Origin of the sequence: Allobosea sp. 2KB_26 (assembly GCF_052115715.1) — a bacterium.
Classification (GTDB): Bacteria; Pseudomonadota; Alphaproteobacteria; order Rhizobiales; family Beijerinckiaceae; genus Allobosea.
Map to the genome: position 1 here is coordinate 783,862 of NZ_JBFRHE010000001.1, position 111,350 is coordinate 895,211.

The window sequence follows — 111,350 nt, forward strand, 5'->3', positions numbered from 1 at the left end:
GCGTGCCCGGCCTCATGGTAGGCGGTGAGCTTCTTCTCTTCCTCGGACATCGCCATGGATTTGCGCTCGGCGCCCATCATGACCTTGTCCTTGGCATCCTCGAACTCGGCATGGGTGACCATGCGCTTGCCGCGGCGAGCCGCGAGCAAGGCCGCCTCGTTGACGAGATTCATCAGGTCGGCACCCGAGAAGCCGGGGGTTCCGCGCGCCAGGATCTTGAGATCGACATCGGGAGCCATCGGCACCTTGCGGACATGCACGCGCAGGATCTTCTCGCGACCGGCGACGTCGGGATTCGGCACGACGATCTGGCGATCGAAGCGACCGGGACGCAACAGCGCCGGATCGAGCACGTCCGGGCGGTTCGTGGCGGCGATGATGATCACACCCTCATTCGCCTCGAATCCGTCCATCTCGACGAGCAGCTGGTTCAGGGTCTGCTCGCGCTCGTCATTACCGCCGCCGAGACCGGCGCCGCGGTGACGACCGACCGCATCGATTTCGTCGATGAAGATGATGCAGGGCGCGTTCTTCTTGGCCTGCTCGAACATGTCGCGCACGCGGCTCGCGCCGACGCCGACGAACATCTCGACGAAGTCCGAACCCGAGATCGTGAAGAACGGCACATTGGCTTCGCCGGCGACAGCGCGCGCCGTCAGCGTCTTGCCGGTGCCGGGAGGCCCGACGAGCAGCACGCCGCGTGGGATGCGCCCGCCGAGCCGCTGGAACTTCTGGGGATCGCGCAGGAACTCGACGATCTCCTGCAGATCCTCCTTGGCCTCGTCGATGCCCGCGACATCCTCGAAGGTGACGCGACCATGCGCCTCGGTGAGGAGCTTGGCCTTGGACTTGCCGAAGCCCATGGCGCGACCGGCACCATTCTGCATCTGCCGGGACATGAAGATCCACAGGCCGATGAAGATGACGAAGGGCAACGAATTGACGAGCAGCGCCATGAACCAGGGCGTCCCCTCCGACGGCGCACGCGCCGAGACCTGGACACCCTTCTGCGCCAGCGTCTTCAGCAGCGCCGGGTCGCCATAGGGAGCATAGGTGACGAAGCTGCGCCCATCCGAAAACGTGCCCGAAATCTCCTGGCCAGCGACCACGACATTGGAAATCCGCCCGGCCTCGCTCTCGTTGATGAGCTGGCTATAGGGGATTTCGTTGGTGCTGGTGCGTTGGCTCGGGCTCTGGAACAGCGTCACGAGCGCCAGAACCAGCAGGAAAATCACCACCCAGAGGGCGAAATTACGGAAGTTCGGATTCATTCTCTGTCCGATCGGGCCGCCCGGTCCAACCGGAGAGGGCCAAGGGTTTCAGGCGTTAATCTAGGAGCGGCGAAGCCCCTTGCCAAGGGAAACAGCAGATTCGACCCGGGCTCATCGCGACGCAGGGTGAACGCCCCGTCTGCGCACCGGCTCCGGCACCAGCGTCAGGACACCGTCCCGATCGAGCGCCAGTACACACCGCGATAGTGTCCGCGTCATGGCCGCGCCCCGCCGCGCGGCTTCCAGAAGCGCGAACACGCAGCCTTCCAGCCGCTCGAGCCGCGGCAGTTCCGCGCTCGGTCCAGGCGCCTGAGCGAGCGCTTCGGCCACGACCCGCAGGGCAATTTCCTCGGGCTGATCCACCAGAGCGCCGAAGCGCAGCCGCGACCCTCCCCTCCCCTCGTCCGCAAGCATCAGCGAAGGCAGCAAGAGGGCAACCTGGTGTTCTATCGCGGCGTCCACGCGCGCCAGCCTAGCGGCCAGGACGGCCAGGCGCTCGGCCGTAAGCCCCTCATCGGCCAGCATCGGCATCAGGGTCCGCCAACGCGCGCGCTCGAACCGCGGATCGGCATTGCTCGGGTCGCGAATGAAGGGAAGCCCCCTCGCCTCGGCGGTCGCGACGAGACGCGCTTTCGGCACGGCAAGCAGCGGACGTGCCAACACCGTGCCACCCTTGCGCACCCTGGCCCGCATGCCGGCAAGTCCGCTCGGCCCGGAACCGCGCGCCATCCGCATCAACAGCGTCTCGGCCTGGTCGTCGAGCGTGTGCGCCGTCACCAGCACTGCACCACCGAGAGCCTCCGCATGTGTCGCCAGCAGGGCATAGCGCGCCTCACGCGCCCGCTGCTGGATGCCCGTCGCAGGTTTCGGACCCGCCCAGCGCAGGATCATGTGGGGAACCCTCAGCCCGGAGCAGAGCGCGCCGACGGCTTCAGCTTCGCTCGAGGAGGTCTCGCGCAGGCCGTGATCGACCGTTGCCGCGTGGAGCGCGGGGCGACCGGGTGGCTGCGACCAATCCTGCAACAGCGCAAGCAGCGCGACCGAATCCGGGCCACCGGAGACGCCAACCAGCAGGCGCGCTTCATCCGCCAGGCCCGCAAAGAGCTCAGCCGCCTCGCCGGCAGAAACCGGAAGATGCTCAGATGGGCTGGAAGCGAGCGCGCTCAAGCGCAGCGGGCGCGGCGCCGTTCGCGTTCGACACCCTGCCGCACGGCATTGGAGGCGGACGGATAGTCGACGCCGACCTTGGCATAGGTCGCGCAGGCCTGGTCGCGTGCACCGAGCCCGTTCAGCGACATGCCGAGCTTGAGCAGGCTGTCGGCGCCCTTGCCGGCGCGCGGGTAGTCACGCGAAATCTTCAGGAACTGCTCGGCCGCCTCGCGATAGCGCTGGCGCTGGAAATAGCTCTCGCCGAGCCAGAAGGTGGCATCGGCGGCAAGACGATCACGCGGATAGCTCTGCAGGAACTGGCGAAAGCCCATTTCGGCCTGCTCGTATTCCTTGCGCAGGACATAGGCATAGGCCGCGTCGTAGCTGTCCTTGGGGCTCGGCGCGGCGCCTGTCGCTGCAACGCTCGGCCCGCCACGCGGTCCCCCCTGCGGGAGCGCACCCTGCGGGACCTGTCGGCCGACGCCCTGAAGGTCGAGAGGCCCCTGGCCACCACCCGCTCCGGCGAATTCGTCCTCGATGATACCTTCCATGCTGCCGAGCTGGCGCGGCGCCCCGGAGCCACTCGGGTGCGCGGAAGGGTCGAAGGCATCATTCCGACGCGGACGACCAGGCTGTGTCGCCGGCGGCTGGGCAGCCGGTCCCGGCGAAGCGCCACCCGGGCGAGCGCCGCCACCGCTGCCGCCGCGCTCGTTCAGGCGGAAATCGACATCCTCCTGGAACTTGCGGAGCTGTTCCGTGAGCCGGCGGTTCTCGAACTGCAACTGCTCGATCTGACCGGAGAGCGCTCGGACCTGGTTTTCCAGTCGCCCGGTGCGCACGGTCAGCTCGGCGGCATCCTGCGCCGCAGCCGGCAACGCAGCCCATGCAATGGCCCCGAAGGCGACGGCAGCCAGCAGTCGCGCCCGGCTGGGTAGAAAGGCAAATTCTCGAACCATCATGAAGACCGGACTGTTTCTCTCAAGTGACGGGTTATCACACGCTGTCACCGCGGCCAAAATATGAAAAGGCCGGCACTTCCGCAGGGAAAGTGCCGGCCTCGATAGATTTCAGAAAGCCGGATGCTCAGACGCCGCCGGCGCCATCGAGCACGGTCACGGAACGGCGATTCTGCGACCAGCAGGAAATGTCGTTGCAGACTGCCACTGGGCGCTCCTTGCCGTAGGAGATCGTACGCATCCGGTTGGCCTGGATGCCGCGCGAGGTCAGATAGTCGCGCACCGTCTGGGCGCGGCGAGCGCCAAGCGAATAGTTGTATTCGCGGGTGCCGCGCTCGTCGGCATGGCCCTCGACGGTGAAAGTGTAGCGCGGGTAGCGCTGCAGCCAGGACGACTGCTTGTCGAGGGTCGAGACGGCCGTCGGCGTCAGGTCGGTCGAATCGGTCTCGAAGAAGACGCGGTCACCGACATTCACCACGAAATCCTGGGCGCTGCCGGGGGTGGCCGCGCCGCCGGCACCAAAGCCGGCTTCGGCGTTCTGGTCCTTGGCGCAGGCGCCCAGTGCGAGCGTGGCAGCAATGGCGGCGGCGAAACGGGCAGTGCGCGGGCTGGCGAGCGAGGCAAGCAGCATGTTGATTCTCCAGGCGGGTCTAGGTTCCGCAATCAGAAAGTCGTGAAACTCAGACACATCAATGATGTGTCAACCTAAACGAGACCTTGCCAAATCAAGGCGAAGTGGCGGCATTGCGGCGTATGGTTAACCAATTGCAGCGAAATGCAGCATTCTCCGCGCTGTTGCGCAGGAGCAACAGATTGCCGCCTCAGCGCGCCGTCGTCAGGAGCGGCGACCAGCTCGGATCCGAGGCGAAAGCCGGTGTCGGCACCGGCACCTCGACCCGGCCCGTGATATCGACCATGTAGAGCTTGCCGCCGGATTGCCCGCCCGGATCACGAAAGAACATGATGTACTGGCCGTTCGGCGCCCAGTTCGGTGCTTCGTTGTGGAAGCCTTCGGTCAGGATGCGCTCGCCCGAGCCGTCCGGCCGCATTACGCCGATGGCGAAGCCGCCGCCGCCCTGGCGCGTGAAGGCAATCAGGTCGCCGCGCGGCGACCATGACGGCTGAGAATAGGAGCCCTGGCCGAAGGAGATGCGTTTGCCCTCCCCACCGCCGAGCGCCATCACATAAAGCTGCTGCGAACCGCCGCGGTCGCTCTCGAACACCATCTGGGTGCCATCAGGCGAGAAGGAGGGCGAGGTGTCGATTGCGCCGGTCGAAGTCAGTCGTGTCGTCGTGCGCGAGCCGATATCGATCATGTAGAGGTTTGCGTTGCCGCCCTGCTGCAGGCTGAGCGCGATCTTCGCGCCATTCGGTGAGAAGCGCGGGCTCGAGGTCATGTCGGGGAAATTCCCGACGACCTGACGCTGTCCGGTTTCGATATTCAGCACATGCACGCGCGGCTGCTCGCCAGTGCGCTGTGCCATATAAGCGACTTCCTGCGCCACGGGCGAGTAGCGCGGGGTCACGACCGAGACCTCGCCATTGGTCAGGTAGCGGACATTGGCGCCGTCCTGGTCCATGATGGCGAGCCGCTTGCGCCGGTTTTCCTTCGTCCCGGATTCGTCGACGAAGACGACGCGGGTATCGAAGAAGCCGCCGACGCCCGTGACCTTCGTGAAGATCGCGTCCGAGATGATATGGCCGACCCGCCGGCTGTTATTCGGGTCGGTGAAGTACTGCTGCCCGTCGATCTGCTCGCCGGTGACGACGTCCCAGAGCCGGAACTCGGCGCGAAGCCGCCCACCGTCGCGCGAGACGCGCCCCGTCACCAGCCCCTGTACGCCGGCGGCCTTCCAGGCCTCGAACTGCGGCACCGCATCGAAGGCCGGGTTCTTGTCAGGGTGGCGCGATTTGTCGATCGGCTGGAAATAGCCGGAACGCTTGAGATTGTTGGTGATCACGCCGGACACCATCACGCCGGCTTCGCCGCCGAAATCGGCGATCGCGATCGGCATGGGCTGGAAAGTACCCTTGCGCAGGTCGATCACCAGTTCCGCGCGCGCAGCCGCCGGGACCAGCAGCGGCAAGGATAGGGCCGTTCCGGCAAGGGTCAGCGCATGGCGGCGCGTCAGCCCGGAACGGGTCTGACCGGCGCCCTCGATCATGGAGTTGCGAAACATGGGGGTCACAGCACGTCCCTAGAGTCGAAATTGACGACGACATCGCGCCAGTCGTCATAGTAAGCGGCAAATTGAGCAGGAATGCGCAGGGGCGCGCAACGGCGCGTTGCCGTCAGGGCGGAATCGGCCGCGACCCGGAACAACGGATCGGACGAGGTGTTGATCACACTCGGCTGGCCCACGAGCGAGCCGTCGGTATTCAGCTTCATCCGTACTGAGGGCACGACTGGGGCTTTCGCATTCGCGAGCCCGATCGGCACGTTCCAGCATCTCAGGAGCTGGTCCTGAATGATCCCGACAAGTTGTGCGCGCAGCGAGGGGCTGAGCTTTTGCGACGAGCCGCGCTCGGTGCCGAGCGACGCGGTGCGGTTCACCTGCGGCGCGGACGAGCCTGAGGACTGAGCCGGCTCCTTCGATTGCAGAAGCTTGGCGATATCGGTCGGGTTGAAGTTTTTGGCGATCTCCGCCTCACGCTTGGCCTTGGCCTCTGCTTCGGCCTTTGCCTTGGCGGCAGCGGCGATCTTGGCCTTGGCCTCGGCTTCGGCCTTCGCCTTGGCTTCCGCCTCAGCTTTTTCCTTGGCCGCCTCGGCAGCGGCCGCCTTGGCCTGCGCTTCCGCCTTGGCCTTGGCAGCAGCGTCGGCCCTGGCCTGCGCATCGGCTTCGGCCTTCGCCTTGGCGGCGGCCTTGGCATCCTCCTCGGCCTGCTTCGCCTTGGAGGCCAGTTCAGCTTCCTCGGCCAGCTTGGCGAGTTCCTCGCGGCGCAGATCCGGCTTTGGCTCAGCCGCAGCCTCTGCCTTCTGTGGCGGCTGCTTCGCCGGCTCCGGCGGCTTGGGCTCCGGCTTCGGAGGCTGCAGCGCAGGGCGGGCTGGCGGCATTGGCGCCGAAGCGTTGTCGTCCGCGGTCTTCAATTCAGCGGGCCGCGTCGGTGGCGCAGGGGTGTCCTGCTTGGCCTCGCCGGCCTCCTTGCGCTCGACCGTCTCCGACTGGCGCTCAGCGCGCTGGACCGGCTGTTCCTGCACCTTCTCAGCCTTGCGTTCGCCGCGCGTGACCTGATTCAGTGCACTCGGATCGACCATCTCGACGGCGATCGCCTCTTCGTTCTCCGGCAGGGGATTCGGCGACGAGAACGCCAGCAGCCCCGCGACGAGAAACGTCACGTGGCCGAGAGCGGAGAGCGCGATTCCCGGTTCGGAGGTGGAGAGCTTCACGGCTGGAAATACCTCGCCTTCACGTCGTCAGCGCGTTGCGGGCTCGGTGACGAGCGCCACACGCTTGAACCCGGCTGACGTGATCGTCGACATCACCGAGGCGACGCGCCCGTAATCGACCTGACGGTCGCCGCGCACATAGATGCGCTCGTCGAAGCCCTGCTTGGCGAGGCCATGCAACTTCGTCACCAGATCGGGCTCCAGCGTTGGCTGGTCCTGGAGGAAGATCTGGCCCTTGCTGTCGATGGCAATGGTGATTGGCTTCTGGTCGACATTGATCGGCTTCGCCCCGGTCTGCGGCAGATCGAGCGGAACGCCGGTCGCGATCAGGGGCGCGGCCACCATGAAGATGATCAGCAACACCAGCATGACGTCGATGAACGGCGTCATGTTGATCTCGGCGATCGCGCTGTGGCGGCGACCACGCCGGCCCCGCCTGCCTCCGGCCTTGGCGCCGGTCGCTGCTGACATGCCCATCGTGCAGCCCCTTACGCCGCCAGCCGCTCGTCGATCTGCCGCGACAGGATCGCGGAGAACTCGTCGGCAAAGGCTTCGAGGCGGTTCTGGGCCTTGGCCACTTCGGCCTGCAGCTTGTTATAGGCCATCAGAGCCGGAATCGCTGCGAACAGACCGATCGCGGTGGCGAAAAGCGCCTCCGCGATACCGGGCGCCACGACGGCAAGGGAGGAATTCTTGGAGACCGCGATCGCGGTGAAGGAATTCATGATGCCCCAGACCGTGCCGAACAGGCCGATGAAGGGAGCGGCCGAGGCAATGGTCGAGAGCACGAGCAGCTTCGATTCCAGCCGCTCGGTTTCGCGCTGAATGGTGACGTCGAGAACCTTGTCGATACGTGCGGAAAGGCTGGCGACCGAGCGGCCGCCATTCTCGAAGGAGCGCTTCCACTCCCGCATCGCCGCGACGAAGACCGCCGCCATGTCGTTGACCGGCTTGCTCGCCAGATCGCGATAAAGCTCTTCCAGCGACCGACCGGACCAGAACACCTCCTCGAAGGCATCCATATCGCGGCGGGTGCGGCGATAGAGCAGCGTCTTGTCGATGATGATCGACCAGCACCATACCGAGGCGCCGAGCAGGCCCATCATGACCAGCTTGACGACGATATGGGCGTGCCAGAACAGCGTCCAGAACGACATGTCGATCTGTGGCGCAGCCTGCGCAACCTCGGCGGGGTTCATACTGTCATCCTTTCAGACGGTCAGCGCGATCGAGCGCTGCTGATCCAATCTCCCGCCGACCAAATCGATGACCGAGGCCACGAATACCTCGCGCCACCACCGAATTTGCGAACTGGGGAACATGCCGTTCCTGTCAATTGCCTTTGAATCCGGCGAAAGATGGGCGCATCCGGGGTTTTCTTCATCAGCGACTCGTGCTGGTCGAGTTAAGCACCCAGCAAGGTTAATGCCGGGTTGACAGCGAAACGAATCGAACCGCGCGCCACTGCCTCGGGCTTTGGAGCGGCGCGAGCGGACGCCCTGCGTCACTCTGCAAACGGAGCGTCCTCAAAGCAAAATGGCCCGCCTCGTTGCCGAGGCGGGCCATCGTCTGGCGTCAGGTTTCAGGCGGAAGCGTCAGGCCGCATCCTGGTCCGGCTGGCTGCCGGGCCGGCGATCGGCCATGAACTGGTCGAACTCGGCCTTGTCCTTGGCCATGCGCAGGCGCCCCAGGAAATCCTGGAACTCGCGCTGCTCGTCCTCGAGCCTGCGCAGGGTTTCTGCACGGTACTCGTCGAAGGCATGGTTGCCGCTGGACGGCGGACCGCCCCATCGACCCCAGCCGCCGCCAGGGCCGCCGCGTTCACCCATGCGTTCCCGCATGCGGTCCATCTTCTCCTGAAGACGGCTCATCCGGTGTTCGAACCGGTTTCCACCGGCATATCCGCAAGACATGCGTCCACTCCCCCACATGAAGGCCAGGGTCGCAAGACCGAGCGGCCACCACACGATGAAGCCCAGCACCGCAAAAGCGAACCAGGCCCCTCTTCCATATTCATCAAGCCTCGCAACGATCGGCATCGATCCCTCGCGATATCAGTGAGTGTGTATGTTAGTCACATACACATTATGGGAACGCGCCCAACGCCTGTCAAGCGGCGGGGGCGGCTTCAATTCCCTGGTGCCGACAGGCCGAGCCCTTGCAGATAGATCAGCATATTGGCTTCCAGTAATTCGGCCGCCGACATCGGCAGCGAGCGGCGGCCTGCATCGGCTCGTCCGAACAGAGCTGCCACACCATGCGACATCGCCCAGACATGCAGCGCCATCATCAGCGCCGGCGGCCGGCGCCCCGCCGGAAGGGTCGCGATCAGGCCCTCGCAGGCTGCACGCAGCATCTGGAAGGAACGATCCGCCGCGAGACGCAATTCCGGGCTGGCATCGAGTGGTACGCCAGCCTCGAACATCGCGGAATAATAGGCCGGCTGCTCATGAGCGAAGGCGATATAGGTTTGGCCCAGACGCTGGAACGCAGCCCATGCATTGGGCTTGCCCTCGTTCCAGGCGCGCGACTGTGCCGCCTCGAAGGCCTGGAAGCCGCGCGTCGCGACATCGGCCATCAGTTCGACCTTGTCGCGATAATGCCGATAGGGCGCCGTCGGGCTGACCCCGGCCAGTCGTGCGGCTTCGGCAACGGTGAAGCCGTTCGCCCCCTTCTCTGTGATCAGCTCGAGCGCCGCCTTCACCAGCTCCTCCTTGAGGTTGCCATGGTGATAGCCGCGTCGCTCCGAATCCGGCCGCCGTCCGATCATGTAAGGAGCGCTAACATAGCAGGCGAATGGCGTCGACGGTGTTCGCCGCCCATCACGCCTCGAGCCCCAGCCGGTGGCGCAGCGTGTCGGGAATACGCCGGGCCCGACCGCCGCCGACGCAGGCGACCTTGACCTCGGCGGTGATCAGAACCTCTTCGCCACGGAGCACGCGCTGGGCAATATCCATCGTCGCGCCGCGCGCAGCAGTCGCCACGGTCTCGACGGTCAGCATGTCGTCCATCACGGCAGGCTTAAGGAATTCGATCGTCATGCGGCGCACTGCGAAACCCAACGCCGCGCCCCCGTCGAACAGCTCGCGCTGTTCAACACCGAGCGCGCGGATCAGCTCGGTACGGCCGCGTTCCATGAACCGCAGATAGGAGGCGTGATAGACGACACCGGAGAAATCGGTGTCTTCATAATAGACCCGGATGGGAAGCTGGTGGACGGCGCTCATATGGCTGCGGGATTTCCGTGATGATGTTTCCCGACCTTTAGACCGGGCATGGCCGGCGGAACAACCACCGCGCCCTGGCGACGCCGCGCTATCGGGAACCTGCCGGCCTCGCTAAGGTTGATTGGTCGACAGCCTCACAAGGAGAACTGGTATGGCCCTTTCGCTCAAGGCAATCGAGCGCCTCCTCGACAAATCGGAGTTGCAGCTCTTTGCCCGTACCCGCCGCAGCACGATCGGCGCGGCAAGTGATGCCGACTTGCAGGACCTCGCCAAGCAGATCCGTGAACGCCGCGACCGGGCTCGCGGCATTGCGCGGCAGCAAAGGCGCGAAATGCGCCGCAAGGCCGAGCCGCAGGGAGCCCGGCCCGCCTCCGACAATAGCGGGACAAAGGCCAAGGCCGACGCCCTTACCGCGGCGCTGAAGCGCGTCGGCGCCGAGCGGACGCGTCGCACCGAGAAGCTGCACGCTCCCAGCCAGCGCAGCCTCGCCCGCAAGGCTCTGGCGCTGAAGCAGCGCCAGGCTGCCGCCAAGACGCAGCCTGCGAGCCGGCAGGCCGGCAAAGGCATGAAGCCCGTGCCGAGCAGCAAGGCAGGGAAATCCGGCGCGCTCGACCATGCGGGCCAGCGCTCGGCGATGCACCGAGCGAAATTCGCGCGGTAGCAGCAGACCTCAGCGCGTGCAGGGTTTCTTCATGAAGGAGCCGCACTCATAGGGTTGCGACAGCGCCTCGCGGATGCTGTCGCTGCCAGTGCCGATATCGTCGATGCGCCAGGCACCGCCTTCCAAGATCATCCGGAATGGTACCTTCACTGGCTTTCCAAGGCTCTGGAAGCTGGCGGTGACAAACGCCAGCCCATCCGCCGGCTTCCCGGTCGCCACGACGCGCAGGTTCTTCACCTCACCATCCTGGCCATTGAGGAAAGGATCGGCGCCGATATTGCCCATCTCACCGCTCTCATCCTGATAGAGGTCGTCGCGCGCGAACAAGGCCGCGAGTGACCTGCTCATCAGCATGTCGCGATGCGGTGGTCGCCATGCTGGCGGAGCCGCTCTCGGGCCGGTGGTGGCAAGACTGCGGATGGTGGCGGCATAGGCCTGTTTGACTGTCGCTTCGGGCGTGGACTCGGCTGCGGCAGCCCATTGCGCGGCGAATCCCGCAACGAGCGAGACGAAGACGGCGAGCAGAAGATTCCGCAGCATTCCCAGCATCACTCGCCTTCGGCCTCGTCCCCGAACAACCCGAATTGCGCGGCCTCGCGGTTCGGCTCCGGCATGCCGAGATGCCGGAACGCATGCGGCGTCAGCAGGCGCCCGCGCGGTGTGCGCTGGATGAAGCCTTGCTGCAGCAGGAACGGCTCGATGATCTCCTCGATCGCATCGCGCGGCTCGGAGAGCGAGGCGGCGATGGTCTCGATCCCGACAGGACCGCCGCCGAAATTGATCGCGACGGTGGTGAGATAGCGCCGGTCCATCTGATCGAGGCCGATGCCGTCGACATCGAGCAGGTGCAGCGCCTTGTCGGCGACCGAGCGCGTGATCACCGGATCGCCGTCGACGATGGCGAAGTCGCGCACGCGCCGGAGCAGCCGGCCGGCGATGCGCGGTGTCCCTCGGGACCGGCGGGCAACCTCGTTGGCACCATCATCCGACATGCCGATGCCGAGCACGCGGGCGCCGCGCGCAACGATGCCCTGCAATTCCTCGACCGTGTAGAATTGCAGGCGGATCGGAATGCCGAAACGGTCCCGCAACGGCGTCGTCAGCAGGCCGGCACGGGTGGTGGCGCCAACCAGGGTGAACTTGGGCAGGTCGATCTTGACCGAGCGTGCCGCCGGTCCCTCGCCGATGATCAGGTCGAGTTGGTAATCCTCCATCGCCGGATAGAGGATTTCTTCGACCGCCGGGTTCAGACGGTGGATCTCGTCGATGAAAAGCACGTCGCGCTCTTCGAGATTGGTGAGCTGCGCCGCGAGATCACCCGCCTTGGCAATGACCGGCCCCGAGGTCGAGCGGAAATTCACGCCGAGCTCACGGGCAACGATCTGCGCCAGCGTCGTCTTGCCGAGGCCCGGCGGGCCGACGAAGAGCACATGGTCGAGCGCATCGCCCCGCGCGCGCGCCGCATTGATGAAGACCTGGAGATTGGCGCGCGCCGCCGCCTGACCGGTGAAATCGGACAGCGACAGCGGCCGCAGCGAGGTTTCGCTGTCGTCGTCGCGACGGTCGGCCGTCACGAGGCGGCGGGGTTCACTCACAGTTCAATCTCCAACTCCAGCGCGTCATGCACCGGGATGTCCCTGTAGCCGGTCTTGATAATCGTCGGAATCACAGAGCGATAATGATCGATCGCCTCGGGATAGAGGCCCGACAGGCGAAAGCCCTGGCGCTGATAGAAGGTCAGACCGGGCATGTTGTCATTGGTCAGCATCGCCTTGAGCTTCTTGGCACCCGCAGCCCGGGCGGCAGCCTTGACGGCAGCCAGCATCTGAACTGCCACGCCCTCTCCCGGCCGCAGCGAATGCAGCGCGCAGAGATAGGCGGTCTCGTCGCGTCGCGTCCAGCTCGCCAGCGCGGCCGTCTGCCCCGCAGCCGTGAACAGGCCGAGCGCATCGATCACGGCGACGTCGTAGGTGTGCAGGTCGATCATCATCTTATGCGAGCCCCAGACCACCAGCATCAGCTGCAGCAGCTCGCTCTTATCCTCGACTGCGCGGACGATCAGGGCGTCGGCATTGCTCACTTCGCCAGTTCCTTGAGGCCCAGCTTGATCAGCTGTGCCGTCCCGGCCCCCTCGCCGGCCGCTTTCGAGGCCGCGGCCACCGCCGCCACCGCCTGCGCCTGCGGATAGCCGAGATTGGACAGGGCAGAGATCGCGTCCGCCACCGCTTGCGGCAGCTTCCTGTCCTCCAGTGCGCCCGCGAGCTGCACCACGCCGGGATCGATGTGGCCGAAGGCGGGCGCCTTGTCCTTGAGCTCGGCGCAGAGCCGCTGCGCCAGCTTTGGACCGACCCCGGGGGAACGCGCCACGGCTGCCTTGTCGTTGGTCGCGATCGCCGTCGCCAGCGCGCCGGGCTCCAGCGTCGAGAGAATGGCGAGCGCCACCTTGGCGCCGACGCCCTGTACCACCTGCATCAGCCGGAACCAGTCGCGTTCGACGTCGGACAGGAAGCCATAGAGCCGGATCGCGTCCTCGCGGACATGGGTCTCGATCGCCAGCGCCGCCGCCTCGCCGGGTTTTGGCAGGCGCTGCAAGGTGCGCGACGAGCATTGCACGACATAGCCGACGCCCTGTACGTCGAGGATCACGAAATCCTCGCCATAGGAATCGATCAGCCCCTTGAGCTTGCCGATCATCAGAGGCTCCGTCGCATGTGCATGTCCAAGCTGTAGCGCCTCACGAAGCTGCGCGCATCTGCGCGACCAGCGCCCTCATGCCGCGATGCTGTGAATGACAGATCGCCACGGCGAGCGCGTCCGCCGCATCCGCAGATTTTGTCTCGGCTTTCGGCAGCAGCACACGGATCATCGCCTGGACCTGCTTCTTGTCGGCATGGCCGACGCCGACCACCGTCTTCTTGACGAGATTGGCCGCGTATTCGGCAACACTGAGGCCGGCGATCGCCGGCACGACCAGTGCGATGCCGCGCGCCTGGCCAAGCTTCAGCGCCGATTGCGGGTCGCGGTTCACGAAGGTCTCCTCGACCGCGACCTCGTCGGGATTGAAGGAACCGATCACCCGCGCAATGCCGTCATGCAATTGCTTCAGGCGCTCCGAAAGCGGGCTCGCTCCGTCGCTTTCGACGCAGCCGCAGGCAACGAAGGAGAGTTTGGTCCCCTCGCTGGTGATGATGCCCCAGCCGGTCTTTCTGAGACCGGGATCCAGGCCGAGAATCCGAATCGCTTGTGCCATGCCCGCACACTAGTCTGGACACGGTTTGTACTCCATTACCGAGGTTCCACTGAGGAGCGCTGCCGGAATGCCAGGGCATGCGGCGCAGCATGGCCTGCCTCTATACGCTGCGCGCGGCTTGCCCCTATGCTTCGTCAACTGCGGTCATCCCGGACGTTTTTCGTTATCGAGAAGATCTCAGCGCAGAAATCCAGGGGAATACGCCATGAGAACGTCGCTTTTCGTCTCTCTCGCCGCATCGCTTGCCCTGTTGCTGCCACCGCTGGCACTGACGGCGCACGCGCAAGCTCCTACCCCCGCCGAAGCCCGCGCCATCGCCAAGGAAGCCACGATCTATGGCTTCCCGCTCGTCGACAATTACCGCATCCAGCATTCCTATTTCGTCGATCGCAGCAGCCCCGAGTTCAAGGCTCCCTGGAACACGCTCGTCAACAACGCGCGGGTCTATACGCCCGACGACAAGGCGATCCAGACGCCCAACTCGGACACGCCCTATTCCTATGTCGGCGCCGACCTGCGCGCCGAGCCGCTCGTCTTCACGGTGCCCGCGGTCGAGAAGGGCCGCTACTATGCCCTGCAGTTCATCGACCAATATACCTTCGATTTCGCCTATGTCGGCAGCCGCGCCACCGGGAACGGCGCGGGCAGCTATCTGCTGGCGGGGCCGAGATGGAAGGGCGAGAAACCCGCGGGCATCAAGCAGGTGATCCGCTCCGAGACCGATTTCGCCTTCGTGCTGTACCGGACCCAACTATTCAATCCTGATGACATCGACCAGGTGAAGGCGGTCCAGGCCGGCTACAAGGTGCAGCCGCTGTCACAGTTTCTGGGACGGCCGGCGCCAGCGCCGGCGCCCGCGGTCGATTTCATCAAGCCGCTGACGCCCGAGCAGGAGCGCAGCTCGCTCGAGTCCTTCAACGTCCTGAATTTCATCCTGCAATTCGCCCCGACGCATCCGTCCGAAAGGGCGCTGATGGCGCGCTTCTCGAAGATCGGTGTCGGTGGCGGAAAGAGCCTCGATGCGAATGCGCTCTCGCCTGAACTGCGCAAGGCACTGCAGGACGGCATGGCCGATGGCTGGGCTGCGTTCAAGCTGCACAAGGAAACCCAGATCGACACGGGAAAGACGCCGAGTTCGGACGGCTTCGGAACGCGCGCCTTCCTGAAGAACGACTACATGCAGCGCATGTCGGGGGCGGTGCTGGGCATCTACGGCAATGCGAAGCAGGAGGCGCTCTATCCCGCCTATTTCATCGATTCCGCCAAGCAGACGCTGAACGGGGCGAAGCGCTACACCCTGCGCTTTGCGCCGGGGCAGCTGCCGCCGGTCAACGCCTTCTGGTCGCTGACCATGTACGAGCTGCCGGCGAGCCTGCTCTATGCCAACCCGATCAACCATTACCTGATCAACTCGCCGATGCTGCCCGGCCTGAAGCGCGACGCGGACGGCGGGATCACGATCCATGTGCAGAACGAGTCTCCCGGCACGGAGCGCGAAGCCAACTGGCTGCCCGCGCCGAAGGGACCGTTCTTCGCGGTCATGCGACTGTACTGGCCGAAGCCGGCGGCGCTGAACGGCAAATGGAAAGCTCCACCGCTTCAGCAGCAGAACTGACCGAGAGGGACGCCGAGACGGACTCGAGACAGACGATCTCCACAGTTGCCCACATGCCGGCGGCCTCTGTTGTCCCCACCGGGGGGCGGGGGAGAACTGGCGCGCGACCCTCATGGCATCGATGACGTGCACATATCGATGCCATCACAAGGAAAGAGTTGATCCCGCCGGAACTTGGGTGATGGTGGGTTGCCCCGCCTGCCTGACCTCCCCGGACCGATGACCGACCTGCTTTCCGCGCTGTTTCCCAGCCTCACGCTCTCGGGGATAGCCACCCTTCTCGGCGCAACGCTGCTCGGCGGGCTGGTCCGCGGCTTCACCGGCTTCGGCTTCGCCATGGTCTTCATGCCGCTGGCGAGCCTGGTGCTGGGTCCGGTCGCAGCGCTGGGTCTGATCTGGGTGATCGACCTACCCTTCGCGCTGCCGATCGCGGCCCGCTCCGCCAAGCGTGCCGAATGGAGCGAAGTCATCCCGCTGCTAATCGCCGCGACGCTGACGCTGCCGTTCGGGCTCTGGCTGCTGACCTGGCTGGAGCCGAGGACGATGCGCTGGATCGTCGCCGGGCTCGTTCTCGCCGCGGTGACGCTGATGGCCTCGGGCTGGCGCTATCACGGCAAGCCGGGCATCCCGCTCTCGCTCGGCGTCGGCTCGCTGTCGGGCCTGTTCAACGGTCTCTCCAGCATTGGCGGCATGCCGCTGGCCGTGTTCTGGCTCGGCGCCCAACGCAACGACCGGCACAAGGCCCGCGCCAACCTCCAGACCTATTTCGGCCTGTCGACCGTGGTCAGCGGTGTCTTGCTCTGGCTGAAAAGCATCATCACGGCCGCATCGCTCGCGATGGCGCTACCGCTGTTTGCGATCTACGGCGCCGGTCTCTGGGTCGGCACGCATGCCTTCCGGATCGCCTCCGAGGAGACGTTCCGGCGCATCGCCTATCTCGTGATCTTCCTCAGCGCGCTGGTCAGCCTGCCGCTATGGGATGGAATACTGGGGCGTTGAACCGCCATGTTCGCCTTCCTAGGGGAGCAGTCACGTCTTGCACCACGCGATGAAGGAGCAGGCGTCATGGCCGGGACGAGCCCGACCATGATTGGCGGGATGCACTAGCTCCTTACGAGCCGAGTTTCGCCATGATCTCGTCGGCGATCTCGAAATTGGCGAAGACGTTCTGCACGTCGTCGTCATTGTCGAGCGCCTCCATCAGCCGCATCATCGAAGCGGCTTTCTCCTCGTCGAGCGGCGCGGTCGTCGTCGGACGCCAGACGGGCTTGGCCGAGGCCGGCGCGCCGAGCGAGGCTTCGAGCGCCTTGGAGACTTCGTTCAGCGCATCGAAGCCGCACAAGATGGTGTGGCCGTTCTCGTCGCTGACGACGTCGTCGGCACCGGCCTCGATCGCCGCTTCCATGACCTTGTCGGCATCGCCGGCCTCCGGCGGGTAGGTCACCTCGCCGACGCGGTTGAACATGAAGGAGACCGAATTGCTTTCGCCGAGAGCTCCACCCGCCTTGGTGAAGTAGGAGCGGACGGCAGAAGCGGTGCGATTGCGGTTATCGGTCAGCGCCTCGACGATGACGGCAGCACCGCCCGGGCCGTAGCCCTCGTAGCGCACCTCGTCATAGTTCTCGCCGTCATTGCCGGCCGCCTTCTTGATGGCGCGCTCGATATTGTCCTTCGGCATGTTTTCGGCGCGCGCGGCGAGCACCGCCATGCGCAGACGCGGATTCATGTTGGGGTCAGGCATGCCCATTTTGGCCGCGACGGTGATTTCGCGCGCGAGCCGCGAGAACAGCTTGGAACGCACCGCGTCCTGCTTGCCCTTGCGGTGCATGATGTTCTTGAATTGGGAATGCCCGGCCATCGAGGTCAGCCTCTTTTGTCACAGTGGACCTGCCAAGGCGGACCAAAGGGGGCCCGGCGAGGCAATCCGCGCCTTATAAGCGGGGCTTTTGCCGGCAGGCAAGCCGCCGGCTCGCCCTGAATGACGATGTTCCTACCGCATTTCCACGGCAGAAGCGCGGCAAGAGCAGCGTTAAGCCAATCTTTGCCGAACTGGGTCAGGCTCAACTCAAACCAGTCCCTCCTGCCAGATTGCAGCTCTCCCGACCTCATGAAATCTATGTCCAGCATAGCCATCGCGGAACAGGACATGCGCTTCCGCGCGTTCCAGATCGGCGCCGACGATCTCGCCCTGTTGCACCAGCAATCCGCCTTCGCCAAGGCGAGACTACCGGGGTTGCTGCAGGAACTGCACGCCGAATTCGATCCCTGGCCGGAAACCAGTCACGCACTGAAAATCCCCGAGGTTCATGAACTCAGGCTGGCACACTGGATCAGGCTGGCCTCGGGCGACCTTGGGGATGGCTACCTCCAATCCGCCCGCAGCCTCGCCGCAGCCTTCCATCGTCACGGTGTTCCGGTCTATGCGGTCGCGATCTGCCACACCATCGTCTCGAACGCGATCGGCGCCGAACTTGGTGTCGACCGCGACGGGCTCCAGAAGCTGAACGGCTTCTGGCAGCACAAGCGTTTCGTCCGGGGCATCGCCATGCGGGCCGCGCTCAACAAGGCCGTACAGCTGGATCTGGAGCTGCTGCTCGAGACCTATGCGGAGGTCCAGCGCGAAACCCGCGAGCGCACCCGCGCCGAAATCGAGGCCTTCGAGGTCACGGTTCGCGGTGTGGTCGACACGGTCAACACCGGCGCCGCCCGCGTCGAGACCATGGCACGCGCCGTCAGCAACGTCGTGCAGGATACCGGCACGCAGGCCATCGTCGCCGCTCAAGCCTCCGACGAAGCATCGGCCAATGTCCAGAACGTCGCCAGCGCAACCGAAGAGCTCTCGATCTCGCTGAACGATGTCTCGTCTGAAATCTCGCGCGCGGCGAACATGGCGCATGACGCCAATGCGGCCGCGATGAAGACCGACATCATCGTCAAGAGCCTGGCGCATTCGGCCGAAACCATTGGCGCCGTGGTCGAGATGATCAAGACGATCGCTGCCCAGACCAACATGCTCGCCCTCAATGCCACGATCGAGGCGGCGCGCGCCGGTGAAAGCGGGCGCGGCTTCGCGGTCGTCGCTACTGAGGTGAAGCAACTTTCGGCCCGCACGGCCCAGGCAACCGACGAGATCGCGGCCCAGGTGCCGGCGATGCAGGCGGCGACGCGCGAGGCTGTCGCGGCAATCGAGAGCATCGTCGCCTTCGTCACGCAGATGGAGCAGACGACGGTGACGATCGCGGGCTCGATCGACGAGCAACGCGCCGCAACGCAGGAAATTGCCCGCAGCGTCAACCTGGCCGCGCTCGGAACGCAGGAAGTCGCGCAAGCCGCCAGCGGGGTCAGCGAGATGGCGCAGACGGCCGGCGCCAATGTCTCGGATGTCCTGAGCGTCGCGGAAAACCTGGCGAAGCAAGCCTCGTCGCTCACCTCCGCCTTTGAGAATCTCGCCCGTCAGGGCCGTACCGTCTGAACGGTTCAGGGCGGGGTGATCAGCCCCGCTCCCACGCCTCCGGCATGGCCTCGCTCAGATGCGGTCCCAGCCGGACGGCCCAGACCGCCCGGGCCAGCCCCGTCGCGTCGTCGATATCGACCGCCACGCCGGACAGCGTTCCGGGTCCCGTCGCAGGCTCCAGCCTCGCGCCCGGCACCTTCTGCAGGAAGCGGCGAACCGGCTCTTCGCGGTGCATGCCCAGAACGGAATCATAGTCTCCGCACATACCGGCATCGGACTGGTAGGCAGTGCCGCCAGGCAGGATGCGCGTATCGGCGGTCGGGGCGTGGGTATGGGTCCCGACCACGAGACTGGCGCGGCCATCGACGAAATAGGCCATGGCCTGCTTCTCGCTGGTCGCCTCGGCATGGACATCGATGATGACGGCGTCGGCGACCTCGCGCAGCGGACAAGCTGCGAGTTCGCGCTCGACCGCGGCGAAGGGGTCATCGAGCGGGTCCATGAACAGCCGCCCCATCACATTGACGACCAGCACGCGCGCGCCGTTGCGCGCTTCGATCACGGTCGCGCCGCGGCCGGGCGTTCCCGGCGGATAATTGGCGGGGCGGACCAACGCCGGCTGGCGCTCGATGAAGACCAGCGCCTCGCGCTGGTCCCAGGAATGGTTGCCGAGCGTCACGGCATCGGCCCCGGCGGCCAGAAACTCATCGCAGATCGCCTCTGTGATGCCGAAGCCACCGGCCGAGTTCTCGCCATTGATCACGACGCAGTCGAGCTTCCAGCGCTCACGCAGGCCTGGCAGGCGCTCCTGAACCGCAATGCGACCGGGGCGACCGACGACGTCGCCGAGGAAAAGAAAACGCATGACGGGAACCCTGAAGGAAGAAGGAGCGCTTCACTGACGCGAACGCGAACGCGAATCAACCGCAGCGAATGGTTTCGCGCTCGGTCACGATCCAGTCGAGCTTGCGGTCATGAGGCTCATCGGGAACAGCCGCGATCTCCTGCGCGCCATAGGCGAGGCCGATCGCTGTGACCGCTCCGAGCTCGGCGAGCGTGCGGTCGTAGTAGCCTTTGCCGTAGCCGATGCGGTAGCCGCGGCGATCGAAGGCCGCGAGCGGCACAAGCAGGATACTCGGCCTTGCCTGAGGCTGCTGCGGCTCGGGCACGAGCGTACCGAAGCCGCCGGGCACGATCGGCTCCCATGGCGCCCAGCTCCGGAAAATCATCGCGCCATTCACGATGGCCGGCAGGCAAAGCGGAACGCCCCGCGCGTGCAGCGCTTCGAGAACCGGCCTGGGATCGGCCTCAGAGCGCATCGGCCAATACGCCGAGACGGGTCCGCCGGCAGCCAGCGCCGGAAGCGCCAGGGCACCGGCGGCGATGGCCTGGTCCCATTCGAGCCGGTCATCGATCTCGAGCGCGTCACGGCGCGCGAGCGCCTCGAGCCGCAGCTCACTCTTGCCGCGGGGCGGCGTCATCTGATGGTCAGTGCGCATGGGGAAAGTGCGGAGCCACCCTGGCCGTGGAGTTTTCGATCCCGGGACACCTACTAAGTAGGTGGGCGCCATATGTCTGGGTCCAGGGACCCAGTCAGGGACAGCTCCCGAGGAGATCGTATGGGCCCGGGAATACATACTCTCACGCACCGGGCAGCCCCGCCAGAGCTATGTAAGACGCGCGCCGGCAAAGCGCCAGTGGCGAGTTGCAGCCGGCGCACAGGATGCTGTGTTCACGCCGAGATGAACTGCCGCACGTTCCGCGTGAGCTGCTGCGGCGTCGCCTCGAACGGCAGCAGGTCGGTGTCGACGATCAGGTCGCTGAAAGGACGCTCCGCATAACCTTCATGAAGCATGACGCGGATGCGCTCATGCTCCTCCTCGTCGAATGCGCGCCCCCGCGCCACCGATGTGATCCCCGCATAGGAGGCACGCAGGCTGTGAAGAGCGGGCGAACGCCCGCGTCCGTGAAATGACGCCTGTAGAAGATCCAGGTGCTGCACCCCAGCGGATAGGCGATCACGACATAGGGCTGAACCGCGAGGATCTTCAGGCCAGTTCTGACCACGGATCGGCTCGTCTGCAGGATTGAGCCATACCAGGGCAGATCCGGATCCGAATGGTCGTCACCGTCGATGAAGCCGCCACCGAGCTCTGCGGCAAGCGCCTCGCCGAGGGTCCTCTTGCCGGCGCCGATCGGGCCGCTCAGGAAAATCGCATAGCGCTGCATCTGCGCTGTTTCGCCGACGCAACGCCTTCCGGCAAGGGGCGCGCCCGCGCGCCTACGGCCACGCCGCCCACGCCAGTCCGTCCTGGATCACGCGGTCGATCAGGTCGGGCTAGGCACACCATGCCGTCGCAACCAGGCGCATGGAGCGCCTTCAGCGCCAGGCCAGCTCACATCTGTCAGGTGGCCGGCTTCAGCCGACCGGACTCGGGATCAGACTGCGTGCCACGCTTTCGATGCGCTCTGCTGCAGTGACCAGTGCTTCCGCGGCGCGCTCCTCGACCTCACCCAGGCGCTGATCGGCCGAGCCGGCGTCGCCACGCACAGCCGCGAGCATGTTCTCCAGCGTCGCGACGCGCTCCTTGAGCTCCGACACCTCATCGGCAACCATCAGCGCCGCCATCACATGCAGACGCATGTCTCCGATCTCACCAAAGGCCTGGCGCATTTCGTCGATCTTGCCGTCATAGAGATTGGCGAGCCCTTCGAGATGGGCTTCCTCGCCGTCGCCGCAGGCCATGCGATAGGCCTTGCCCGCGATCGTGACATTCACCTGCGGCATCACGCCCTCCGTCTTCAGTGCTCGCGCGCCTCGGCGCGGGCGATCACGTCACCCACCGCGCCCAAAGCCTTTTCCAGCCTGCGTTCGACGTCGCCCGCCGCGGTTTCGACCTGGCCGACGCGCGCGATCGCGCCGTCGAGCTCCGCTGCGAGCCGGGCCCTGTCATCCTGCATCAAGGTCAGCTCGGTTTCGAGATTGGCCCGTCCGCGCTCCGCCTCGATGCGTCGGCGCGCAGCCGCCTCGAGTTGCGCGAGTGCGCTATCGAGTCGCGCAAGCGCATTGTCCAGCATCAGGCTCGCCACGGTCGTCTCCTCCCTTTCAGTTCGAAGCCGGCTCCATGATTCGCGAGCCTAAAGCAGGATATGAGCAAGTGGGAAACGCTTTCGGGCAGATATTCGCAGCTCTCAACTGTGATAGCAGCCCCCTGATGAATTGACTCCGGGAGAGCGGGCATCCTATCGAGCACCCGCACGAAAACTATGCCCCAAAAGCCTACCGGACCGTCGCCCTCATGCCCTTCCGGCATGGTTCGGACGCGGGACGCGCCCTTCCGCCCGCCGGAGCCAATGACACCATGACCACGATCGACCGCGCCCAGCACGACAAGCTCGCCAACGCCATTCGCGCCCTGGCAATGGATGGCGTCGAGCAGGCGAAGTCCGGCCACCCCGGCCTGCCGATGGGTGCTGCCGACGTCGCAACCGTGCTGTTTACCCGCGTCATGAACTATGACGCCGCCGATCCGCGCTGGCCGGATCGCGACCGCTTCATTCTCTCGGCCGGTCACGGCTCCATGCTGCTCTACGCCCTGCTCTATCTCACGGGCACGCCGGGCTTGGCCCTCGACGACCTCAAGAAGTTCCGCCAGCTCGAGTCGAAGACCCCGGGGCATCCCGAGAACTTCATGACTGTCGGCGTCGAAACCACCACCGGCCCGCTCGGCCAGGGTCTCGCCACCGCAGTCGGCATGGCCATGGCCGAGCGCATGCTCGCCGCCGAATTCGGCAAGAAGGTCGTCGACCACAAGACCTATGTCCTGGCCTCCGATGGCGACCTGATGGAAGGCATCAGCCAGGAAGCGATCGCGCTTGCCGGCCACCACAAGCTCAACAAGCTAATCGTGCTCTGGGACGATAACGGCATCTCGATCGACGGCCCGCTCTCGATCTCGGACTCGGTCGACCAGGTCGCGCGCTTCAAGGCCTGCGGCTGGCGCTCCGAGCGCGTCGACGGCCATGATCCCGACGCGATCGAGGCAGCGATCCGCCGCGCCCAGAAGTCGAACAAGCCGACCATGATCGCCTGCAAGACCGTGATCGGCTTCGGAGCACCGAAAAAGGCCGGCACATCCAAGGCCCATGGCGAGCCGCTCGGCGCCGAGGAACTCGCTGCCGCCAAGGCCAAGCTCGGCATCACCGGCGCTGCCTTCGAGATTGCCGCCGACGTCCTCAAGAGCTGGCGCGCCTTCGGCTCGGCCGGCCACCTCGCCCACAAGGACTGGCTCGCCCGGTTCGAGGCGCTGTCGCCACGCAAGCGCGCCGAGTTCGAGCGCCGCCTCGCCCACACGGTTCCGGGCAAGCTCGACAAGGTGATCGTCGCCCACAAGAAGGCTCTCGCCGCCAATCCTGTCACCGTCGCGACCCGCAAGGCCTCCGAGCTTGCCCTCGACGTCATCGTGCCTGTCATGCCGGAACTGGTCTCCGGCTCGGCCGATCTGACGCCGTCGAACAACACCAAGGCGAAGGGCCTGGAAGACTTCACGCTCAAGACCCCGAAGGGCCGCTACATCCGTTACGGCATCCGCGAGCATGGCATGGCTGCCGCGATGAACGGCATCACCCTGCATGGCGGCTTCCGCACCGCCGGAGGCACCTTCCTGGTCTTCGCCGACTACGCGCGTCCCTCGATGCGTCTGGCAGCCCTGATGGGCCTGCCGGTCGTCTATGTCATGACCCATGACTCGATCGGCCTGGGCGAAGACGGCCCGACCCACCAGCCGGTCGAACATCTCGCCTCGCTTCGCTCGATGCCGAACATGCGCGTGCTGCGCCCGGCCGACGCGATCGAGACGGCGGAAGCCTGGCAGATCGCGCTCGAGCGGACCGGAGGGCCGACCGTCCTCGCGCTCTCGCGCCAGAATCTCGCACAGCTGCGCACAGATGGTACCGCGACCAATCGTTCGGCCAAGGGCGCTTATGAGTTGCAGGCGGCCGAGGGCGGCAAGGCGCAGGTCTCGCTCTTCGCGTCCGGCTCGGAACTCGAGATCGCCGTTGCGGCCCGCAAGCTTCTGGCCGAGAAGGGCGTCCGCGCCCGTGTCGTCTCCGTGCCTTCGCTTGAACTGCTGCTCGCTCAGGACGAGGCGACGCAGAACCAGATCATCGGCGAGGCCCCGGTCAAGATCGCGATCGAGGCAGCAGTCCGCTTCGGCTGGGACGCGGTGATCGGCCATGACGGCATCTTCATCGGAATGGCTTCCTTCGGCGCCAGCGGCCCCTACAAGGACGTCTACAAGCATTTCGGCATTACGCCCGACGCAGTGGTCGAAGCCGCATTGAAGCGGCATAACGGCTGAGTTTCACGCGGACACTTGCGTTTGGCCATGCTTTGGCCGATTTGCCCGCGTGAATAACGGCCAACCCGCCGTGAATCGGCGAAGGAGAGGATTGAGATGACGGTCAAGGTGGCGATCAACGGCTTCGGCCGCATCGGGCGCAACGTTCTGCGCGCGATCATTGAGTCGAAGCGCAAGGATATCGAGGTCGTGGCGATCAACGATCTCGGCCCGGTCGAGACCAACGCCCATCTCTTCCGCTTCGACTCCGTCCATGGCCGCTTCCCCGGCACAGTAACGGTCTCCGGCGACACGATCGACGTCGGCCGGGGACCGATCAAGGTCACCGCGATCCGCGATCCCAAGGACCTGCCGCACAAGGCGCTCGGCGTCGACATCGCCCTGGAATGCACCGGCATCTTCACGACCCGCGACAGGGCGGCCGCCCATCTCGCCGCCGGTGCCAAGCGCGTGCTGGTTTCGGCCCCCTGCGACGGCGCCGACCTGACCGTGGTCTTCGGCGTCAACAACAACGCCCTGACCAAGGACCATCTCGTCGTCTCGAACGCCTCCTGCACGACGAATTGCCTCGCGCCGGTCGTGCGCGTGCTGCAGGACGCGGTCGGCATCGACAAGGGTTTCATGACCACGGTCCACGCCTATACCGGCGACCAGCCGACGCTCGACACGATGCACAAGGATCTCTACCGCGGCCGCGCTGCCGCGCTGTCGATGATCCCGACCTCGACCGGCGCCGCCAAGGCGATCGGCCTCGTCATCCCCGAGCTGAAGGGCCGTCTCGACGGGACGTCGATCCGCGTGCCGACCCCGAACGTCTCGGTGGTCGACTTCAAGTTCATCTCGAAGCGCAAGACCACGGTCGAGAAGATCAACGAGGCCATCATCAAGGCTTCGAAGCGTGGTCCGCTCAAGGGCATCCTCGCGGTCACCGACCAGCCGAACGTCTCGATGGACTTCAACCACGACCCGGCTTCGTCGACTTTCGCGCTCGACCAGACCAAGGTGCTGGACGACAAGTTCGTCCGCATTCTGTCCTGGTACGACAACGAGTGGGGCTTCTCGAACCGGATGAGCGACACCGCCGTCGCGATGGCGAAGCTCATCTGACGTAACGGCCGGCGGGACCCGGCGCGCTGCCGGGCCCCGCCTGACCCTTCTCGAATGAACGGAAAGCGCATGACCAAGATCGAGCCGACCGTCGCCGCGCCGGCGAGCCCATCCGAGCCCTTCATCGCTGCGCCCAGCGCGACTGGAGCCACGGTGACGGCTCTCTCCGCAGCCAGCCGGACCGAAGAGGCAGCGCCGACCTCGGAGCCGCGCAAGCTCGACCAGCTCTCTCGCATCGAGGACAAGGCGGCGCGCATCGAGGAAAAATTTGCCCGCTACGAGGCTGTCTTTACCCGGGCCGAGGCCTCGCTGGAGCGCAGTGCGGCCAAGGTCGAGACCGCGACCGGCGCCATGGACTTCGCGGGAATCCGCCAGGAGGTTGCGGCGCTGCGCGAACGCGTCGACGCGACGCCGCGTTCGGCGACCCTGTTCACCACCGCCCTCGTTACTGCCGTTCTCACCGTGCTGCTCACCATCCTGGTGCTGAAGTTCGGCGTGCCGGGCCTGTTTCCGGGACTTCTGCCGCGATGAGCTTCCGCACGCTCGACGACGCCGATCTCGCCGGCAAGCGCGTCCTTGTCCGCGTCGACCTGAACGTGCCGATGGAGGCCGGCAAGGTCACCGACACGACCCGCATCGACCGTGTCCTGCCAACCATTCGCGAGATCTCGCAGAAGGGCGGCAAGGTCATCCTGCTCGCGCATTTCGGCCGGCCGAAGGGTCGCGATCCCAAGGATTCGCTGAAGCCGGTCGCCGTGGCGCTTGCCCATCGGCTTGGCCAGCCGGTGATCTTCGTCGATGACTGCATCGGCGAGGACGCCGCCAAGGCCGTCGCCGCGGCCAAGAGCGGCGAAGTCCTGCTGCTGGAGAACACCCGCTTTCATGCGGGCGACGAGAAGAACGACGCCGCCTTCGTCCGGGCGCTCGCCGCCAATGGCGACATCTTCGTCAATGACGCCTTCTCCGCCGCCCACCGCGCCCATGCTTCGACCGAGGGCCTCGCCCATGTCCTGCCGGCCTATGCCGGCCGCACCATGCAGGCCGAGCTGGAGGCGCTGAGCGCCGGGCTCGACAATCCCGCCCGCCCGGTGATGGCGATCGTCGGCGGCGCCAAGGTTTCGACCAAGCTCGAGCTGCTCGGCAACCTCGTGAAGAAGGTCGACGTCCTCGCCATCGGCGGCGGCATGGCCAATACCTTCCTCGCCGCCCGCGGCATCAATGTCGGCAAGTCGCTCTGCGAGCATGATCTCCTCGCGACCGCCCGCGAGATCGAGGAGAAGGCCAGGGTCGCCGGCTGCGAGATCATGCTGCCGGTCGATGCGCTGGTCGCCCGTGAGTTCAAGGCCAATCCCGGACACCGCGTCGTGCCGATCACCGAGGTCGCTGCCGACGAGATGATCCTCGATGCTGGCCCGCTCAGCGTCGCCGAAGTCGTGCTCAAGCTCGACACCGTCAGGACGCTGGTGTGGAACGGCCCCTTCGGTGCGTTCGAGCTGCATCCCTTCGACACGGCGACGGTCACTGTCGCCAAGGCTGCGGCCGAGCGCGTCAAGGCCGGCCGGCTCGTGGCCGTCGCTGGCGGCGGCGACACCGTCGCAGCAATGAACCATGCCGGGGTCGCCGACGAGCTGTCCTATGTCTCGACGGCGGGCGGTGCCTTCCTCGAGTGGATGGAAGGCAAGGCCCTGCCAGGCGTCGAGGCATTGCGGGCGCGGTAAGCCGCACCTGGCACTTGGATCTCTTTTCGCCGTTCATGCCAGCGTCGCCCCGATGGCGACGCTGGCGATTCTCCTGCCGGAGCGCGGCACCGGCAGGAGCAGCGCGCCGTGCCCGCTGCCGGCGTGAGCGCCTTTCTCGCGACGGCACGATCAACAGCTTCGCATCGAGCGCGTATCAGCGCTGGTTCGCGCCCGAGTGTTGACCTCGTTCACGACTTTCGCCGCTCTTGTTTTGCCCCCCGGCGCTGAATTCGTCTCTCGTCAAAACGCGTGAGAGCCGCATCCCTGCGAAAAACCGGTTTCCCCTTTTTGGCATCCTGCTCTAAATCCTCCCGGAAACCTGACGCCTAAAGGGAGGACCATCGTGGCCCGCATCACGCTTCGCCAACTGCTCGACCATGCCGCCGAGAACGATTACGGCGTGCCCGCCTTCAACATCAACAACATGGAACAGGCACTGGCGATCATGGCCGCAGCGGACGCGACCGATGCGCCCGTCATCATCCAGGCCTCGCGCGGCGCCCGCTCCTACGCCAACGACATCATGCTCAAGCACATGATGGACGCCGTCACCGAGATTTATCCGCATATCCCGGTCTGCGTTCACCTCGACCACGGCAACGAGCCGGCGACCTGCATGACCGCGATTCAGGCCGGCTTCACCTCGGTGATGATGGACGGCTCGCTCAAGGCCGACGGCAAGACCCCGGGCGACTGGGACTACAATGTCGGCGTGACCAGGACGGTGACCGAGATGGCCCATCTCGGCGGTATCTCGGTCGAGGGCGAACTCGGTGTGCTTGGCTCGCTGGAAAGCGGCGAAGGCGAGAAGGAGGACGGCCATGGCTTCGAGGGCAAGCTCTCCCATGACCAGCTCCTGACCAATCCCGAGGAGGCCGTGAAATTCGTCGCCGAGACCAAGGTCGATGCGCTCGCCATCGCCATGGGCACCTCGCACGGCGCCTACAAGTTCACGCGCAAGCCCGACGGCGCGATCCTCGCCATGCATGTCATCGAGGAGATCCACAAGAAGCTGCCGAACATGCATCTCGTGATGCACGGCTCCTCCTCGGTGCCGCAGGACCTGCAGGACATCATCAACCAATACGGCGGGAAGATGCCCCAGACTTGGGGCGTTCCGGTCGAGGAGATCCAGCGCGGCATCAAGCACGGCGTGCGCAAGATCAATATCGACACCGACAATCGCATGGCCATGACCGGCCAGATCCGGAAGATCCTCTCCGAGCATCCCGGCGAATTCGACCCGCGCAAGTATCTGAAGCCCGCCATGGAGGCGATGGCCAAGCTCTGCACGCTGCGCCTGCAGGAGTTCAACACCGCCGGACAGGCCTCGAAGATCAAGCGCGTCGCGACCACGGCCGAAATGGCCAAGCGCTACGCCAAGGGCGAGCTCGATCCGACCTTTGCGGGCCATAGGGCCGCGTAGAACACTCAATTCGGCCGAATGGATCAGCGGGGCGCAGATTCGCGCACCAAGCCTGAACCCATCGAACAGAAACGCCCGGCCTCTCGCCGGGCGTTTCGCGTTCAGGGTGCAGCGATGACAGCTCCGTGACAGGCGCCGCGGACATGAGCCGGTTTCGTCCCTGCCCTTCCGGGCGCCTTGCTTTTCTGGTTCAAGGAAAGGCCCGTCTGGCTGCGCGCTCCCTGCGCGGCTTGCCTTACTGCCACGGTAGTGCCTGATGTCGATCGTCTTTTCCGCGCTGGTCGCGGTCTTTGTCGGCTTTGCCGCCTCCGTGGCGGTCGTGCTTGCCGCAGCGCAGGCCATTGGCGCGACGCAAGCACAGACCGTGTCCTGGATCGTCGGGCTTGCCATCGCCAAGGGGCTCGCCAGCATCTGGCTGTCCTGGCGCCATCGGATGCCGATCATTTGCGCCTGGTCGACGCCCGGTGCAGCTCTTATCGCGGCCGCAAGCGGCTTTGACCTTGCAGCCGCGATCGGCGGCTTCCTCGCCGCTGCCGCCCTGATGATGCTGACCGCCACCTTCCGACCGCTCGGTGCGCTGGTCGAGCGGATTCCGATGACCATCGCCTCGGCCATGCTCGCCGGCGTCATCTTCCGCTTCGTCGTCGCGGTCTTCGATGAGATGAAGCTGCAACCCGCACTTGTCCTGATGCTGCTCGCCGTCTTCCTGGTCGCGCGCCTGATCAACCCGTTTCTCGGCGTCATCGCCGCGCTCGCCGCGGGCCTGGCGCTGAGCTTTGGAACCGGACTCGCAACCCTGCCCGGCGGCGACATGGCGCTGACCGAACTCGTCCTGACCTGGCCGCGCTTCGACCTGACCGCGATCATCGGCATCGGCATCCCGCTCTATCTCGTCACCATGGCCGCCCAGAACCTGCCGGGCTTCGCAGTGCTGCGGGCCGCCGGCTATCATCCGCCGACTGCGCCCAGCCTGTTCGTCACCGGGCTGATGTCCTTCATCACGGCGCCGACCGGCGCGCACATGGTCAATCTCGCAGCGATCAGCGCCTCGATCTGCACGGGTGCCGACACCCATCCCGACCCTAAGCAACGCTGGAAGGCCGGCATCGCCTACGGCCTGTTCTGGCTAGGCATCGCCGCGACGGCCGGGCTGCTGCTCGCACTCATCATCGCCATGCCCAAGGCGCTGATCGTCGCGGTCGCAGGGCTCGGCCTCATCGGCTCGCTGACAGGCGCGCTCGGCCAGTCCATGGCCAAGGACTCCGAGCGCTTCGCCGCCGTCATCACCTTCGCCGTTGCGGCTTCCAGCCTCTCGCTTTTCGGTGTCGGTTCCGCCTTCTGGAGTCTGGTCGCCGGGCTTGCGGTCTTGACATTGGACGCTCTCGCAGGCCGTTTGCGCGCAAGATCATGACCATGACAACCTCACAGACTCGTCTCATGCTCGTCACTCCGCCCGTCGCGGATGCCGAGGCCATGTCATTTCGCCTGATGCAGGCCTTCGCCGGCGGCGACGTCGCCGCCGTGCTGCTCCGCCTCACCGAGGGCGACGACCGCAGCCGGATCGAGCGCGTCAAGCGCATCGCCGGTCCCGTTCAGTCCAACAGCGTCGCGCTCGTCGTCGAAGGTTCGGCGCTGATCGCGACGCGCGGTGGCGCCGATGGCGTGCACTTGGTCGAGGGCCCGGAGGCGATCCGCGAAGCTCGCTCCAGCCTGCGCGATGAGCGCATCATTGGCGCCGGCGGCCTGCGCGCCCGCCACGACGCCATGGATGTCGGCGAGGCTGGCGTCGACTACGTGATGTTCGGCGAACCGCGGCCTGACGGCTCGATGCCGCCTTTGCCGGCAGTCGTCGAGCGCGCCACCTGGTGGGCGGAGATCTTCGAGACGCCATGCGTCGCCTATGCGCCCGACGCGGCATCCGTGCCGGCACTTGTCGAAACCGGCGCCGAATTCATCGCGCTCGGCGAATGGGCCTTTGGCGAAGATCAGGACATCCGCGCCCTTGTCGAGGCCGCCAATGCAGCGATCGCCGCCTGCGCAACCCGGAAGGCCGGCCGGTGAGACGCCTCCGGCGCAGCCTGCTGCTCGTCGGGCTGGCGCTCGCGCCGGCCGGGCTTGCGTCGGCCGCCGATATCGACCTTGCCTATGGCGCCCTTCAGGCTGGCCATTATCGCAGGGCTCAGGAAGAGGCGCTAAAGCGCGTCGAGGCTGATAACACTGACGCTGCTGCCATGACATTGCTCGGCGAAATCTATCGCCAGGGTCTCGGCGTCCCGGAAAACACCACGGCCGCCACCGAATGGTATGAGCGCGCAGCCGACCGCGGCGACATCAACGCCGTCTATGCGCTCGCCATCGCGCTGCTCGACCAGCGCAGCAGCAAGCGCGACCCCGCCAAGGCCGGCCAGCTGCTGGAACGTGCCGCCGCAGCCGGACATCCGGCCGCCAACTACAACCTGGCCCTGGCGCTGCTCGCGACAGGCAAGGAGGCCGACGACAAGCGGGCCGTTGCCGCTCTCGAAATCGCCGCGAAGGCCAATATCGGCGATGCCGAACACGCACTGGGCGTGCTTTACAAGCAGGGCCGCGCCGTACCGCAGGACAATGCGAAGGCCGCCGAATGGATGGCAAAGGCAGCAGAGAGCGGCAATGTCGCGGGCGAGATCGAATATGCGATCATGCTGTTCAATGGCGAGGGCGTCGCCACCGACGAAACAGCTGCCGCCAGGCTCTTCCTGCGCGCCGCCTACAAGGGCAATGCGATTGCGCAGAACCGCATCGCCCGTCTCTATCTGGCTGGCCGCGGCATCGCGCCCGACAGTGCCGAGGCCGCTGCCTGGCATCTCGCCGCCAGGGCCCAGGGCCTGGACGATCCCATGCTCGACCAGATGCTTGACCGCATGACACCTGAGCAGATGAGCCGGATCGCACGCGTCGCCGCCGACCGGATCGAGGGCACGGCCTTGACTACGCCGAGCCAGCCGAGCAAGTGACGGCAGAATTTCCAGGCCGGAGCGATGGCGCTGCCGGCCTTCTCGCGTTCAAGGCGCGCATGAGGTTTTAGATGATCCGCTCTCCCCTGATGACCGTGATGACCGACGCCGTGATGAAGGCGTCCCGTTCGCTGAAGCGCGACTTCGGCGAAATCGAGAACCTGCAGGTGCTCGCCAAGGGCCCGGGCGATTTCGTCTCGAAGGCCGACCACAAGGCCGAGAGCATCCTGCGCGAATCGCTGGAGAAGGCCAGGCCCGGCTACGGCTTCGTCATGGAGGAGAGCGGCGTCGTCCACGGCACCGACGAGAGCAACCGCTGGCATATCGACCCGCTCGACGGCACCCATAACTTCCTGCGCGGCATCCCGCATTGGAACATCTCGGTGGCGCTGGAGCGCGACAACCAGTTCGTCGCGGGCATCGTCTATGATGCGGCGAAGGACGAGCTCTTCATCGCCGAGAAGGGCAAGGGCGCCTATGTCAACAACCGCCGGATGCGCGTCTCCGGCCGCCGCGAGCCGACCGACATGCTGATCGGCATAGGCGTGCCGCATATCGGCAAGGGCGGCCACCCGCTCTTTCTGCGCGAGCTCGGCGCCGTCATGACGCGCTTTGCCAATGTCCGCCGTATGGGCTCCGCTGCGCTCGACATCGCCTATGTCGCGGCCGGCCGCATGGACGCTTACTGGGAACGCGGCCTCAACACCTGGGATTTCGCGGCGGGCGCCGTGATGATCCGCGAGGCTGGCGGCACCTTCGGCACGCTCGATGGCAAGCAGCCCACCAGCGCCAAGGATATCATCTGCGGCAACGAAGTCGGTGAACAAGCGCTCCGCGCCGCGCTCAAGACGGCTGGCTGACATACAGCTTTGATCTTTCACGCTTGATCATGGCGCAGCGGGAGGCGACAGTCTGCCTCCAGCGTTGCGGCCGTGGACAGGGGTGACCGGATTCGGGTCCACCCCGCTCACGGCCGGATGGTTGATGAGAGACGCCAGCTCGGGATCACCCGGGAGTGGCAGGCTCCAGGCGAACGGAAGACGAGGCATGGACAGAGAGGTCCCAGCGGCCGAGATGGGCACGGTCGCGACGACACGGGAAACCACCCGCTTTTCGCGGCCGCTGCGCTACGCGATCCGCGCAATCCTGTTCCTCGCCCTGATCGGATTCCTGGGCTTCATCCTCCAGGGCGGCCTCGTCACGGCCTTCATGACCAATCCCGGTCTCAACGGGCTCATCCTCGGCGCGCTCCTGGTCGGAGCGCTGATCGCACTGCGTGAGCTCTGGCGCGTCAACAGCGAAGCGGCCGCTGCGACCCGCCTGGCCGCAGCGCCCGGGCTCGCCGATGTCGAGCGCGGCCAGGTCATTGCCCCGCTTGGTCCCGTGCTGCCGGCCCTCGACGCTGGTACCCTCGCCCCTACTCAAGCGGCCTCCGTACTCGAATCGATTGCGGTCAGGCTCGATGACGGTCGTGAGGTCCTGCGCTATCTCGCAGGCCTGCTCGTCTTCCTCGGCCTGCTCGGCACCTTCTGGGGCCTCCTCGAAACCGTGAGCTCGGTCGGAAACGTCATCAAGAGCCTGCGCACCGGCGCGGAAGCCGGCGTGCTCTTCGACGAACTCAAGGCCGGCCTCGCCGCACCACTTGCCGGCATGGGCCTCTCCTTTTCGTCTTCGCTCTTCGGCATCGCGGGCTCGCTGATCCTCGGCTTCCTGGAACTGCAGGTCGGCCAGGCACAGCGCCGCTTCCGCAACGAACTCGAGAGCTGGCTCGGCTCGCGCAGCCGGGAGGCGGCCTCGGCCGTCGCAGCCCCCGGCTTCGGCCCCGATATCGGCCGCAATCTCGGCGACAAGCTCGACCGGCTCAGTGCAGCGCTGGCCGACGGCCCCAATAACCGCGCCGCCACTCAGGCCATCTCGAACCTTGCCGAAGGCGTTCAGGGGCTGGTCCAGCACATGCGCGCCGAACAGCAGCTGATCCGCGACTGGGTCGAGGCGCAGGCTGCCCGCGAGAAGGATCTGAAGCGCCTGATCGAGCGCCTGACCGCAAACGGCGTCTCCGAGCCATGACCCCCTCGTCGGGCTTGCTGACGAAGGCGTACGCGAAGCCGAAGGAGGCCTGAAGCCATGGCTTTGTCTCGCACCTACCGCCGTGAGCAGCTGAACTTCTGGCCCGGCTTCGTCGATGCCCTCTCGACAATGCTGATCGGCATTGTCTTCCTGCTCTCGGTCTTCGTGCTCGGACAGTTCTTCCTGTCGCAGGAACTGACCGGCAAGGACACCGCGCTGGAACGGCTGAATCGCCAGATATCAGAGCTGTCCGACCTGCTTGCGCTGGAGCGCGTCTCCAACCGGCAGGCCCAGGAGAACCTGCTCCTGATGCAATCGACCCTGACGCGCGAACAGAGCGAGCGCGGCCGCTTGCAGGGTGCGCTCGAAGCGCAGGCGACGAACGGACCAGCCCAGCTTGCCGACACCCAGAAGGCGCTCGACGCGGAGAAGCAGCTCTCGGCGAGAGCCCAGGCGACGGTCGAGCAGGTCAACATGCAGATCCAGGCCATGCGCCGGCAACTCGCTGCGCTCGAACAGGCCATCGAGGCTTCCGAAGCCAAGGACAAGGAATCGCAGGCCCGTATTGCCGATCTCGGCTCGCGCCTGAATGTCGCCCTCGCCCAGCGCGTGCAGGAACTGGCCCGCTATCGTTCCGACTTCTTCGGCCGTCTCAGGCAGGTGCTCGGTGCACGTCCCGACATCCGCGTCGTCGGGGACCGTTTCGTCTTCCAGTCAGAGGTGTTCTTCGATGCCGGCCAAGCCGTGCTGAAGCCCGAAGGAAAGGCCGAACTCGACAAGCTCGCAACCATCCTGACCGATCTCGGCCATGAGATGCCCCCCGATATCCCGTGGATCCTGCGCGTCGACGGCCACACCGACGCGCGCCCGATCCGCTCCGCACAGTTCCCGTCCAACTGGAGCCTGTCGACGGCCCGTGCGGTCGCGGTTGTCGAGTATCTGATCACACGCGGCCTCCCCGCCGACCGCATCGCCGCAACCGGGTTCGGCGAGTTCCAACCGCTCGACCTCGCCAGCAACGATGAAGCCTACCGCCGCAATCGCAGGATCGAATTCAAGATCACCGAGCGGTAAGGGAAGGCCGACCTTGCGGCCTCCCCGACCCGCATCGCGTCGATCCAGCCAGACGCCCTGGCCGGAGAGGTATGCGGCACCAACCTTAGAATGCCAGCTTCGATCTCTGCTGACCGTTCGCATCGAAATTATCCGGGCTCAGCCAAGCCTCGTAGCCGGCCTTCAGGCGCGGCCAGTCGCCATCGATCATCGCGAACCAGGCCGTATCGCGGTTTCGCCCCTTGGTGACCATGTGCTGCCGGAAGACGCCCTCCGGCGTGAAGCCGAAGCGTTGCGCAGCGCGCTTGGAGGGCTCGTTGAGGTTATTGCATTTCCACTCGAAGCGGCGATAGCCCAGCGTGTCGAAGGCATGGCTGGCAAAGAGATAGAGCGCCTCGGTCGCGACGCGGCTGCGGGCGATCGCGGGGCCCCACAGGATGTTGCCGATCTCGATCACGCCATGCACAGGCTCGATCCGCATCAGCGCCTGGCGTCCCTCCGCCCGACCGGTCCTCTTGTCGATCACGGCAAAGAACAGCGGATCGGGCGATGTTGACGCTTTCTCGAGCCAGGGATTGAAGGCTGCCAGATCGGCTGGCGCCTCTTCGAACAGATAGCGGAAGCGGTCATCCGCCCCCGGTTCCTGGGCCGAGATGAAGAGATTCTTGCCGTGCAGCGCAGCATCGAGCGGCTCGAGCCGGGTGTAGCGCCCATCCAGTGCTATGCGCTCCGGGCGCGCCACGCCCTTCCAATGTGAGAGATCCATGATGCGTTCCTGAAGTCGAACCGGGTTAAGACCGAGACAGGCGACAATTGTCGGGATTGCCGGTAGGATATAAACGGCCAGTTCATGGATTTTCACCAGACCACTTTGGACGTCGCGACAACGCCTCTGCATCCGGTGTGGTCTCCACTCGATCGAAGCGCAGGGGATCTTGAAGGACAGGTCTACCGCGCGGTACGCGACCGCATCCTGCAGGGACAATTGCTTGCAGGTCAGCGCCTGCCGTCGACGCGCGTTCTGGCCAACGCGCTTGGTGTCGCCCGCTCGACCGTCGTCCTGGCTTATGACCGGCTCAAGGCCGAAGGATATCTTGAGGCCGCGTCAGGATCGGCCAGCCGCGTCGCCCCCGTTGCGAAACTGCCCTCCCCCGGACCGGATCGCGCTGAGCCCACCACCCCATGGCCGATTGTCGAACCGCCCGCCCAGAGATTCTTCGAGCCCGGCATTCCGGACCTGGCCGACTTCCCGCACGCAACCTGGGCACGGTGTCTTGGCGCCCGAGCCCGCTCGCTGCGGATTCACGATCTCGGCTACGGCGACGCCGGTGGCATTCGCGAGTTGCAGGAAGCGATCATCGCTCATGTCGCCGACCGGCGCGGGGTTGTCGCGCGGCCTGAGCAGGTCCTCGTCCTTCCCTCGACCAGGGCGGCGATCGGCCTGCTCGCGTCCATCCGGCTCCAACCCGTCGCAGGCGATGCCAGCATCGCCTGGATGGAAGAGCCTGGATACCCGGCGGCACGGGCCTTGCTGCAAGCGGCCGGAGCCCGCATCGTCCCGGTCCCCTGCGACAGCGCAGGGATCGATGTCAGCAAGGCCTCCGGCCCGCCAGCGCGGCTGATCTATGTCACGCCCTCGCATCAATATCCCACAGGCGCAACGATGAGCCTGCAACGACGACTGGCCTTGCTGGAGGTCGCGCAGGCCAGCGATGCTCTCATCATCGAGGACGACTACGACAGCGAATTCCAGTACGCATCCCGCCCGATCGCGGCGCTGCAGGGCATCGATCGGAACAATGTCGTCGCCTATCTCGGAACGTTCTCGAAGGTTCTCGCGCCGGGTGTTCGGGTCGCCTATGCGATCGTCCCGCCCTGGCTGCAGGAAGACGCCAATCTCGGTCTGCAACTCCGGGGCGCGGTTGTACCGATCCATGTTCAGGCGGCGCTTGCCGATTTCATCCGGGAGGGACGGCTGCGCGCCTATATCCGCAAGATGAACGCCGCCTATGCCGCGCGCATGGCCATGAGCCTCGCGGCCCTGAGCCATCATTGCGGGCAGGTTCTGCACCTCAGCAGCGGCGCGGGTGGCCTGCAGCTCGCCACATGGTTCAAGGATCAGCGGATCGATGATCGCGCCATGGCTCACAAACTCAGCCGACACGGCTACGCGATGCAGCCGATGTCGCGCTTCCATCTTGGTCAGCCCCGGCCCGGGCTCGTCTTCGGTATCTCACGCGTATCCTCCGACACGGTCGAGGAGGTTGTGGCGAAACTGGGTCGGTTGCTCCGGGAGTGACCGCGCGACCGTTCAGGCGGCGGCGCGCCGGATGACATCCGGCCCCGAACCGTGGATCACCTGCCTGTCGTGATAGAAGGCGATGAACTCCTTGGCAGGCAGCGGCTTTGCAAAGAACCAGCCTTGGGCAAAATGCACGCCGTGATCGAGCAGGTATTCGAACTGCTCTCGGGTTTCGACGCCTTCTGCGACAATGAACAGGTTCAGCGCCTTGGCCATGTCGATGATGTGAGAGGTCACCGAACTGGTCGCCGTGTTTCGGCCGATCGTATCGATGAAGGATTTGTCGATCTTGAGGGCATCCAGCGGCAGGCTCTGCAGATATTGCAGGCTGGAATAGCCCGTCCCGAAATCGTCGATCGCGACGGAATGCCCGAGCTTGCGGGCCTGAACGATCGTCTCCCGCGCCGGATCGATATCGATGAAGCCGCGTTCCGTCGCCTCGAGCCAGATTTGCTGCGGCCTGATGCCCGTCGGTTCGAGCGCCGTCTGGATGAACGACAGAACCCGCCCGGTCCTGATATCGTCCGCACAGAGATTGATGGCGACGTGAAGGGACCGATCGGCCACCAGCAGTGCTTTCAGGTCGTGGATCACCGCGTCCATGATCTGGTCGGTGATCGGCATGATCAGCCCGCTTTCCTCCGCAAGCGGCACGAAGAGATCCGGCTGCACCAGGGAGCCATCGGGGCGCCGCCAGCGCACGAGGGCCTCGGCGCCGACGCAGATGCCGGTCTTGAGTTCGATGATCGGCTGATAGTGCACGATGAATTCGCGATTGCGCACGGCGATCGTCAACTCGCCCAACGGAGAGAGGCGCTTGCGGGACAGCCAGATGATGATGCCGACAACGAAGGCCGCGATGAAGGCCCCGACGGGCAGAAGCAGCATTCGCTCACGCCGAAGGGGCTTCAGCAGGCTGTCGCGCGACTGGGCCGCCACCGCGACCCAGCCTTGTCCGTGGGCTGCGGCAAAGAGGCTGTGATCATCCATGCCTTTGCGAGGATTGGCGAGGAGGCTGTGCAACAGTCCGGGATCAGGATCGTTCAGGGCACCGATCAGCACGCCCTTGTCGTTGCCAACCGCGATCTGGATGCCGGGGTCGACGATAACGTCAACGAGGCGCACCGGATCGATCAGGACATTGTAATCCCTGTAATGCAGCGCCATCCTGGCATCGCCGCCACTCACCAGCGGCGACATCCTGACAATGACCTCGACGCCGTCTGCGGTCACGTAATCGCCGGGAGAGTGAGCGATCCTCTCGGCCGTCTGCCCCCAGGATGTGCATTTCAGCATTCCGTCGCGAAAATACCCGACCTCATCGATCGAGCGGTTATTGATGGTGAGCCTGCGCATCGCGGCAATATGCTCCTCCGAGCACGGCTCATGCGAAGTCCCGGCGATGGCTCGCAAGGCCTCACTGGCTCCGCTGAAGGCGGTGTCCGCGCGCACGATCACCCGCCTGGCAAACAACTCCAGCCGCGCCTGCTCAGCGCGTACGGCAAGGGTCCAGGAAATATGGAGCATCACGGCAATCGGAAGCATTGCGCCGACCAGGGCCAGCACTGCCGCGACAAGGATGATGTGAAAACGCTTCACGCTCGCGCCTTCAATGGCGTGCACCCCATCAACGAGTGGAGCGTACGGGTTCCGGTACTGCCGCGCAATTTGCGCCAGGGAACGGAACCAATGTCTTGTCGAACTGCGGCAATATCGAACCGACGCCCTGCAGGAACGACGCAGACGTTACGATCCGCTCCAGGGTTTGCCCCGTGCGAACAGTCGGAAATCTCAGCGAGCGCGCCGGTTCACCTCTGAAACGTAACGTCTGCTCGCAACTTGATGCCTCGCGAAAGCATCGGCCCGAAAAGTGGATTGCGGTTTTCGGAAAAGCCGAGGCAATCACAGATGGTTAGATCATCCTGCGGCGCCGCTCGCGTGGAGCGCCCTGGCGTTGAGGGCGATCGAAGGGAGGCACGCGGGCGCCCGTCCCCATGCGCGAGGGCAGAGCAAAGCGCCAATGCGCGATGGCGGCGTCATCGCCGTCATCGCGTCGTGAGACCGGGGACTCGGCATGGGTCCGGTTACGTCCGGAGCACTCTGCTACGTCCGGAGCATTCGGCTACGCCGCCTCCAGCCCGAATTGCAGGGCGGCCAGCCTGGCATAGAGCCCGCCTCTCGCCTTGAGTTCCGCGTGGGTGCCCTCCTCCACCACCCGGCCCTCGTCCAGAACCAGGATGCGATCGGCAGAAAGGATGGTGGCAAGCCGATGGGCGACCACCAGCGTGGTGCGGCCCTGCATCAGCCGGTCGAGCGCGTCCTGGACCGCGCGTTCGCTTTCGGAATCAAGCGCTGAGGTGGCCTCGTCCAACAGCAGGATCGGCGCATCTTTCAGCACCGCCCGGGCGATCGCCAGACGCTGGCGCTGGCCGCCCGAGAGCGTCACGCCCCGCTCGCCCACGAGAGTGTCGTAACCCTGCGGCAGAGCCCGGATGAAGCCGTCGGCTGCAGCAAGGCGGGCGGCTTCCTCGACCTCCTCGCGGCTCGCATCGGGGCGCCCATAGGCGATATTGTCCCGCACCGAGACTCCGAACACGGTCGGTTCCTGCGGCACCAGGGCGAAGCGTTGCCGCCAGGCTTCCGGGTCGGCGTCGGTCCCCGCGACGCCATCGACCATGATGCGGCCCGCAGTCGGATCAAAGAAACGCAGCGCAAGCTGCAGCACCGTGCTCTTGCCGGCCCCCGAGGGGCCGACCAGTGCAATGCGCTCGCCGGGGCGGACGCTGAAGGACATCTCGTGCAGCGCCGAGACGGTCCGACCGGGGTAGGAGAAGGAGACGCGTTCGAAGGCGAGTTCGCCGAGCGACGGCTCGGGCATCGGCTTTGGCTGCGCAGGTGCGGTGATCGCCGGTTGGGTCGCGAGAATTTCGCCGAGGCGCCCTGCCGCACCGGTGGCCGCCGAGATCTCGCCATAGACCTCGGAGAGCTGTCCGAGCGAGCTGGCAGCCAGAACGGCATAGAGTACGAATTGCGAGAGCCTGCCGCCGGTCATCCGGCCGGCAAAGACATCCATGGCGCCGACCCAGAGCACGCAGACCACGCTCGCGCTGACCAGGAAGATCGCGACACCCGAGAGAATGGCTCGCGAGCGCGTCGCCGAGCGCGAGGCCGCATAGGCATCGTTCGAGGCACTCTCGAAAGCCCGTGCCGTCTGTCGCTCGGCCCCGAAGGACTGCATGGTGCGGATCGCACCGACGGCCTCCGAGGCGAAGGCCGAGGCATCAGCCAGGCGATCCTGCGCCGCCCGCGCCCGGCGCCGGACCGAGCGTCCGGAGAAGACCAGCGGCAGCACGATCAGCGGGATCGCGGCGATGACGATGGCCGAAAGCTGGGGGCTCGTCACGACCATCAGCGCCAGCGCGCCGAGAAACATGATGCCGTTACGCAATGCGATTGAGGCAGCCGAACCGAAAGCCGATTTGATCTGCGTCGTATCCGCCGTGAGGCGCGAGACGAGGTCGCCGGCGCGGCTCGAATCGAAGAATGCGGGCTCGAGCCGGGTCAGATGAGTGAAGACATCGGCGCGCAGGCTGGAAACGATGCGCTCGCCAATCGTCATCACCAGATAGAATCGCGCCGAGCTCGCCAGCGCCAGCACGGCGACGACGCCGATCAGCAGCATGAAATAATTGTGGGCGAGCGCCTGGTCGCCGCCGGAAAACCCGACATCGATGACGCGACGGACGGCGAGCGGCAGCACCAGTGTCGCGCCCGAGGCGACGATCAGTGCGAGGACGGCCAGCGCGATCCGCCCCTTCTGCGCCAGCGCATAGGGCCAGAAGGAGGAGAGTGAATGGAAATCGGGGCGCGTCTTTTTCTGGTCTTCGTTATCTTCGGCCACGCTTCACTGTCCTGTCATGCTTGCGCTGTCGCTTCGCCTGCGCTATTGCGCTGGCGACTTCACGACAGGCTCATACGAATTGTTCGACGGGCCGGCCAGCTAGCCTGGTTATCGACCGTGCCCGCTTACGATTGAGGATTTCGCCATGAAGACCGGCATCCATCCCGACTACCACACCATCAAGGTCGTCATGACCGATGGCACCGAATACTTCACGCGTTCGACGCTCGGCAAGGAGGGTGACACCCTCAATCTCGACATCGACCCGAAGACCCACCCGGCCTGGACCGGCGGCACCCAGCAGCTGATGGACCGCGGCGGCCGCGTCTCGCGCTTCAATTCGCGTTTCGGCGCCCTCAGCGCACTCGGCAAGAAGTAATTCGGCCGTCGATCGTCCCCGATCGACGCAGCATGCAAACACGAAAGCCCGGCCTTACGGCCGGGCTTTTTGCGTTTCGGGCGGCGATTGGTCGCGGGCGCGAGCCCGCGCATCAGGCTCAGTTGAGCAGGGCGAGTCGCGATTGCAGGCTGCGGATCTGGCTCTGGACAGGGTTCGGAGTGACCTCGAATACGTCTGAACCGGACATCAGCCCTTCGAGATGGCGGATGCGATCCTGCAGGCGGATGGAGTGGGCAATCAGATCGCGCAGCCTCTGCGGCAGGCGCATCGCCTCTTCCTGCACCGGCGAGAGCATCGGCTCGGCGATCTTGACCTTGTTCTTCTCCAGCCGAGCCTGCTCCGCGGTCATCTCCCCTTCGGCCACGGCGCGCTGTACCAGCAGCCAGGAGGCGATCTGCATCAGCCGCGTCGTCAGGCGCATGCTTTCGGTCGCATAGGTCAGCGCAACATCGCGCGGGAGTGCCGCCGACTCGGCGCGGCCGTCGCCATCGAGATAGCTCGCCGTCAGCTCGACCAGCGCCATGCCCTCGCGAAACAGCAGCATGAAGCCGTCCGATTTGACGAAGCCCCTTGCAAAGGAAAGTGCGCCTTCATCCGGCCCGGACTTCAGCAGCGTCATATCGGTCATCGCGACGTCTCCAATCGGCACAAAGGCGTGTGCGTCTGGGACGCGCCACGGATTGATACCGTCACAACGGCAAGAATAGCGCCGTTGCATTGTCGAGACTCTGGTAAGATGTTGTTAACCTTAACACGCCATGAAGGCCAAAAAAGAGCCGCCCCGAAGGCGGCTCGAAGGTCAACAGGGAGGCGTCAAACAGAGTGGGCAGGAGCCACTCGACATCCAGAGAAACTGGATGATCGGATTCATACTTTGGAATCGTTAAGGAGCGGTTAAGAGCGCCGCCGCGCCAGCATATTTGCGCAAGGAAACGCCAGGATTGGGCGACAATTGCCCTCCTCCCGTGCCGGTCGGCCGGGTCGATGCGCGCTTCTGCAAGGCGGGCACGACGAAGCCTGGGCCATTCGTGCCGGGTGTGTCCCGTGCCTCAGCCTATCTTACGGAAAAAGGCATCCGCGGCCGAGCGCGAGGCATCCTTCTTGGCCCTGATCTCCATCAGGCGCGCAATCTCGCTCTTGAGCGCCTCGATGCGTTGATCGATCTCCGCGAGCGACAGCATCGCGAGATCCTGCCCGATCTGGTGAATGGGTTGCGGCGCGGGGCGGTCATCCTCTGAAAATATCGACATGGCTGCCTCATTTTCGAAACGCGACGGCGGAGACTAGCCGGCTCGCCGTCGCAAGGCCACTATCTCTGCGAAGCAGGCGTCGAATGCGGACGCCTCATGACCGACGAGGAACAACCAGACGTGATGCCAACCCTTCCCGAGACGATGACCGCGATCGGCTTTACGGCCCCCGGAGGTCCTGACGTGTTGCGTCCTGAAACACGGCCCGTGCCGAAACCGGCCGCAGGCGAGGTTCTCGTCGAAGTTGCGGCCGCCGGCATCAACCGGCCCGATGTCCTGCAACGGCTCGGCGGCTACGCTCCGCCGCCCGGCGCCTCGGATATCCCGGGTCTCGAGATCGCGGGCCGGGTCGTGGCGGTCGGGGACGGCGGCAGCCGCTTCGCGATCGGCGACCCGGTCTGCGGACTCGTCACAGGCGGCGGTTATGCCCAATATGCGAGCGTCCACGAGAGCAACGCCCTGCCGATCCCCGTCGGGCTGTCGCTGATCGAAGCGGCCGCGATTCCCGAGACTTATTTCACCGTCTGGACCAATGTCTTCCAGCGCGGGCGGCTGAAGGCCGGCGAGAGCTTCATGGTCCATGGCGGCACGTCCGGCATCGGCACCACGGCGATCCAGCTCGCCAAGGCCTTTGGCGCGACCGTCATCGCAACGGCGGGCTCCAATGAGAAATGCGCGGCCTGCCGCGAGCTCGGTGCCGATTTCGCGGTCAATTACCGGGAGCAGGATTTCGTCAGCGCAGCGAAGGAGGCGACCGGCGGCCGCGGCGTCGACCTGATCCTGGACATGGTCGGCGGTGACTACATCTCCCGCAATTACGAGGCGGCGGCCGAGAGCGGTCGCATCGTTCAGATCGCCTTTCTGAACGGCCCCAAGGCCGAGGTCGATTTCCGTCGGCTGATGATGAAGCGCCTGACCCATACCGGCTCGACATTGCGGCCGCGTACCATCGCCGAGAAGGCAGCAATCGCCGCCGAACTGGAAGGCAAGGTCTGGCCGCTGCTGGCCCAGGGTCGTTGCAAGCCGGTGATCCATGCGACCTTCCCCTTTGCAGAGGCCGCGGCCGGGCATCGCCTGATGGAGAGCAACGCCCATATCGGCAAGATCGTCCTGACGATGTGAGGCCCCCGCTGTCGCGATGGCGGTGCTCGCATTGCTTGCCGGGCCCTGTCATCATACCGATCACAGGGCTGTCCGAGCCACCAGCGCCTTCCGCGCTTTTTCTTGGACAGCCTCCATGGCTTTGCATATAACGCCCGCATCCTGCTCATCGCTGATGATTTGGATGGCCGGCCGAGGAGGCCGGTCGGCGCATGAGAGCTTTTGTCCGCGACCCTGATCCGGCGTAAGCCGCCGGCCTTCGAGATCCAGGAGACGATGCCGTGTCACAACCCCCGCTGATGCCGAAAGCCACTGCGGTCTGGCTCGTGGAAAACACGTCGCTGACCTTCGAGCAGATCGCCGAGTTCTGCAAACTCCACCCGCTCGAGGTTCGTGGCATCGCCGATGGCGAAGTCGCCGCCGGCATCAAGGGCCTCGACCCCATCACCTCCGGCCAGCTCACCCGTGAGGAGCTCGAGCGCGCCGCCAAGAACCCGAACCATCACCTCAAGCTCGCCGAGCGCAAGGTTAAGGTGCCCGAGATCAAGCGCGCCAAGGGGCCGCGCTACACCCCGGTCTCCAAGCGTCAGGACCGCCCGAACGCGATCCTCTGGTTGCTGCGCAACCATCCCGAGCTCAAGGACGCGCAGATCATCCGCCTGATCGGTACGACGAAATCGACCATCGCCCAGATCCGCGACCGCACCCACTGGAACGCGCAGACCCTGACGCCGGTCGACCCGGTCAGCCTCGGGCTCAGCTCGCAGATCGATCTCGACTTCGAGGTCGGTCGTGCGGCCAAGGATCGCCCGGCCGCCCTTGCGGAGGCAGGCTCGACCCTGCTCCCGGCCGAGGAGACCACCGCGCGGGAGCCGGTCCACGCAAGCCAGCCTTTCGCCGACATGAGCAAGCCGAAGCGCGAGGAGGAAGCGGCCATCGACGTCGATTCAGTCTTCGCCAAGCTCAAGCAGCTCAAGCGTCCGGCCGACGAGGACGACGAGATCTGAGGTCGCTGACGACCGAGCGGCCTGCCTGTCGCGGAGAATGGCCTTGGCATCCGATCTTGCCTTCACCTTTCTCGGCACGGGCGCGCCGCCGGTCAGCCTGCGCCGGGCCGGTCCGTCCCATCTCGTCGAGGGAGCCGGACGCAAGGTCCTGATCGATTGCGGTTCAGGCGTGAGCCAGCGCCTGGTCGCCGCTGGCCATCGCGGCGCCGATATCGACCTGCTCATCGTCACGCATGAGCATTCCGACCATCTGGTCGATTTCTACCAGCTCGTGGTCTCATCCTGGCACCAGGGCCGCGCCCGCCCCTGGCGTGTGCTGGCCCCTGCCCCCGCACTTGCCAATATGCGCGCGCAATACGAGGGCTTTGCCCGCGAACGCGCCTTACGCATTGCCTTCGAGAAGCGGCCCGACGCCACGGGGCTCGATGTGCAGTTCGAGGAACTGCGCGAAGGCGTTGTCTCCGGGCTGGGCGAACTCGCGATCGATGCCTTCCTGGTTGATCACCGACCCGTCGAGCCCGCTTTCGGACTCACGATTTCACTCGCAGGCAGCCGCCTTGTCTTCTCCGGCGACACGCGCCTGACACAGTCGCTCGAACGCGCCGCGCAGAATTGCGATCTGCTGGTCTGCGAGGTCTTCATCGACAGTGAGATGCCCATCATCGCCGGTATTCGCTCGGCCGAGACCGTGGCGGCCGTGCAGGCCTATCACATGACCCCCGCCATTGTGGCGAAACTGGCGACGCAGGCCTGCGCCGGCATGCTCGCGCTGACGCATCTGGTCCCCCCTGGCGCCGACACCTCTCGGCTTGCTCGCGAGATCAGGACGGCAGGTTATGCCGGCCCGCTGATTGTCGGCGAGGATCTGATGGCGCTCGATGTCGGCGAACGGCTGTTGCGCTGGAATGGCGCGACGATCGGGGTCTGAGCCTCGTCATCGCGAGCCCGGCGATCCTGTCTCGCCCTCGGACTAGCCAACGCCTCTCGCCTTGAGGACCTCGCCGATCTCGTCGAGCACGACAGGATCGTCGATCGTCGCCGGCACGGCGTATTCCTCGCCATCGGCGATCTTCTTCATCGTCGCGCGCAGGATCTTGCCGGAGCGTGTCTTCGGCAGGCGTGCCACGGTCACCGCGAGCTTGAAGGCCGCAACCGGGCCGATCTTGTCGCGCACCAGCGCAACCAGTTCCTTCTCGACCTCGGCCGGGCTCTGCGTCACGCCCGATTTCAGCACGACGAACCCGCAGGGCTGCTCGCCCTTCAGTGCATCCCTGATCCCGACCACGGCACATTCCGCCACCGCCGGGTGCGAGGCGAGCACCTCCTCCATGCCACCGGTCGAGAGTCGGTGGCCGGCGACATTGATGATGTCGTCGGTGCGGCCCATGATGAAGACATAGCCGTCCTCGTCGATGAAGCCGGCATCCGAGGTGTTGTAATAGCCTGGGAAGGTCGTGAGATAGGATTGCCGGAACCGCTCGTCGTCCTGCCACAGCGTGGGCAGGGCGCCGGGAGGCAGCGGCAGCTTGACTACGATCGCCCCCATGGTGCCGGCCGATACGGGTCTCCCGGCCTCGTCGAGGCACCGTACGTCATAGCCCGGCAGCGGCACGGTCGGCGAACCGTGCTTCACCGGCAGGAGCTCCAGCCCGACCGGATTGCCGACCATGCAGGAGCCGCTCTCGGTCTGCCACCAATGGTCGATGACCGGAACCTTCAGCACGTCCTCCGCCCATTTCAACGTATCGGGATCGGCCCGTTCTCCGGCGAGGAAGAGCGTGCGGAACTGCGACAGGTCGTAGCGTGCGAGATGGGTTGCCTGCGGATCCTCCTTGCGGATCGCGCGAAACGCCGTCGGTGCGGTGAACATCGCCACCGCCTTGTGCTCGGAAATGACGCGCCAGAATGCGCCGGGATCGGGCGTACCGACCGGCTTGCCCTCGTAGAGCACCGAGGTCGCGCCATGCAGCAGCGGGCCGTAGACGATATAGCTATGGCCGACGACCCATCCGACATCGGACGCGGTGAAGAAGACCTCGCCTGGCCTTACGCCGTAGAGGTTCTCCATCGTCCATTTCAGCGCGACCATATGGCCGCCATTGTCACGAACCACTCCCTTGGGCCGCCCTGTCGTGCCCGAGGTGTAGAGCACATAGAGCGGGTCCGTGGCGGCGACCTCGACGCAATCGGCCTTGCGTCCCGCTGCCTTGGCCGAGGCGACCAGCGCCCGCCAGTTCCGGTCGCGCGTGACATGCATGGAGGCATCCGCCTGGGGACGCTGCAGCACGATGCAGGTTTCAGGCTTGTGGGCGGCGAGCGCGATCGCGCCGTCGAGCAGCGGCTTGTATTCGACGATGCGTGTCGGCTCGATGCCGCATGTCGCGGTCAGAATGACCCTTGGCCTGGCATCATCGATGCGCGTCGCCAGTTCCTTCGCAGCAAAGCCGCCGAAGACCACCGAATGCACGGCCCCGATCCGGGCGCAGGCCAGCATCGCAAAGGCAGCCTCCGGGATCATCGGCATATAGATGATGACGCGGTCGCCCTTTCCGACGCCCAGATCCTGCAGGACGGCCGCAAGCGTCGCGACCTCGCCGAGTAGCTCACGATAGCTGTAGCTCGCCTTGGTTCCGGTGACGGGGCTGTCATAGATCAGCGCAGTCTGCTCGCCCCGCCCATCACGCACATGCCGGTCGAGCGCATTGAAGCAGGTGTTGCAGCTCGCATCCGGGAACCAGCGCCCATAGACACCGGCTTCGGAGTCGAAAATCGCCTGAGGCGGCTTGATCCATTCGATCTCGCCTGCCGCCTCGCGCCAGAAGCCGATCGGATCCGCCTGCCAGCGCGTATAGGTTTCGCGATAGCGGCTTGCATGCGTGGCATTCATCGGACGCGTTCCTCTTCGCCTGGTTCTGGCCTAGACCCGGCAAGCGGGTCGGGGCGATTTTGCGCGGGATCGTGCTCACTCTCCCCCGCCCGCGCAAGCATGCCGCCGTCAGACTTTAGCTACGCATCTGCGCACGACCGCCCCCGCCCTCGCCCCCGGACAGCCATGAGCTTCGACCCAGCCTATCTCGCCGCGATGGTGCCTGCCGTCATCCTGGTCGGGCTTGCCAAGGGTGGCTTCTCGGGCCTGGGGTTGCTCTCGCTGCCGCTGATGGCGCTCGTGCTCCCGCCGGTCCAGGCGGCCGCGATCATGCTGCCCATTCTGATCGTGCAGGACATGGTCAGCGTCTGGGCCTATCGCCGCGAGTTCGACAGACGCAACCTCGCGACGATGTTGCCGGGCGCTCTCCTCGGCGTGCTTGCGGGCTATGCCTTGGCATCGCGGGTTTCCGACGCGGCGGTTGGCCTTTCCGTCGGCGTCATCTCGGTAGCCTTCGCAGCGCGTCGGCTCTTTGCCGACCGCAAAGCGCAGTCGCCGGTCACGAAACCCGCCTTCGGGCCCGGCAGTTTCTGGGGCGCGGTCTGCGGTTTCACCAGCATGATCGCTCACGCTGGTGGCCCTCCGTTTCAGATCTACGTCATGCCGCAGCGGCTCTCGCCCCCGACCTTCGTCGGCACCGGTGCGATCTTCTTCGCGCTGCTCAATCTCATGAAGGTCGGCCCCTATATCGCGCTCGGCCAGTTCACCCGCGAGAACCTCGCCGCTTCGACGGCACTGTTTCCGGTTGCGATCCTCGCGACCGTCGCCGGCGTCTGGCTGGTGCGCCGCGTGCCGGCGGAACGCTTCTACACCATCATCTACTGGCTGCTGATTGCCGTTGGCAGCAAGCTGATCATCGACGGGCTCCTGGCGCTGCGCCTCCATCCCTGACCTTTGAGTCCAGCTGCGTCGATTGCGCCGCATCGGAAAAAGGGATGGATTACGGGACAGCGCGGGACCGGCTAGATCCGAAGGCGACGCGACGGAAGAAGGCGCCCCGATGAAGACCTCGCCCTATGACATCGACCTCGACCGCAACCCGGCCAATTTCCAGCCGCTGACGCCACTGACCTTCCTCGAGCGCGCCGCCGCCGTCTTCCCCAACCATATCGCGATCATCCACGGCCCGCTGCGCCGAACCTATGCCGAATTCTATGCTCGCTCGCGCAGGCTTGCATCCGCGCTGGCGAAGCACGGCATCGGCCGGGGCGATACTGTCGCAGCGATGCTGCCGAACACGCCAGCCATGCTCGAATGTCACTACGGCGTGCCGATGACCGGCGGTGTGCTCAACACGCTGAACACGCGGCTGGACGCCGCCATCATCGCGTTCTCGCTCGACCATGGCGAAGCCAAAGTGCTGATCGTGGACCGCGAGTTCTCGAGCACGGTCAAGGCGGCGCTGGAACTCTGCAAGGTCAAGCCATTGGTCATCGACTATGACGACCCGGTCTATGACGGCAGCGGCGAGCGGGTTGGCGGCGTCGAATACGAGGATTTCCTCGCGACCGGTGACCAGGACTTCGCCTGGACGCTACCGGGCGACGAATGGGACGCGATCTCGCTGAACTACACATCGGGCACCACCGGCGACCCGAAGGGCGTGGTCTATCATCACCGCGGCGCCAATCTGCTCGCAACCTCGAACGTCGTGACCTGCGGCATGGGCCGGCATCCCGTCTATCTTTGGACGCTGCCGATGTTCCATTGCAATGGCTGGTGTTTTCCCTGGTCGATCTCGATCCTCGCCGGCACCCATGTCTGCTTGCGCCAGGTCCGCGCCAAGGCGCTCTATGCGGCGCTGGCCGATCATGGCGTCACCCATCTCTGCGGCGCCCCCATCGTGATGTCGACGCTGCTCAACGCCCCGCCGGAGGAGCGTCGACATTTCTCGCAGAAGGTCTCCTTCTTCACCGCGGCCGCCCCGCCGCCCGAAGCCGTGCTCGCCGCGATGAAGCAGGCAGGGTTCGAGGTGACGCATCTCTATGGACTGACCGAAACCTATGGCCCCTCCGTCGTGAATGAGTGGCAGCGCGACTGGGATGCTCTGGAAGCTGCGGACCAGGCCGCGCTGAAGGCGCGTCAGGGTGTGCGCTACCCGGCCCTGGAAGCCCTCGATGTGCTCGACCCGGAAACCATGCAGCCGGTCCCCCGCGATGGCCAGACACTCGGCGAGGTGATGTTCCGCGGCAATGTCGTGATGAAAGGCTACCTCAAGAATCCGAATGCGACCAAGGCTGCCTTTGCCGGTGGCTGGTTCCATTCTGGGGACCTCGGCGTGCGCTATGCCGACGGCTATATCCAGCTCAAGGACCGCTCGAAGGACATCATCATCTCGGGCGGCGAAAACATCTCTTCGATCGAGGTCGAGGACGCGCTGTACAAACACCCCTCCGTGCAATCGGCGGCGGTTGTCGCCAAACCGGACGAGAAATGGGGTGAGTCGCCCTGCGCCTTCGTCGAGCTCAAGCCTGGGAAGAATGTGACGGAGGCCGAGATCATCGCCTTCTGCCGCGGGCTTCTGGCCTCATTCAAATGTCCGAAGACGGTGGTCTTCACCGAGATCCCCAAGACCTCGACCGGCAAGATCCAGAAATTCAAGCTGCGCGAGATGGCAAGGGCCCTGTAGCGCTGCGCAGGGCTTCCGGGCCTGCATGTCCACTCAACGAAAAAGCCGGCCCCTCCTGGGGCCGGCCCGATCGAAGCCATCCTATGCGGCGGGCGGTGTCTACCCGATTATTCCGTTCAGTGCAGCGTGGGCTGCGGCATCGTCATTCTGACGCGCTCGATCTCTTCCTTCAGCAGCAGCTTCTTTCGCTTCAGCTCGGTCACACTCAGCGTATCGGAGGAAGGGCGCGCCGCGGCTTGGGCGATGGCTTCCTCGAGCTGACGATGCTTGCGCTCGAGCTCGGCGAGATGGGTCTGCAGCGACATCTGGATTCTCCTGATGAGCGATTGACGGGGGGAGTCTGACACAGAGCCGGCTTCAAGTCTCCGGGGCAGCAGTGCACTGCACCATGAGTTTCCGTGATCCTGGGCCTCTCCTTCCCGCAGGGCGCGAATGGCACGCGCTGTCCCTGCGCGAAGCGACACAGCGCTCTTGCCGCGCCGCCCGCGCCTGAGCATAGTCGACCCCGATCGCGGCAATGATGAGACGGCTTCATGGGATTCGAGCTGAGCCCTGAGGAGATCGAGGCCTTTACGGCCGAGTTGGCTCGTCTGCGCGAGGAGCATCGCGACCTCGACAGCGCCATCGACGCGCTGGAGCGCATGGGCGCGATCAATCAGATCCAGGTGCAGCGCCTGAAGAAGCGGAAGCTCTATCTCAAGGACCGCATCACGCAGATCGAAGACGCGCTGACGCCCGACATCATCGCCTGATGCGGAAAACAGCACGCAGAACAATGATTTCGGCGAATCGGCGCTTGCCTGCCGGGCTACCCACAGTTTAAGTCGCGCGCTTCCTCCCCTCGCATGGGAAGCGAGTGCACATGGCCGATACCAGCCCTCCTGTCGCCATCATCATGGGCAGCCAGTCCGACTGGGCGACGATGCGCCATGCGGCTGAAGTCCTCGACATGCTCGGCATAGCGCACGAGGCTCGCATCATGTCCGCGCACCGGACCCCCGAACGCATGTTCTCCTTCGCCAGGGAAGCCAAGGCGAAGGGCTTCAAGGTCATCATCGCGGGCGCCGGCGGGGCCGCACATCTGCCGGGCATGACGGCTTCGCTAACGCCGCTTCCGGTCTTCGGAGTACCGGTCGAATCCAAGGCCCTCTCCGGCCAAGACAGCCTGCTCTCGATCGTGCAGATGCCGGCGGGCATCCCGGTCGGCACGCTCGCCATCGGCCGCGCCGGGGCGGTCAATGCCGGCCTCCTCGCCGCCGCCGTGCTCGCTTTGGGCGATGAGCCCCTGGCCGCGCGGCTGGAAGCCTATCGCAGCCGCCAAAGCGAGGCCGTAGCCGAATTCCCCAGGGACGACGCATGAGCACGCCCGATCCGCGCGGGCTTGGCCCAGGCGCCATGCTCGGCATCCTCGGCGGTGGCCAGCTTGCCCGCATGATTGCGCTCGCTGCCGCCGATCTCGGCATTCGCGCCCATATTTTCGCGCCCGAGGCCGATAGCCCGGCTTTCGACGTCGCCGCCCGCCACACGATCGGGGCTTATGAGGACGAGGCTGCTCTGGCTGGATTTGCCGACGCGGTCGACCTCGTCACCTATGAGTTCGAGAATGTGCCGCATGCGACGGCGGCCTTCCTCGCCGCGCGCACGCCGCTGCATCCCGGAGCGCGCGCGCTTGCCCTGACGCAGGACCGGCTGAGCGAGAAGAGCTTCGTCGCCGATCTCGGACTGGCGGTTGCACCCTTCCGCGCCGTCGATTCGCTGGCCGATCTCGAGCGGGCCGTCGCTGAACTCGGCCGGCCCAGCGTCCTGAAGACGCGGCGCTTCGGCTATGACGGCAAAGGGCAGGTGAAGATCGCGGCTGATACCGATCTGGCCGAAGCCTATGAGGCGATCGGGCATTTTCCCGCCATCCTCGAAGGCTTTGTCAGCTTCAGTCGGGAGGTTTCCGTCGTCGCAGCCCGCAATACTGGCGGCGACTTTGCTGCATTCGACCTTTGCGAGAACGAGCATCGCGATCACATCCTCGCCTTCACGCATGTGCCGGCGCAGGTTGCGGCTGGAACCGCTGCTGGCGCCATCGAGGCGGCGCGCAAGATCGGCGAGGCGCTCGGCTATATCGGCGTCTTCGCCGTCGAGATGTTCGTGGTTGGCGAGGGCGCGGGCGAAACCGTCATCATTAACGAGATCGCGCCGCGGGTGCACAATTCCGGGCACTGGACCAGTGAAGGCGCCGAGACCTCGCAATTTCACCAGCATGTCCGCGCTGTCTGCGGCCTGCCGCTCGGATCGGCCGCCCGTCGCGGCACTGTCGAGATGGAAAACCTTGTCGGCGACGCCGCCCTGCGCTGGCGGGAGATCCTGGCCGAGCCGGGCGCACATCTGCATCTCTACGGTAAGCGGGATGCCCGCCCCGGCCGCAAGATGGGCCATGTCACACGGCTGAAGCCGGCCCGCACATAACGGGCTTCCTCGGGAAGCCGGCGCTCATCCCCGCCGGCTTGTCAGGGCGAATCCCGCGGCGCCTCTACCCCCGCGATTTCTCCACGTTTTCCGGCTCTTCCGGCGTGGACAGCCGAATTGAATTCTGTTATCCGCACAACCCTTCCTGCGAGTTGAGAAACTTCGCCGGACCCGAAATCTTGACCAACCCGCTAAAGACGGACAATCACGTGCAGGTTCTCGTTCGCGACAACAATGTCGATCAGGCTCTTCGCGCCCTCAAGAAGAAGATGCAGCGCGAAGGCATTTTCCGGGAGATGAAGCTCCGCGGTCATTACGAGAAGCCTTCCGAGAAGAAGGCGCGCGAGAAGGCGGAAGCCGTCCGCCGCGCCCGCAAGCTGGTCCGCAAGAAGCTGCAGCGCGAGGGCCTTCTGCCCGCGCCTGTGAAGCCCAAGCGCCCCTGATCTCCTGTTGAGGGCGGCTGCATTGGCCGCTTCACACGGATGCGTCATGTCGAAACAGCGCCTGGAGCCTCTCCGGGCGTTGTTGCTTTTTCGGCGGCGTTAACCAAAGCTTGGCAGGATGCAGGCGTTCTCGCGTGAAGGGGCGCTGTCGGCTGGGGAGCGCAATCAGGTCATGACGACCAACGGGGTCGAGCATGGCAGTCGAGGCACAGAACCGGGACCGATGAGGCAGAGCATGTTTCGAGGCAAGAGCTGGCTGGCTGCAGCCGGCATCGCCGTCGCGCTGGCAGGATGCGACACCGTTTCCAATATGGGCTCACAGAGCGCAGTTGCTGAAATCGATGCGGAATCATCCGCCAATGCGAGCGTGAATATCGGCTCGCTCAGCGAAGTCATCAACCGCAACCCCAACGATCCGCAGGCCTATAACACCCGCGGTGCGGCCTATGCCCGTGCCGGCCGGTACTCCGACGCGATCGCCGATTTCACCAAGGCGGTGCAGATCGACCCGAACCTGGCCTCGGCCTACACCAATCGCGCTCTGGCGCTGCGCCAGAGCGGCCGCAACGACGCGGCGATGGCAGACTTCAACCGCGCCACCACAGCCAGTCCGAACTATGCGCCAGCCTATATCGGGCGCGCCAACCTGCTGCGCCAACAGGGCAACAGTCAGCAGGCGCTGGCCGACCTCAACACCGCCATCCGCCTGAACCCGGAATCGGCAGAAGCCTTCCATGCCCGTGGTCTGGTCTATCAGAAGGAAGGTCAGCACCAGCACGCGATCACCGATTTCGACTCGGTCATCGATCGCAATCCCTACAACGCCCCGCCCTATACGGCACGCGGCCAGAGCCTGATCGCGGTTGGGAAGTTCGAGCAGGCGATCGAGGATTTCACCGCTTCGCTCAATGTCGACAACCGCAACGCCGAGGCCTGGGCCGGTCGCGGGCTTGCCAGCGAGAAGCTCGGCAAGAAGACCGAAGCGGCCGAGAACTATCAGCGCGCCCTCAGCCTGGATGGCAACAACGCAACCGCACGCGCCGGCCAGGCGCGCCTCGGCGGAGGCAGCCTCTTCCGCTGACCAGAGTGCCGGGAAGCCGCGCTACTCGACGGCGCGGCTTTCCTGGCCGGTAACGGCACCGTCCGTCAGATTGGCCAGGAAGCGCCGGATCTCCGGCAGCGAGCCATGCGCCGGCAGGTCCCCGTGGCCGCCGCTGGAGAAGCGAACGAAGCGTTTCGGCATGTTCGCCATCTCGTAGAGCGCCTGCCCCTGCGCGAAGGGAATGACGGCATCGCGGCCACCATGCAAGACCAGCAGTGGCGCAGTGACGCGGCCGATGATCGCGGCCGACCGGAACTGGTCCTTCATCAGCCAGCCGATTGGCGCGAAGGGATAAGCGAGCTGCGCCACGGCGGCTGTCGACAGATAGGGCGCCTCGAGAATCACGGCCTTGAGCGGGTGCTCCACTGCGAGCTTGAGCACGACACCAGTGCCCAGGGATTCGCCATAGCCAACCAGCCGATCGGCGCCGAAGCGTGAGGCGGCAGCGTCATAGGCAGCACGCGCATCGAGCAGCAGCCCCTCTTCCGACGGCGCGCCGCTCGACCCGCCATAGCCGCGATAATTCACGGCGAAGAGCCCGGTCCCGTCCTCGGTCAGGTTACGGAATCGCGCCTGGCGGGCGGATCTCGCGAAATTGCCGGCATTGCCATGGAAGAACAGCAACACCGGTTTGCCCTCGCGCGGCGGCACTATCCAGGCGACCAGCCGCTCACCATCGGCAGCAGTAAGCGTCGCCTCCTCGACACCTGGCAGATTGGCCGCAGCGATGTCTGCTCGTGCCGGGTCGCGCGGGTACAAAAGCGCGCGCTGTTCGACATAAAGCAGCACCAGAAAGGCCAGATAGAGAGCAAGCCCAGCGAGCGCGAGACGGCGAATGAGCTTCATGCCGATCATGGTCCCCGATCACCGTGACGGCTCTGCGACGCTCAGTCCAGCACCTTCATCATGTCCACGGAGGCCGTCTCGAAGCCTGCCCGGCGATAAGCCTTGAGGGCGAGATCATTGCCCTCAAGCACACCGAGATGGAGGACCTTGCGCCCTGTCGCCCGCGCAAAGCGTTCTGCTTCCGCCAGCAGGATCTGGCCGATGCCGGTACCACGCTCCGCGGCGCCAACGACGATGTTCTCGATATAGACGTGATCGCGCAGGGGCTCGTGTACGAACGGGCCGGTCCGGCCGAGCTGCAGCGCGAGATAGCCGACGACGCGGCCCTCGCTCTCGGCGACCATCAGCGCACCGCCGGTGTCGTCCGCCTTCTCGCGATCATCTGCCAGGCAGGCAGCAGCCACCTCCGGCCCGGTCCCGCGCGCCGGGCTGAGGCTTGCCTCATGGGCGGTCAGTTCCTGCAAGAGGGCCAGCACGGCGGGACGGTCCGCCTCCGCCATCGGTCTGATCGTGATGCCCACCGTTTGAAACTCCAAAAGAAAAGGGCCAGCGAGATGCCGGCCCTTTGCAACTTGCCGTGGGCCCTGTGGCTCAGTGCGCCATGGCCTTGACGATCTCGTCGGTGACCTTCTTGGCGTCACCGAACAGCATCATAGTGTTGGGCATGAAGAACAACTCGTTCTCGACACCGGCATATCCCGAGCCCATGCCGCGCTTGATGAAGAGCACGGTCTTGGCCTTTTCGACATCGAGAATCGGCATGCCGTAGATCGGCGACTGCGGGTCGGTCTTGGCCGACGGGTTGGTGACGTCATTGGCTCCGATGACGAAGGCCACATCCGCCTGGCCGAACTCGGAGTTGATGTCCTCGAGTTCGAAGACCTCGTCATAGGGCACGTTCGCTTCGGCGAGCAGCACGTTCATGTGCCCCGGCATGCGGCCTGCGACCGGGTGGATGGCGTATTTGACCTCGACGCCTTCCTTCTTCAGCGCGTCGGCCATCTCGCGAAGCGCATGCTGAGCTTGCGCCACCGCCATGCCGTAGCCCGGCACGATGATGACCTTGCCGGCGTTCTTCATGATGAAGGCCGCATCGTCGGCCGAGCCCTGCTTCACCGGGCGAGCTTCTGCGGCGCCACCGGCAGGGCCAGCAGTCTCGCCGCCGAAGCCACCAAGGATGACCGAGATGAAGCTCCGGTTCATGCCCTTGCACATGATGTAGGACAGGATCGCACCGGAAGAGCCGACCAGCGCGCCGGTGATGATCAGCGCCATGTTGCCGAGCGTGAAACCGATGCCCGCCGCCGCCCAGCCCGAATAGGAGTTGAGCATGGAGACCACGACCGGCATGTCCGCGCCACCAATCGGCACGATCAGCAACACGCCGAGCGCGAAGGAGACGAGCACGATCAGCCAGAAGACGACGTGGCTCTCGCTCTTCAGGAAAACCAGCAGCAGCACGACGAGCACGATGCCCAGGCCGAGATTGATGCCGTGGCGCTGCGGCAGCATGATCGGCTTGCCGCTCATGCGCCCGTCGAGCTTCAGGAAGGCGATGATCGACCCCGTGAAGGTGATCGCGCCGATGGCACAGCCCAGCGCCATCTCGAACAGGCTCGCGCCCTTGATCTTGCCGACCTGCCCGATGCCGAAGGCCTCCGGCGCGTAGAGCGCGGCTGCCGCGACCAGCACCGCCGCCAGACCGACCAGCGAGTGGAAGAAGGCGACGAGCTGCGGCATCTGGGTCATTTGCACGCGCCGGGCCATGACGGCGCCGATGCCGCCGCCGATGGCGATGCCGAGAATGACCAGGAACCAGCCTGAGAAACCGGAAGGCGGATAGAAGATCACGGTGGTGGCGATGGCGATGCCCATGCCCACCATGCCGTAGAGATTGCCCTGACGCGATGTCGTCGGATGCGACAGGCCCCGCAGGGCCATGATGAACAGGACGCCGGAGACGACGTAGAGAAGGGCGGAGAGATTGGCGGCCATGTGCGCTCAGCCCTTCTTCTTGTACATCGAGAGCATGCGCTCGGTGACCAGGAAGCCGCCAAAGATGTTCACGGACGCCAGGACCAGCGCGACGAAGCCGAAGACCTTGGCCCAGATCGGGCCATCGCCCAGAGCAGGCGCCGCATTTACGCCAACGGCGAGAAGCGCGCCGACCACGATGACGGAGGAGATCGCGTTGGTCACCGACATCAGCGGTGTGTGCAGCGCCGGCGTCACCGACCAGACGACATAGTAGCCGACGAAGACCGCGAGCACGAAGATCGCAAGCCGATAGATCGTCGGGTCCACGCCGGTAGCGGCACCCGCTGCGGCCGCCGCCTGATCGGCATAGCGCTCCGCCAGTTCTGCAGCCTGTTTCGCGAGGGCAGCCGCCGAGCGGGCCTGCTCGAGCGCTTGTTCAGGTGTCGGATTAGCCATGGTCGGACACTCCCCCTAGCTATGCTTCAGGCCTTCGGCGCGAAATTCGGATGAACGACGGCACCGTCCCGGGTCAGCGCGGTAGCCTTCACCAGCTCGTCGTCCCAGTTCACGGCAAGCTTCTTCTCGGCCTTGTCGATCAGGGTTTCAACGAAGGCGAAGAGATTCTTGGCGTAGAGGCTGGAGGATGTCGCAGGCAGACGCCCCGGCACGTTCAGATGGCCCACGATCTTGACGCCATTCAGCGTGGTCACGATCTCACCCGGCTTGGCGAGCTCGCAATTGCCGCCGCGCTCGACAGCGAGATCGATGATCACCGAGCCCGGCTTCATGCTTTCGACCATCGCGGCGGTGATCAGCTTTGGCGCCGGACGGCCCGGGATCAGTGCGGTGGTGATGACGATGTCCTGCTTGGCGATATGGCCGGCGGTGAGTTCCGCCTGCTTCGCCTGGTATTCCGCGGACATTTCCTTGGCGTAACCGCCGGCGGTCTGCGCCTGCTTGAATTCCTCGTCCTCGACGGCGAGGAATTTCGCACCGAGCGACTCGACCTGTTCCTTGGTGGCTGGGCGCACGTCGGTCGCGGTGACGATGGCGCCGAGACGCCGCGCGGTCGCGATCGCCTGCAGGCCGGCGACGCCGACGCCCATGATGAAGATCTTTGCCGCCGGAACCGTGCCCGCGGCCGTCATCATCATCGGCAGCGCCCGGCCATATTCGGCGGCGCCGTCGATCACGGCCCGATAGCCGGCGAGATTGGCCTGAGAGGACAGGACGTCCATCGCCTGCGCACGGGTGATGCGCGGCATCAGTTCCATGGCGAAAGCAGCGACATTGGCCTTCGCAAGGCCCGCGACCGCGTCCTCGTTGCCGTAAGGATCCATGATGCCGATGACGAGCGCGCCCGGCGGCAGACCGGCGAGTTCGCTCTCGGCCGGGCGGCGCACCTTGAGAACGATATCGGCGCCCTTCAGCGCCTCCTTGGCGTTCTTGGCGGTGGTCGCGCCGGCAGCCTGGTAGTCCGCATCGGTAATACCGGAAGCGAGCCCCGCCCCCTTCTCCACTGCGACATCGGCCCCGAGGCCAATGAACTTGCGGACGGTTTCCGGCGTCACGGCGACGCGGGTTTCCGTCCCTTGCGTTTCGGCTGGGACAGCAATGCGCATGGCAGGCGGGGCCTTTCCGGCGTTACATAAGGAGGAGCGCGAGCAACATCAGAACCAGCGGGACCGCCGGCGCACGCCAGGACAGCGAGGGAGCGGCAATGCCGACGCCCGTGCCGACGAGGGTCAAGAGCGTACCGACGACCGCAGTGCCCCAGGCATGCTTGGTCCCGCCGACGGCCAGCGCCGCCACGATGGCAAGGCAGGCGGCAGTGGTGACTTCGGCGATGTGGACGAAGCCGCGATAGGTCCGCTCGTGTTCCTGATAATCCATCTGCGGAGTATCGGCTGCGCTGTGTCCGTGGTGGGCCATAAAAACTGTTCCCGCATAAAAAGGTCTCATTGCCGTGTAGCGCACCAGCGAAGGGTCTGGCAACGCGTCAACACGCCATCGCCGCCTGTTTCAAGGGCATTTCAGGCTGTGAAACCGCTCGCTCTTCGAAGCCATGGAAATAGCGGGGATGCCGGGACGAACATCCCCGTCAATGCGCAGCAGCGAGTCCGGCGCGATCGAGTGCTTTCGACTGAACCGCAGCTACGTGCTCGGTCGAGAAATTCTCGATTTCCTGCTCGAACAGGCGATGGAAATTCAGCCCGGCATCGAGATGCAGGAAGACGCCGCCAAGGCCGATCGCGGCGCGGTCCATGAAGACGAATTCACGCGGCACGGTCACCGGCCCGCGCTTCTTCAGCGCCTGATGCACCTGGAAGGCCTGCTTGCGGCCATACTCCGCCGGGCTGACATCTTCGGCGATGCGCCGGGTCCTGTCCTCCAGCAACGGCCCATAGATGAAACGCGCCCAGATGTTGAGGGTATCGACCAGCTCCTTGGTCAGCCCCTTGAAGCCCCAGGTTTCATAGGCGTGGATCACGCGCGCCTGATCATTCTCCAGGAGGCCGCGGTAGAGATCGACCACTCCTCCGACGAAGGAGGGCGGGAAGATCCGGATGCAGCCATAATCGAGCAGGTTGATGCCCTGCGGCGCGCCATCCTCCGAGAACACCGTGTAGTTTCCGAGATGCGGATCGCCGTGAATGACGCCGTGATGGCTGAAGGGGCGCCACCAGGCGTGGAACATCGCGGTCGAGATCCGGTCGCGGGCTTCCTGCCCGTCCCGCTTGTGGTCTAGGATTCGGTCACCCTCGAGCCAATGCATGGTCAGGAGTCGCCGGGTCGACAGCCCGGCTTCCAGCGCCGGCACGCGCACGTCCGACGTCTCGGCCAGCATCGCGCGGTAGAGCGCGATATGTTTCGCTTCGCGGACGTAGTCGAGTTCTTCTCGAACCCGCGCGCCGATCTCCTTGGCGATCTCGGTCGTGTCGATCACCGGATCCATGCGCCGATGCAGCGCAAACAGGATGTCGAGCTGGACGATATCGGCCTCGACCGCCGATTCCATATCCGGATACTGCAGTTTGCAGGCGACCGGCACGCCATCATGCGTCGTCGCCCGGTGCACCTGGCCGAGCGACGCTGCCGCCGCAGGCTTCAGGTCGAACTCGGCGAAGCGTGTGCGCCATTGCGGCCCGAGCTCCGCCATCATCCGGCGCTTGACGAAGGCCGGCCCCATCGGCGGCGCCTGGGATTGCAGCTTCTGCAGCTCGGCGGCGTATTCCGGCGGCACGACGTCGGGAATGGTGGCGACGAGCTGCGCCACCTTCATGATCGGCCCCTTCAGCCCGCCCAGCGCCTTGGCCAGCGCCTCGGCATTGCTGAGGTTGCGGCCTTCCAGTCCGAGCAGTCGCGTCCCGGCAATGCGCGCTGCGACCCCGCCGACATTCGCCCCGACGCGGGCGTAACGGACTGCGCGGGCGGAGAAACGATTGGCTTCGTTGTCACGTTCGGACATGTCGCTCACAGGATCGGCTGCAGGGTCGCGTCCAGGATGTAGGGCACGATCACGGCAGAACAAATGCCGCATGTTGCCCCGTCGCCGCAGCACAGCGTGCCGACGCCCCCTTACGCCAGGAAGGCCGCGAGATTCGCCAGCGTCGACCTCAAGCCCACGTCATGATCCTCCTGCTGGATGCCCACCGGTACATTCTCGCAGCGGATGGTGACCTCTGTGCCGCCCCCGACCGGAGCGAGGCTCCATGTCATCGTCATCGTGCCTGCGAAGGACGAATCCTCCGACACGAACTCAACTGACTGTACGATCCGCTCGTCCGGAACCAATTCCAGAAAACGCCCTTGAACGACGTCCGTGTCCTCCGAGGTCTTGCCGGGCCCAGGATGCTGCGATGTCTCATAGGTCAGGACCATGCGATAGCGTCCGCCTACCCGTCGCTCGAATGAGAGAATCTCGCCAGTCATGCCCCGTGGCGGGAGCCAGGATGCCAATGCCTTGGGGTCAAGCAGTACCCGATAGATCGCTTGCGGCGACGCCCCGATGAGCCGCGAAGCGGTATCTATTCGCGTCCCACCAACCCGATGTGCCATGCCCACTCCATGCCGGCCTCATCTTGCGCGCCTCGACATCGTCCCAACCGCGCCGGCCACCGTACCGCAACGGACGCCCGGCGCTACCCGCAACACCAAAGGCCCAATGGATGCGACCTAACCGGCAGCCCCGCCGCAAGTGTCATTTCCGCTTTGTATTTGAGCCTCCGGAGATTATGCTGTTGGTGATCAGTTGTCCCAAAGCCGATTTAGGGTTGCCCGAGAAACCCATCCAACATTTGTTGCCCAAACTGTTCGAGCCTTCCGGCATATCTGAAACCGAATACTTAGCGCATTAGCATAGCAAAATGATTTCGCGCCGCGAAATCGGTTCTCGATGCATCCAGCGAGAACCCTCTCACGCATCAATCTGAGATTCATCCTGTATTGGAGGGTCCGATGGCGTCTAGTCGTAGTCAAATCGAAACACCGATGGATGGACGCTGCCCCCGCCAATCAGGCCCAGATTGGCGCGCGCGATCCCGCGCCGTCCTGTTCGGCGCGGCAGCGCTGATATCGCTCGCACTCACCGCCCCCGCCGCCGCGCAAGCGCCGGCGCAGCCACCCGCACAGCAGCAGCGGCCAAACATCGTCTTCATCATGGGAGACGACATCGGCATGTGGAACATCGGTGCCTACCATCGAGGCATGATGGCAGGTCGCACGCCAAACCTCGACCAGATTGCCGCGGAAGGCATGCTGTTCACCGATTACTACGCCGAAGCGAGTTGCACGGCCGGGCGCGCCAACTTCATCACAGGCGAACTGCCGATCCGCACTGGCATGACCACCGTCGGCCAGGCCGGCGCCCCGACCGGCCTCCCGGCCGAGGCCGTCACGATTGCCACCGCACTCAAGGGTATGGGCTACGCCACCGGCCAGTTCGGCAAGAACCATCTTGGCGACAAGAACGAATTCCTGCCGACGGTACACGGGTTCGACGAGTTCTTCGGCTATCTCTATCACCTCGACGCGATGGAAGACCCCTGCCATCCCAACTACCCGCAGAACCTCAGGTCGCAGGTCGGCCCGCGCAATATGGTCCACTCTTTCGCGAGCGCCACCGACGACCCGACCGTCGATCCACGCTGGGGCAAGATCGGCAAGCAGACGATCACGGACGCGGGAGAGTTGTGCCCGAAGCGCATGGAAACCGTGGACGACGAGATCCGCGACAATGCGCTCAAGTTCATCGACAAGGCCAAGGCGGACAACAAGCCGTTCTTCCTGTGGCTCAACCCAACCCGGATGCACATCGTCACGCATCTGTCGCCAAAATACGAGGCAATGCGGAACTCGACGAATGGCTGGTCCATCCACGAGGCGGGCATGGCACAGCTCGACGATGACGTCGGCATCGTGATGAAGAAGCTCAAGGACATGGGCGTCGACAACAACACCATCGTGGTGTTCACCACCGACAATGGCACCGAGGTCTTTACCTGGCCGGACGGCGGCCAGACCCCGTTCGCTCAGAGCAAGGGAACGGTCTTGGAAGGCGGGTTCCGCGTACCGGCGATCATCCGCTGGCCCGGCAAAGTGCCGGCGGGCAAGGTCGAGAGTGGTATCATCTCAGGGCTCGACTGGTTTCCCACATTCCTCGCAGCTGCCGGCAACCCCAACATCGCTGAAGAACTGAAGAAGGGTAAGCAGATTGGCGACCGGACCTACAAGGTCTATCTGGACGGCTATAACCAGATGGACATGCTCACCGGCAAAGGCCCGTCGAACCGGACCGAGATCTGGTACTTCGGGGAAAGCGAGCTCGGTGCCGTCCGCATCGGCGATTACAAATACCGCTTCATCGACCAGCCCGCTGGTTGGCTCGGTGAGAAGACGAAGGTGGACGTCCCCTATCTGATCAATCTTCGCCTCGACCCATTCGAGCGCACAGGTTGGCCGGACAACGGCACGAAGTACGGCTCGCAGGAGTATTTTCAGTGGTTCAAGTATGAGTTCTGGCGCTTCGTGTTCGTGCAGCAGCAGGTCGAGAAGCTGGCGATGACGGCGATTGAATTCCCGCCGATGCAGAAGGGCGCGAGCTTCAATCTCGATGCCGTGAAAGCGAAGATCCAGGCCGCCCAATCCGGGATGAGCAGGTAACGAAGCTCGTGCCTGCACGATCATGACGGGCGGTTCGCGCGCGGACCGCCCGTTTGCTGTGCCGAGCGCTCATTCTCGGCAGCTCCCGAGTGGAGCTCTCATCCCCGCGCACTCAGGTCGGCCCTGACCTCGGTTGCGTTCGCTGCCCGTCCGCCCGCCGCCTCGACACGCCGGACCGCCTCCGCGATCAGGGCGGCGTTGCTGCGGCTCTCACCGAACGGGGCGTCTTCCAATCCCGCACGAACATGCACGCCGCGCGCGACCGCGTGCGGGATCAGGTTGCCGAGTTCGACGCCTAGCCCCGCGATCATCACCGGTGCCTGCGGCGCAACCTCGGCAAGCAGCGCAAGATGGGCCTCGAGCGCATAGGCCTTCGGCGGGAAGCCCCAGGCAAAGGCGTCCGAGAACATCAGCCGGTAGATCGGCATCGGCATGCCGGGATAGGCCTTGGCCAGCGCAGCCCCCAGGCGTGTGAAGCCGGGCTCGTAGATGGCATAGCTCGGATGGACCTTGTGGCGCTGCGCCACCTCCATGCCCTCGCGAATATGCTCGCCGGGGTTCTGGTAGATGAAGCCTGCCTCGCCTTGCGGGATGCCGGCAAAGGTCGTCCAGTTGCAGGATCCGGGATCGAGCACGCCCCACTCGGCCAGACCGCGCTTCGCCAGTTCCTCCAGATGCCAGTAGCGGCCGGAACCGACGATATCGCCAGCATAGCCGGAGCCGACGATCGGGATGGTCGGATAGACGATCGCGTCGACCTTGGCGCGGATACCCTCGATCGCCTGCGCATAGAGTTCCCAATCGTCGCGCTGGCGGCCACTCACGACGTCATAGACATGAAGATGGACGATGGCTGCCCCCGCCTCGACCGCCGCGATGCCATCGGCAACGATCTCGGGGATGCTGATCGGAATGCCGGGCTGGCGCTCCCTGCCCCAGGGACCGTTGATCGCGGCTTCGATCCAGATCGGTGTGCTCACGGCGTTTCGTCCTCAGGCCAGGTGTCGGGAACCGAGCGACCGTCCCCTTCGATGTCCATGCAAGAGAGAACCGAGTGTCGCTATCAGTGCAACACCGCGGTGAGCAAATGAGCCCTGCTTCGGCCTTGCCAGCAGCCCGCGCCAGCACGCTAGAATGCGCAAAGGCCGGGAGGAACGGATGGGGCTCCATTTCGAGGACTTTGACCTCGACAGCAGCATCACGACCCGCGGGCGCACCGTCGGCGAGGGTGACATCACGCTGTTCGCCGGCCTTTCCGGCGATTTCAACCCGCTGCATGTCGACAGCGATTATTGCGCAGGCACGCCCCTCGGCGAGCGCATCGCCCACGGCCCCCTGACGCTCGCCATGGCGATCGGCCTGATGTCGCAGCAGAACCTGATCGATGCCACCACCATGGGCCTGCTCGATCTGCACTGGACGTTTACCGGGCCGGTGAAGATCGGCGACACCGTCCATGCCGTCGTCACAGCGGTCGAGAAGACACCCAGCCGCAAGCTGGACCGCGGCATCGTCACCCTGCGCCTCGAGGTCCACAACCAGCGTGGTGAGCACATCCAGACCGGCCATCTCAAGCTGCTGATGAAGCGCCGCACCGGGGATCAGGATTGATGTTGGAACGGCGCCCCTCCTTTCGCGAGACCTTTGACCGGTTCGCCTGGCAGATCCCCGAGCGGTTCAATATCGGCGTCGCAGCCTGCGACCGCCACGCGGACGGCAGCGGCAAGCCGGCGCTGATCTATGAAGACCAGGGGCACAGCGTCGCCACGATGAGTTTCGACGCGCTCAAGCTCGGCACGAACCGGCTCGCCAATATGCTGCGTGCCCACGGCGTTAAACCGGGTGAGCGCATCGGCATTCTGCTGCCGCAACGCCCGGAAACGGCGATGGCCCATCTCGCCATCTACAAGATGGGTGCGATCGCCCTGCCGCTCTTCACCCAGTTCGGGCCGGATGCGCTTGAACACCGGCTGCAGCATAGCGGCGCCTGCACGCTGATCACCGATGGCGAGAACATCGCCAAGGTCGAGGCGATCCGCGGGAGCCTGCCGGAACTCAGGCGGATCTTCCTGATTGACGGCGCGGGCCATCTCGATTTCTGGAGCGAGTTGAACAAGGCGTCCGACCGTTTCACGCCGCTCGACACCACGCCGGACGATCCGGCGCTGATCATCTACACCTCCGGCACCACGGGAAAGCCCAAGGGCGCGCTGCATGCCCACCGTGTGCTGCTCGGCCATCTGCCCGGCGTGCAATTGCCACAGGAATTCTTCCCCCAGGCCGGCGACCTGTTCTGGACGCCGGCGGACTGGGCTTGGGCCGGCGGATTGCTCGATGTTCTGCTGCCGAGCCTTTATTTCGGCGTTCCGGTGCTGGCCTCGCGTGCCCGCAAATTCGATCCGGAGGCAGCCTTCGCCCTGATGGCGCGCCACAGCATCCGCAACGCCTTCCTGCCACCGACGGCGCTGAAGCTGATGCGGCAGGTTCGCAATCCAAGAGAGCGCTTCGCCTATGCGATGCGCTCGATCGGCACCGGCGGCGAAACGCTCGGTGCCGATATGCTGGCCTGGAGCAAGGAAACCTTCGGCTTCGAGGCCAACGAATTCTACGGCCAGACCGAGGCCAATCTCATCGTCTCCAACTGCGCCGGCCTGTTACCGGTCAGGCCGGGCTCGATGGGGCGCGCCGTTCCCGGCCATCGCGTCGCGGTGATCTCGCCAGAGGGCGCGGTCCTGCCTGCCGGAGAGCAAGGGCTGATTGCGGTCGCGCGACCTGACCCAGTCATGATGCTGGAATACTGGCGCCAACCCGAGGCGACCACGGCGAAGTTCATCGGCGACTGGCTCGTCACCGGCGATACCGGCGCCTGCGACGAAGACGGCTACTTCTGGTTCCAGGGCCGCGATGACGACATCATATCGAGCGGCTCCTATCGCATTGGCCCCGGCGATATCGAGGACTGTATCATCCGCCACCCCGCCGTGCTGATGGTCGCGGTGGTCGGCAGCCCGGACCCGCTGCGGACGGAGGTGGTCAAGGCGTTTGTCCTGCCCAAACCGGAGATCCCCACCTCGGCGGCGCTCGCCGCCGAGATCCAGGACTTCGTCAAATCGCGCCTCGCCGCCTACCAGTATCCGCGCGAGATCGAGTTCGTGACGGAATTGCCGATGACCCCGACCGGCAAGATCCGGCGCAAGGATCTGCGGGACCGGGAGATCGCAAGGAAGAGCGGCGGCGAATAGCCACGAGTGGGTGGATCAAAGCCAGGTCTTCTTCAGGAAGGCTCCTGCGGCCTCGAACAGGCCGGAGCGCGCATGTTCGAGATGCATCAGATGCGTACCTTCGGGAATGACGACATCTCGGGTCTCGCTCGTACCGAGCTGCCCGCGCAGCCATTGCGCATCGCTATCCCTGCACAGGCTGTCCCAGGCCCCGCGCACGATCAAGGTCGGTGCCGTGACCTGTGTCGGGTCGTAGCCGAGCCGGCCCGACCAGGCCGAGGAGATATCGACACGAGGCCCTGAGGGAATCTTGACCGCCGCTTCAGGCCTTCGGTTCGCGGCTTGCGCATCGCTGGCGAGATAGGCTGGCCCCCAGTCTGCAAGCGTGGGCTCGATCAGGACCGGAGCATGGTCTTGCGGGACGTCCTCGACGAAGCGCGCGAGTTGGTCGCAGACCGAGACGAGACGCCACGCCCCGATGCTCTCTGGGGCGAGGGGGCCAGGCGTCTTGCGCTGTGCGATGGGTCCGAACAGGACCAGTCGCTCGACACGCTCCGGATGCAGCGAGGCATACAGCCCGGCGATGATCGAGCCCCAGGAATGAGCGATGAGCGACACGCGCGTTCTTCCGGTCACGTCCAGCACGTACTCGATCACCCGCGCCAGCTGTTTCGTCGCCTCGGGCGCGCGCCCGAATGGTGCATTGTCATGCGCCTGGGCAAGGAAGCTCGCTGGCCTGTCCGAGCCACCATAGCCCGCGAAATCAAAACTCCAGACATCGAAGCCACGTTCCTGTAGGTCGTCCATCCAGGAACGTCCGTCGAAGCGGTAGGCAACAGAAAGGGCTGATGGAAAGGTCGCGCCATGGACATAGATGACGCTCGGCCCGGCCCCAGCCGCCCGCCGGATCAGCAAGCCGGGCGTCTCCGCCGTTCCCGCCAATCGCATGACCTCGCCCCGCCTGCGGCGCGCGCTGCACTCATCGAAGCTATGTTCATGGCCGGCTCCCGCCCTTGCTGAGTGGGCGGGAGACTGCGCCTTCGAATACTCGCTGACACCTGGAAACACTTCGGTGCCGACCGAAGGCTTCGGTGGAACTGCCTGTCTGGGCGCCCTACAAGGCCTCGAGCACCAGCTCGAAGGTCATCAACACCGGATTGTCGCCGCGCCTCAGGCGGCCTTGTGCCATTGCACCGGTGAAATCGACCAGCGCTACATCGATCTGCGCCGCGTGCCCCCCCTGCACGGGCTCGACCACGCCGGCCTGAATCGCGACTTCGGTCGCAAAATTCTCGACGATCCGACCATCCCCGAAATGCGCGCCGATCGTGCTGCCGACGCCGCCATGGATCACGGCACGCCGGATGCCGCGTTCGGCACAGAACTCTTCCAGCGCCGTGGTGAAATCGGTATTCGGGCCCACACGCAGGGCGAAATAACGCCCTTCGCGCGAAGCCCCGGAGAACGGCACCGCGACCGGGCCGAACAGCTTGAAATTCGTCTCCGGATCGGGCGCGGTTGCAAAATCGGCGCCATCGAGACCGAGTGCCGGCACGGTGATCGCCTCCGCGAGAACGGTGTCGTCTGGCAGGATATGGCCGCCGCTCGTCTTGCCGTCGGCTTCGGTCCAGAGCGCGTGGCAGTGGAAGAAGGGCGCTCCATCGCGCAGGCCGAAGGTCATCGCCCCCGTCTCGACGCGCGTCACGCCGGCCGGTCTGAACGTATCGCTATAGAAGGCGGCATGTTCCGGAGTCTTCGACAGCGCCGGCATGACATAGGCGAAGGGTCCGAGGACGAGCCCATCGACCGTCACCACGCCGCTGGTGAAGCCCATCGCCGCGAAGCCTCGGCGCACCGCTTCCAGGAGCGGAAGCCCGGCTGCAAGGGGCATCGCGAAACGCCGGCCATGCGCTTCGACCCACCGAATGCGCTCAGGCGCCGCGGGACCAGGCTGGATGATCTGCCGCATCACCTCTCGCCCCGCATCCGGGCGAGTTCGCCACGCGCTTCAAGTTCGTCCTTGACCAGCCGCTTCGGCACCTTGCCGTAACCCGACTTCGGCAGCGCCTCCCAGAACAGGAAGCGCTTCGGCATCTTGTAACGTGCGATCTTGGTCGAGAGGAATTCGGCGAGCTCCGCCTCGCTGGCCTGCGCCCCCGAACATGCGACGCAGACGGCGATACCGATCTCGCCCCAGACCGGATCGGGCACGCCGACAACGGCCACCTCCGCGATTGCCGGATGGGTCAGGATCTTCTCCTCGATTTCGCGCGGGTAGATGTTGGAGCCGCCGGAAATGTACATGTCGGAGGCGCGCCCGGTGATGTAGACGAAGCCCTGTTCGTCCATGTGACCGAGATCACCGGTACGGAACCAGCCATCGCGGAAGGATTTCGCATTGGCCTCGGGGTTGTCGTAGTAGCCGGCGAACACGGCCGGGCCGACGACGCAGATCTCGCCCTGCTCCCCTGCCGCAACCTCACGCCCCTCATCATCCTGGATCTGGACCTGCATTCCCGTGCGCTCGAAGCCGCAGGTCCCGATGCGCGCATTCGGACCGTCTTCGGGATCATGCAGGGCGGGCGGCAGCACCGTGATATTGCCGGTGACCTCGCCGAGCCCGAAATATTGCACGATCACCTTGCCCAGTTTGGCAAGCGCCGCCTTCTGATCCTCGCGATACATTGGCGCGCCGGCATAGATGACATAGCGCAGCGAGGAATGGTCATGCGTGTCGACGGCCGGATGCTCGACCAGCATTTTCAGGATCGTCGGCACGGTAAAGATATTGGTGATGCGGTGGCGGGCGATCAGGCGATAGGCCTCGTCGACGTCGAAACGCTCCGACGGCAGCAGGATCGTCGGTGCGCCGCGCGCCGAGATGACGAGTTGGTGCACGCCCGCGCCATGCGAGAGAGGCGCGACCACAAGCGATGCATCGGCCTCCGTCGTTCCCGGCATCAGGTCGCAGAGATGATTGGTGACGACGAAACCCATCTGGCCATGGGTGAGCACCGCGGCCTTTGAGCGGCCCGTGGTCCCCGAGGTGAAGAAGAACCAGCAGGGGTCGTCGCGATCGACGGCGGCGTTCGCAACGCTTGTGCCGGCATGGCGCGCGATCATCTCGCCGACCTCGGCCTCGCCAAATGCCCCCGCCCCGATGCGCCAGGTAAAGCCCGGCGCGGGTTCCGCAGCAGCGACGGCCGCGGCATGCTCCGGAAAATCGCCATGGCACAGGAAGGCCTTTGCACCGGACGCCGTCGCGAGATAGGCGACCTCGTCCGGCAGCAGCCTGAAATTGGTCGGCACCCAGACGGCGCCGAGCCGGAAGGCCGCGAACATCGAGAAGAACATCGCCTCGCAGTTCTTGGAATGAACCAGGACGCGGTCCCCCTTACCGATGCCCCGTGCCGCCAGCGCCGCGGCCAGCGCCGAAACCTGCGCATCGATCTCGGCCCATTTCCACTGCCTGTCACCCCAGATGAATCCTGAGCGCTGGCCGAAGCGGCGCGCATTCTGGGTGACGATATGGGCAAGGTTCATCACGCGGCGCGTCACGGGCGCGACACCGCCGCGCGGGGCGGCCTGGCTGGCAAGGGCTTCGGTCACGTCAGGCGCTCCTCGATTTTGTAATTGGGCGTGCCCTCTGCTGCGGGCCGTCGCCTTGGGATGTCTTGCGGACGAACATCTGCGCGAGCAGGCGCTCCATCCTCTCGGCTTCAGTCGAAAGATGGCGCGCCAATTCGACCTGGCGCGCGGGAACCATGCGACTGTCGATCGCCGCCAGGCTGAGCGCGCCGGCGACGCGACCGTCCGGATAGCGAAAGGCGATGCCGACGCCCCAGGAACTGGCCACCAGCCGGCCGGGATTGAGCGAAAAACCGCGCTGGCGGGCCAGCGTCAGATCGGCGCGGATCTCGTCAGGCGGAAAACCCGGATACTGGGTCAGCAGCACCGCCTCGTTCGCCGCCATGATCCGTTCGATCTCGCCGTCCGGCAGCACCGCCAGCATCGCGAGCGAGCCGGCGCCGACCCCGAGCGGATGCTGCTGGCCAGTCTGCAGCGCGTGCGTCCGGACCGGATAGGTTCCCTCCTCCCGATGCAGGCAGACCGAGTAGTTCTCACGCCGGATAGAGAGAAAGCTCGTATCCATGGTGATCTCCGACAGGCGCCTCAGGCTCTCCATGGCGAGTTCGAGCAGCCCGTGCCGGCGCGCAGCCAGGACGCCCAGCACGAAAGCCTCCTCGCCAAGGCAGTAATGCCGCGACAGAGCCTCCTGCTCGACGAGACCTGCGCGTATCAGGGCGAGCAGCAGCCGCCGCGCCGTCGGCTTGTTGAGCCCGCTTTCGATGACGATATCGCTCAGCGGCAACCCGCCCGCGGGCTCGCGCCCGATCAAAGCCAGGAGCCGCAAGGCCCGGTCGACACTCTGCGAGCCCGAGAGATCGCCGGCTGATGCAACGAAATGTTCCATCCTGCGGCCTCAGAGACAGTCCATAATATGGACCCTTTGGTTGTTTGCAGCAGCCTAGTTCGGGCTCAGATAGATTGCAACGCAGGGCTGCTTGTGTATTCTTGGCCCCTTCCGCTGGATCAATCATCCACAGTATGGACCGCGCCGGGCCGCAAGAACGTTCACAAGATCGGCGCGCGGGAGGAAGGGCAGATGTTGTCACGGGATTCCGGCTGGCCGGAGGCCAACGCCATGGCTGAAGCGGATATCCGCTGCGGTTCCGTTCCGACATGCGCGCGCTCCGGCGTTGCCATGCTCCCGCAGGCTTGAGCCCGGACATGGCACAGCTCAGCGAGAGCATTGCTCCTACCGAGAACCCGCTGGATACGGATGCAATCCGTACCGGCTCGGCGATCATGCGGCCGATCGAGATGATCAGCGCCGCGCTGCTGCTGCTGATCGTCGGGCTGCTGCTGCTCGGCGTCACCACGCGCTACGTCTTCTCCCTGCCGATTGTCTGGATCGACGAAGCCGCCTCGATCTCTTTCCTCTGGCTTGCCATGCTCGGCTCCGCGATCGCAATCGATCGCAACGAGCATCTCAAGCTGACACTTTTCATCGGCATGATGCCGGAGCGCGTGAGCCAGTTCGTGCAGACGCTGGCCCTCGTCGTGGTTGCCGCCTTCCTCGCGGCAATGATCTACCCGGCGATCGACTATACGATCGAGGAATCCTACGTCACCTCGGCCGCGCTCAACATTCCGAACAGCTGGCGCGTCTCGGCCATCGCATGCGGCATCACCATGATGCTGGTGCTCACGATTCGCCATGCCATCCACACTGCGAGGCTGCCGGACCTGATCGTCGCCGTCGCGCTCGTCGCCGGGCTCGCCGCCGCCTGCTGGGGGTTGATGCCGGTTTTCAAGGGCCTCGGCTACACCAACATCCTGATCTTCCTCGTCATCACGGTGGCGCTCTGCCTCGTCGCCGGCGTGCCGATCGCCTTCTGCTTCGGCATGGGCACGCTCGCCTTCCTCGCCTTCAGCACCAATGTCCCGATGATCGTGATGATCGGGCGCATGGACGAGGGCATGTCGAGCATCATCCTGCTCTCCGTGCCGATCTTCGTACTGCTCGGCTGCATTCTCGACGCGACCGGCATGGGCAAGGCGATCGTCGACTTCCTCGCCTCGATGCTCGGCCATGTCCGCGCCGGCATGTCCTATGTGCTGCTCGGCTCGCTCTTCCTGGTCTCGGGCATTTCGGGCTCGAAAGTCTCCGACATGGCGACCGTTGCGCCCGCGCTCTTTCCCGAGATGAAGCGCCGCGGCTACCAGCCCAAGGAGCTCATCGCCCTGCTCTCGACGGGCGCGGCCATGGCCGACACGGTGCCACCGAGCATCGTCCTGATCGTGCTCGGCTCGGTCGCCGGCGTCTCGATCGCCGGATTGTTCAATGCCGGCTTCGGCATCGCCATGGTGCTCCTCGTCGCGCTGGCGCTGCTGGCACGCTGGAAAGCCATCGGCGAGGACATGAAGGGCGTGCGGCGCGCGCCCATGGCCGTGATCGGGCGGACCGCTCTGGTCGCGGGTCCGGCTCTCGTCCTGCCCTTCCTGATCCGCGGCGTGGTCGGCGGCGGCATTGCGACCGCGACGGAGGTCTCGACCATCGCGGTGCTCTACGCCTTCGTCATCGGCATCATCCTCTATGGCGGCATCGGCCTTCGCAAATGCTACGCGATGCTGGTCGAGACGGCGGCACTCTCGGGCGCGATCCTGATGATCCTCGGCACCGCGCTCGCCATGGCCTGGGCCCTGACCCAGACCGGCTTCGCGCGCGACCTCGCCACCTTCATGGCCGGCCTGCCGGGCGGCTGGCTGACCTTCATGGCGGTGACGATCGTCGTCTTCCTGGTGCTGGGCTGTGTGCTCGAAGGCCTGCCCGCGATCGTGCTGATGGCGCCGCTGATGTTCCCGATCGCCAAGAATCTCGGCATCAACGATGTGCACTATTCGATGGTGGTGGTCACGGCGATGAATATCGGCCTGATGACCCCGCCGATCGGGATCGGCTTCTACATCGCCTGCAAGATCGGCAATGTCTCGCCGGACGAGGCGATGGGCGCGATCTGGCCCTATCTTGTCGCGCTGCTGATCGGCCTTGTCGTCATTGCGGTCGTGCCCGGCCTGTCGACCTGGGTGCTCTGATGCTCCGGCATGGTCGCCACCATCGCAGTGAGGGTTGCAGGGCTGCAGTCCGAAACGCGAGAATTTAGGATAACCGAGATCCCGTCGTCGCGAAGCAAACCAGCGGCGGCGTGAAAGCAACATCGACAGGGAGAGAAACGCTCATGACCATCTCACGCCGCACTCTGCTGCAGGGCACTGCCGCTGCCGCCACCATCGGCTCCTTCCATATCGGCAGGGCCGAGGCGCAGGCCGCCGAATTCACCTACAAATACGCCAACAACCTGCCCGTCGCGCACCCGATGAACATCCGTGCCAATGAGGCGGCGGAGAAGATCAAGCAGGACACCAAGGGCCGGGTCGTCATCCAGATCTTCCCGAACAATCAGCTCGGTTCCGACACCGACATGCTGAGCCAGGTCCGTTCGGGCGGCGTCGAGTTCTTCACACTGTCGCCGCTGATCCTCTCGACTCTGGTGCCGAACGCCTCGCTCAGCGGAATCGGCTTCGCCTTCCCTAACTATGATGCTGTCTGGAAGGCTCTGGACGGGGAGCTCGGCGCCTATGTCCGCGGCCAGATCGGCAAGGCCAACCTCGTGGTCATGGACAAGATCTGGGACAACGGCTTCCGCCAGATGACAAGCTCGAAGGGCCCGATCAACACGCCCGACGACCTCAAGGGCTTCAAGATCCGCGTGCCGGTCAGCCCGCTCTGGACCTCGATGTTCACCGCCTTCCAGTCGGCTCCGGCCAGCATCAACTTCGCCGAAGTCTACACCGCCCTGCAGACCAAGGTGGTCGATGGCCAGGAGAACCCGCTGGCGATCATCGCCACTGCCAAGCTCTTCGAAGTGCAGAAGTACCTCTCCATGACCAATCACATGTGGGACGGCTTCTGGTTCCTGGCAAACCGTCGCGCCTGGGAGAAGCTGCCGGAGGATCTCCGCAAGATCGTCGCCAAGAACCTCGATGACGCAGCGCTGCTCGAGCGCGCCGACGTCGCCAAGCTCAATGCCGGTCTCAAGGATGAACTCGTCTCGAAGGGCATGATCATCAACGACACTCAGGCAGCTCCCTTCCGCGAGGCGCTTCGCAAGGCTGGCTTCTATGCCGACTGGAAGAAGAAGTATGGCGACGAAGCCTGGGCCATTCTCGAGAAGGCCGTCGGCAGCAGCCTGAGCTGATCTTGCCCGCTCGTCTTTCAAGCCCGGCGGTGCAACAGCGCCGCCGGGCTTTCACTTGAACCACTCGGGACCTGAAGGAGCACGTCATGGCCGACCGGCTGAAGGGCAAGACCGCGATCGTTTTCGGTGCCGGCTCCTCGGGCCCGGGCTGGGGCAATGGCAAGGCCGCAGCGGTCGCCTATGCGCGCGAAGGCGCCAGGGTCATCTGCATCGATCTCGTCCAGGCTGCCGCCGACGAGACAGCGTCCATCATCGAGGAAGAGGGCGGCGAAGCGCTCGCGATCGCAGCCGATGTGACGGCACAGGGCTCGGTCGACGACGCAGTCGCGACCACCATGGCGCGCTTCGGTGGCATCCAGATCCTGCACAACAATGTCGGCGTGACCCATATGGGCGGACCGGTCGAACTCAGCGAGGAGAAGTTCAGGGCTGCGCTCGATCTCAATCTCGGCTCGGTCTACCGCACGGCCAAGGCGGTTATCCCGGCGATGCTGGCGAGCGGTGGCGGCGCGATCGTCAACATCTCCTCGCTCGCCGCGATCCGCTGGACCGGCTACCCCTACTTTGCCTATTACGCCACCAAGGCAGCGGTGAACCAGGCGACGATGGCGCTCGCCATGCAATATGCCCGGCAGAACATCCGGGCGAACTGCATCATGCCGGGCCTGATCGACACACCGCTGATCTACAAGCAGATCTCGGGGCAGTACGGCTCGGTCGACGAGATGGTTGCCGCCCGCAACGCCGCCGTCCCCATGGGCAAGATGGGCACGGCCTGGGATATTGCTGCGGCCGCCGTGTTTCTGGCCTCGGACGAGTCGGCTTTCATCACCGGAGTTTGCCTGCCCGTCGACGGCGGTCAGAGCTGCGCAGTCGCAGCCTTCCCAAGCTGACGGGATTTAGTCGAACGCCAGGAGCGATACGAGCCGGGGATGATCGCGCGATGCCCCCACGTCGGCGCTCACCGGGAGCGCCGTCGACCAGACGCCCGGCGAAGATCGTGACGCGGACCGTTTGGCCAGATTGGCCGGCTCCTCGTTCTCAATCCCCGATCTTCAGTAGCTCATGGCCCGGTTGCGGGCGTTTCCGATATGCGCGCTCATCTCGGCTGCGGCCCGCTCCGGGTCGCGCGCCTCGATAGCGGCAATGATCTTCAGGTGGTCCTGCATGACAGGAACCAGGATGTGATTCTGGATACGCGTCTCGTACTGACGGATCAGCCTGATCTTCAGCCAGGTGACGCGGAAGGCCTTGGAGACGATGTCGTTGTCGAGGCGATCGATGATCGCCTCGTGCATCAGCCGGTCGACATCCTCGGCGTCCTCGATCAGCGTCTCGTCGCCACCCGCCTCGGCCCTCCGGATGATCGCCTCGTGGCGTTCACGCTGTTCGGCGATCTCTTCGTCCGTCGCCGTTTTCACGTAGAGCGCAGTCGCTTCCTTTTCGAGGAAGAGCCGGAACTGGAACGCATTGCGGATCAGGTTGAGATCGACATGGGCAACCTGCATGCCGCGCTGCGGCACGGTCTTGATCAGACCTTCCGCCTCGAGGCGCGGGATCAGTTCGCGAATGGCACCGAGCGGCAGGCCAGTCATCGCCACAAGCTCGCGCTGGGTGACGAACTGGCCTGGCTTGATCTCGCGCGCCAGCAGCCGTTCGGTGAAGCTGACATAGGCCTTGTCCCGCAGCTTCAGCGGTTCGCCGTCGCGCTCCTGATCGTTCTCGCCCATGCGCTCCTGTTCCTCTCGTGGCTCCTCAGGCGGCCTTGGCCCGCGTAATCGTGTCGAAGGCCGCGAACAAGCGCTGTCGTTGCGCCTCGCTCAAGGCCTCGAGCGGCGGCCGCATCGCGCTATAGCCCTTGTCGCCATGCAGATGGCCGACCAGGGCCTTGACTGCCGGCAGGACCGGATAGCTGCAGACCTCGTCGACCAGCGCATTCACCACCGGGCTCTCCGTCCCTTCATAAACCATCGGCCGAAGCAGGCCCGGCACCAGATTGGCGACGCCGCAGATCGAGCCCTGAGCCCCGGCCCTCACCGCGCGGGCGAGCAGCCGTTCGTCACCGACCAGGATGGCAAGCTCACCGTGAGCCTTGAGCAGGGCTTCGGTATTCGCATAGCTGCCCGAGGAATCCTTCACCCCGGTGACGATGCCCGGAAACGCCTTCTTCAGCCGCTCGACGAGCCCGACGCTGATATCGACCGCCGTGACCGAGGGGATGTGGTAGAGGATGGTGTTGCGAGCGGACGGCCCCAACTTCTCGAAGAACTGCGAGAACCAGGCATAGAGGCCCTCGTCGCTGACGCCCTTGAAGTAGAAGGGCGGGGCGACCAGCAGGCCCTTGGCGCCGATATCGAGCGCGACCTTGGCCTGCTCGATCGATTCATGCAGCGAGGCAGCGGCGACGCCGGCATAGATCTGCGTGCCAGGATCGACGCCGGCACCGACCAGCGCGCCCAGCATCGCGGTACGCGCCGGCAGGCCAAGGGCCGCCCCCTCGCCTGTCGTGCCAAACAGCGTGACGGAGTCACAGCCCTCGGCCAGCACGTGGCGCGCATGCGTGACGAGGCGCGGCAGATCGACGGCTCCGCCGTCCCGCATCGGCGTCGTGATGGCGCAGGAAAGGCCAAAGCGGTTCGGGTCGATAGCCATTGGAGGGAGCTTTCCTGAGATATGAATGTCTGACATGTTAGTTTGCGGTCAAAACTGACGCAAGGTCGGGAAGGCACGGAAATCGGGGTGCGGCTCAGCCATCCTTCAGCCCTCCGGCCGACAATCCAGCAACGATCTCACGCTGGGCCAGCACCGTCAGCAGCAGCACCGGCAGCGTCACCAGCAGCGCGGCAGCGGCGAGCGGCCCCCAGGAAATCTGCTCGAAGGTCAGGGAGTTGTAGACGGCGGACGGCAAGGTACGGCTGTTCTTGCCGCCCAGCACGACCGAGAAGATGAAGTTGTTCCAGGAGAAGATGAAGGCGAGGATGCCGCCGACCACGATGCCCGGCCGCGCCAGCGGCAGCGCGACATGGCGGAAAGCCTGCCAAGTCGTCGCGCCATCGATGCGCGCCGCATCCTCCAGTTCCATCGGCACATTCTCGAAATAGCCGATCATGATCCAGACGATGATCGGAATGGTGATGACGAGATGCGTGATCACCAGCGCCGTGATGCTGCCGACGAGCCCGGTCATCTGGAACAGCAGGAAGAGCGGGATCAGGTAGGACAAGGCCGGCGTCATGCGGGCGACCAGGATCAGGATCGCGAACTTCGTCGCCTTGCCGCGGGCGATGCCGTAGCCCGCAGGCACGCCGACCCCGAGCCCGATCAGCACCGCCCCGCCCGTGACCAGGATCGAATTCCAGAGATAGAGCGCGAAGTTGTTCTTCTCGAAGACGTCGAGATAGTTCGCCAGCGTCGGCGGGTTCGGGATGAAGACCGGCGGGAAAGCGGTATTGTCGAGTTCGTTCTTGAACGAGAGCGACAGCATCCAGAGGAAGACGAGGACGGCCGGCGAAACCAGTACGAAGACCGAGAGCGCAAAGCCGATCTTGGAGGCGAGCCGCTTCATTCCGCGTTCCACTTCGACTTCTGGCGCGCATAGAGCAGCAGCAACGAGAGCATGATGATGATGACGAAGAAGATCACCACCACGGCCGAGGCGTAGCCGATCTTGTAGAACTGGAAGGCCTGAAGATAGAGGAAGATATTGAGGGTTTCGGACGCCGTGCCCGGGCCGCCCTGGGTGATCACGAAGATCGTGTCGAAGGCCTTCAGCGCATCGATGGTGCGGATCACGATCGCCACCATGATGAAGGGCCAGACCAGCGGCAGCGTGATGTGGCGGAACATGTGCCAGGAATTGGCGCCGTCGATCAGCGCGGATTCATAGGGTTCCTTCGGCAAGCCGGCCAGACCGCCGAGCACGATCAGCATGACGAGCGGCGTCCAATGCCAGACTTCGACCAGGATCAGCGTCGGGATCACGGTATGGGGGTCGTAGACCCAGGGCTGGGGTCCAACCCCGACAAGCGATAGCAGGTAGTTCAACACGCCAAGCTGCGGGTGGAACATCATCGTCCAGACCAGCGCGACGGCGACGGGCGTCGCCATCATCGGCATCACGAAAACGGTGCGCAGCAGCCCCCGGAACGGGAACTCGCGGTGGAAGACCAGCGCCGCCGCCGTGCCGAACACGATCGGCAGCACCACGGCCAGAACCGTGAAATAGGCGGTATGTCCCATCGATTCGAGAAAGCGCGTATCGCGGAACAGCTCCGAGAAGTTCTGCAGGCCCACGAATTCGGGGCCTCCGCCGATCTTCCAGTCATGGCCCGACATGTAGAGCGTGAATAGCCACGGGAAGACGATCACCCCGAGGACGACCAGCACGGCTGGCAGCGAAAACAGCCAGTAGCGCGGGGTAAAATCCGCTGAATGTCTCGCAGGCAACACCTTGGGCGTCGCGAGATCCGCTGGCATGGCGGTTGTGTTGGTCATGCTCTGCGCTTTGCTGAAAACGGTTTGCCATGCCCGCCCTGTGGCGGGCATTCGCGTCGTGAACATCGCCTCCCCAAACGGGGAAAGCCATCATGGCCAGAACAATCCCGGCCATGATGGCGATGCTCGTCAGCCTTGTTCGCTCTTGACCAAGACCGGCGCGAAGGTTTCGGTCGCCTTCTTCAGCTCTGCAGCGACATCGGCACCGCCGAGCGCATTGGTCAGCGCCACGCCGAAGACATCGCGGAATTCGGTCACCGGAACGATCTGCGGCAGCGCAGCGCGGGCGACCTTGGCCGAGCCGAGCAGACACTCGAAATACTGCTTGCCAAATTTCGACTGCGAGATGGTCTCGGTGTCGAGATAGGCGGAGGCACGCCCGGGTGCACCGGCGCCGGCCTTGAGCATCGCGATCTGCTGAGCCTTGCTTGTCATGAACTGGAGATAGAGCCAGGCGGCCTGCTTCTTCTGCGAGCCGCGCGAAATGCCCATGCCATCGGCGAACATCCCGGCGTGATGCGCCTTCGGCCCGGGCGGCGTGATGCCGTAGCCGACCTTACCGACGATACGCGACTTCGTCGGGTCCTCGAGCGGCGTGGCAAAGCCGATGCCGTCGAGCCACATCGCGGCGCGACCCTGCATGAAGGTGGTCTGGCATTCATTCCAGTTGAAGCCGACCTGACCGGCTGGGCCGGTTTCCTTATTCAGCTTCTTGTAGAGTTCACCGGCCCAGGCCGCCTCGGGCGTATCGGTGAGCAGCTTGCCGTCGGGCGACGTGGTCTCGATGCCCTGGCCGAGCAGCAGGCTGGCCCAGACCGGGACATTGGCGTTCTTCAGGCCGCGCGAGACGAAGCCTGCGATACCCTTGGCCGGGTCATGCAGCTTGGCCGCGACCGTGGCGATCTCGTCCATCGTCTTGGGATAGGCAACGCCCTTCGCGTCGAAGAGCTCCTTATTATAGTAGATCATCCAGTAATCGACGAAGAACGGGATCGTATCGAGCGAACCGTCGGACTGGCGCGCATAGGCGACGGGCCCGGCACCAAAGTCAGCGAAATTGAAGTCCGGCGAGGTCAGCGAGGCGTCCTTGATAAAGGGTGTCAGATCCTCGAACCACTTGCCCTTGGCGGCCATGCGCTTCTGCACATGCAGCGAAATGCCACTGACGTCGAAGCTCGGCTTGCCCGAGGCAAACTCGATCACCGCCTTCTGGCGCTGCTGCTGCTCCGGCACCTGCTCGGCCGAGACCTTGATTCCGGTGAGCTCGGTGAACTCCTTCTCGGCCGCCTGCATCAGGTCGGAACGCGGGTTCTTCACCAACAGCACGTCGATTGTCGTGCCGGCGAAGCGCTTCCAGTTGAAGGCAGCCTGCGCATGGGCTTCGCGCAGAACCATCGGCGAACCGATGGCGCCCGCCGCGCCCAACGCTGCAGCCCCGCGCAGAAGCGCGCGCCGGCTCGGCTTCAGAATGCTGTCTGTCATGATTGTCCTCCCTGTGGACGCAGATTGCGGCCCGTTTACGAGCCTGCCTGTTTATCCGGCTGTGCGCCGGTCCCGTCGAGTCTTTGCCCTTCGGATCCGACGCCGACGCTAATCGCGTTCGAGGTCGGTTGCAAGCTGACATGTTGGCGTGCACATAGTCGCTGCAGCACATCCTGGACCCGCATCCATGCCCGCAGTTGCGCCACCCCTCCCCTTGCGAAACCTTGGCCGCACCGGACTGAAGGTCTCGACGCTCGGCTTCGGCGGAGCCCCGCTCGGTGATCTCTATGCAAGGCTCGACGAGGCTCAGGCCGTCGCAACGGTAGAGGCTGCCGTCGCCGGCGGTGTCACCCTGATCGATACCTCGCCGCTCTATGGTCACGGATTGTCCGAGCATCGCATCGGTGCGGCACTGCGCCGGGTCGGCCGCGAGAATGTGCTGCTCTCCAGCAAGGTCGGCCGCGTCGCGCAGCCCTTCGCGGGGCGCGGCGACGGCTCGGGCTATCTGGGCGGCCTGCCGCATGGCATGCGATTCGACTATTCCTATGACGGGACCATGCGCTCGCTTGAGCAGTCGGCACTTCGGCTCGGCACGGACCATATCGACATCGTCCTGATCCACGACGTCGACATCTGGACCCATGGCGCGGACGCCATCGAGAACCGGTTCTTCGAGGCAATGGCCGGCGCCTACCCGGCGCTCGACAAATTGCGGGCGGCCGGTACGGTCAAGGCGATCGGAGTCGGCGTCAATGAAGCGGAGATGTGCGAGCGCTTTGCCCATGCCGGCGACTTCGACACGATGCTGCTGGCCGGCCGTTATTCGCTGCTGGAGCAGCCGGCGCTCGCATCCTTCATGTCGCTCGCGCAGAAGAAGGGTATCGGCCTGATGCTCGGCGGCGTCTTCAACTCCGGCATCCTGGCCACCGGCCCCGTCACTGGCGCCAAGTACAATTACAGGCCGGCTCCGCCCGAGATCCTCGCGCGGGTCGCCGCCATCGAGACGATCTGCCGGCGCCACGAGGTGCCACTGCGCCGTGCCGCGCTGCAGTTCCCGCTGGGCCACCCCGCCGTTTCCAGTGTCGTCATGGGGGCGGTCTCACCCGCGGAGGTCGCCGACCAGCTTGCCGAAATCGCCGCGCCGGTTCCGTCCGAGCTCTGGAGCGCGCTCAAGACCGAAGGCCTGCTCGGCGCTGACGTTCCTGTGCCGGAATAGCCCGATGCGGATCGACGCCCATCAGCATTACTGGCGGCTCTCACGCGGCGACTATGGCTGGCTGACCCCGGCACTGGGCCCGATCCATCGCGACTTCGGCCCGCAGGACCTGGCGCCGCTGCTGGCACGGCACGGCATCGCGCGCACCATCCTGGTCCAGGCCGCGCCGACCGAGGCAGAGACGGCATTCCTGCTCGGCATCGCAGAGCAAGACCAAAGCGTCGCCGGCGTCGTCGGCTGGTGTGATTTCGATGCGCTCGATGCGTCCGAGCGGATTGCCCGCCTGAGCGGCAATCCGCTGCTGGTCGGGCTCAGGCCCATGGTCCACGACATTCCCGACGAGAACTGGTTGGCCCGCCCTTCCCTTGCGCCCGCCTTCGCAGCGGTGGCAGCCCATGACCTCGTCTTCGACGCGCTGCTGCGACCGCAGCACATTGCGCCACTATTGGCCGTTCTCGATCGACATCCGACGCTCGCCGTCGTTGTCGACCATGCCGCCAAACCGGATCTCATCAGTGGGGAGATCGCGAATTGGCGCGAGGATATCGCCGCAGTCGCAGCGCGGCCGCAGACCTTCTGCAAGATCTCCGGCCTCGTCACCGAAGCCTCGGCCGGCTGGACGATCGAGACCCTGCGCCCGGTCGTTTCGCATCTGCTCGCCGTCTTCGGTCCCGACCGCCTGATCTGGGGCAGCGACTGGCCCGTCGTCACCTTGCGGACCGACTATTCCCGCTGGTTCGAAGCCGTCGCGGAATTGCTGGCGCCCCTGCCCGAAGCCGATCGCGCCGCGATCATGGGCGGTAATGCCCAGAGGCTCTATCTCTCCCACCGAGGACGCAACTGATATGCTGAAGGGCATCGACCCTGTCTTGAGCGCCGATCTGCTCTGGGTTCTGGCCGCGATGGGCCATGGCGACGATCTGGCCATTGTCGATGCCAATCATCCGGCCGATACTGTTGCCAGCGCGACCGCCAGCGGAAGGCTGATCCGACTGCCCGGCCTTTCGATGGCGCGGGCGACCCGCGCCATCCTCTCCGTCCTGCCAATCGACGATTTCGAGCCCGGCTCGCTGCGCCGCATGGAGGTTGTCGGCAAGCCTGACGAGATCCCGCCGGTCCAGGCCGAGGTTCAGGCCGAAATCGACCGCGCCATGGGAGAGCCCGTACCATGCCTCGGCATCGAGCGTTTCGCCTTCTATGCCGCGGCGAAGGCGAGCTTCGCTGTCGTCCAGGTCGGCGACCCGCGGCCCTATGGCTGCTTCCTGCTGCGCAAGGGCGTCATCGCCGGTCTTCCAGGCTGAGCCCGCACGAGGGTTGGCAAGCGCGCCTGCACCGCTCAGGATCGTGACGCCGTCGGCGCGGCTTCGACAAACTGCGCTGACGTGCCTGGAGGATGGCTTCATGGCCCGCGCGAACGCCCATATCGGCACGACGAATTTTGCGACAACGATCAGGATGGGCGGCCGCACACTGGTTGCCGACGAGCCGGCGGCCTTGGGCGGAGCCGATGCCGGGCCGGCGCCCTATGACCTGCTTCTCGCCAGCCTCGGCGCCTGCACGGCCATCACCTTGCGGATGTATGCCGAGCGCAAGCAGTGGAGCCTTCAGGCTGTCGATATCGACCTGCACCACGTCAAGGTCGAGAACCGCTCGAAGATCGAACGTGTCATCACGCTGACGGGCGATCTGTCTGGGGATCAGCGAATGCACCTCGCCGATGTCGCCGAGCGCACACCCGTTACCCTGACGCTGAAGGCCGGCGCCGATATTGCGACAAGACTGTCGGACGGTTGACGCCCTCGTGAGTCCGTTTCCGTTCCGGCACCCACGCCCTAGAAGAACCACGCTGAGCGATCGATCACGCCCGTGGGTCCTTGGCGATCCAGTTCAACCGAGCCCTGCCTGCTGCGAGCCTGCCCATGCCTGACACTCTTCTCTATCTCGCCGAAGCCGACATCGCCGGGCTCGAACTCGATCCGGCGCTCGCCCGCGCGGCGGTAAGGACGATCTTCAAGGCTCATCACGACGGCCAGACGCTGAGCAAGCCCAAGCTTGCGCTGGAGATCGGTCCCGGCCACGGCTTCCAATCGCTTTGCGCGGCCTCGCCCGCGATCGGCATGGCGGCGACAAAATGGCTCGGCATGGCGCCCGCCACGAATGGCGCGGGCACGCCCGGCATCCACGCCATGATTGCTCTCAACGACTATGCGTCCGGCAAGTTGCTGGCCGTCCTCGATGGTAACCTCGTCACGGCGATCCGGACGGCGGCCATGTCGGCGGCAGCAGGCGAGTTCCTGGCGCGGCCGGAGAGCCGCACCATCGGCTTCATCGGCTGCGGCCTGCAGGCTCGCTCGCATCTTGCCGCGTTCAAGTCCCTGCTGCCCGGTCTGACCGAGGTTCGCGCTTTCGGTCGAAGCCGCCGCACCACCGATCTCTTCATCGCGCATGCCCGCGAGCAGGGCTTTGCGGCCGAGGCTCATGATGGCGCCATCGATGTCGTTCGTAGCAGCGACGTCGTCATCACGACCGTGCCCATGCAACCCGGCTTCGCGCCCTTCCTCGATGCTGCCTGGTTGAAACCGGGCGCCTTCGTGGCGGCCGTCGATGTCGCCCGCAGCTGGCTGCCGAATGGCTTGCGCAGGCTCGACCTCGTGGCCACCGACGATCACCAGCAACAGGCTGAGAATCCTCCGATCGCCACAGATATCGGCCCACTCGGCAGCTTCGATGCCGACCTGACGGAACTCGCCGGCGGAGTCCGCCCCGGACGCAGCGACGCGGAGCAGCGCGCCATGTTCATTTTCCGCGGCTTCGCGCTCGCGGATCTCGCCGTGGCGGCTGCCGTCTATCGCGCGGCCCTGGCCAGGGAAGCCGGCCTGCATCTCCCGCGCTGAGATTGCGGTTGCAAACAGGAAGACAACGCATCGGAGCTCTGCTAGCGTCACATATTCATCCATAGGAATATGTGAGATCTTCGATGCTGAACCGTCGCGTTTTCACTCTCGGAGCCAGTCTGACAGCGGCGGCCTCGTTCTGCGGCGGAGCAGCACGAGCCCAGGTCGTGGCGCGAGCCGGGCTCGGCAAGGCCGAGATCCTGGTGCTGAGCGACGGTGGCTTCCAGCTGCCGCTCTCGATGCTCGCGCGCGACACGCCGCTGCCCCAGCTCGAGGCGATGACCGGCAGCAAGGGCCCATCCGAGACGGTGCTGAACGTCACCTGCCTGAAGCGCGGCAGTGAAACGATCCTGTTCGATTGCGGCTCCGGCCCGAACTTTCTTGCCGGAAGCGGCAAGCTCGCAGCAAGCCTGGAGGCCGCCGGTATTGCGCCCGACAGCGTGAGTCATATCGTCTTCACCCATTTGCACCCGGACCACCTTTGGGGGGCGCTCGACGAGTTCGACAGCCCGGCATTCCCCAATGCGACCTGGCTGGCGGCCCGCGACGAGGTCGCGTTCTGGACAGATGCCAAGGTCTATGAGCGACTTCCCGAGGACCGTCACGCTTTTGCGGCCGGCGCGCAGCGTGTGCTGAAGGGTCTCCAGGATGGGCTGAAGACCTTCCTCGCAGGCGAGGAAGTGCTGCCGGGAATCGCCGCAGTCGCGACGCCCGGTCACACGCCGGGTCATGTCTCCTTCGAGATCAAGGACGGCAGCGACAGGCTGCTCGTGCTGGGCGACGCGGCGACGCATCCAGTTGCATCCTTCGCACACCCGGAATGGCGCCCAGCTTCCGATCATGACGCGGATCAAGCGGTCCAGACCCGCAAGACCGTACTGGGCCGGGCCGCCGACGAGAAGCTGCGGGTGATTGGCTATCATCTGCCGAAGGGCGGGATCGGTACGGTCGAGCGTACCGGGCAGGCCTTCCGCTTCATCCCGTCCGCGGCCTGATAGGCCGAAGAACGCTCAATCGCAGCGACGGCGGCGCCCGAGGCGTTCGGCCAGCATCTCGCGCACCGAGCCCTCGACCAGAACTGCGATGCCGATGCGGGCGCCGAGCATCATGCCGGCAACCGCCAGCGGCCAGGACAGCGCCATCAGCGAGCCGGCCGTGACGCCCTGCCCGATGGTGCAGCCGCCAGCGAGAATGCCGCCGAACCCCATCAGCGCACCGCCCGCCAGATGGCGGCGCATCTCGTGGTGGTCGTCAAAGGCCTCCCAGCGAAACTCGCGATCGTAGAGTGCCGAAGCAAAGGCTCCGAGCATCACCCCCAGAATGGTGCCGACCCCGAAATCGAGGAATCCGATAGGGTGGGTCAGGACCGCGTAGAGCGCCCTGCCGATCGGCGAGACGAAGGTCAGGCTCTGCGGGCGGGGAAACGCGGTGAATTCGTCGATAGCCACACCTGTCGCCCACCAGCCTGCAACCACACCGAACCCCAGCGTGAGCCCGGCCAACACCAGCCGCGGCGAACGTCGCAACCGAGGGTCGGCCAGGACAGCCAGTATCAGCACCAGGGCGGCGACGAGAACGATGGCAAGCCGCCAGTCGCCCAGACCAAACCAGGCGAGCAGTGAAGGCAGATCACCCTGCACTCCACCAGGTATCGGCAGGGCGACCGTCTCGAGCACATCGATTCGAAAGGAAGCCAGCATGCCGCGGAGCGTGGCATAGGCGACGGCGCCGAAGACCATCATCACGATCAGGCTGCGCAGGTCGCCGCTGCCGAGACGAACGAGAGAGCCAAAGCCGCAGGTGCCGACCAGCGCCATGCCGATCCCGAAGACCGTACTGCCGAGCAGGATCGAGAGCCAGGGCAAGGCCGAGGGCACATAGGTCGAGAGCCGGGGCGAAAGCCAGCCGAGACCGACCAGAAGCTGCGTGCCCACGAGCGCAACGGCGAGCGCAAGCCCGAAGATGCGCAGGCGGCGCGTATCGCCGCCCATCCAGGCGTCCTCGATCGCCCCGAAGGAGCAGAGCCGGGCACGCCGGGCAGTGAAGCCGCAGGCCGCGCCGATGACGACGCCGATCAGCGTCACGGCCCAGGTCGGCAGAGGTTCCATGATCGTCAGACGCCCCTGCCGGCCCGCATTTCAATCACGCAAGCGGTCCGTGCTCTCGGGACGGTTGCAGAAGATGTCGTAGATCACCGAGATGACCTGGCGCACATCGTCATTGGCGAGGCTGTAATAGATCGCCTTGCCGTCGCGACGCGTGGTGACCAACTGGTCGAGCCGCAGCCGCGCGAGCTGCTGCGAAACCATCGGCTGGCGCAGCGAGAGGATGTTCTCAAGTTCCGTGACGGTGCGCTCGCGCTCGGCCAGCAGGCAGAGCAGCAGCAGCCGGTTTTCGTGGGACAGAGCCTTCAGGAAATCGCTGGCCTTGCGGGCCTTGCGCATCAGTTGATCGAGCTCGGCCGAGAATTCGGCACCATCGCGCAGCTCGGCTTCGAGGGCCTTGGAGACAATCGCGCTCATTTTCGTTCCATTGTCGCGGACTGGCCGCGTGTTCGATGGCTGGGACTGTCCATGCCAGCAAGCATCTTGCCAAGCAAACCCCAGAATGCATCGTCGCCAATATACCCGGTGATCCGGCCGACCTCGCGCCCCTCATCCATCAGGACGAAGGTCGGCGTGAAGCGAACCGGTGCAGCAAGTCCAGGCTCATCTGCGCGGGTGGAACCGAGATCGACCCGCCTCAGCGGTGCTGCCTTGCCCTCCGGCGTGTTGGCATAGACAGGCGCGACCTCCCGGTCCCAGCGGGCGCACCAGACGCAGCCGTCGCGTTCAAACATCACCAGCTCTGCCGCCCGCAACGGCAGGCTGACAAGCGCCATCCCCACCAGTGCTGCGAGGCCGGCATGCCAGCTCAGCCATTTCGCGATTGCTTTCATCCGACAAACATAGTCGTATTCATATGTTTAAACAATTGGCGGGCTGAACCTTGTTCGACATCTCGATCGCAGGGGCTTTCGCAGCAGGTCTGCTCTCCTTCCTGAGCCCCTGCGTGCTGCCCCTGGTGCCGCCGTATCTCTGCTTCCTCGCGGGTGTCGGCATCGGCGAATTGTCCGGCTCGGACGGCGCGCTGACGGCCGCGCAGCGTCGCCGCATCATCGCCATGGCCGCCGTTTTCGTGCTCGGTTTCGCCACCGTCTTCGTCGCACTCGGCGCCACCGCCTCGACCATCGGGACCTGGATCACCGCCCATTTCGACACGCTGTCCATCGCCGCCGGTGCAATCATCCTAGTCATGGGCCTGCATTTTCTCGGCTGGCTGCGGATTCCCCTGCTCTACCGGGAGGCCCGTTTCCAGACATCCGCACGTCCCGCCGGCCTGCTCGGCGCCTATCTCGTCGGGCTTGCCTTCGCGTTCGGCTGGACGCCCTGCGTCGGACCTGTGCTGGCGACGGTGCTGATGGTCGCGGGTGCCGAAGGCAGCGCCTCGCGCGGCGCGCTTCTGCTCGCATCCTATGCGCTCGGAATCGGCCTGCCCTTCCTGTTGGCGGCGGTCTTCGCCGGCCCCTTCCTGACCTGGCTCTCCCGCTTCCGGCGGCATATGGCCGTCATCGAGAAGGCCATGGGCGCCGGGCTCGTCGTGACAGGCCTGCTGTTCATCACCGGAATGATGCCGGCGCTGGCCGGCTGGCTGCTACAGACCATCCCGATCCTCGGTACGATCGGCTGAAGGGAGTGTTTCCATGCTGACCCGACGCAGGCTTCTCGGCTCTGCCCTCGCCGTCCCCTTCGCGCCTCAGGCCCTCGCCGCCGCCAGACTCGGCGAGGACGGGCTCTACCAGCAGGACTGGTATCTCGAGAGTTTCCTCGATCTCTCCGAGGACATCGAAACCGCGACTCGCAACGGCAAACGCCTCGCGATCATGTGGGGCCTCAAGGGCTGCCCGGCCTGCCGGCGAATGCATGAGGTGCATCTCGCCGATCCCAGGATCGAAGGTTACATCAAGGCCAATTTCGAGGTGCTGCACCTCAACCATATCGGCGCCCGCGAGGTCACCGATTTCGACGGACGCAAACTGGGCGAGAAGGCACTGGGCGAGGCCTATGGCGTGCGCTTCACTCCGACGATCCAGTTCATGCCCGACAGCGCGGAGGGTCTCGGCCAACGCAAGCCGCAGGCCCGCGAGGTCGCGCGCATGCCGGGGCTGCTCGAACCACGCGATTTCCTCGCCATGTTCCGCTTTGTGCGGGAGGAGGGCTACGAGACCGCGCCCTTCCCGGAATGGCTGAAGCGGCAAGGCGCCTGACGTCTGCTGGCTCGAAACGCAATCATCCCGACCACGGAGGAACCGAGGGCGGGATGATTTTTACTGGCGCTGGGCCCTGCCGCTACTTGTTCACCGGCGATTCCGGGTCGAACAGATAGGCCATCACGTCCTTGATCTGCTGTTCGCTCAGCACCTTGTTGGTGCCGAAGCGGGGCATGTTCGAGCAGGGCACCACGGCCTGTGAATTGTAGATCTTGGTGTAGGCGTCCTTGATCGCCTCAGCGTCGTATTTCCGGTCCTTGCCATAAGCGGCGAGGCTGGGGCCGAGCGTGCCATAGCTCAGCTCCTTGGGGTCGAGCTGGTGGCAGGCGAAGCAGTTGCCCCCGGAAACTGTGTCGGGCGGATCGGAAAACTGACCGCCCCGGCCATTATTGGCGACCTTGTAGCCTTCCTTCCAGTTGCCGAGGAACTTGCCGTCCGCGGGATAGCTGACCCTGGCAAGCTCGCGCTTGGTGATGGCCTCCGCATCTGCGGACGAAACCTGATTGCGATGGACATTGCACGCCGCCAGCGATTCATCCGGCGTGATGCGTGCCTGCCATTCCGCCGGCGCCTTGCCGAAAGTGGACTTCACATAGGCCTCGATCGTCGCCTGGCTCGGCTTGGCGGGCTTGTCCTGCGCCAAGGCCGGAGCACAGAGCGCGAAGGCACTGAGGGCGAGGGAGGCGAAAGCTGATCTGATCATCGGTTCCGTCCCCTCAGCGCTTGATCGAAGGCACATTGAGTTCACCGCCGGCCGCCTGCTTGTTCAGGAAGACGGTCAGCGCGGTCAGGCTGTCCGAGCCGAAATCCGGTACCGGCCAGCGCTGCTGCCGATAACAGTCCCAAAGACGGTGCTGCATCGTGCGAAGCGCGCTCTGGGAGACGCGATAGGTCGGCCAGGTCGCCATCGTCGCCTGCGCAGTCGCGCCCGGCACGGACAGGTTGGGCAGGCCCTGCAGACGGATGCGCTTGCCTTCCTCGGCGTGGCAGGTGGCACAGGAGAAATCCATCACGCCGCCACGGCGATAGAACAGCTCCTCCCCGACGGCCGCCATTTCAAGTTCCTTGGCGTGCTTGAGCTGCGGCTCCAGCTTCATGCCGTTCGACTTGTTGGCGATGAAAGCCGTCAGGTCCTCGAGATCGGAGGCCTTTCCGGGAGAGGAGAAGCGCCGCGACAGCACGTCCTTGGTGTCGAGTCCCTGGACCTTGTCCATGCACCAGAGCAAGCGCTGCTCCAGATCCATGACCTTGTCGGCATCCGCGAAATGGCGCGGCAGCCGCGCATAGGCGCCCTCCAGCTTGCCGGCCCCCTCGCCGAGATCGCAACCTTCCAGCGAGACATTCTTGGTGCCGCGCTTCGTCGTCCAGATCTCTTCGCCGCGATCGACGGCGAGGTAGCCGGGATTGGAGAATGGGTCCGAGAGCATCTGGCGATAGCGCTCGATCTCCTTCTCGCTGTCGTCCTGCGGCGGCGATTGTGCGGTCAGATGCCCGGCCGCGAGCGTCATGGCCGCGGCAAGAACTGCCGCGCCGATCACAGTGAGCTTCATGCCCTGCCCTTTCGTTTCCCCAGCCGGCCGCTTCATGCGACCTTCATTCCCGGCTTTCTTGATTTGAAAGCCTTTACATTCACAAAAAACAATATCACGATATGTCGAAATGATGTGCGACGGACGGTCGCGTCGTCAAGAGCTAACCAGAATAATTCCAGGGAGGATGTCCGAATGGATTTTCAGCAAGCGGGGCTGTCGCGCCGTCACGCTCTCAAGGCGGGTGCCTTCGCCGCCGTGGCCAGCCTTCTCGGCTCCAAGCTCGCCTTCGCAGATGAAAAGACGGTCGCGGACGAACTGAAGAAGCTCTATGGCGACAAGCCCTTCGCCGCGGGCAAGATCAAGCTCGACGTTCCCGAGATCGCCGAGAACGGCCTCGTCGTCCCGATCAATATCGAGGTCGAAAGCCCGATGACGGATGCCGACTACGTCAAGGCCGTTCACGTCTATGCCGACGGCAACCCGCTTCCCGGCATCGTCAGCTACAGCTTCACGCCGGCCTGCGGCAAGGCCTCGGCCGCGACCCGCATGCGTCTCGCCCAGACCCAAAACATCGTCTGCGTCGCCGAGATGTCGAGCGGCGCGCTGCACATGGCCAAGGCCAATGTGAAAGTCACGATCGGTGGTTGCGGCGGCTGAGACCCGCGTCTTCCAGCCCCGACAACGACAAGATCACGGTGAGGATACACCCATGAGCACCAAGCCCACCCCGCGGGTCCGCGTTCCCGCCAAGGCCGCCGCTGGCGAGATGATCGAGATCAAGACGCTGATCTCGCACGAGATGGAATCCGGCCAGCGCAAGGACGCCAAGGGCGAGACTATTCCGCGCAAGATCATCAACAAGTTCAGTGCAAGCTTCAACGGCAAGCCGGTCTTTTCCGCCGATTGGCATCCCGCGATTTCGGCCAACCCGTACCAGTCCTTCTTCTTCAAGGCGACGGAATCGGGCGAGTTCACCTTCACCTGGAAGGATGACGACGGCTCGGAATACACCGCCAAGAACAAGCTGACGGTCGGCTGATGTCTCGCCGGCCGCGACCCGGCCGGTTGCTCGCATCGAACGGACAAGCGGGGCGAAACGTCCCCGCATGAGGGCGGCTGCGCGCCGCCCAAGGGTGGATCATGATCTCACGGCGCGATTTTCTTCAGGCGACATCGGCTGCTGCGGCCATCACGCTGGCTTCCGGGCTGGGCCCGCTCGGGCGCGTCGCGGCGCAGCAGCGTCTGTCCCAGGCCGACATCCTGCGCTTCGACCCGCTCGGCACCGTGACGCTTCTCTATGTCACCGATATCCACGCCCAGCTCGTGCCGCTGCACTTCCGCGAACCCTCGATCAATCTCGGCGTCGGCGAGGCCAAGGGGCAGCCTCCGCACCTGACCGACGCCGAATTCCGGGAGCATTTCAAAATCGCCACGGGCTCGGCCGACGCCTTTGCCCTGACCTCCGACGACTTCACCACACTGGCTCGCCAATATGGCCGGATGGGCGGGCTCGACCGCATCGCGACGCTGGTCAAGGCGATCCGCGCCGAGCGCGGTGACGACAAGGTTTTGCTGCTCGATGGCGGCGACACCTGGCAGGGCAGCTGGAGCTCGCTCCAGACCAAGGGCCAGGACATGGTCGACGTCATGTCGGCGCTGAAGACCGACGCCATGGTCGGCCATTGGGAGTTCACGCTCGGCGCCGAGCGCGTCAAGGAGATCGCGGAGAGCGCATCCTTCGCCTTCCTCGCCCAGAACATTCGCGACAAGGAGTGGAACGAACCCGTCTTCAAGCCGCGCAAGGTCTTCGAGAAGGGTGGCGTCAAGATTGCGGTGATTGGCCAGGCGCTGCCGCGTACCGCCATCGCCAATCCGCGCTGGATGTTCCCCGACTGGGAGTTCGGCATCCGCGAGGAGGAGATCCAGAAACAGGTCGAGGAGGCCCGTGCCGAGGGCGCAGCCATCGTCGTGCTGCTCTCGCATGACGGTTTCGACGTCGATAGGAAACTGGCCGCGCGGGTCAAGGGCCTCGACATCATCCTGACCGCCCACACTCATGACGCGATGCCCGGTGTGGTGCGCGTCGGCAATACCGCCCTCGTCGCCAGCGGCTCGCATGGCAAGTTCCTGTCGCGGCTCGATATCGCGGTGAAGGACGGCAAGGTCGCGGATATCCGCTTCAAGCTGATGCCGGTCTTCTCCGAAGCGATCACCCCCGATACCGAAATGGCGGCGCTGGTCGGGAAGCTCCGTGAGCCCTTCGCCGCCGACCTCGCCCGCGAGATCGGACGGACAGAGTCGCTGCTCTACCGGCGCGGCAACTTCAACGGCACCTTCGACGACCTGATCTGCGACGCCATGCTGAGCCAGCGCGACGCCGAGATCGCGCTCTCCCCTGGCTTCCGCTGGGGCGGAACGCTGCTTCCCGGCGAGCCGATCACCTGGGAGGCGATCACCAACGCGACCGCGATCACCTATCCCAACTGCTACCGCATGGAGATGACCGGCGCCCAGCTCAAGGAGATCCTCGAGGACGTCGCCGACAATATCTTCCACCCCGATCCGTATTTCCAGGGCGGCGGCGACATGGTCCGCATCGGCGGCATGGGCTACGCCATCGATATCGGCAAGCCGATGGGCGGCCGCATCTCCGGGCTGACGCATCTGAAATCCGGCAAGCCGATCGATGCGTCCCGGAAATACGTCGTCGCCGGCTGGGCCAGCGTCAACGAGGGCACGCAAGGGCCGCCGATCTGGGACGTTGTCCGAGACCATGTCGCCCGCACCAAGACCGTTTCGATCACGCCCAACGACGCCGTGAAGGTGACCGGCGCCTGACCCGCGCCGTCCTCCCTGAACCCTCCCAATCCAGAGGAATCTGCCGCCATGACCTCCCCCCGCAACCGCGAAAGCCTGAGCAGGCGCCGCTTCCTCGGCGCGGCCGGAATGGCTGGCGCGGGGCTGGCCGCCTCGGCCAGCGGTGCCCGCGCCGGGGCTCCCGACCCGCTGATCACCGAAGTCCAGGACTGGAACCGCTATCTCGGCGAAGGCGTCGACAAGCGGCCCTACGGAATGCCCTCGCGCCACGAGAAACATGTCATGCGCCGGGACGTCTCCTGGCTGACGGCATCCCCGGAATCCTCGGTCAATTTCACGCCGCTGCATGAACTCGATGGCATCATCACGCCGTCCGGCCTGTGCTTCGAGCGGCATCACGGCGGCATCGCCGATATCGAGCCGGCCAATCACCGCCTGATGATCCACGGCCTGGTCGAGAAGCCGCTGGTCTTCACCATGGAAGACATCCGGCGCATGCCGCGGCAGAACCGCGTTTACTTCCTCGAATGCGCCGCCAATTCCGGCATGGAATGGCGCGGCGCGCAGCTCAACGGCTGCCAGTTCACCCACGGCATGGTCCATAACGTCATGTATACGGGCGTGCCGCTGAAGGCCCTGCTCGAAGAAGCGGGTGTGAAGCCGACCGCCAAATGGCTGATGCTGGAAGGTGCGGATTCCTCCGGCATGAACCGCTCGCTCCCGCTCGAGAAGGCGCTGGGCGACGTGCTCATCGCCTTCGCCATGAATGGCGAGGCGCTGCGGCCCGAGCAGGGCTATCCGCTGCGCGCAGTCATCCCTGGCTGGGAAGGCAATCTCTGGGTCAAGTGGCTGCGCCGCATCGAAGTCGGCGACAAACCCTGGATGGCACGCGAGGAAACCTCGAAATACACCGACCTGCTGGCGGATGGCCGCTCGCGGCGCTTCACCTTCATCATGGACGCCAAATCCGTGGTGACCAATCCCTCGCCGCAGGCGCCGCTGAAGCACAAGGGGCGCAATGTGCTGTCCGGGCTGGCCTGGTCGGGACGCGGCACGATCAAGCGCGTCGACGTCACGCTCGACGGCGGCAAGAACTGGCAGAGTGCCCGCATCGACGGCCCCGTTCTCGATAAGTCGCTGACCCGCTTCTATGTCGATTTCGACTGGGCCGGCCAGGAACTGCTGATCCAGTCCCGCGCCATGGATTCCACCGGCTATGTCCAGCCAACCAAGGACGAGCTGCGCAAGGTGCGCGGCGTCAATTCCATCTACCACAATAACGGCATTCAGACCTGGCTCGTCCGGGCGAATGGGGAGACCGAGAATGTCGAGATCGCCTAAGCTCGCCCTGCTTGCGGGTTTCGCGGCGCTCGCCGTCGTCGCAGCAGGCCCGTTGATCGCGCAGCCTCAGAAGCAGGCCCAGCCCAAGCCGGTGCCGCATGCGGCCAGTCAGCCCGCGCACGCGAAACTCAATCTCGGCCGCCCGGCGCTGCCGGAAGAGATCAAGGCCTGGGACATCGACGTGCGGCCGGACGGCATGGGCCTGCCGCCCGGCAAGGGCACGGTGAAGCAGGGCGACGAGATCTTCCAGACGCAATGCGCGAGCTGCCATGGCGAGTTCGGACAGGGCAATGGCCGCTGGCCCGTGCTGGCAGGCGGCCAGGGCAGCCTGACCTCGGACCGTCCGGAGAAGACGATCGGTTCGTTCTGGCCTGATCTCTCCACCGTCTACGACTACATCCGCCGCGCCATGCCCTATGGCAATGCGCAGTCGCTCTCACCGGACGAGATCTACGCGCTGACGGCCTATCTGCTCTACCTCAACGACATCGTGAAGGACGAGGAGTTCGAGCTGTCTGATAAGAATTTCACCAGTGTCAAACTGCCGAACGCGTCGACCTTCTATGACGATGACCGCGAAACCACCGAGAAGGCGTTCTGGGGCAAGGAGCCCTGCATGAAGGACTGCAAGGCCGAGGTGAAGATCACCGGGCGGGCCGCCGTGCTCGATGTGACGCCCGATTCCAAGACCGCCCCCAAGGTGGATTGATGGGGACAGGCGGCGCCATCGCAGAATGTGCATCCCGGGCGGCCCTGGGCGCGCTGGCCGCCTTTGCGGCGCTGATCCCCGCGATGTCCTGCGCACAGGCGGCCGGCGACCGCGCGCTCGGCGAGTATCTTTCGTCCGAATGCACCGCCTGCCACCAGACCAGCGGGCGCCATGATGGAGGAATTCCTGCCATCGTCGGCGTCCCCGCCGACCAGTTCATCGCGCTGATGAACAGCTACAAGGACAAGCAGCGGGAGAACCAGGTGATGCGCACCATCGCCGGGCGCCTGAGCCAGGAAGAGGTCGAGGCGCTGGCAAGCTATTACGGCAGCCTCAAACCAGCTCCATAGACCGGAAGCCGGCGAAACCCGAGGGAGGGCCAAATGTCACATTCATTAGCGGACGCCACTCGTCGCAGCATGCTTCTCGCAGCGGCCTCCGGCCTTGCCGCCGCAGCAACACCAGCACGGGCTGCGCCGCGTGACCTCAAGCTCACGGACCTCCAGAAGGAAGCCGATGTCGCCTGTGTCTATCATTGTGATTTCGGCGAACCGCAGCGCTTCGTTCAGATGCTGACCAACATCGCAAACCATTATTCTGCCTATGGCGCCGATCCGTTCGCCCTGCAGTTGGTTGTCGTCGCGCATGGACAGGGCGTGAAGTTCTTCCTGAACGACCTCACCGACACCAGCTGGCGCGACGAGGCCATGGTGCCGAAGATTTTCGAGCGGATCGAGGATGTCGCAAAGAACGGTCTCAAGGTTCATCTCTGCGAGATCACCTTCGATCGGCTGAAGCTCGACAAGGCCAAGGCTCGCGATGCCGCGTTTATTAGCTTCGTGCCGTCGGGAGTGGCAGCCGTGGCTGCGCTTCAGGCCAAGGGCTTTGGCTACATGAAGGTTGGATAGGCCCGCAGAAGGCCTGCCGGGATCAGGACCACCGGGTTCACTGACGATAATGGGGAGAGAGAGATGCTGATCGATCGCCGTTCATTGGTTCTGTCCGGGCTGGCGCTCTCCGGAGCGACGACCCTTGGCGCCCCCGCAGTGCTCGGCCAGGCGAAGCCGCGCGTCGTCGTCGTCGGTGGTGGCGCGGGCGGTGCGACCGCAGCCCGCTACATCGCCAAGGACAGCAATGGCGCCATTGCGGTGACGCTGGTCGAGGAGAACGAGCGCTACCAGACCTGCTTTCACTCCAACCTCTTTATCGGCGGGTTCAAGAGCTATGACGAACTCGTCCATGGCTATGACGCGCTGACGAAGAACAACAGCATCACACTTGCGCGCGCCCGCGCCACCGCGATCGACCGCGACAAGAAGGAGGTCGTGCTCTCCACCGGCGAGCGCCTGCCCTATGACCGGCTCGTGCTCTCTCCCGGGATCGACCTCAAATATGATTCCGTCCCCGGCTGGTCGAAGGAGGCCGAGGAAGCCATGCCGCATGGCTGGAAGCCTGGCCGCCAGACGCAGCTGATCAAGGAGCGGCTCGACGCGGTGCCCGATGGCGGCCTGATCGTGATGATCACCCCGCCCAATCCCTATCGCTGCCCGCCAGGTCCCTATGAGCGTGCCTCGATGTTCGCCCATGTCCTGATGCAGACCGGGCGCAAGCAGGCGAAGATCGTCATCCTCGATCCGAAGGAGAGTTTCTCCAAGCAGGGCGTCTTCCAGCCCGACTGGGAGAAACGCTACGGCACGATGATCGAGTGGCTCGGCCCCAAGGTGCATGACGGCATCAAGTCGGTCGATCCCAAGACCAACACCGTGGTAACCGGCTTCGAAACCTACAAGAACTGTGCCTTCGTCAATGTCATCCCGGCCCAGATGGCGGGCGCGATCGCGCGCGAGGCCGGACTTGCGCCGGCCGGCGGCTATTGCGCCATCGATCCCGCCACGATGAAGTCGGCAGCCGATCCCGCCATCTTTGTCCTCGGCGATGCCTGCATCGCGGGCGACATGCCGAAATCCGCCTTCTCGGCCAACAGCCAGGCCAAGGTCGCAGCCATGGTCATCCGCGGCGAATTGTCCGGGTCGCGCACCTTCCCGCCGCGCTACGTCAACACCTGCTGGAGCCTGGTTGACACCGACGACGCCATCAAGGTTGGCGGTCGATATGAGCCGAAAGACGGCAAAATCGCCGCTGTTGAGACCTTTGTCTCGCAGCCCGACGAGAGCGACGAACTGCGCAAGCAGACCCAGGCCGAGAACATCGGCTGGTATGCCGGCATCACCGCCGACATGTTCACATGATTGGCGCAGGCGCCGATTAGAAGCATTCTGAATTCTCCGCCGCGCGAATCCGCGCGGCCTGCTTGCCGATGAAGGAACCATGATGAAAGCGATTGCCTGCGCCACGATCCTGATCGCTGCTGCGATCTTCGGGAACTCAGCCCAAGCCCAGGACGTCGCCGCCGGCGAGCGCTCCTGGAACAAGTGCCGCGCCTGCCACCAGCTCGGCGAAAGCGCCAAGAACACGGTGGGGCCCGTCCTGAACGGTCTCTTCGGTCGGCATTCCGGTTCCGTCGAGGGCTACAGCTACTCCAACGCCAACAAGAACTCCGGCATCACCTGGGACGAGACCGTCTTTGCCGAGTACATCAAGGATCCGCGGGCCAAGATCCCCGGCACCAAGATGGTCTTCGCCGGCATCAAGAACGAACAGGAGATCAAGGATCTCACCGCCTTCCTCAAGCAGTACGACAAGGACGGCAAGAAGATGTGAGCCGGAGCCAGCCTCGACCAGGCTGGCTCACGCCTGCGCGACGACGGGATCAGCCCTGTCGTCGCGTTGCTTGTTCCGCCAGGCGTATTTTGGCATGAGCGCTCGCAAGCGTTCCGAGCCCGGAACGGATTCTCTGCTCGCAAGCCAAGGCTCCCGCCATGTCGGACACGAAGCGCCCCCGCATCGCCATCACCTACTGCACGCAGTGCAACTGGCTGCTGCGCTCGGCCTGGATGGCCCAGGAACTGCTGTCGACCTTCGGCCCCGATCTTGGCGAAGTCGCGCTCCTGCCAGGTACAGGTGGGACTTTCCAGATCCATTATGACGACATGCTGATCTGGGACCGCAAGAACGATGGCGGCTTCCCCGACGTGAAGGCGCTGAAGCAGCGTGTGCGTGATCGCCTCGACCCCGGCCGCGACCTTGGCCATCTCGACCAGAGCCACGGCTGAGCGGCCCTGCTCGAGCAAGCCTCACGATATCTGCGCCCCGCCGGCGCAGATATCAGCTGTCGGACACGTGACTTCTGCCCGCTTATCGGCCGGAGCCCGGCAAGTTGAAACTCAGGACCGCGAGTTCTGTCCTGTTATGCGCACCGAGCTTGCGCATGACGTTGCGGACATGGACCTTGACGGTGCTTTCCTTCAAGTCGAGTTCATAGGCGATGACCTTGTTCGCCTTTCCATGCTGCACCGCTTCCAGCACTGCCGCCTGCCGGGGCGTAAACATCTGCCGTGGCCCGACAGCGTCTCCCGGCTTGCCGGCGCGACGGGACAACAGGCTCCCGGACGGAATGAACACGCCCCCCGAACGCACCAGGCTCATCGCGCCGCGCGCCACGTCGAGACTGAGAGTCGTCGGGATATAGCCTTTGGCGCCGGTCGCGATGGCCTCGAGCATCTCGTCGACGTCCTCGGTATCCGAAAGGAGGACCAGAGAGACGTCCCCATCCCCCGCGAGATCCTCGATCTCCCGCTCGATTTCCTTGCGGCAGCGGGGACCGCTCACATAGCGCAGAACGACCGTTCCCGGTCGCGGCGGGCTCGACCGTTCGCGGCGCCATTCCGCCAGCGACGCAAAAGTCTCGACCTCGTAATCACGATTTTGAGAGAGCAAGGATGAAGCCAGGCAATCACGAATCAATTGCCTGGCTTCGATGATGACGATGGCGGCCGGCTGCTCTCGAAGACGCGAAATCTCTTCGGCTCCCGAGCGAGTCAAGGAAGACCGCCGATCGGCCATGAGCGGCAGATTCTCATGTATATTTTCGAATATCATAATAATATCCTTAAATTAAAACCGCATCGCCCCATAATTTTGCCAAAAATAAGTCTAAAAGGAGAACTGCCGCCGCTTTCTCCATGTATTAAATTTTACATCAATTCTAAGCCAGCCAAAGAAAATTATTCGACGAATTGAACAAATGTTACCTTTCTCACTCACCTCCCGAACAAAAAATCGTGAAGACCACATCAGAGGACGGTCTCTGCCTCTGCCCCATTGACGGAGAGACCAGCCATACGGCGTAGGCGCTCCATGTCGTAAATGCTGAACTGGCCGGCCGCGAAGGACATCACCCGCTCAGCCTGCAGGAATTGCATGACGCGATGCAGGTGGACCCCGGTCACCCCGCAGGCCTCCGCCAGATGGCGTTTTCCGAGTGGGGTCTTGAACCCCCCGTCATGCATCAGCCCTCGGATCTGCAGGCGATCGTGTAGCGTCACGACGAAATGAGCGAGCGCACGAGAGGTCCGCCCCGCACCGAGCGCGGTCAGCGAATCCACGAGGCGGCGGCGCCCGGCAACCGCGGCGCGCGTGATGCTCCGCATGAAGCTCTCGTGCCGGAACATCTCGTCGACTCTCGCCGGCGCGAAACTGCACAGCATGACGGGAGTAAGGGCAATGATGGTGCTCTCGGACGGGCCCGCCATGACCGTATCGAGACCGATGAGATCCCCGGGGAGGAGGATGGCGACGAGTTGACGCTCGCCGGATCCCAGAGCCCGGTACTCCGCAGCCCAGCCGGAGAACAGCGTGAACAGCCCGGGCCGCGCACCCCGTTCCAGGATCACGCTAGCGGCTTCCGCAAATCTTTGTCCCTGCTTGAACTCTTCCAGGGTCGTAGCATCCGCATCCGACACGCCATGGAGCGCAGGAATCTGCCGCAACGGGCATGTCAGGCACCACACGCGTTCCCGCGCGGCGCCCACATGGTTCGACGCTACGGCCGACTGGATGCGATGCATAACCCCCTCCGCCAAGGCTGCGCGATGGCCCGACGGGTTAACTTATGTTAACCGCAAATCCCCGATAAGCTGCATTTATCGGACCCAGTTTCGACCAATTCATTGTACTTTGGCGCCCCAAAGGACTCCTCCAGATCTCCTGCACGGCCTTGCTGCGAGCGGCGGCGATCGACAGCTTCACGCATCGGCCGCGTGGACATGCCGCTCCTCGCAGCACCGGATGAGAGCGGAAGCGACCCGCGCCAACTGGGGAGCGACAAGTTCCGGGAAGATCGGCAGCGAGAGAAAACGCCGCGCCAGCCGCTCCGAGACCGGGAAGTCTCCAGGCTCGTAACCCAGCCCGGCATAAGCCGGCTGCAGATGAACCGGGCGAGGATAGTGGATGCCGGTCGAAACCCCCGCCTTGGCGAGTTCCGTCCGCAGCTTGTCCCGCTCTTCACTCTGGATCGCGTAGACATGGAAGACGTGTTCCGCACGCCGAGCCGGGGCAGGAAGCTGCAGTTCGGTGTCCCCCAGCAGCCGCTCATAGGCCGCAGCAATCCGTCTGCGCTTCTGTGTCCAGCCATCGAGATAGGGCAGCTTGACCTGCAGCGCCACGGCCTGGATCGCGTCGAGGCGCAGATTGAAGCCGGGTCTAACGTGATTGGACCGTCCCTCCTGCCCCCAGTCGCGCAAGCTGCGCAGCAGCTGAGCGGCTTTGGAATCGTGAGTGACCACCGCGCCCCCCTCGCCGCAGGCCCCGAGATTCTTGCCGGGATAGAAGCTGAAGCAGCCATATGAGCCGAAGGCGCCCGCCCGTATGCCATCGCGCTCTGCGCCATGGGCCTGGGAAGCATCTTCGATCACGGTGATGCCATAGCGATTGGCGATGGCGCCAATCGCCGCCATATCGGCAAGTCTGCCATGGAGATGGACCGGCATGACGGCACGGGTCAGCGGCGTGATTGCGGCCTCGAAGGCTTCCGGCGACATGGTGAAGCTATTGGGATCAACGTCGACCAGAACCGCCTTCGCGCCCGCATAGTGGATCGCGGCCACCGTTGCGACGAAGGTCATCGGTACCGTGATCACCTCGTCCCCCGGTTCGACGCCGGCCGCGAGCAGGGCCAGGTGCAGGGCTGCCGTGCCGCTGCTCACGGCCACGGCTTCACCGACGCCGCAATATTCCGCGAATGCGCGTTCGAAGGCCGCGACCGGTTCACCCAGTACATAGTTGCCGCTGCGCAGGACCGAGAGGACGGCCGCCTCGAGCGGCTCCTGCACCGTCTTGAACTGAGCCTTGAGATCGAGAAATGGGATCATGAGGTTTCCCCCAGTACGGTTTCAAACAACCTGGGCGCAGTGGCGTTCGCTCCGGCATGGCCGATCACGCAGGCCGGTACTCCGGCGACCACCGCGCGGGCCGGCACATCGCGCATCACGACTGCGCCGCAGCTGACCACAGCGAAGGGTCCGATCTCGACCCCGCAGCCTATGGTGGCATTCGAGCCGATCGACGCCCCACGACGCACGACCGTGGCCTCTTGGGCCCAGGCCTGCGCCTCTCGCGATCCCCCCGGCCTGACCGCGCGCGGCATGCGGTCATTGGTGAACATCACGCCATGGGCGATCATGACCTCGTCCTCGAGCACCACCCCCTCACAGATGAAGGAGTGAGAGGAGATCTTGCAGCGCCGGCCGATACGGCTGCCGCGCTGGATTTCGACGAAAGGGCCGATCCGTGTGCCTGAGCCAATGGCACAGCCATAGAGATTGACGAGATCGGGGTGGCTGACGACGACATCATCACCGAAGTCCACGTCGATGATGGGCATGGCGCTCCCCTTCCCTGCTCCGGCAGAACGCTAGCTTGCAAAAGCGGAACCGGAACGATGGGAATAGGGCGCGCCTCGTTCGGATGAAGCCTATAGGCGGATCGCCCGGAGCAGTAGGCTCCCTACACCTTCCGACGAATTGCTCCTCCTCCCGTGGCAGCAGCACCTTGCAGGCCGCGCCACAAAGGTCTGCTGCGCCCCCGCCCGACGCAGCGCCCGACAATCGCCGGGGAAGGCTGGACGGCGCCGGCCTGGCGCACTGCCACGGTCGAGATTCTCTCGATTTTGATTCGCGAATGATCCGCCTGACTGGCCGTCGCCGAGCAGATGCACACTCTTGCTCAGTGGACCGTCGCCGCCAGCGCTCGACCTGATTGGACAGAAGGGCCCCCGCCTCGGCAGATCGGGCCTGCGATTCAGGGAGCGTACAGGTGGCGGCGACGCGTGATCCGGTCGACGGCAGCGGCGCTCCGACGCGAACGGGCCGCCGCTCTCATGGCCGCCCGGCATCCAGGAAGCTGCGGACCAGAGCGATGGTCGCCGCAGGATTCTCCTCCATGATCCAATGTCCGCTACCGGGCACAACAGCGCCCTGGACGTTCTCCGCCGCAAACTTCATGACCGCGGCCATGCCCAGTCCGAAGGATTTCTCACCCCCAATCGCAAGCACAGGTATCGTCAGCTTGCCCTTGGCCAGGAAGGCCTTGTTGTCGACAGCGTCCTGATCGAAAGCCGCGAACTGGGCAAAGCCCGCGCGCATCGCCCCCGGCCTGGCGTAGAGCGCCGCATAATGCTCTCGCGCAGCTTCGCTGAATCGGCTGGGGGTCGCCGAGAATTCATTCCAAAAGCGATCCAGATAGATGCGCTCGCGGCCGGCAACGAGCCGCTCCATGTCCGGGCCACCGAAGCGAAAGTGCCAGAGCAGCGGGTTCTTCAGGATCTCGTCCCAGGGGCCGACGCCCGGCAAGGGGGCATCGATCAACACGAATTTCGTCACGCGATCGCGATACCCGGCCGCAAGAGCAAAGCCGACCATGTTGCCGATGTCATGGGTCACCAGCTCCGCCCGGTCCACCTTCAGCGCATCGAGAACGCCGGCAATGTCGGCAGCCTGGTTTTTCTTGTCGAAGCCCTTCTCGGGGATGGCCGAAAGGCCCATGCCACGCAGGTCGGGAACGATCACGGTCCGGTCCCGCGCGAGATCGGCCGCCATCTCGCCCCACATGTCACCGGTTTCACCATAGCCGTGCAGCAGGACGACCGCCGGCCCCTGTCCGCCGACTCGAACGTGCAACGTCGTGCCGTTGGTCGGGATTTCCTGCGTGCGGAAACCCGCCGGAAACGGGACAATCTGCGCCAGCGCAGGGGCGGCGAAGAGAAGGGCGCCGGTAGCGGCGGCCAGCAAGCGAAGCATCGCGATCTCTCCTCATGTCTGGCCGAGCACTCCAGGGCACAGCCTTGCTCTCGACGAGATGATGGCGCTGCGCCATTGTCTGGAGTAGCCGCCAGAAAGCGAAACTGGCTTCCGGAAAGAGCGAACAATGATGAAGCTCGACGGAGTCGCTGCCTTCGTGAGGGTCGCGGAAGCCGGATCGATCACCGCTGCGGCCCAGCGCATGGGGCTGGCCAAATCCGTGGTCAGCGAGCGGCTGGCGGAGCTGGAGCGGCTGGTCGGCACGCGGCTCGTGCAGCGAACCACCCGCAAGCTGTCGCTGACCGAAGGCGGCATCGCCTTCCTGGAGCGCGGCAGGCGCTTGTTGCGTGAGGCCGAGGAGGCCGTCGCAGAGCTCGCCGAACGGCGAAGCGAGCTGGTTGGACCACTGCGGATTTCCGGCCCAGTCAGCTTCGGGGTCCTGCATCTCGGCCCGGCGATCTTTTCCTTCCTGGCGGCCAACCCCAAGATCGAGCTGGCACTGGAGCTGGAGGATCGCTTCGTCGATGCGGCGGCGGATGGCTACGATGCCGTCATCCGCCATGGCCCCATTCACGACACGCGACTTGTCGCGCGGCATATTGCGAGCAGCCGCCGCGTCCTCGTCGCCTCGCCTGCCTATCTGGATGCGTGTGGGAGACCGGGGACGCTGATCGAACTCAGGCAGCATCGTGCGATCCTCTACATGAACCGGGACTCGGACTGGCGGTTTCACAGCGAGAGTGGTGCAGTGGTGGTGCGGGCGCAGCCGGCCGTGCGTGTCAATAACGGGCTGATGATGCGCGACGCCGCCCTGGCAGGGCTTGGCATCACCTTGCTGCCGACCTTTGTGATCCATGAGCAGGTTGCACGCGGCGACCTGCAGATCGTCGATGTCGGGATCGAGGCCGAAGGCGCGGAAGTCCACGTCGCCCATCCCCGCGAACGCGCAGCCTCCGTCAAGGTACGCGCCTTGACGGAACATCTGCGCCAGAGCTTCGGGGATCCACCCTATTGGGAGACAGCGGTCGCCCAGGCTTCTCCGATATCGTGAACGCGACGCATTCTCGGCATTGCGCTGCGTCGCCGAGACATTGGGTGCAACCGCGCTCAGACGGAGCGGCTGTAGCTGCGCCCCGGCTGGGCGAGATAGGCATCGAAGACCGAGGCCACCTTGCGAACCAGCAGACGCGAGTCCTCAGGCATCAGCACGCGGCTGCCATCGAAGTGAATGACCCCGTCCTGCGCCAGCGCCCTCAGCCGCGGCAAGGACGGTGCCAGATCCTCTGGATTCGCCTTGTGCCTGGCGCAGACGGCGCCGATATCGACCGTGAGATCGCACATCAGGCGCTCGATCAACTCAGCGCGGAGCCGGTCGTCAGCACTGAGCCGGACGCCTTTGGCCGTGGCCAACTCCCCGAACAGCACCCGCTCGGCATAGCGGCCGATGACGACCTCGTTCTGGACATAGCCGGCGGGCAGGCGACCGATCGCCGAGGCACCGAAACCGATCAGTGCCTCGGCACCGTCGGTCGTGTAGCCCTGGAAATTGCGGTGCAGCACGCCATCTGCCCCCGCCTGCCCCATGGTATCGTCCGGCAGGGCAAAATGATCGAGGCCGATGCGGATATAGCCGGCGGCGACCAGCGCCTGGGCCATTGCCTCAGCCTGCTCATGGCGTTCCAAGCCGTCGGACAAATCCTCCTCGTCGATCCTGCGCTGATGTTTCTTGAAGTCGGGCACATGCGCATAGCCGAAGACCGAGAAGCGGTCCGGCCGCAACGCGACGCAGCGTTCGACCGTCTCGATGCAAGATCGGACGGTCTGCTTCGGCAGGCCGTAGATCAGGTCGAGATTCAAGCCACGGATGCCTGCAGCTCTGAGCCCGGCGACGACGCTTGCCGTCTGCTCGACGCTCTGGATGCGGTTGATCGCCTTCTGCACGACCGGATCGAAGCTCTGTACGCCGAGGCTCGCCCGGTTGACGCCGGATGCAGCCAGCGCCTCGGTCACCGCCCTTGTCAGCCTGCGGGGGTCGATCTCGACGGCGATCTCGGCCGACGCGTCGATGGCGAAGCGCCGCCGCAGCAACGCGACCAGACGGACGAAATCGTCCGGTGCGATGATCGTCGGTGTGCCACCGCCGAAATGGACATGCTGGACCTTGAGCGGCGCAGCGAGTCGATCGGCAACGAGCGCGATCTCGCGGCGCAGGACTGCGAGATAGTCGACGATCGGCTGGTCACGCAGGGCAACTGTGGTGTGACAGCCGCAATACCAGCACATCGACCGGCAGAACGGGATGTGGAGATAGAGCGAGGCCTTCGCTCCGGGCCTCAGCGTCTGCAGCCAATCGCCGTAGCTTTCCGCACCGATCTCGCCCGTGAAATGTGGCGCAGTCGGGTAGCTGGTGTAGCGCGGCAGGCGCTCGTCGAAATACCGCGCCCGGACATCTGTCATGACCCGTATCCCTGTCTTGCGAGAGTCGATCTCCATGGCCCGTGTCTAGCGCCCCCCCGCGGGCGATCCTTGATCCAGGACAAATGCCGCCCCGGTCGGCGTGGCTTACCGACTTGAGAGGACTGGGCCTTGCAGGTGACTGACATGGCTCCCAACGCAGTTCCGACCATCGCTCAGAGCTCTTGCCAAGCACGGGCTCCTCTCCTGGAATACGCCATGCGCCGCCTGCGCTGTCGTCGCAGGCGGCTGTCGAGGCGGGCCCTGCGCTTGCCGCGGCAGTTGCGTGCACGAAAATGGGGGACAGACCACACATGACGAAGACGCGGTTCGATATCTGGCTCGACCAGCATCACGCTGAGTTCACGGCGATCCGGCGCGACATCCATGCCCATCCGGAGCTCGGCCTGGAAGAACACCGCACGGCCGCTCTGGTTGCGGGCAAACTCCGGGAATGGGGCGTCGAGGTGACCGAAGGTGTTGGCGGGACCGGCGTGGTCGGCGTCATCCGTGGCCACCGGCCAGGCCAGGGCGCGATCGGACTGCGCGCCGATATGGACGCGCTTGCGCTTATCGAGGAGACGGGGTTGCCCTATGCCTCGCAGAATCCAGGCCGCATGCACGCCTGCGGCCATGACGGGCACACGACCATGCTGCTCGGCGCGGCGCGCTACCTCGCCGAGAACCCCGATTTCGCCGGGAGTGTGAATCTGATCTTCCAGCCGGCGGAGGAAGGGCGCGGCGGAGCGCTCGCCATGCTGAAGGACGGGCTGTTCGCGCGCTTCCCCTGCGATGCGATCTACGGCCTGCATAACTCACCCGGCATGGCGGCCTCGTCCTTCGGCACCTGCAATGGCCCGATGCTGGCTGCGGCCGATAGCTGGCAGGTGATTTTCCGCGGTGTCGGCGGGCATGGCGGCTCGCAGCCTCACCTCTCGACCGACATCACCTATGCCCAGGCCCATTTCGTGCTCGGATTGCAGGGCATCATCGGGCGCAATGTCGCGCCGCTCGACACCGCCGTGATCAGCGTCGGCTATGTCCATGCCGGCTCGGCGGAAGCCAGCAATGTCATCCCGGCAGAGCTCGTCATCGGCGGCACGGCGCGCACCTACGCGCCGGAAATCCGCGATCTGGTCGAGCGACGGATTGCCGAACTTGCCGCGGCAACCGCGCAAGCCTGGGGCTGCACCGCGGAGGCCTCCTATCGGCGCGGACCGAGCGCCTTGCGGAACCAGCCGGATCAGGTCGCAGTCGCAGTGGCCGCTGCGTCCGCTTCGGTCGGCGCCACCAATGTCAATGGCGCGATCCGGCCGGGAACCGGAGCGGAGGATTTCGCCGAAATGATGCAGATCAAGCCGGGCGCCTTCATGCGCATCGGCAATGGCGTCGAGGCGGACGGCTCCTTCAAGGGACTTCATACGCCGCTCTTCGACTTCAACGACGAGATCATTCCCGACGGCATTCGCTACTGGGTGAACATTGTCAGCGAAGAACTCGGCGAGGATCTGCGGGCAGCCGCGGCCTAAAGCCACGCGACCCGTATCCCGCGCCGCGCGGAGCGGCGCGGGTTTCTGCCCTCCGGCCGAATAGGCGCAGCCTATCCACCGCCTTTGCCTTTGCCGTTACCGTTACAGGCAACAGTTCCAGGCGCGCAAAACCGCGTCGCGCTGGCAGTATGCCCCGCAGATGCGGACCCTCAGTGCTTCGGCCGGAGGCTGCCATGGAGCAGGCGCAAAAGCGTGGACTGACGAGGCTGTTGCTGCGCTGGCCGGAACGGCGCGCGCAGCTGCGGGAAAAATTCGCCCGGGATCCCGGCTTTGCCGAGCTGTGCGAGGCTTATGAGGCGGCCTGCGAGGCCGAGGCCTACTGGACGAAATCGACGCTGCCGGTGGGCCCGGCGCGAGCCAGGGAATACGACGCGCTCGTCTCCGCGACAGAACAAGATATCTTGATCCGGCTAGCTCTTTCTTAAGGGAGCTAACCCGGATTCTGCCGGAATTCATCGAATACTGCCTTGCTCCATTTTCGTTCGCGAGGCATCATCGCGCTTTCTAGAGCTAATTGCGGGTTTTCTTCAGTCCTAGCTGTCGAGGCGAGTGATGGGCGGGCGCATTGCAAGGCTGCATGACGGGAATCCTCCTCCCCAACTCATCCTTGCAGCCTTGGACACTCTGCTGGCGCATGAGACCTTGCGCCTTTCCGAGCGCAACCGGCGCTTCCTCTCCTTTGTCGTCACGCAAACCGTTGCCGGCCATTCCGACCGTATCAAAGCCTATTCGATCGGCGTCGACGTTTTCGGCCGCGACGACAGCTTCGACCCTGGCACCGACCCGATCGTTCGGATCGAAGCGACACGCCTGCGCTCGGCTCTTGCGACCTATTACGAGACTGCGGGAGCGAGCGCTCCCGTCAGAATCGCGATGCCGCCGGGCAGCTACGTTCCCTCGTTTACATGGCGGCCGTCAGGGAATGGGTCCACGCGACCGGCCTTCGCTGCCGATACGGGGAGGGCCACGTCCACCGGCACCACCCTGCCGACAATCATCATCAAGAACCTGACGGACCGCGCGGCCCGGCTTGCGGCAACTCATGGCGACCTGTTCATCGAAACCATCATGAAGCGGCTCGTCGCAGCCGGCTTCAGGCTGTTCGCGATGCCGTCAGCCGAGCGCAGAGCCGCCGCGACCGCGATCAGCAAACTCCTCCTGCACCCGGACGAGACTTACGCGCTCGATATCGCGGTCCATCCGATGTCGACCGGCCAGCGCTTTTCCTGGTGCGGGACTGATTTGCGCAGCGGCGAGATCATCTGCTCCGATTTCGTCGATGAGGCTGACCGCGACGCGCCTTGTGCGAACACCATCGACATGATCGCCATGCAGGCGGTTCAATCGGTGTCAAAGGCCCTCGCGGGCTGAACAGGCCGGTCACCGCTCTCGCAGCTTACCGTAACAGTTACAGGCTTAAGCCTCTGCTGGCGTCATGCGACCCTTGCCGAGCGCGCCTGGGCGATGTTCGACATCTCTGTCGGGCTGGCCCGGGGCGTCGATCCGGCACCGGGAGTAATTCATGGAACGCCACAAATTCATGGCCGCCGCAGCCCTGGCACTGACGCTAGGGCTATCCGGCGGGGCAGCGAAGGCCCAGACTGCGCCTCCCGCCAAACCCAATATCCTCGTCATTTTCGGCGATGACGTCGGCCAGGCCAACATCAGCGCATATACGCATGGGGTAGTCGGTTACAAGACGCCGAACATCGACCGCCTCGCCCGGGAAGGCATGATGTTCACGGACTACTACGCCGAGAACAGCTGCACGGCGGGGAGATCCTCCTTCATCACCGGGCAGACGCCGCTGCGCACCGGGCTGTCGAAGGTTGGTATCCCCGGCGCCCCGGTGGGTCTGCAGAAAGGCGATATTACTATCGCCCAGGCGCTCAAGCCGCTCGGCTACGCCACAGGTCAATTTGGCAAGAACCACCTTGGCGACAAGGACGAATACCTGCCGACCAATCACGGCTTCGATGAGTTCTTCGGCAACCTCTATCATTTGAACGCGGAGGAAGAGCCTGAACGGCCCAATTGGCCGAAGGACGATCCGACATTCGTCAAGCTGATGTCCCCACGCGGTGTTCTCAGGACCTCCGCCGACGGCAAGATCGAAGATACGGGCCCGCTGACGCGCAAGCGCATGGAAACCGTCGACGATGAGACCACCGGCTCCGCGATCGACTTCATGCAGAGGCAGGTGCGCGCCAACAAGCCGTTCTTCACCTGGATGAATTTCACCCGGATGCATGTCTTTACGCATGTGCGGCCGGAATTTCGCGGCAAGAGCGGCATGGCGGGTAACGAATACGCCGACGGCATGTGGGAGATGGACCAGAATGTCGGCAAGCTGCTGAAGACGCTCGACGATCTCGGCATCGCCAACAACACCATCGTCGTCTTCACGACCGATAACGGCCCCAACGCCTTCACCTGGCCGGACGCGGCGACGACGCCGTTCCGCTCGGAAAAGGATACGAACTGGGAAGGCGCGTTCCGCGTGCCGGCGATGGTCCGCTGGCCAGGCCAGGTCAAGCCGGGCGAAATCGCCAACGGCATCGTCTCGGGCCTCGACTGGTTCCCGACGCTGCTTGCCGCCGCCGGCGATACCGGAGTGAAGGATCGTCTCCTCAAGGGCTGGCAGCCGCAAGGCAACCCGACGACCTTCCGCAACCATCTCGACGGCTACAACCAGATCGACTACCTCACCGGCAAATCCGACAAGAGCGCCCGCAACGAGTTCTACTATTTCAACGATGACGGCGCACTCGTCGCGATGCGTTTCGACAACTGGAAACTCGTCTTCGAAAAGCAGGAACAGCCTGGCCAGATGGATGTCTGGGCGAATCCCTTCACCCCCCTGCGTCTGCCCAAGATGTTCAATCTGCGCATGGACCCCTACGAGCATGCGGAGATCTCCGGCAGCGGCTACGATCAGTGGCGGACCGAGAATGCCTATCTCGCCGGCCAAGGGGTGATGAAAGCCACGCAGTTCCTCGAGAGCTTCGTCGAATATCCGCCGAGCCAGCGCCCCGCGAGCTTCGGCGTCGATCAGGTCCGCAAACAGGTGGACAGGAAGATCGACGAGTCGTTCAGGAAGCGTGGTCTGGAGTGAACCTGCAACTCTGATATGCTGCCAGCCGGCGTCGCGCGGTGCCGGCTGGATACCTTCTTATGGGCCTTAAGCTGGAAGCCGGCATGAGCGTGGGGACAGAAGCGTCAAGGCGACGTCGCGGCGCTGGCGCGATCCCGGATCGCGCCGCGCCGGTTGTCGGTGCTGCGCTCGCCCTGCCAGCCGGCCTGTTGTTCATGTCAGGCACGGCCGCGCTGATCCTGCAGGTGATCTGGATCAGGCAGCTCTCGACAGTGGTGGGGGTCGAGGTCTACGCCGTGACGACCGGCGTCAGCGCCTTCTTCGCCGGCCTCGCGATTGGCGGCCTGATCTTCGGACCTATTGCCGACCGCAGCCTTCAGCCCTTGCGTCTCTACGCCGCTCTCGAAGGTGGTGTCGCCCTCCTCGCCATGGCAGCGACCATCGGCCTGTCGCAGGCAGCCCCGCTCTTTGCCCGCCTCGAACTGACGACACCGGTGCTCGCCTGGGCGATGGTGTTCGCGCTCGTCGGCTTGCCCGCCGTCCTGATGGGCGGCACGCTGCCGGCCCTGACGCGCTTCGCCGCCACCCGGCACGACAATGTCGGTCAGGTCGGTGGCCGGCTCTATGCGGCCAACACGGCGGGCGCCATTGCCGGCGCCCTGCTCGCCTCGTTCCTTGTCATTCCCACGGTCGGCATGCGCGGTTCGGCACTTGTAGCCGCCGCAATTTGCCTGGTTGCCGCCCTCGCGGCGCTTGCAATGAACCGGAAGACTGGCGTCGCGAGCGCCGACGCGCCTAAGCCGACCGACAGCGGCTTCTCGCATTCGGCAGCGCTGGCCATCGCCCTTTATTCGGTCGCAGGCGGCATCGCGCTCGGTTACGAGGTCGTGTGGTCGCAGACGATCGTGCCCTTCATGAGCACGCGCAGCTTCGCCTTCTCCGTCCTGCTCGCGACCTATCTCACCGGGCTCGCGCTTGGCGCAGCCATTTTCGCGCGCTG

The 111,350-nt window shown here is 65.0% G+C and carries 115 protein-coding genes and 1 other RNA gene (2 of these 116 only partly in view); 57 read left to right on the forward strand and 59 right to left on the reverse strand.

The genetic code is table 11. From position 1 onward, the window contains the following. The 11 genes from ftsH to ybgC form a co-directional block, all read right to left on the reverse strand. A protein-coding gene (gene ftsH, locus AB4099_RS03850) for an ATP-dependent zinc metalloprotease FtsH (RefSeq protein ID WP_113513338.1) crosses the window boundary here: on the reverse strand, positions 1-1,271 show its 5' portion. The gene continues 655 nt to the left of window position 1, outside the view; only the first 1,271 of its 1,926 coding nucleotides appear in the window; its start codon is at positions 1,269-1,271; its stop codon lies off the left edge, out of view. A gap of 111 nt (positions 1,272-1,382) precedes the next feature. After that, complete coding sequence (gene tilS, locus AB4099_RS03855) at positions 1,383-2,438, reverse strand: tRNA lysidine(34) synthetase TilS (protein ID WP_441477087.1); 1,056 nt, start codon at positions 2,436-2,438, stop codon at positions 1,383-1,385. Then, the gene (ybgF, locus tag AB4099_RS03860; RefSeq protein ID WP_441477088.1) at positions 2,435-3,379 is read right to left on the reverse strand and encodes a tol-pal system protein YbgF; all 945 of its coding nucleotides are present in this window, start codon (positions 3,377-3,379) and stop codon (positions 2,435-2,437) included. Before ybgF ends, tilS begins: the two co-directional genes overlap by 4 nt. 124 nt (positions 3,380-3,503) lie before the next feature. Then, positions 3,504-4,007, reverse strand: a complete 504-nt coding sequence (gene pal / locus AB4099_RS03865) for a peptidoglycan-associated lipoprotein Pal (protein ID WP_069879425.1) — start codon at positions 4,005-4,007, stop codon at positions 3,504-3,506. A gap of 190 nt (positions 4,008-4,197) precedes the next feature. Then, positions 4,198-5,538 (reverse strand): Tol-Pal system beta propeller repeat protein TolB, encoded by a 1,341-nt coding sequence (gene tolB / locus AB4099_RS03870; RefSeq protein WP_441477662.1) that lies wholly within the window; start codon positions 5,536-5,538, stop codon positions 4,198-4,200. A 23-nt stretch (positions 5,539-5,561) separates the two neighbouring features. Beyond that, on the reverse strand, positions 5,562-6,764 hold the full coding sequence (gene tolA, locus AB4099_RS03875; protein WP_441477089.1) for a cell envelope integrity protein TolA: 1,203 nt from the start codon (positions 6,762-6,764) through the stop codon (positions 5,562-5,564). Positions 6,765-6,791: 27 nt separating this feature from the next. Beyond that, positions 6,792-7,241, reverse strand: a complete 450-nt coding sequence (gene tolR, locus AB4099_RS03880; protein WP_069879422.1) for a protein TolR — start codon at positions 7,239-7,241, stop codon at positions 6,792-6,794. Positions 7,242-7,252: 11 nt separating this feature from the next. Next, on the reverse strand, positions 7,253-7,963 hold the full coding sequence (tolQ, locus tag AB4099_RS03885) for a protein TolQ (RefSeq protein ID WP_043238377.1): 711 nt from the start codon (positions 7,961-7,963) through the stop codon (positions 7,253-7,255). A gap of 396 nt (positions 7,964-8,359) precedes the next feature. Then, entirely contained in the window at positions 8,360-8,803 is a 444-nt protein-coding gene (locus tag AB4099_RS03890) for a DUF2852 domain-containing protein (protein ID WP_113513332.1), read from the reverse strand. Positions 8,804-8,892: 89 nt separating this feature from the next. Next, the gene (locus AB4099_RS03895; RefSeq protein WP_441477090.1) at positions 8,893-9,534 is read right to left on the reverse strand and encodes a TetR/AcrR family transcriptional regulator; all 642 of its coding nucleotides are present in this window, start codon (positions 9,532-9,534) and stop codon (positions 8,893-8,895) included. Between the two features lie 52 nt (positions 9,535-9,586). After that, a complete protein-coding gene (gene ybgC, locus AB4099_RS03900) occupies positions 9,587-9,991 on the reverse strand; it encodes a tol-pal system-associated acyl-CoA thioesterase (protein WP_441477091.1) in 405 nt (134 codons plus the stop codon). Positions 9,992-10,142: 151 nt separating this feature from the next. On the opposite strand from ybgC, the gene AB4099_RS03905 reads away from it, so the two are divergent. Next, a complete protein-coding gene (locus AB4099_RS03905) occupies positions 10,143-10,652 on the forward strand; it encodes a hypothetical protein (RefSeq protein WP_441477092.1) in 510 nt (169 codons plus the stop codon). A 9-nt stretch (positions 10,653-10,661) separates the two neighbouring features. On the opposite strand, the gene AB4099_RS03910 is transcribed toward AB4099_RS03905, so the two are convergent. From AB4099_RS03910 to ruvC, 5 genes are read right to left on the reverse strand one after another with little or no spacing between them, the layout of a single operon-like run. Then, positions 10,662-11,192 carry a DUF3828 domain-containing protein gene (locus AB4099_RS03910; protein WP_441477093.1) on the reverse strand — a complete coding sequence of 177 codons (531 nt, stop codon included), beginning with the start codon at positions 11,190-11,192 and terminating at the stop codon, positions 10,662-10,664. 8 nt (positions 11,193-11,200) lie between these two features. Beyond that, positions 11,201-12,247, reverse strand: coding sequence for a Holliday junction branch migration DNA helicase RuvB (gene ruvB / locus AB4099_RS03915; RefSeq protein WP_441477094.1), 1,047 nt, complete (start codon positions 12,245-12,247; stop codon positions 11,201-11,203). After that, the gene (locus tag AB4099_RS03920) at positions 12,244-12,732 is read right to left on the reverse strand and encodes a hypothetical protein (RefSeq protein ID WP_441477095.1); all 489 of its coding nucleotides are present in this window, start codon (positions 12,730-12,732) and stop codon (positions 12,244-12,246) included. Before AB4099_RS03920 ends, ruvB begins: the two co-directional genes overlap by 4 nt. Next, the gene (ruvA, locus tag AB4099_RS03925; protein ID WP_069879414.1) at positions 12,729-13,346 is read right to left on the reverse strand and encodes a Holliday junction branch migration protein RuvA; all 618 of its coding nucleotides are present in this window, start codon (positions 13,344-13,346) and stop codon (positions 12,729-12,731) included. The genes AB4099_RS03920 and ruvA overlap by 4 nt, the downstream gene beginning before the upstream one ends. 40 nt (positions 13,347-13,386) lie before the next feature. Next, the gene (gene ruvC / locus AB4099_RS03930) at positions 13,387-13,902 is read right to left on the reverse strand and encodes a crossover junction endodeoxyribonuclease RuvC (protein WP_113513318.1); all 516 of its coding nucleotides are present in this window, start codon (positions 13,900-13,902) and stop codon (positions 13,387-13,389) included. Positions 13,903-14,107: 205 nt separating this feature from the next. On the opposite strand from ruvC, the gene AB4099_RS03935 reads away from it, so the two are divergent. Next, entirely contained in the window at positions 14,108-15,517 is a 1,410-nt protein-coding gene (locus AB4099_RS03935) for a DUF1254 domain-containing protein (RefSeq protein ID WP_441477096.1), read from the forward strand. 219 nt (positions 15,518-15,736) lie between these two features. Further along, positions 15,737-16,516: a sulfite exporter TauE/SafE family protein gene (locus AB4099_RS03940; RefSeq protein WP_441477097.1), complete on the forward strand. Its 780-nt coding sequence runs from the start codon at positions 15,737-15,739 to the stop codon at positions 16,514-16,516. A gap of 112 nt (positions 16,517-16,628) precedes the next feature. Here AB4099_RS03940 and AB4099_RS03945 read toward each other — a convergent pair whose 3' ends face one another. Beyond that, on the reverse strand, positions 16,629-17,375 hold the full coding sequence (locus AB4099_RS03945) for a YebC/PmpR family DNA-binding transcriptional regulator (RefSeq protein ID WP_441477098.1): 747 nt from the start codon (positions 17,373-17,375) through the stop codon (positions 16,629-16,631). Positions 17,376-17,663: 288 nt separating this feature from the next. Between AB4099_RS03945 and AB4099_RS03950 the strand changes: the two genes are divergently transcribed. Further along, complete coding sequence (locus AB4099_RS03950; RefSeq protein ID WP_441477099.1) at positions 17,664-18,989, forward strand: methyl-accepting chemotaxis protein; 1,326 nt, start codon at positions 17,664-17,666, stop codon at positions 18,987-18,989. A 19-nt stretch (positions 18,990-19,008) separates the two neighbouring features. Here the strand turns inward: AB4099_RS03950 and AB4099_RS03955 are convergent, their stop codons facing one another. From AB4099_RS03955 to AB4099_RS03980, 6 genes are all read right to left on the reverse strand, one after another. Further along, positions 19,009-19,836 (reverse strand): TIGR00282 family metallophosphoesterase, encoded by an 828-nt coding sequence (locus AB4099_RS03955; RefSeq protein WP_441477100.1) that lies wholly within the window; start codon positions 19,834-19,836, stop codon positions 19,009-19,011. A 55-nt stretch (positions 19,837-19,891) separates the two neighbouring features. Beyond that, a complete protein-coding gene (locus AB4099_RS03960; RefSeq protein ID WP_441477101.1) occupies positions 19,892-20,452 on the reverse strand; it encodes a 5-formyltetrahydrofolate cyclo-ligase in 561 nt (186 codons plus the stop codon). A 26-nt stretch (positions 20,453-20,478) separates the two neighbouring features. Next, a non-coding RNA gene (gene ssrS / locus AB4099_RS03965) (6S RNA) lies at positions 20,479-20,633 on the reverse strand. A 70-nt stretch (positions 20,634-20,703) separates the two neighbouring features. Continuing rightward, entirely contained in the window at positions 20,704-20,877 is a 174-nt protein-coding gene (locus AB4099_RS03970) for a hypothetical protein (RefSeq protein ID WP_441477102.1), read from the reverse strand. A 513-nt stretch (positions 20,878-21,390) separates the two neighbouring features. Continuing rightward, on the reverse strand, positions 21,391-21,759 hold the full coding sequence (locus AB4099_RS03975) for a cell division protein ZapA (protein WP_069879404.1): 369 nt from the start codon (positions 21,757-21,759) through the stop codon (positions 21,391-21,393). 14 nt (positions 21,760-21,773) lie between these two features. Continuing rightward, complete coding sequence (locus AB4099_RS03980) at positions 21,774-22,061, reverse strand: DUF4164 family protein (RefSeq protein WP_371331978.1); 288 nt, start codon at positions 22,059-22,061, stop codon at positions 21,774-21,776. Between the two features lie 272 nt (positions 22,062-22,333). Here AB4099_RS03980 and tkt point away from each other — a divergent pair, with 272 nt between their 5' ends. The 11 genes from tkt to AB4099_RS04035 all read left to right on the forward strand — a co-directional run bounded on the left by tkt (position 22,334) and on the right by AB4099_RS04035 (position 34,737). Next, a complete protein-coding gene (tkt, locus tag AB4099_RS03985; protein WP_441477103.1) occupies positions 22,334-24,331 on the forward strand; it encodes a transketolase in 1,998 nt (665 codons plus the stop codon). 96 nt (positions 24,332-24,427) lie between these two features. Further along, positions 24,428-25,438, forward strand: a complete 1,011-nt coding sequence (gene gap, locus AB4099_RS03990) for a type I glyceraldehyde-3-phosphate dehydrogenase (protein ID WP_441477104.1) — start codon at positions 24,428-24,430, stop codon at positions 25,436-25,438. Positions 25,439-25,507: 69 nt separating this feature from the next. After that, positions 25,508-25,969 (forward strand): hypothetical protein, encoded by a 462-nt coding sequence (locus AB4099_RS03995; protein ID WP_113513302.1) that lies wholly within the window; start codon positions 25,508-25,510, stop codon positions 25,967-25,969. Beyond that, positions 25,966-27,156, forward strand: a complete 1,191-nt coding sequence (locus tag AB4099_RS04000) for a phosphoglycerate kinase (RefSeq protein WP_113513300.1) — start codon at positions 25,966-25,968, stop codon at positions 27,154-27,156. Before AB4099_RS03995 ends, AB4099_RS04000 begins: the two co-directional genes overlap by 4 nt. Before the next feature lie 364 nt (positions 27,157-27,520). Next, positions 27,521-28,603 (forward strand): class II fructose-bisphosphate aldolase, encoded by a 1,083-nt coding sequence (fba, locus tag AB4099_RS04005; RefSeq protein WP_441477105.1) that lies wholly within the window; start codon positions 27,521-27,523, stop codon positions 28,601-28,603. A 256-nt stretch (positions 28,604-28,859) separates the two neighbouring features. Next, complete coding sequence (locus AB4099_RS04010) at positions 28,860-30,014, forward strand: benzoate/H(+) symporter BenE family transporter (protein ID WP_441477106.1); 1,155 nt, start codon at positions 28,860-28,862, stop codon at positions 30,012-30,014. Positions 30,015-30,016: 2 nt separating this feature from the next. Beyond that, the gene (locus AB4099_RS04015; RefSeq protein WP_162768049.1) at positions 30,017-30,664 is read left to right on the forward strand and encodes a thiamine phosphate synthase; all 648 of its coding nucleotides are present in this window, start codon (positions 30,017-30,019) and stop codon (positions 30,662-30,664) included. Then, on the forward strand, positions 30,661-31,596 hold the full coding sequence (locus AB4099_RS04020; protein ID WP_441477107.1) for a tetratricopeptide repeat protein: 936 nt from the start codon (positions 30,661-30,663) through the stop codon (positions 31,594-31,596). Before AB4099_RS04015 ends, AB4099_RS04020 begins: the two co-directional genes overlap by 4 nt. A gap of 71 nt (positions 31,597-31,667) precedes the next feature. Further along, positions 31,668-32,456, forward strand: coding sequence for an inositol monophosphatase family protein (locus AB4099_RS04025; RefSeq protein WP_441477108.1), 789 nt, complete (start codon positions 31,668-31,670; stop codon positions 32,454-32,456). 214 nt (positions 32,457-32,670) lie between these two features. Further along, a complete protein-coding gene (locus AB4099_RS04030; protein WP_113513383.1) occupies positions 32,671-33,663 on the forward strand; it encodes a flagellar motor protein MotA in 993 nt (330 codons plus the stop codon). Positions 33,664-33,720: 57 nt separating this feature from the next. Further along, positions 33,721-34,737 carry a peptidoglycan -binding protein gene (locus AB4099_RS04035; protein WP_113513290.1) on the forward strand — a complete coding sequence of 339 codons (1,017 nt, stop codon included), beginning with the start codon at positions 33,721-33,723 and terminating at the stop codon, positions 34,735-34,737. A gap of 85 nt (positions 34,738-34,822) precedes the next feature. Here AB4099_RS04035 and AB4099_RS04040 read toward each other — a convergent pair whose 3' ends face one another. Next, complete coding sequence (locus AB4099_RS04040) at positions 34,823-35,482, reverse strand: GNAT family N-acetyltransferase (protein WP_441477109.1); 660 nt, start codon at positions 35,480-35,482, stop codon at positions 34,823-34,825. Positions 35,483-35,566: 84 nt separating this feature from the next. On the opposite strand from AB4099_RS04040, the gene pdxR reads away from it, so the two are divergent. Beyond that, on the forward strand, positions 35,567-37,015 hold the full coding sequence (gene pdxR, locus AB4099_RS04045) for a MocR-like pyridoxine biosynthesis transcription factor PdxR (protein ID WP_441477110.1): 1,449 nt from the start codon (positions 35,567-35,569) through the stop codon (positions 37,013-37,015). Positions 37,016-37,027: 12 nt separating this feature from the next. Here pdxR and AB4099_RS04050 read toward each other — a convergent pair whose 3' ends face one another. Next, the gene (locus AB4099_RS04050; RefSeq protein ID WP_441477111.1) at positions 37,028-38,617 is read right to left on the reverse strand and encodes an EAL domain-containing protein; all 1,590 of its coding nucleotides are present in this window, start codon (positions 38,615-38,617) and stop codon (positions 37,028-37,030) included. 523 nt (positions 38,618-39,140) lie between these two features. Further along, positions 39,141-40,919, reverse strand: a complete 1,779-nt coding sequence (locus tag AB4099_RS04055; protein WP_441477112.1) for an ABC transporter transmembrane domain-containing protein — start codon at positions 40,917-40,919, stop codon at positions 39,141-39,143. A gap of 145 nt (positions 40,920-41,064) precedes the next feature. Between AB4099_RS04055 and rpmE the strand changes: the two genes are divergently transcribed. Next, complete coding sequence (rpmE, locus tag AB4099_RS04060) at positions 41,065-41,298, forward strand: 50S ribosomal protein L31 (protein WP_043238453.1); 234 nt, start codon at positions 41,065-41,067, stop codon at positions 41,296-41,298. Positions 41,299-41,416: 118 nt separating this feature from the next. On the opposite strand, the gene rcdA is transcribed toward rpmE, so the two are convergent. Then, complete coding sequence (rcdA, locus tag AB4099_RS04065) at positions 41,417-41,947, reverse strand: protease adaptor protein RcdA (protein ID WP_113513280.1); 531 nt, start codon at positions 41,945-41,947, stop codon at positions 41,417-41,419. A 421-nt stretch (positions 41,948-42,368) separates the two neighbouring features. Then, positions 42,369-42,569 carry a DUF1192 domain-containing protein gene (locus tag AB4099_RS04070; RefSeq protein WP_113513278.1) on the reverse strand — a complete coding sequence of 67 codons (201 nt, stop codon included), beginning with the start codon at positions 42,567-42,569 and terminating at the stop codon, positions 42,369-42,371. Between the two features lie 120 nt (positions 42,570-42,689). Between AB4099_RS04070 and AB4099_RS04075 the strand changes: the two genes are divergently transcribed. From AB4099_RS04075 to AB4099_RS04085, 3 genes are all read left to right on the forward strand, one after another. Next, entirely contained in the window at positions 42,690-43,691 is a 1,002-nt protein-coding gene (locus tag AB4099_RS04075) for an NAD(P)H-quinone oxidoreductase (protein ID WP_441477663.1), read from the forward strand. Between the two features lie 260 nt (positions 43,692-43,951). Beyond that, positions 43,952-44,677 (forward strand): DUF1013 domain-containing protein, encoded by a 726-nt coding sequence (locus AB4099_RS04080; RefSeq protein ID WP_113513274.1) that lies wholly within the window; start codon positions 43,952-43,954, stop codon positions 44,675-44,677. 43 nt (positions 44,678-44,720) lie between these two features. Continuing rightward, entirely contained in the window at positions 44,721-45,605 is an 885-nt protein-coding gene (locus AB4099_RS04085) for an MBL fold metallo-hydrolase (protein WP_441477113.1), read from the forward strand. A 42-nt stretch (positions 45,606-45,647) separates the two neighbouring features. Here AB4099_RS04085 and AB4099_RS04090 read toward each other — a convergent pair whose 3' ends face one another. After that, the gene (locus AB4099_RS04090; protein ID WP_441477114.1) at positions 45,648-47,564 is read right to left on the reverse strand and encodes a propionyl-CoA synthetase; all 1,917 of its coding nucleotides are present in this window, start codon (positions 47,562-47,564) and stop codon (positions 45,648-45,650) included. A 165-nt stretch (positions 47,565-47,729) separates the two neighbouring features. Here AB4099_RS04090 and AB4099_RS04095 point away from each other — a divergent pair, with 165 nt between their 5' ends. Together AB4099_RS04095 and AB4099_RS04100 are read left to right on the forward strand one after the other, a co-directional pair. Then, on the forward strand, positions 47,730-48,494 hold the full coding sequence (locus tag AB4099_RS04095; RefSeq protein WP_441477115.1) for a sulfite exporter TauE/SafE family protein: 765 nt from the start codon (positions 47,730-47,732) through the stop codon (positions 48,492-48,494). Between the two features lie 109 nt (positions 48,495-48,603). Then, positions 48,604-50,232, forward strand: a complete 1,629-nt coding sequence (locus AB4099_RS04100; protein ID WP_441477116.1) for an acyl-CoA synthetase — start codon at positions 48,604-48,606, stop codon at positions 50,230-50,232. Between the two features lie 116 nt (positions 50,233-50,348). Here AB4099_RS04100 and AB4099_RS04105 read toward each other — a convergent pair whose 3' ends face one another. Continuing rightward, complete coding sequence (locus tag AB4099_RS04105; protein WP_113513264.1) at positions 50,349-50,537, reverse strand: DUF465 domain-containing protein; 189 nt, start codon at positions 50,535-50,537, stop codon at positions 50,349-50,351. 228 nt (positions 50,538-50,765) lie between these two features. On the opposite strand from AB4099_RS04105, the gene AB4099_RS04110 reads away from it, so the two are divergent. From AB4099_RS04110 to AB4099_RS04130, 5 genes are all read left to right on the forward strand, one after another. Beyond that, complete coding sequence (locus AB4099_RS04110; RefSeq protein WP_043238474.1) at positions 50,766-50,984, forward strand: YdcH family protein; 219 nt, start codon at positions 50,766-50,768, stop codon at positions 50,982-50,984. Between the two features lie 110 nt (positions 50,985-51,094). After that, the gene (gene purE / locus AB4099_RS04115) at positions 51,095-51,592 is read left to right on the forward strand and encodes a 5-(carboxyamino)imidazole ribonucleotide mutase (protein ID WP_113513262.1); all 498 of its coding nucleotides are present in this window, start codon (positions 51,095-51,097) and stop codon (positions 51,590-51,592) included. Beyond that, entirely contained in the window at positions 51,589-52,689 is a 1,101-nt protein-coding gene (locus tag AB4099_RS04120; protein WP_441477117.1) for a 5-(carboxyamino)imidazole ribonucleotide synthase, read from the forward strand. The genes purE and AB4099_RS04120 overlap by 4 nt, the downstream gene beginning before the upstream one ends. Before the next feature lie 209 nt (positions 52,690-52,898). Further along, complete coding sequence (rpsU, locus tag AB4099_RS04125) at positions 52,899-53,132, forward strand: 30S ribosomal protein S21 (protein ID WP_038359685.1); 234 nt, start codon at positions 52,899-52,901, stop codon at positions 53,130-53,132. Positions 53,133-53,367: 235 nt separating this feature from the next. Then, positions 53,368-54,213 (forward strand): tetratricopeptide repeat protein, encoded by an 846-nt coding sequence (locus AB4099_RS04130; protein ID WP_441477118.1) that lies wholly within the window; start codon positions 53,368-53,370, stop codon positions 54,211-54,213. Positions 54,214-54,234: 21 nt separating this feature from the next. On the opposite strand, the gene AB4099_RS04135 is transcribed toward AB4099_RS04130, so the two are convergent. The 8 genes from AB4099_RS04135 to AB4099_RS04170 form a co-directional block, all read right to left on the reverse strand. Continuing rightward, a complete protein-coding gene (locus AB4099_RS04135; protein ID WP_441477119.1) occupies positions 54,235-55,089 on the reverse strand; it encodes an alpha/beta hydrolase in 855 nt (284 codons plus the stop codon). A gap of 32 nt (positions 55,090-55,121) precedes the next feature. Beyond that, on the reverse strand, positions 55,122-55,601 hold the full coding sequence (locus AB4099_RS04140; RefSeq protein WP_162768048.1) for a GNAT family N-acetyltransferase: 480 nt from the start codon (positions 55,599-55,601) through the stop codon (positions 55,122-55,124). Positions 55,602-55,671: 70 nt separating this feature from the next. Further along, a complete protein-coding gene (locus tag AB4099_RS04145; RefSeq protein ID WP_113513257.1) occupies positions 55,672-57,075 on the reverse strand; it encodes an NAD(P)(+) transhydrogenase (Re/Si-specific) subunit beta in 1,404 nt (467 codons plus the stop codon). Positions 57,076-57,081: 6 nt separating this feature from the next. After that, complete coding sequence (locus AB4099_RS04150) at positions 57,082-57,513, reverse strand: NAD(P) transhydrogenase subunit alpha part 2 (RefSeq protein WP_113513255.1); 432 nt, start codon at positions 57,511-57,513, stop codon at positions 57,082-57,084. A gap of 26 nt (positions 57,514-57,539) precedes the next feature. Continuing rightward, a complete protein-coding gene (locus tag AB4099_RS04155; protein WP_113513253.1) occupies positions 57,540-58,679 on the reverse strand; it encodes a Re/Si-specific NAD(P)(+) transhydrogenase subunit alpha in 1,140 nt (379 codons plus the stop codon). Positions 58,680-58,701: 22 nt separating this feature from the next. Next, a complete protein-coding gene (locus tag AB4099_RS04160) occupies positions 58,702-58,989 on the reverse strand; it encodes an aa3-type cytochrome c oxidase subunit IV (RefSeq protein WP_113513252.1) in 288 nt (95 codons plus the stop codon). A 169-nt stretch (positions 58,990-59,158) separates the two neighbouring features. Continuing rightward, positions 59,159-60,526, reverse strand: a complete 1,368-nt coding sequence (locus AB4099_RS04165) for an ABC1 kinase family protein (RefSeq protein WP_441477120.1) — start codon at positions 60,524-60,526, stop codon at positions 59,159-59,161. A gap of 110 nt (positions 60,527-60,636) precedes the next feature. Continuing rightward, a complete protein-coding gene (locus tag AB4099_RS04170) occupies positions 60,637-61,116 on the reverse strand; it encodes an SRPBCC family protein (protein ID WP_441477121.1) in 480 nt (159 codons plus the stop codon). Positions 61,117-61,548: 432 nt separating this feature from the next. On the opposite strand from AB4099_RS04170, the gene AB4099_RS04175 reads away from it, so the two are divergent. After that, positions 61,549-63,219, forward strand: a complete 1,671-nt coding sequence (locus tag AB4099_RS04175) for an arylsulfatase (protein WP_441477122.1) — start codon at positions 61,549-61,551, stop codon at positions 63,217-63,219. A gap of 98 nt (positions 63,220-63,317) precedes the next feature. Here AB4099_RS04175 and AB4099_RS04180 read toward each other — a convergent pair whose 3' ends face one another. After that, positions 63,318-64,199, reverse strand: a complete 882-nt coding sequence (locus AB4099_RS04180; protein ID WP_441477123.1) for a beta-keto acid cleavage family enzyme — start codon at positions 64,197-64,199, stop codon at positions 63,318-63,320. Between the two features lie 178 nt (positions 64,200-64,377). Here AB4099_RS04180 and AB4099_RS04185 point away from each other — a divergent pair, with 178 nt between their 5' ends. Next, on the forward strand, positions 64,378-64,830 hold the full coding sequence (locus tag AB4099_RS04185; RefSeq protein ID WP_441477124.1) for a MaoC/PaaZ C-terminal domain-containing protein: 453 nt from the start codon (positions 64,378-64,380) through the stop codon (positions 64,828-64,830). Further along, complete coding sequence (locus tag AB4099_RS04190) at positions 64,830-66,461, forward strand: acyl-CoA synthetase (RefSeq protein WP_441477125.1); 1,632 nt, start codon at positions 64,830-64,832, stop codon at positions 66,459-66,461. The genes AB4099_RS04185 and AB4099_RS04190 overlap by 1 nt, the downstream gene beginning before the upstream one ends. A gap of 15 nt (positions 66,462-66,476) precedes the next feature. On the opposite strand, the gene AB4099_RS04195 is transcribed toward AB4099_RS04190, so the two are convergent. The 4 genes from AB4099_RS04195 to AB4099_RS04210 all read right to left on the reverse strand — a co-directional run bounded on the left by AB4099_RS04195 (position 66,477) and on the right by AB4099_RS04210 (position 70,914). Further along, positions 66,477-67,388 carry an alpha/beta fold hydrolase gene (locus AB4099_RS04195; protein ID WP_441477126.1) on the reverse strand — a complete coding sequence of 304 codons (912 nt, stop codon included), beginning with the start codon at positions 67,386-67,388 and terminating at the stop codon, positions 66,477-66,479. A 166-nt stretch (positions 67,389-67,554) separates the two neighbouring features. Continuing rightward, positions 67,555-68,409, reverse strand: a complete 855-nt coding sequence (locus AB4099_RS04200) for a PCC domain-containing protein (RefSeq protein ID WP_441477127.1) — start codon at positions 68,407-68,409, stop codon at positions 67,555-67,557. Further along, positions 68,409-70,049 carry an acyl-CoA synthetase gene (locus AB4099_RS04205; protein WP_441477128.1) on the reverse strand — a complete coding sequence of 547 codons (1,641 nt, stop codon included), beginning with the start codon at positions 70,047-70,049 and terminating at the stop codon, positions 68,409-68,411. The genes AB4099_RS04200 and AB4099_RS04205 overlap by 1 nt, the downstream gene beginning before the upstream one ends. 1 nt (position 70,050) lies before the next feature. Further along, the gene (locus tag AB4099_RS04210; RefSeq protein ID WP_113513236.1) at positions 70,051-70,914 is read right to left on the reverse strand and encodes an IclR family transcriptional regulator; all 864 of its coding nucleotides are present in this window, start codon (positions 70,912-70,914) and stop codon (positions 70,051-70,053) included. Positions 70,915-71,231: 317 nt separating this feature from the next. Between AB4099_RS04210 and AB4099_RS04215 the strand changes: the two genes are divergently transcribed. From AB4099_RS04215 to AB4099_RS04225, 3 genes are all read left to right on the forward strand, one after another. After that, positions 71,232-73,100, forward strand: coding sequence for a TRAP transporter large permease (locus tag AB4099_RS04215; RefSeq protein ID WP_441477129.1), 1,869 nt, complete (start codon positions 71,232-71,234; stop codon positions 73,098-73,100). A 143-nt stretch (positions 73,101-73,243) separates the two neighbouring features. Beyond that, positions 73,244-74,263: a TRAP transporter substrate-binding protein gene (locus AB4099_RS04220; protein WP_441477130.1), complete on the forward strand. Its 1,020-nt coding sequence runs from the start codon at positions 73,244-73,246 to the stop codon at positions 74,261-74,263. A gap of 86 nt (positions 74,264-74,349) precedes the next feature. Continuing rightward, positions 74,350-75,156: an SDR family NAD(P)-dependent oxidoreductase gene (locus tag AB4099_RS04225; RefSeq protein ID WP_441477131.1), complete on the forward strand. Its 807-nt coding sequence runs from the start codon at positions 74,350-74,352 to the stop codon at positions 75,154-75,156. A 162-nt stretch (positions 75,157-75,318) separates the two neighbouring features. On the opposite strand, the gene AB4099_RS04230 is transcribed toward AB4099_RS04225, so the two are convergent. From AB4099_RS04230 to AB4099_RS04250, 5 genes are all read right to left on the reverse strand, one after another. Continuing rightward, entirely contained in the window at positions 75,319-75,993 is a 675-nt protein-coding gene (locus AB4099_RS04230) for a GntR family transcriptional regulator (protein ID WP_441477132.1), read from the reverse strand. 25 nt (positions 75,994-76,018) lie between these two features. Next, positions 76,019-76,915, reverse strand: a complete 897-nt coding sequence (locus AB4099_RS04235; RefSeq protein ID WP_441477133.1) for a dihydrodipicolinate synthase family protein — start codon at positions 76,913-76,915, stop codon at positions 76,019-76,021. Positions 76,916-77,009: 94 nt separating this feature from the next. Then, positions 77,010-77,828, reverse strand: coding sequence for a carbohydrate ABC transporter permease (locus tag AB4099_RS04240; protein WP_113513224.1), 819 nt, complete (start codon positions 77,826-77,828; stop codon positions 77,010-77,012). Next, a complete protein-coding gene (locus tag AB4099_RS04245; protein WP_441477664.1) occupies positions 77,825-78,739 on the reverse strand; it encodes a carbohydrate ABC transporter permease in 915 nt (304 codons plus the stop codon). The genes AB4099_RS04240 and AB4099_RS04245 overlap by 4 nt, the downstream gene beginning before the upstream one ends. Before the next feature lie 147 nt (positions 78,740-78,886). Next, complete coding sequence (locus tag AB4099_RS04250; protein ID WP_113513220.1) at positions 78,887-80,239, reverse strand: ABC transporter substrate-binding protein; 1,353 nt, start codon at positions 80,237-80,239, stop codon at positions 78,887-78,889. A 187-nt stretch (positions 80,240-80,426) separates the two neighbouring features. On the opposite strand from AB4099_RS04250, the gene AB4099_RS04255 reads away from it, so the two are divergent. The 6 genes from AB4099_RS04255 (at position 80,427) to AB4099_RS04280 (ending at position 85,344) form a co-directional block, all read left to right on the forward strand. Then, positions 80,427-81,455 (forward strand): aldo/keto reductase, encoded by a 1,029-nt coding sequence (locus tag AB4099_RS04255; protein ID WP_441477134.1) that lies wholly within the window; start codon positions 80,427-80,429, stop codon positions 81,453-81,455. Between the two features lie 4 nt (positions 81,456-81,459). Then, a complete protein-coding gene (locus AB4099_RS04260; protein ID WP_441477135.1) occupies positions 81,460-82,299 on the forward strand; it encodes an amidohydrolase family protein in 840 nt (279 codons plus the stop codon). Position 82,300: 1 nt separating this feature from the next. Continuing rightward, positions 82,301-82,756 (forward strand): RbsD/FucU family protein, encoded by a 456-nt coding sequence (locus tag AB4099_RS04265; RefSeq protein WP_069879357.1) that lies wholly within the window; start codon positions 82,301-82,303, stop codon positions 82,754-82,756. Positions 82,757-82,856: 100 nt separating this feature from the next. Further along, positions 82,857-83,249, forward strand: coding sequence for an OsmC family protein (locus tag AB4099_RS04270; RefSeq protein WP_441477136.1), 393 nt, complete (start codon positions 82,857-82,859; stop codon positions 83,247-83,249). Between the two features lie 125 nt (positions 83,250-83,374). After that, positions 83,375-84,349 (forward strand): ornithine cyclodeaminase family protein, encoded by a 975-nt coding sequence (locus tag AB4099_RS04275; RefSeq protein WP_441477137.1) that lies wholly within the window; start codon positions 83,375-83,377, stop codon positions 84,347-84,349. An 83-nt stretch (positions 84,350-84,432) separates the two neighbouring features. Further along, positions 84,433-85,344: an MBL fold metallo-hydrolase gene (locus AB4099_RS04280; protein WP_441477138.1), complete on the forward strand. Its 912-nt coding sequence runs from the start codon at positions 84,433-84,435 to the stop codon at positions 85,342-85,344. Positions 85,345-85,359: 15 nt separating this feature from the next. Here AB4099_RS04280 and AB4099_RS04285 read toward each other — a convergent pair whose 3' ends face one another. From AB4099_RS04285 to AB4099_RS04295, 3 genes are read right to left on the reverse strand one after another with little or no spacing between them, the layout of a single operon-like run. Next, positions 85,360-86,457: a YeeE/YedE family protein gene (locus AB4099_RS04285; protein WP_113513208.1), complete on the reverse strand. Its 1,098-nt coding sequence runs from the start codon at positions 86,455-86,457 to the stop codon at positions 85,360-85,362. Positions 86,458-86,487: 30 nt separating this feature from the next. Next, positions 86,488-86,871: an ArsR/SmtB family transcription factor gene (locus AB4099_RS04290; protein ID WP_043238549.1), complete on the reverse strand. Its 384-nt coding sequence runs from the start codon at positions 86,869-86,871 to the stop codon at positions 86,488-86,490. Then, on the reverse strand, positions 86,868-87,287 hold the full coding sequence (locus AB4099_RS04295) for a thioredoxin fold domain-containing protein (RefSeq protein WP_441477139.1): 420 nt from the start codon (positions 87,285-87,287) through the stop codon (positions 86,868-86,870). The genes AB4099_RS04290 and AB4099_RS04295 overlap by 4 nt, the downstream gene beginning before the upstream one ends. A 50-nt stretch (positions 87,288-87,337) precedes the next feature. Between AB4099_RS04295 and AB4099_RS04300 the strand changes: the two genes are divergently transcribed. Both AB4099_RS04300 and AB4099_RS04305 read left to right on the forward strand, forming a co-directional pair. Continuing rightward, positions 87,338-88,078 carry a cytochrome c biogenesis CcdA family protein gene (locus AB4099_RS04300; RefSeq protein WP_441477140.1) on the forward strand — a complete coding sequence of 247 codons (741 nt, stop codon included), beginning with the start codon at positions 87,338-87,340 and terminating at the stop codon, positions 88,076-88,078. A 13-nt stretch (positions 88,079-88,091) separates the two neighbouring features. Continuing rightward, positions 88,092-88,655, forward strand: coding sequence for a thioredoxin family protein (locus AB4099_RS04305; protein WP_441477141.1), 564 nt, complete (start codon positions 88,092-88,094; stop codon positions 88,653-88,655). Positions 88,656-88,737: 82 nt separating this feature from the next. Here the strand turns inward: AB4099_RS04305 and soxX are convergent, their stop codons facing one another. Next, complete coding sequence (soxX, locus tag AB4099_RS04310; protein ID WP_113513202.1) at positions 88,738-89,361, reverse strand: sulfur oxidation c-type cytochrome SoxX; 624 nt, start codon at positions 89,359-89,361, stop codon at positions 88,738-88,740. Between the two features lie 13 nt (positions 89,362-89,374). After that, on the reverse strand, positions 89,375-90,166 hold the full coding sequence (gene soxA / locus AB4099_RS04315) for a sulfur oxidation c-type cytochrome SoxA (protein ID WP_441477665.1): 792 nt from the start codon (positions 90,164-90,166) through the stop codon (positions 89,375-89,377). Positions 90,167-90,382: 216 nt separating this feature from the next. On the opposite strand from soxA, the gene soxY reads away from it, so the two are divergent. From soxY to AB4099_RS04365, 10 genes are all read left to right on the forward strand, one after another. Next, positions 90,383-90,847, forward strand: a complete 465-nt coding sequence (gene soxY, locus AB4099_RS04320) for a thiosulfate oxidation carrier protein SoxY (protein WP_441477142.1) — start codon at positions 90,383-90,385, stop codon at positions 90,845-90,847. Between the two features lie 52 nt (positions 90,848-90,899). Further along, positions 90,900-91,229 carry a thiosulfate oxidation carrier complex protein SoxZ gene (soxZ, locus tag AB4099_RS04325; protein ID WP_043238560.1) on the forward strand — a complete coding sequence of 110 codons (330 nt, stop codon included), beginning with the start codon at positions 90,900-90,902 and terminating at the stop codon, positions 91,227-91,229. Positions 91,230-91,330: 101 nt separating this feature from the next. Next, the gene (soxB, locus tag AB4099_RS04330) at positions 91,331-93,028 is read left to right on the forward strand and encodes a thiosulfohydrolase SoxB (RefSeq protein WP_441477143.1); all 1,698 of its coding nucleotides are present in this window, start codon (positions 91,331-91,333) and stop codon (positions 93,026-93,028) included. A gap of 48 nt (positions 93,029-93,076) precedes the next feature. Further along, positions 93,077-94,348 (forward strand): sulfite dehydrogenase, encoded by a 1,272-nt coding sequence (gene soxC, locus AB4099_RS04335; protein ID WP_113513194.1) that lies wholly within the window; start codon positions 93,077-93,079, stop codon positions 94,346-94,348. Continuing rightward, the gene (locus AB4099_RS04340; protein ID WP_441477144.1) at positions 94,332-95,057 is read left to right on the forward strand and encodes a c-type cytochrome; all 726 of its coding nucleotides are present in this window, start codon (positions 94,332-94,334) and stop codon (positions 95,055-95,057) included. The genes soxC and AB4099_RS04340 overlap by 17 nt, the downstream gene beginning before the upstream one ends. After that, complete coding sequence (locus tag AB4099_RS04345; RefSeq protein ID WP_441477145.1) at positions 95,057-95,407, forward strand: c-type cytochrome; 351 nt, start codon at positions 95,057-95,059, stop codon at positions 95,405-95,407. Before AB4099_RS04340 ends, AB4099_RS04345 begins: the two co-directional genes overlap by 1 nt. A gap of 33 nt (positions 95,408-95,440) precedes the next feature. Then, a complete protein-coding gene (locus tag AB4099_RS04350) occupies positions 95,441-95,965 on the forward strand; it encodes a DsrE family protein (protein WP_113513188.1) in 525 nt (174 codons plus the stop codon). Between the two features lie 63 nt (positions 95,966-96,028). Beyond that, positions 96,029-97,306, forward strand: coding sequence for an FCSD flavin-binding domain-containing protein (locus AB4099_RS04355; RefSeq protein ID WP_113513186.1), 1,278 nt, complete (start codon positions 96,029-96,031; stop codon positions 97,304-97,306). Between the two features lie 79 nt (positions 97,307-97,385). Further along, complete coding sequence (locus tag AB4099_RS04360) at positions 97,386-97,778, forward strand: c-type cytochrome (protein WP_441477146.1); 393 nt, start codon at positions 97,386-97,388, stop codon at positions 97,776-97,778. A 158-nt stretch (positions 97,779-97,936) separates the two neighbouring features. Continuing rightward, complete coding sequence (locus AB4099_RS04365) at positions 97,937-98,230, forward strand: Rdx family protein (RefSeq protein ID WP_441477147.1); 294 nt, start codon at positions 97,937-97,939, stop codon at positions 98,228-98,230. Between the two features lie 82 nt (positions 98,231-98,312). On the opposite strand, the gene AB4099_RS04370 is transcribed toward AB4099_RS04365, so the two are convergent. The 5 genes from AB4099_RS04370 to AB4099_RS04390 all read right to left on the reverse strand — a co-directional run bounded on the left by AB4099_RS04370 (position 98,313) and on the right by AB4099_RS04390 (position 103,252). Next, entirely contained in the window at positions 98,313-98,894 is a 582-nt protein-coding gene (locus AB4099_RS04370) for a helix-turn-helix transcriptional regulator (RefSeq protein ID WP_441477148.1), read from the reverse strand. A gap of 356 nt (positions 98,895-99,250) precedes the next feature. After that, entirely contained in the window at positions 99,251-100,024 is a 774-nt protein-coding gene (locus tag AB4099_RS04375; RefSeq protein ID WP_441477149.1) for a Crp/Fnr family transcriptional regulator, read from the reverse strand. 177 nt (positions 100,025-100,201) lie between these two features. Further along, the gene (locus tag AB4099_RS04380) at positions 100,202-101,326 is read right to left on the reverse strand and encodes a DegT/DnrJ/EryC1/StrS family aminotransferase (RefSeq protein WP_113513178.1); all 1,125 of its coding nucleotides are present in this window, start codon (positions 101,324-101,326) and stop codon (positions 100,202-100,204) included. After that, positions 101,323-101,838, reverse strand: a complete 516-nt coding sequence (locus AB4099_RS04385) for an acyltransferase (RefSeq protein WP_441477150.1) — start codon at positions 101,836-101,838, stop codon at positions 101,323-101,325. The genes AB4099_RS04380 and AB4099_RS04385 overlap by 4 nt, the downstream gene beginning before the upstream one ends. A 493-nt stretch (positions 101,839-102,331) precedes the next feature. Then, positions 102,332-103,252, reverse strand: a complete 921-nt coding sequence (locus tag AB4099_RS04390) for an alpha/beta fold hydrolase (RefSeq protein WP_113513174.1) — start codon at positions 103,250-103,252, stop codon at positions 102,332-102,334. Positions 103,253-103,379: 127 nt separating this feature from the next. Here AB4099_RS04390 and AB4099_RS04395 point away from each other — a divergent pair, with 127 nt between their 5' ends. Next, positions 103,380-104,303 (forward strand): LysR family transcriptional regulator, encoded by a 924-nt coding sequence (locus AB4099_RS04395; protein ID WP_441477151.1) that lies wholly within the window; start codon positions 103,380-103,382, stop codon positions 104,301-104,303. Between the two features lie 56 nt (positions 104,304-104,359). Here the strand turns inward: AB4099_RS04395 and hemN are convergent, their stop codons facing one another. Further along, positions 104,360-105,709, reverse strand: coding sequence for an oxygen-independent coproporphyrinogen III oxidase (hemN, locus tag AB4099_RS04400; protein ID WP_441477152.1), 1,350 nt, complete (start codon positions 105,707-105,709; stop codon positions 104,360-104,362). A 311-nt stretch (positions 105,710-106,020) separates the two neighbouring features. Here hemN and AB4099_RS04405 point away from each other — a divergent pair, with 311 nt between their 5' ends. The 5 genes from AB4099_RS04405 to AB4099_RS04425 form a co-directional block, all read left to right on the forward strand. After that, on the forward strand, positions 106,021-107,235 hold the full coding sequence (locus tag AB4099_RS04405) for an amidohydrolase (protein ID WP_441477153.1): 1,215 nt from the start codon (positions 106,021-106,023) through the stop codon (positions 107,233-107,235). Between the two features lie 194 nt (positions 107,236-107,429). Beyond that, positions 107,430-107,681, forward strand: a complete 252-nt coding sequence (locus AB4099_RS04410) for a hypothetical protein (protein ID WP_113513166.1) — start codon at positions 107,430-107,432, stop codon at positions 107,679-107,681. A 127-nt stretch (positions 107,682-107,808) separates the two neighbouring features. Further along, positions 107,809-108,627 (forward strand): hypothetical protein, encoded by an 819-nt coding sequence (locus tag AB4099_RS04415; RefSeq protein ID WP_441477154.1) that lies wholly within the window; start codon positions 107,809-107,811, stop codon positions 108,625-108,627. 151 nt (positions 108,628-108,778) lie between these two features. Continuing rightward, entirely contained in the window at positions 108,779-110,371 is a 1,593-nt protein-coding gene (locus tag AB4099_RS04420) for an arylsulfatase (RefSeq protein ID WP_069879334.1), read from the forward strand. Between the two features lie 83 nt (positions 110,372-110,454). After that, positions 110,455-111,350 carry the 5' end (the start) of a spermidine synthase gene (locus AB4099_RS04425; RefSeq protein WP_441477155.1) on the forward strand. The gene runs 1,654 nt beyond the window's last position, so 896 of the gene's 2,550 nt are visible here — the first part of the coding sequence; the start codon lies at positions 110,455-110,457; the stop codon falls past the right edge of the window.

Excerpts from the sequence above, each read along its gene's own strand:
- ybgF (WP_441477088.1), bottom strand. The coding sequence starts at position 3,379 with ATGATGGTTCGAGAATTTGCCTTTCTACCCAGCCGGGCGCGACTGCTG.
- pal (WP_069879425.1), bottom strand. The coding sequence starts at position 4,007 with ATGCTGCTTGCCTCGCTCGCCAGCCCGCGCACTGCCCGTTTCGCCGCC.
- tolR (WP_069879422.1), bottom strand. The coding sequence starts at position 7,241 with ATGGGCATGTCAGCAGCGACCGGCGCCAAGGCCGGAGGCAGGCGGGGC.
- tolQ (WP_043238377.1), bottom strand. The coding sequence starts at position 7,963 with ATGAACCCCGCCGAGGTTGCGCAGGCTGCGCCACAGATCGACATGTCG.
- AB4099_RS03890 (WP_113513332.1), bottom strand. The coding sequence starts at position 8,803 with ATGCCGATCGTTGCGAGGCTTGATGAATATGGAAGAGGGGCCTGGTTC.
- AB4099_RS03895 (WP_441477090.1), bottom strand. The coding sequence starts at position 9,534 with ATGATCGGACGGCGGCCGGATTCGGAGCGACGCGGCTATCACCATGGC.
- ybgC (WP_441477091.1), bottom strand. The coding sequence starts at position 9,991 with ATGAGCGCCGTCCACCAGCTTCCCATCCGGGTCTATTATGAAGACACC.
- AB4099_RS03905 (WP_441477092.1), top strand. The coding sequence starts at position 10,143 with ATGGCCCTTTCGCTCAAGGCAATCGAGCGCCTCCTCGACAAATCGGAG.
- AB4099_RS03910 (WP_441477093.1), bottom strand. The coding sequence starts at position 11,192 with ATGCTGCGGAATCTTCTGCTCGCCGTCTTCGTCTCGCTCGTTGCGGGA.
- ruvA (WP_069879414.1), bottom strand. The coding sequence starts at position 13,346 with ATGATCGGCAAGCTCAAGGGGCTGATCGATTCCTATGGCGAGGATTTC.
- ruvC (WP_113513318.1), bottom strand. The coding sequence starts at position 13,902 with ATGGCACAAGCGATTCGGATTCTCGGCCTGGATCCCGGTCTCAGAAAG.
- AB4099_RS03935 (WP_441477096.1), top strand. The coding sequence starts at position 14,108 with ATGAGAACGTCGCTTTTCGTCTCTCTCGCCGCATCGCTTGCCCTGTTG.
- AB4099_RS03940 (WP_441477097.1), top strand. The coding sequence starts at position 15,737 with ATGACCGACCTGCTTTCCGCGCTGTTTCCCAGCCTCACGCTCTCGGGG.
- AB4099_RS03945 (WP_441477098.1), bottom strand. The coding sequence starts at position 17,375 with ATGGCCGGGCATTCCCAATTCAAGAACATCATGCACCGCAAGGGCAAG.
- AB4099_RS03950 (WP_441477099.1), top strand. The coding sequence starts at position 17,664 with ATGCGCTTCCGCGCGTTCCAGATCGGCGCCGACGATCTCGCCCTGTTG.
- AB4099_RS03955 (WP_441477100.1), bottom strand. The coding sequence starts at position 19,836 with ATGCGTTTTCTTTTCCTCGGCGACGTCGTCGGTCGCCCCGGTCGCATT.
- AB4099_RS03960 (WP_441477101.1), bottom strand. The coding sequence starts at position 20,452 with ATGACGCCGCCCCGCGGCAAGAGTGAGCTGCGGCTCGAGGCGCTCGCG.
- AB4099_RS03975 (WP_069879404.1), bottom strand. The coding sequence starts at position 21,759 with ATGCCGCAGGTGAATGTCACGATCGCGGGCAAGGCCTATCGCATGGCC.
- tkt (WP_441477103.1), top strand. The coding sequence starts at position 22,334 with ATGACCACGATCGACCGCGCCCAGCACGACAAGCTCGCCAACGCCATT.
- gap (WP_441477104.1), top strand. The coding sequence starts at position 24,428 with ATGACGGTCAAGGTGGCGATCAACGGCTTCGGCCGCATCGGGCGCAAC.
- AB4099_RS03995 (WP_113513302.1), top strand. The coding sequence starts at position 25,508 with ATGACCAAGATCGAGCCGACCGTCGCCGCGCCGGCGAGCCCATCCGAG.
- AB4099_RS04000 (WP_113513300.1), top strand. The coding sequence starts at position 25,966 with ATGAGCTTCCGCACGCTCGACGACGCCGATCTCGCCGGCAAGCGCGTC.
- AB4099_RS04010 (WP_441477106.1), top strand. The coding sequence starts at position 28,860 with ATGTCGATCGTCTTTTCCGCGCTGGTCGCGGTCTTTGTCGGCTTTGCC.
- AB4099_RS04015 (WP_162768049.1), top strand. The coding sequence starts at position 30,017 with ATGACAACCTCACAGACTCGTCTCATGCTCGTCACTCCGCCCGTCGCG.
- AB4099_RS04025 (WP_441477108.1), top strand. The coding sequence starts at position 31,668 with ATGATCCGCTCTCCCCTGATGACCGTGATGACCGACGCCGTGATGAAG.
- AB4099_RS04030 (WP_113513383.1), top strand. The coding sequence starts at position 32,671 with ATGGGCACGGTCGCGACGACACGGGAAACCACCCGCTTTTCGCGGCCG.
- AB4099_RS04035 (WP_113513290.1), top strand. The coding sequence starts at position 33,721 with ATGGCTTTGTCTCGCACCTACCGCCGTGAGCAGCTGAACTTCTGGCCC.
- AB4099_RS04040 (WP_441477109.1), bottom strand. The coding sequence starts at position 35,482 with ATGGATCTCTCACATTGGAAGGGCGTGGCGCGCCCGGAGCGCATAGCA.
- pdxR (WP_441477110.1), top strand. The coding sequence starts at position 35,567 with ATGGATTTTCACCAGACCACTTTGGACGTCGCGACAACGCCTCTGCAT.
- rpmE (WP_043238453.1), top strand. The coding sequence starts at position 41,065 with ATGAAGACCGGCATCCATCCCGACTACCACACCATCAAGGTCGTCATG.
- rcdA (WP_113513280.1), bottom strand. The coding sequence starts at position 41,947 with ATGACCGATATGACGCTGCTGAAGTCCGGGCCGGATGAAGGCGCACTT.
- AB4099_RS04070 (WP_113513278.1), bottom strand. The coding sequence starts at position 42,569 with ATGTCGATATTTTCAGAGGATGACCGCCCCGCGCCGCAACCCATTCAC.
- AB4099_RS04090 (WP_441477114.1), bottom strand. The coding sequence starts at position 47,564 with ATGAATGCCACGCATGCAAGCCGCTATCGCGAAACCTATACGCGCTGG.
- AB4099_RS04095 (WP_441477115.1), top strand. The coding sequence starts at position 47,730 with ATGAGCTTCGACCCAGCCTATCTCGCCGCGATGGTGCCTGCCGTCATC.
- AB4099_RS04100 (WP_441477116.1), top strand. The coding sequence starts at position 48,604 with ATGAAGACCTCGCCCTATGACATCGACCTCGACCGCAACCCGGCCAAT.
- AB4099_RS04105 (WP_113513264.1), bottom strand. The coding sequence starts at position 50,537 with ATGTCGCTGCAGACCCATCTCGCCGAGCTCGAGCGCAAGCATCGTCAG.
- AB4099_RS04110 (WP_043238474.1), top strand. The coding sequence starts at position 50,766 with ATGGGATTCGAGCTGAGCCCTGAGGAGATCGAGGCCTTTACGGCCGAG.
- purE (WP_113513262.1), top strand. The coding sequence starts at position 51,095 with ATGGCCGATACCAGCCCTCCTGTCGCCATCATCATGGGCAGCCAGTCC.
- AB4099_RS04120 (WP_441477117.1), top strand. The coding sequence starts at position 51,589 with ATGAGCACGCCCGATCCGCGCGGGCTTGGCCCAGGCGCCATGCTCGGC.
- AB4099_RS04130 (WP_441477118.1), top strand. The coding sequence starts at position 53,368 with ATGTTTCGAGGCAAGAGCTGGCTGGCTGCAGCCGGCATCGCCGTCGCG.
- AB4099_RS04135 (WP_441477119.1), bottom strand. The coding sequence starts at position 55,089 with ATGATCGGCATGAAGCTCATTCGCCGTCTCGCGCTCGCTGGGCTTGCT.
- AB4099_RS04145 (WP_113513257.1), bottom strand. The coding sequence starts at position 57,075 with ATGGCCGCCAATCTCTCCGCCCTTCTCTACGTCGTCTCCGGCGTCCTG.
- AB4099_RS04150 (WP_113513255.1), bottom strand. The coding sequence starts at position 57,513 with ATGGCTAATCCGACACCTGAACAAGCGCTCGAGCAGGCCCGCTCGGCG.
- AB4099_RS04155 (WP_113513253.1), bottom strand. The coding sequence starts at position 58,679 with ATGCGCATTGCTGTCCCAGCCGAAACGCAAGGGACGGAAACCCGCGTC.
- AB4099_RS04160 (WP_113513252.1), bottom strand. The coding sequence starts at position 58,989 with ATGGCCCACCACGGACACAGCGCAGCCGATACTCCGCAGATGGATTAT.
- AB4099_RS04165 (WP_441477120.1), bottom strand. The coding sequence starts at position 60,526 with ATGTCCGAACGTGACAACGAAGCCAATCGTTTCTCCGCCCGCGCAGTC.
- AB4099_RS04170 (WP_441477121.1), bottom strand. The coding sequence starts at position 61,116 with ATGGCACATCGGGTTGGTGGGACGCGAATAGATACCGCTTCGCGGCTC.
- AB4099_RS04175 (WP_441477122.1), top strand. The coding sequence starts at position 61,549 with ATGGATGGACGCTGCCCCCGCCAATCAGGCCCAGATTGGCGCGCGCGA.
- AB4099_RS04185 (WP_441477124.1), top strand. The coding sequence starts at position 64,378 with ATGGGGCTCCATTTCGAGGACTTTGACCTCGACAGCAGCATCACGACC.
- AB4099_RS04190 (WP_441477125.1), top strand. The coding sequence starts at position 64,830 with ATGTTGGAACGGCGCCCCTCCTTTCGCGAGACCTTTGACCGGTTCGCC.
- AB4099_RS04195 (WP_441477126.1), bottom strand. The coding sequence starts at position 67,388 with ATGCGATTGGCGGGAACGGCGGAGACGCCCGGCTTGCTGATCCGGCGG.
- AB4099_RS04200 (WP_441477127.1), bottom strand. The coding sequence starts at position 68,409 with ATGCGGCAGATCATCCAGCCTGGTCCCGCGGCGCCTGAGCGCATTCGG.
- AB4099_RS04210 (WP_113513236.1), bottom strand. The coding sequence starts at position 70,914 with ATGGAACATTTCGTTGCATCAGCCGGCGATCTCTCGGGCTCGCAGAGT.
- AB4099_RS04215 (WP_441477129.1), top strand. The coding sequence starts at position 71,232 with ATGGCACAGCTCAGCGAGAGCATTGCTCCTACCGAGAACCCGCTGGAT.
- AB4099_RS04220 (WP_441477130.1), top strand. The coding sequence starts at position 73,244 with ATGACCATCTCACGCCGCACTCTGCTGCAGGGCACTGCCGCTGCCGCC.
- AB4099_RS04225 (WP_441477131.1), top strand. The coding sequence starts at position 74,350 with ATGGCCGACCGGCTGAAGGGCAAGACCGCGATCGTTTTCGGTGCCGGC.
- AB4099_RS04230 (WP_441477132.1), bottom strand. The coding sequence starts at position 75,993 with ATGGGCGAGAACGATCAGGAGCGCGACGGCGAACCGCTGAAGCTGCGG.
- AB4099_RS04235 (WP_441477133.1), bottom strand. The coding sequence starts at position 76,915 with ATGGCTATCGACCCGAACCGCTTTGGCCTTTCCTGCGCCATCACGACG.
- AB4099_RS04240 (WP_113513224.1), bottom strand. The coding sequence starts at position 77,828 with ATGAAGCGGCTCGCCTCCAAGATCGGCTTTGCGCTCTCGGTCTTCGTA.
- AB4099_RS04245 (WP_441477664.1), bottom strand. The coding sequence starts at position 78,739 with ATGCCAGCGGATCTCGCGACGCCCAAGGTGTTGCCTGCGAGACATTCA.
- AB4099_RS04250 (WP_113513220.1), bottom strand. The coding sequence starts at position 80,239 with ATGACAGACAGCATTCTGAAGCCGAGCCGGCGCGCGCTTCTGCGCGGG.
- AB4099_RS04255 (WP_441477134.1), top strand. The coding sequence starts at position 80,427 with ATGCCCGCAGTTGCGCCACCCCTCCCCTTGCGAAACCTTGGCCGCACC.
- AB4099_RS04260 (WP_441477135.1), top strand. The coding sequence starts at position 81,460 with ATGCGGATCGACGCCCATCAGCATTACTGGCGGCTCTCACGCGGCGAC.
- AB4099_RS04265 (WP_069879357.1), top strand. The coding sequence starts at position 82,301 with ATGCTGAAGGGCATCGACCCTGTCTTGAGCGCCGATCTGCTCTGGGTT.
- AB4099_RS04270 (WP_441477136.1), top strand. The coding sequence starts at position 82,857 with ATGGCCCGCGCGAACGCCCATATCGGCACGACGAATTTTGCGACAACG.
- AB4099_RS04275 (WP_441477137.1), top strand. The coding sequence starts at position 83,375 with ATGCCTGACACTCTTCTCTATCTCGCCGAAGCCGACATCGCCGGGCTC.
- AB4099_RS04280 (WP_441477138.1), top strand. The coding sequence starts at position 84,433 with ATGCTGAACCGTCGCGTTTTCACTCTCGGAGCCAGTCTGACAGCGGCG.
- AB4099_RS04285 (WP_113513208.1), bottom strand. The coding sequence starts at position 86,457 with ATGGAACCTCTGCCGACCTGGGCCGTGACGCTGATCGGCGTCGTCATC.
- AB4099_RS04290 (WP_043238549.1), bottom strand. The coding sequence starts at position 86,871 with ATGAGCGCGATTGTCTCCAAGGCCCTCGAAGCCGAGCTGCGCGATGGT.
- AB4099_RS04295 (WP_441477139.1), bottom strand. The coding sequence starts at position 87,287 with ATGAAAGCAATCGCGAAATGGCTGAGCTGGCATGCCGGCCTCGCAGCA.
- AB4099_RS04305 (WP_441477141.1), top strand. The coding sequence starts at position 88,092 with ATGCTGACCCGACGCAGGCTTCTCGGCTCTGCCCTCGCCGTCCCCTTC.
- soxX (WP_113513202.1), bottom strand. The coding sequence starts at position 89,361 with ATGATCAGATCAGCTTTCGCCTCCCTCGCCCTCAGTGCCTTCGCGCTC.
- soxA (WP_441477665.1), bottom strand. The coding sequence starts at position 90,166 with ATGACGCTCGCGGCCGGGCATCTGACCGCACAATCGCCGCCGCAGGAC.
- soxY (WP_441477142.1), top strand. The coding sequence starts at position 90,383 with ATGGATTTTCAGCAAGCGGGGCTGTCGCGCCGTCACGCTCTCAAGGCG.
- soxZ (WP_043238560.1), top strand. The coding sequence starts at position 90,900 with ATGAGCACCAAGCCCACCCCGCGGGTCCGCGTTCCCGCCAAGGCCGCC.
- soxB (WP_441477143.1), top strand. The coding sequence starts at position 91,331 with ATGATCTCACGGCGCGATTTTCTTCAGGCGACATCGGCTGCTGCGGCC.
- soxC (WP_113513194.1), top strand. The coding sequence starts at position 93,077 with ATGACCTCCCCCCGCAACCGCGAAAGCCTGAGCAGGCGCCGCTTCCTC.
- AB4099_RS04340 (WP_441477144.1), top strand. The coding sequence starts at position 94,332 with ATGTCGAGATCGCCTAAGCTCGCCCTGCTTGCGGGTTTCGCGGCGCTC.
- AB4099_RS04345 (WP_441477145.1), top strand. The coding sequence starts at position 95,057 with ATGGGGACAGGCGGCGCCATCGCAGAATGTGCATCCCGGGCGGCCCTG.
- AB4099_RS04350 (WP_113513188.1), top strand. The coding sequence starts at position 95,441 with ATGTCACATTCATTAGCGGACGCCACTCGTCGCAGCATGCTTCTCGCA.
- AB4099_RS04355 (WP_113513186.1), top strand. The coding sequence starts at position 96,029 with ATGCTGATCGATCGCCGTTCATTGGTTCTGTCCGGGCTGGCGCTCTCC.
- AB4099_RS04360 (WP_441477146.1), top strand. The coding sequence starts at position 97,386 with ATGATGAAAGCGATTGCCTGCGCCACGATCCTGATCGCTGCTGCGATC.
- AB4099_RS04365 (WP_441477147.1), top strand. The coding sequence starts at position 97,937 with ATGTCGGACACGAAGCGCCCCCGCATCGCCATCACCTACTGCACGCAG.
- AB4099_RS04375 (WP_441477149.1), bottom strand. The coding sequence starts at position 100,024 with ATGCATCGCATCCAGTCGGCCGTAGCGTCGAACCATGTGGGCGCCGCG.
- AB4099_RS04380 (WP_113513178.1), bottom strand. The coding sequence starts at position 101,326 with ATGATCCCATTTCTCGATCTCAAGGCTCAGTTCAAGACGGTGCAGGAG.
- AB4099_RS04385 (WP_441477150.1), bottom strand. The coding sequence starts at position 101,838 with ATGCCCATCATCGACGTGGACTTCGGTGATGATGTCGTCGTCAGCCAC.
- AB4099_RS04390 (WP_113513174.1), bottom strand. The coding sequence starts at position 103,252 with ATGCTTCGCTTGCTGGCCGCCGCTACCGGCGCCCTTCTCTTCGCCGCC.
- AB4099_RS04395 (WP_441477151.1), top strand. The coding sequence starts at position 103,380 with ATGATGAAGCTCGACGGAGTCGCTGCCTTCGTGAGGGTCGCGGAAGCC.
- hemN (WP_441477152.1), bottom strand. The coding sequence starts at position 105,709 with ATGACAGATGTCCGGGCGCGGTATTTCGACGAGCGCCTGCCGCGCTAC.
- AB4099_RS04405 (WP_441477153.1), top strand. The coding sequence starts at position 106,021 with ATGACGAAGACGCGGTTCGATATCTGGCTCGACCAGCATCACGCTGAG.
- AB4099_RS04410 (WP_113513166.1), top strand. The coding sequence starts at position 107,430 with ATGGAGCAGGCGCAAAAGCGTGGACTGACGAGGCTGTTGCTGCGCTGG.
- AB4099_RS04415 (WP_441477154.1), top strand. The coding sequence starts at position 107,809 with ATGGGCGGGCGCATTGCAAGGCTGCATGACGGGAATCCTCCTCCCCAA.
- AB4099_RS04420 (WP_069879334.1), top strand. The coding sequence starts at position 108,779 with ATGGAACGCCACAAATTCATGGCCGCCGCAGCCCTGGCACTGACGCTA.